The 115,343-nt window shown below is 58.4% G+C and carries 102 protein-coding genes, 3 tRNA genes, 14 pseudogenes and 1 riboswitch (1 of these 120 only partly in view); of the genes and pseudogenes, 59 read left to right on the top strand and 60 right to left on the bottom strand.

The genetic code is table 11. The annotated features are described in order from the left end of the window. Window positions 1–188: 188 nt before the first annotated feature. Window positions 189–1,163, bottom strand: coding sequence for a hypothetical protein (locus RBB80_RS15020; protein WP_433969086.1), 975 nt, complete (start codon window positions 1,161–1,163; stop codon window positions 189–191). Then, on the bottom strand, window positions 1,115–3,682 hold the full coding sequence (locus tag RBB80_RS15015; protein ID WP_433969085.1) for a carboxypeptidase regulatory-like domain-containing protein: 2,568 nt from the start codon (window positions 3,680–3,682) through the stop codon (window positions 1,115–1,117). The genes RBB80_RS15020 and RBB80_RS15015 overlap by 49 nt, the downstream gene beginning before the upstream one ends. A gap of 78 nt (window positions 3,683–3,760) precedes the next feature. After that, window positions 3,761–3,955: riboswitch (cobalamin riboswitch) on the bottom strand. A 342-nt stretch (window positions 3,956–4,297) separates the two neighbouring features. Between RBB80_RS15015 and RBB80_RS15010 the strand changes: the two genes are divergently transcribed. From RBB80_RS15010 to RBB80_RS14985, 6 genes and pseudogenes are all read left to right on the top strand, one after another. Beyond that, window positions 4,298–4,774: a DUF1348 family protein gene (locus RBB80_RS15010; RefSeq protein ID WP_433969083.1), complete on the top strand. Its 477-nt coding sequence runs from the start codon at window positions 4,298–4,300 to the stop codon at window positions 4,772–4,774. A gap of 179 nt (window positions 4,775–4,953) precedes the next feature. Continuing rightward, entirely contained in the window at window positions 4,954–6,066 is a 1,113-nt protein-coding gene (locus RBB80_RS15005; protein WP_433969082.1) for a mercuric reductase, read from the top strand. Further along, window positions 6,039–6,331 (top strand): annotated as a pseudogene (locus RBB80_RS15000) (hypothetical protein). The gene RBB80_RS15005 and the pseudogene RBB80_RS15000 overlap by 28 nt, the downstream one beginning before the upstream one ends. A gap of 63 nt (window positions 6,332–6,394) precedes the next feature. Further along, window positions 6,395–6,802, top strand: coding sequence for a TOBE domain-containing protein (locus RBB80_RS14995; protein WP_433969081.1), 408 nt, complete (start codon window positions 6,395–6,397; stop codon window positions 6,800–6,802). 182 nt (window positions 6,803–6,984) lie between these two features. After that, window positions 6,985–7,470: a carboxypeptidase-like regulatory domain-containing protein gene (locus tag RBB80_RS14990; protein WP_433969080.1), complete on the top strand. Its 486-nt coding sequence runs from the start codon at window positions 6,985–6,987 to the stop codon at window positions 7,468–7,470. A gap of 17 nt (window positions 7,471–7,487) precedes the next feature. Then, entirely contained in the window at window positions 7,488–10,340 is a 2,853-nt protein-coding gene (locus RBB80_RS14985; protein ID WP_433969079.1) for a carboxypeptidase regulatory-like domain-containing protein, read from the top strand. A 156-nt stretch (window positions 10,341–10,496) separates the two neighbouring features. Here RBB80_RS14985 and RBB80_RS14980 read toward each other — a convergent pair whose 3' ends face one another. From RBB80_RS14980 to RBB80_RS14910, 15 genes and pseudogenes are all read right to left on the bottom strand, one after another. Beyond that, entirely contained in the window at window positions 10,497–11,585 is a 1,089-nt protein-coding gene (locus RBB80_RS14980; RefSeq protein ID WP_433969077.1) for a tetratricopeptide repeat protein, read from the bottom strand. A gap of 2 nt (window positions 11,586–11,587) precedes the next feature. Then, window positions 11,588–12,097, bottom strand: a complete 510-nt coding sequence (locus RBB80_RS14975; RefSeq protein ID WP_433969076.1) for a hypothetical protein — start codon at window positions 12,095–12,097, stop codon at window positions 11,588–11,590. Window positions 12,098–12,201: 104 nt separating this feature from the next. Then, window positions 12,202–12,471 (bottom strand): tetratricopeptide repeat protein, encoded by a 270-nt coding sequence (locus RBB80_RS14970; RefSeq protein ID WP_433969075.1) that lies wholly within the window; start codon window positions 12,469–12,471, stop codon window positions 12,202–12,204. Beyond that, a pseudogene (locus RBB80_RS14965) lies at window positions 12,472–12,552 on the bottom strand (hypothetical protein); the annotation flags it as partial. A 62-nt stretch (window positions 12,553–12,614) separates the two neighbouring features. Continuing rightward, window positions 12,615–12,833 (bottom strand): annotated as a pseudogene (locus tag RBB80_RS14960) (tetratricopeptide repeat protein); the annotation flags it as partial. A 170-nt stretch (window positions 12,834–13,003) separates the two neighbouring features. After that, the gene (locus RBB80_RS14955) at window positions 13,004–14,497 is read right to left on the bottom strand and encodes a multiheme c-type cytochrome (protein WP_433969074.1); all 1,494 of its coding nucleotides are present in this window, start codon (window positions 14,495–14,497) and stop codon (window positions 13,004–13,006) included. Window positions 14,498–14,561: 64 nt separating this feature from the next. Next, window positions 14,562–14,846 (bottom strand): ASPIC/UnbV domain-containing protein, encoded by a 285-nt coding sequence (locus tag RBB80_RS14950; RefSeq protein ID WP_433969072.1) that lies wholly within the window; start codon window positions 14,844–14,846, stop codon window positions 14,562–14,564. Beyond that, window positions 14,801–15,061, bottom strand: coding sequence for a hypothetical protein (locus RBB80_RS14945; protein WP_433970169.1), 261 nt, complete (start codon window positions 15,059–15,061; stop codon window positions 14,801–14,803). Before RBB80_RS14945 ends, RBB80_RS14950 begins: the two co-directional genes overlap by 46 nt. 107 nt (window positions 15,062–15,168) lie before the next feature. Further along, on the bottom strand, window positions 15,169–16,455 hold the full coding sequence (locus tag RBB80_RS14940; RefSeq protein WP_433969071.1) for an FG-GAP repeat domain-containing protein: 1,287 nt from the start codon (window positions 16,453–16,455) through the stop codon (window positions 15,169–15,171). A 280-nt stretch (window positions 16,456–16,735) separates the two neighbouring features. Beyond that, window positions 16,736–17,746, bottom strand: a complete 1,011-nt coding sequence (locus tag RBB80_RS14935) for a family 43 glycosylhydrolase (RefSeq protein ID WP_433969070.1) — start codon at window positions 17,744–17,746, stop codon at window positions 16,736–16,738. An 88-nt stretch (window positions 17,747–17,834) separates the two neighbouring features. Further along, window positions 17,835–18,950, bottom strand: a complete 1,116-nt coding sequence (gene hppD / locus RBB80_RS14930) for a 4-hydroxyphenylpyruvate dioxygenase (protein ID WP_433969069.1) — start codon at window positions 18,948–18,950, stop codon at window positions 17,835–17,837. A 94-nt stretch (window positions 18,951–19,044) separates the two neighbouring features. Beyond that, window positions 19,045–20,352 (bottom strand): fumarylacetoacetase, encoded by a 1,308-nt coding sequence (gene fahA, locus RBB80_RS14925; protein WP_433969068.1) that lies wholly within the window; start codon window positions 20,350–20,352, stop codon window positions 19,045–19,047. A 214-nt stretch (window positions 20,353–20,566) separates the two neighbouring features. Beyond that, a complete protein-coding gene (locus RBB80_RS14920) occupies window positions 20,567–23,767 on the bottom strand; it encodes an efflux RND transporter permease subunit (protein ID WP_433969066.1) in 3,201 nt (1,066 codons plus the stop codon). A 153-nt stretch (window positions 23,768–23,920) separates the two neighbouring features. Then, window positions 23,921–24,900: pseudogene (locus tag RBB80_RS14915) on the bottom strand (efflux RND transporter periplasmic adaptor subunit). 327 nt (window positions 24,901–25,227) lie between these two features. After that, window positions 25,228–25,995, bottom strand: a complete 768-nt coding sequence (locus RBB80_RS14910) for a queuosine precursor transporter (protein WP_433969065.1) — start codon at window positions 25,993–25,995, stop codon at window positions 25,228–25,230. Between the two features lie 86 nt (window positions 25,996–26,081). Here RBB80_RS14910 and RBB80_RS14905 point away from each other — a divergent pair. Further along, a tRNA-Glu gene (locus tag RBB80_RS14905) sits at window positions 26,082–26,159 on the top strand. Window positions 26,160–26,675: 516 nt separating this feature from the next. Here RBB80_RS14905 and RBB80_RS14900 read toward each other — a convergent pair. After that, window positions 26,676–27,689, bottom strand: a complete 1,014-nt coding sequence (locus RBB80_RS14900) for a hypothetical protein (RefSeq protein WP_433969063.1) — start codon at window positions 27,687–27,689, stop codon at window positions 26,676–26,678. Window positions 27,690–27,800: 111 nt separating this feature from the next. Here RBB80_RS14900 and RBB80_RS14895 point away from each other — a divergent pair, with 111 nt between their 5' ends. Beyond that, the gene (locus tag RBB80_RS14895; RefSeq protein ID WP_433969684.1) at window positions 27,801–28,571 is read left to right on the top strand and encodes an acyltransferase family protein; all 771 of its coding nucleotides are present in this window, start codon (window positions 27,801–27,803) and stop codon (window positions 28,569–28,571) included. Continuing rightward, entirely contained in the window at window positions 28,564–28,875 is a 312-nt protein-coding gene (locus RBB80_RS14890) for a hypothetical protein (RefSeq protein WP_433969062.1), read from the top strand. Before RBB80_RS14895 ends, RBB80_RS14890 begins: the two co-directional genes overlap by 8 nt. A gap of 278 nt (window positions 28,876–29,153) precedes the next feature. On the opposite strand, the gene RBB80_RS14885 is transcribed toward RBB80_RS14890, so the two are convergent. Then, the gene (locus RBB80_RS14885; RefSeq protein ID WP_433969060.1) at window positions 29,154–29,546 is read right to left on the bottom strand and encodes an ArsR/SmtB family transcription factor; all 393 of its coding nucleotides are present in this window, start codon (window positions 29,544–29,546) and stop codon (window positions 29,154–29,156) included. A 167-nt stretch (window positions 29,547–29,713) separates the two neighbouring features. Here RBB80_RS14885 and RBB80_RS14880 point away from each other — a divergent pair, with 167 nt between their 5' ends. Beyond that, on the top strand, window positions 29,714–30,460 hold the full coding sequence (locus RBB80_RS14880; protein WP_433969059.1) for a glucose 1-dehydrogenase: 747 nt from the start codon (window positions 29,714–29,716) through the stop codon (window positions 30,458–30,460). Between the two features lie 106 nt (window positions 30,461–30,566). Beyond that, window positions 30,567–31,297: pseudogene (locus RBB80_RS14875) on the top strand (SDR family NAD(P)-dependent oxidoreductase). Between the two features lie 772 nt (window positions 31,298–32,069). Here RBB80_RS14875 and RBB80_RS14870 read toward each other — a convergent pair. The 3 genes from RBB80_RS14870 to RBB80_RS14860 all read right to left on the bottom strand — a co-directional run bounded on the left by RBB80_RS14870 (window position 32,070) and on the right by RBB80_RS14860 (window position 34,327). After that, window positions 32,070–33,347 carry an MFS transporter gene (locus RBB80_RS14870; protein WP_433969058.1) on the bottom strand — a complete coding sequence of 426 codons (1,278 nt, stop codon included), beginning with the start codon at window positions 33,345–33,347 and terminating at the stop codon, window positions 32,070–32,072. Next, entirely contained in the window at window positions 33,344–33,673 is a 330-nt protein-coding gene (locus RBB80_RS14865; protein ID WP_433969057.1) for a hypothetical protein, read from the bottom strand. The genes RBB80_RS14870 and RBB80_RS14865 overlap by 4 nt, the downstream gene beginning before the upstream one ends. A gap of 90 nt (window positions 33,674–33,763) precedes the next feature. After that, a complete protein-coding gene (locus RBB80_RS14860; RefSeq protein ID WP_433969056.1) occupies window positions 33,764–34,327 on the bottom strand; it encodes a cysteine hydrolase in 564 nt (187 codons plus the stop codon). A 296-nt stretch (window positions 34,328–34,623) separates the two neighbouring features. On the opposite strand from RBB80_RS14860, the gene RBB80_RS14855 reads away from it, so the two are divergent. Beyond that, the gene (locus RBB80_RS14855; RefSeq protein WP_433969055.1) at window positions 34,624–35,178 is read left to right on the top strand and encodes a TetR/AcrR family transcriptional regulator; all 555 of its coding nucleotides are present in this window, start codon (window positions 34,624–34,626) and stop codon (window positions 35,176–35,178) included. 27 nt (window positions 35,179–35,205) lie between these two features. On the opposite strand, the gene RBB80_RS14850 is transcribed toward RBB80_RS14855, so the two are convergent. After that, complete coding sequence (locus RBB80_RS14850) at window positions 35,206–36,492, bottom strand: GRP family sugar transporter (RefSeq protein WP_433969054.1); 1,287 nt, start codon at window positions 36,490–36,492, stop codon at window positions 35,206–35,208. Window positions 36,493–36,713: 221 nt separating this feature from the next. Here RBB80_RS14850 and RBB80_RS14845 point away from each other — a divergent pair. The 7 genes and pseudogenes from RBB80_RS14845 to RBB80_RS14815 form a co-directional block, all read left to right on the top strand. Continuing rightward, a pseudogene (locus RBB80_RS14845) lies at window positions 36,714–37,987 on the top strand (alpha-N-acetylglucosaminidase TIM-barrel domain-containing protein); the annotation flags it as partial. Window positions 37,988–37,996: 9 nt separating this feature from the next. Beyond that, window positions 37,997–38,929 carry an alpha-N-acetylglucosaminidase C-terminal domain-containing protein gene (locus RBB80_RS14840; RefSeq protein ID WP_433969683.1) on the top strand — a complete coding sequence of 311 codons (933 nt, stop codon included), beginning with the start codon at window positions 37,997–37,999 and terminating at the stop codon, window positions 38,927–38,929. Between the two features lie 12 nt (window positions 38,930–38,941). Further along, window positions 38,942–40,120 (top strand): acyltransferase family protein, encoded by a 1,179-nt coding sequence (locus RBB80_RS14835; RefSeq protein WP_433969681.1) that lies wholly within the window; start codon window positions 38,942–38,944, stop codon window positions 40,118–40,120. A 65-nt stretch (window positions 40,121–40,185) separates the two neighbouring features. Next, complete coding sequence (locus tag RBB80_RS14830) at window positions 40,186–41,121, top strand: carbohydrate kinase family protein (protein ID WP_433969052.1); 936 nt, start codon at window positions 40,186–40,188, stop codon at window positions 41,119–41,121. A gap of 22 nt (window positions 41,122–41,143) precedes the next feature. Further along, window positions 41,144–41,536, top strand: a complete 393-nt coding sequence (locus tag RBB80_RS14825) for a formate dehydrogenase accessory sulfurtransferase FdhD (protein WP_433969050.1) — start codon at window positions 41,144–41,146, stop codon at window positions 41,534–41,536. 56 nt (window positions 41,537–41,592) lie between these two features. Beyond that, a pseudogene (locus RBB80_RS14820) lies at window positions 41,593–41,814 on the top strand (formate dehydrogenase accessory sulfurtransferase FdhD); the annotation flags it as partial. A gap of 119 nt (window positions 41,815–41,933) precedes the next feature. After that, complete coding sequence (locus RBB80_RS14815) at window positions 41,934–42,092, top strand: formate dehydrogenase accessory sulfurtransferase FdhD (RefSeq protein ID WP_433969048.1); 159 nt, start codon at window positions 41,934–41,936, stop codon at window positions 42,090–42,092. Window positions 42,093–42,152: 60 nt separating this feature from the next. On the opposite strand, the gene RBB80_RS14810 is transcribed toward RBB80_RS14815, so the two are convergent. Genes RBB80_RS14810 through RBB80_RS14795 form a run of 4 tightly spaced genes read right to left on the bottom strand, consistent with a single transcriptional unit; the run spans window position 42,153 to window position 45,545 of the window. After that, entirely contained in the window at window positions 42,153–43,733 is a 1,581-nt protein-coding gene (locus RBB80_RS14810) for a Do family serine endopeptidase (RefSeq protein WP_433969047.1), read from the bottom strand. A 35-nt stretch (window positions 43,734–43,768) separates the two neighbouring features. Then, window positions 43,769–44,644: a M56 family metallopeptidase gene (locus RBB80_RS14805; protein ID WP_433969046.1), complete on the bottom strand. Its 876-nt coding sequence runs from the start codon at window positions 44,642–44,644 to the stop codon at window positions 43,769–43,771. Beyond that, entirely contained in the window at window positions 44,641–45,144 is a 504-nt protein-coding gene (locus RBB80_RS14800; RefSeq protein ID WP_433969044.1) for a hypothetical protein, read from the bottom strand. The genes RBB80_RS14805 and RBB80_RS14800 overlap by 4 nt, the downstream gene beginning before the upstream one ends. Continuing rightward, complete coding sequence (locus tag RBB80_RS14795) at window positions 45,144–45,545, bottom strand: BlaI/MecI/CopY family transcriptional regulator (protein ID WP_433969043.1); 402 nt, start codon at window positions 45,543–45,545, stop codon at window positions 45,144–45,146. The genes RBB80_RS14800 and RBB80_RS14795 overlap by 1 nt, the downstream gene beginning before the upstream one ends. A 227-nt stretch (window positions 45,546–45,772) precedes the next feature. On the opposite strand from RBB80_RS14795, the gene RBB80_RS14790 reads away from it, so the two are divergent. The 6 genes and pseudogenes from RBB80_RS14790 to RBB80_RS14765 all read left to right on the top strand — a co-directional run bounded on the left by RBB80_RS14790 (window position 45,773) and on the right by RBB80_RS14765 (window position 50,916). Next, the gene (locus tag RBB80_RS14790) at window positions 45,773–46,300 is read left to right on the top strand and encodes an NAD-dependent epimerase/dehydratase family protein (protein WP_433969042.1); all 528 of its coding nucleotides are present in this window, start codon (window positions 45,773–45,775) and stop codon (window positions 46,298–46,300) included. Then, window positions 46,297–46,740 (top strand): DUF1731 domain-containing protein, encoded by a 444-nt coding sequence (locus tag RBB80_RS14785; RefSeq protein WP_433969040.1) that lies wholly within the window; start codon window positions 46,297–46,299, stop codon window positions 46,738–46,740. The genes RBB80_RS14790 and RBB80_RS14785 overlap by 4 nt, the downstream gene beginning before the upstream one ends. A 31-nt stretch (window positions 46,741–46,771) precedes the next feature. After that, window positions 46,772–47,730, top strand: a pseudogene (locus RBB80_RS14780) (putative bifunctional diguanylate cyclase/phosphodiesterase). Then, on the top strand, window positions 47,631–48,062 hold the full coding sequence (locus RBB80_RS14775) for a PAS domain-containing protein (protein ID WP_433969679.1): 432 nt from the start codon (window positions 47,631–47,633) through the stop codon (window positions 48,060–48,062). The pseudogene RBB80_RS14780 and the gene RBB80_RS14775 overlap by 100 nt, the downstream one beginning before the upstream one ends. Continuing rightward, window positions 47,951–48,835 (top strand): PAS domain-containing protein, encoded by an 885-nt coding sequence (locus RBB80_RS14770; RefSeq protein WP_433969678.1) that lies wholly within the window; start codon window positions 47,951–47,953, stop codon window positions 48,833–48,835. The genes RBB80_RS14775 and RBB80_RS14770 overlap by 112 nt, the downstream gene beginning before the upstream one ends. Window positions 48,836–49,369: 534 nt before the next feature. After that, window positions 49,370–50,916: pseudogene (locus RBB80_RS14765) on the top strand (ethanolamine ammonia-lyase subunit EutB). Window positions 50,917–51,220: 304 nt separating this feature from the next. Here RBB80_RS14765 and RBB80_RS14760 read toward each other — a convergent pair. The 3 genes from RBB80_RS14760 to RBB80_RS14750 all read right to left on the bottom strand — a co-directional run bounded on the left by RBB80_RS14760 (window position 51,221) and on the right by RBB80_RS14750 (window position 54,099). Then, on the bottom strand, window positions 51,221–52,225 hold the full coding sequence (locus RBB80_RS14760) for a phospholipase D-like domain-containing protein (protein WP_433969038.1): 1,005 nt from the start codon (window positions 52,223–52,225) through the stop codon (window positions 51,221–51,223). An 84-nt stretch (window positions 52,226–52,309) separates the two neighbouring features. Continuing rightward, window positions 52,310–53,296 carry an ABC transporter ATP-binding protein gene (locus tag RBB80_RS14755; protein WP_433969036.1) on the bottom strand — a complete coding sequence of 329 codons (987 nt, stop codon included), beginning with the start codon at window positions 53,294–53,296 and terminating at the stop codon, window positions 52,310–52,312. Beyond that, on the bottom strand, window positions 53,260–54,099 hold the full coding sequence (locus tag RBB80_RS14750; protein WP_433969034.1) for an ABC transporter ATP-binding protein: 840 nt from the start codon (window positions 54,097–54,099) through the stop codon (window positions 53,260–53,262). Before RBB80_RS14750 ends, RBB80_RS14755 begins: the two co-directional genes overlap by 37 nt. A gap of 185 nt (window positions 54,100–54,284) precedes the next feature. On the opposite strand from RBB80_RS14750, the gene eutC reads away from it, so the two are divergent. Continuing rightward, the gene (eutC, locus tag RBB80_RS14745) at window positions 54,285–55,094 is read left to right on the top strand and encodes an ethanolamine ammonia-lyase subunit EutC (protein ID WP_433969033.1); all 810 of its coding nucleotides are present in this window, start codon (window positions 54,285–54,287) and stop codon (window positions 55,092–55,094) included. A 159-nt stretch (window positions 55,095–55,253) separates the two neighbouring features. Here the strand turns inward: eutC and RBB80_RS14740 are convergent, their stop codons facing one another. From RBB80_RS14740 to RBB80_RS14720, 5 genes are all read right to left on the bottom strand, one after another. Next, window positions 55,254–58,421: a hypothetical protein gene (locus RBB80_RS14740; protein WP_433969031.1), complete on the bottom strand. Its 3,168-nt coding sequence runs from the start codon at window positions 58,419–58,421 to the stop codon at window positions 55,254–55,256. Then, on the bottom strand, window positions 58,418–59,050 hold the full coding sequence (locus RBB80_RS14735; RefSeq protein WP_433969030.1) for a carboxypeptidase-like regulatory domain-containing protein: 633 nt from the start codon (window positions 59,048–59,050) through the stop codon (window positions 58,418–58,420). The genes RBB80_RS14740 and RBB80_RS14735 overlap by 4 nt, the downstream gene beginning before the upstream one ends. Window positions 59,051–59,557: 507 nt before the next feature. Next, entirely contained in the window at window positions 59,558–61,747 is a 2,190-nt protein-coding gene (gene dcp, locus RBB80_RS14730) for a peptidyl-dipeptidase Dcp (protein ID WP_433969029.1), read from the bottom strand. Window positions 61,748–62,090: 343 nt separating this feature from the next. After that, window positions 62,091–62,561 carry a cytochrome c3 family protein gene (locus tag RBB80_RS14725; RefSeq protein ID WP_433969027.1) on the bottom strand — a complete coding sequence of 157 codons (471 nt, stop codon included), beginning with the start codon at window positions 62,559–62,561 and terminating at the stop codon, window positions 62,091–62,093. 8 nt (window positions 62,562–62,569) lie between these two features. Further along, the gene (locus RBB80_RS14720; RefSeq protein WP_433969026.1) at window positions 62,570–63,340 is read right to left on the bottom strand and encodes a multiheme c-type cytochrome; all 771 of its coding nucleotides are present in this window, start codon (window positions 63,338–63,340) and stop codon (window positions 62,570–62,572) included. A 326-nt stretch (window positions 63,341–63,666) separates the two neighbouring features. Between RBB80_RS14720 and RBB80_RS14715 the strand changes: the two genes are divergently transcribed. From RBB80_RS14715 to RBB80_RS14685, 7 genes are all read left to right on the top strand, one after another. Next, window positions 63,667–64,056, top strand: coding sequence for a YidH family protein (locus tag RBB80_RS14715; protein WP_433969024.1), 390 nt, complete (start codon window positions 63,667–63,669; stop codon window positions 64,054–64,056). A 227-nt stretch (window positions 64,057–64,283) separates the two neighbouring features. Next, entirely contained in the window at window positions 64,284–64,580 is a 297-nt protein-coding gene (locus RBB80_RS14710; protein WP_433969022.1) for a DUF503 domain-containing protein, read from the top strand. A 108-nt stretch (window positions 64,581–64,688) separates the two neighbouring features. Then, window positions 64,689–65,099 (top strand): 30S ribosome-binding factor RbfA, encoded by a 411-nt coding sequence (gene rbfA, locus RBB80_RS14705; RefSeq protein WP_179585274.1) that lies wholly within the window; start codon window positions 64,689–64,691, stop codon window positions 65,097–65,099. A 45-nt stretch (window positions 65,100–65,144) separates the two neighbouring features. Then, on the top strand, window positions 65,145–66,092 hold the full coding sequence (locus RBB80_RS14700; protein ID WP_433969020.1) for a DHH family phosphoesterase: 948 nt from the start codon (window positions 65,145–65,147) through the stop codon (window positions 66,090–66,092). Window positions 66,093–66,119: 27 nt separating this feature from the next. Further along, window positions 66,120–66,845 carry an ArnT family glycosyltransferase gene (locus RBB80_RS14695; RefSeq protein ID WP_433969019.1) on the top strand — a complete coding sequence of 242 codons (726 nt, stop codon included), beginning with the start codon at window positions 66,120–66,122 and terminating at the stop codon, window positions 66,843–66,845. A gap of 89 nt (window positions 66,846–66,934) precedes the next feature. After that, window positions 66,935–67,930, top strand: coding sequence for a hypothetical protein (locus RBB80_RS14690; protein WP_433969017.1), 996 nt, complete (start codon window positions 66,935–66,937; stop codon window positions 67,928–67,930). A 92-nt stretch (window positions 67,931–68,022) separates the two neighbouring features. Next, on the top strand, window positions 68,023–69,012 hold the full coding sequence (locus tag RBB80_RS14685) for a GNAT family N-acetyltransferase (RefSeq protein WP_433969015.1): 990 nt from the start codon (window positions 68,023–68,025) through the stop codon (window positions 69,010–69,012). A 109-nt stretch (window positions 69,013–69,121) separates the two neighbouring features. Here RBB80_RS14685 and RBB80_RS14680 read toward each other — a convergent pair whose 3' ends face one another. Together RBB80_RS14680 and guaB are read right to left on the bottom strand one after the other, a co-directional pair. After that, the gene (locus tag RBB80_RS14680; protein ID WP_433969013.1) at window positions 69,122–69,391 is read right to left on the bottom strand and encodes a DUF2277 domain-containing protein; all 270 of its coding nucleotides are present in this window, start codon (window positions 69,389–69,391) and stop codon (window positions 69,122–69,124) included. A gap of 39 nt (window positions 69,392–69,430) precedes the next feature. Next, window positions 69,431–70,957, bottom strand: a complete 1,527-nt coding sequence (guaB, locus tag RBB80_RS14675; protein ID WP_433969012.1) for an IMP dehydrogenase — start codon at window positions 70,955–70,957, stop codon at window positions 69,431–69,433. 693 nt (window positions 70,958–71,650) lie between these two features. Between guaB and RBB80_RS14670 the strand changes: the two genes are divergently transcribed. The 3 genes and pseudogenes from RBB80_RS14670 to RBB80_RS14660 all read left to right on the top strand — a co-directional run bounded on the left by RBB80_RS14670 (window position 71,651) and on the right by RBB80_RS14660 (window position 74,149). Next, complete coding sequence (locus RBB80_RS14670) at window positions 71,651–71,902, top strand: hypothetical protein (protein WP_433969011.1); 252 nt, start codon at window positions 71,651–71,653, stop codon at window positions 71,900–71,902. A 78-nt stretch (window positions 71,903–71,980) separates the two neighbouring features. After that, window positions 71,981–73,575 (top strand): annotated as a pseudogene (gene nusA, locus RBB80_RS14665) (transcription termination factor NusA). A gap of 136 nt (window positions 73,576–73,711) precedes the next feature. After that, the gene (locus RBB80_RS14660) at window positions 73,712–74,149 is read left to right on the top strand and encodes a translation initiation factor IF-2 N-terminal domain-containing protein (RefSeq protein WP_433969009.1); all 438 of its coding nucleotides are present in this window, start codon (window positions 73,712–73,714) and stop codon (window positions 74,147–74,149) included. Window positions 74,150–74,410: 261 nt separating this feature from the next. On the opposite strand, the gene RBB80_RS14655 is transcribed toward RBB80_RS14660, so the two are convergent. After that, entirely contained in the window at window positions 74,411–74,539 is a 129-nt protein-coding gene (locus RBB80_RS14655; protein ID WP_433969008.1) for a hypothetical protein, read from the bottom strand. A 1-nt stretch (window position 74,540) separates the two neighbouring features. On the opposite strand from RBB80_RS14655, the gene infB reads away from it, so the two are divergent. The 14 genes and pseudogenes from infB (at window position 74,541) to RBB80_RS14585 (ending at window position 87,670) form a co-directional block, all read left to right on the top strand. Continuing rightward, window positions 74,541–76,910: a translation initiation factor IF-2 gene (gene infB, locus RBB80_RS14650; protein ID WP_433969007.1), complete on the top strand. Its 2,370-nt coding sequence runs from the start codon at window positions 74,541–74,543 to the stop codon at window positions 76,908–76,910. A 337-nt stretch (window positions 76,911–77,247) separates the two neighbouring features. After that, entirely contained in the window at window positions 77,248–77,937 is a 690-nt protein-coding gene (locus tag RBB80_RS14645) for an FkbM family methyltransferase (RefSeq protein ID WP_433969005.1), read from the top strand. 362 nt (window positions 77,938–78,299) lie between these two features. Next, window positions 78,300–78,527: a hypothetical protein gene (locus RBB80_RS14640; RefSeq protein WP_433969004.1), complete on the top strand. Its 228-nt coding sequence runs from the start codon at window positions 78,300–78,302 to the stop codon at window positions 78,525–78,527. 107 nt (window positions 78,528–78,634) lie between these two features. After that, entirely contained in the window at window positions 78,635–79,510 is an 876-nt protein-coding gene (locus tag RBB80_RS14635) for a M24 family metallopeptidase (protein WP_433969003.1), read from the top strand. A gap of 97 nt (window positions 79,511–79,607) precedes the next feature. Further along, complete coding sequence (locus RBB80_RS14630) at window positions 79,608–80,021, top strand: DUF6677 family protein (RefSeq protein ID WP_433969002.1); 414 nt, start codon at window positions 79,608–79,610, stop codon at window positions 80,019–80,021. After that, window positions 80,018–80,194: a hypothetical protein gene (locus tag RBB80_RS14625; RefSeq protein ID WP_183768873.1), complete on the top strand. Its 177-nt coding sequence runs from the start codon at window positions 80,018–80,020 to the stop codon at window positions 80,192–80,194. Before RBB80_RS14630 ends, RBB80_RS14625 begins: the two co-directional genes overlap by 4 nt. A 112-nt stretch (window positions 80,195–80,306) precedes the next feature. Further along, a tRNA-Leu gene (locus RBB80_RS14620) sits at window positions 80,307–80,390 on the top strand. A gap of 36 nt (window positions 80,391–80,426) precedes the next feature. Further along, window positions 80,427–80,744, top strand: a complete 318-nt coding sequence (locus RBB80_RS14615) for a DUF3467 domain-containing protein (protein ID WP_433969001.1) — start codon at window positions 80,427–80,429, stop codon at window positions 80,742–80,744. Window positions 80,745–80,810: 66 nt separating this feature from the next. Then, the gene (locus RBB80_RS14610) at window positions 80,811–82,406 is read left to right on the top strand and encodes an ArnT family glycosyltransferase (protein WP_433969000.1); all 1,596 of its coding nucleotides are present in this window, start codon (window positions 80,811–80,813) and stop codon (window positions 82,404–82,406) included. Beyond that, window positions 82,403–84,040 carry a tetratricopeptide repeat protein gene (locus RBB80_RS14605; RefSeq protein WP_433968999.1) on the top strand — a complete coding sequence of 546 codons (1,638 nt, stop codon included), beginning with the start codon at window positions 82,403–82,405 and terminating at the stop codon, window positions 84,038–84,040. Before RBB80_RS14610 ends, RBB80_RS14605 begins: the two co-directional genes overlap by 4 nt. Continuing rightward, window positions 84,037–85,353: an NfeD family protein gene (locus RBB80_RS14600; protein ID WP_433968998.1), complete on the top strand. Its 1,317-nt coding sequence runs from the start codon at window positions 84,037–84,039 to the stop codon at window positions 85,351–85,353. The genes RBB80_RS14605 and RBB80_RS14600 overlap by 4 nt, the downstream gene beginning before the upstream one ends. 81 nt (window positions 85,354–85,434) lie before the next feature. Then, window positions 85,435–86,112: an outer membrane beta-barrel protein gene (locus RBB80_RS14595; protein ID WP_433969676.1), complete on the top strand. Its 678-nt coding sequence runs from the start codon at window positions 85,435–85,437 to the stop codon at window positions 86,110–86,112. A 78-nt stretch (window positions 86,113–86,190) separates the two neighbouring features. Next, a pseudogene (locus RBB80_RS14590) lies at window positions 86,191–86,972 on the top strand (slipin family protein). A gap of 2 nt (window positions 86,973–86,974) precedes the next feature. Continuing rightward, window positions 86,975–87,670 (top strand): SPOR domain-containing protein, encoded by a 696-nt coding sequence (locus RBB80_RS14585; protein ID WP_433968997.1) that lies wholly within the window; start codon window positions 86,975–86,977, stop codon window positions 87,668–87,670. 58 nt (window positions 87,671–87,728) lie between these two features. Here RBB80_RS14585 and RBB80_RS14580 read toward each other — a convergent pair whose 3' ends face one another. The 9 genes from RBB80_RS14580 to RBB80_RS14540 form a co-directional block, all read right to left on the bottom strand. Beyond that, entirely contained in the window at window positions 87,729–88,382 is a 654-nt protein-coding gene (locus RBB80_RS14580; protein WP_433968996.1) for a lysophospholipid acyltransferase family protein, read from the bottom strand. A gap of 47 nt (window positions 88,383–88,429) precedes the next feature. Continuing rightward, a complete protein-coding gene (gene mpl, locus RBB80_RS14575; RefSeq protein ID WP_433968995.1) occupies window positions 88,430–89,863 on the bottom strand; it encodes a UDP-N-acetylmuramate:L-alanyl-gamma-D-glutamyl-meso-diaminopimelate ligase in 1,434 nt (477 codons plus the stop codon). Between the two features lie 16 nt (window positions 89,864–89,879). Then, entirely contained in the window at window positions 89,880–90,824 is a 945-nt protein-coding gene (locus RBB80_RS14570) for a S66 peptidase family protein (RefSeq protein WP_433968993.1), read from the bottom strand. After that, window positions 90,821–91,624 carry a diaminopimelate epimerase gene (dapF, locus tag RBB80_RS14565; RefSeq protein WP_433968991.1) on the bottom strand — a complete coding sequence of 268 codons (804 nt, stop codon included), beginning with the start codon at window positions 91,622–91,624 and terminating at the stop codon, window positions 90,821–90,823. Before dapF ends, RBB80_RS14570 begins: the two co-directional genes overlap by 4 nt. Before the next feature lie 46 nt (window positions 91,625–91,670). Beyond that, window positions 91,671–92,639 carry a hypothetical protein gene (locus tag RBB80_RS14560; RefSeq protein WP_433968989.1) on the bottom strand — a complete coding sequence of 323 codons (969 nt, stop codon included), beginning with the start codon at window positions 92,637–92,639 and terminating at the stop codon, window positions 91,671–91,673. Then, window positions 92,594–93,376: a glycosyltransferase family 39 protein gene (locus RBB80_RS14555; RefSeq protein WP_433968987.1), complete on the bottom strand. Its 783-nt coding sequence runs from the start codon at window positions 93,374–93,376 to the stop codon at window positions 92,594–92,596. The genes RBB80_RS14560 and RBB80_RS14555 overlap by 46 nt, the downstream gene beginning before the upstream one ends. Then, the gene (locus RBB80_RS14550) at window positions 93,363–94,307 is read right to left on the bottom strand and encodes a PfkB family carbohydrate kinase (protein ID WP_433968986.1); all 945 of its coding nucleotides are present in this window, start codon (window positions 94,305–94,307) and stop codon (window positions 93,363–93,365) included. The genes RBB80_RS14555 and RBB80_RS14550 overlap by 14 nt, the downstream gene beginning before the upstream one ends. 79 nt (window positions 94,308–94,386) lie before the next feature. After that, the gene (mtnP, locus tag RBB80_RS14545) at window positions 94,387–95,253 is read right to left on the bottom strand and encodes an S-methyl-5'-thioadenosine phosphorylase (RefSeq protein ID WP_433968984.1); all 867 of its coding nucleotides are present in this window, start codon (window positions 95,251–95,253) and stop codon (window positions 94,387–94,389) included. Window positions 95,254–95,512: 259 nt separating this feature from the next. Beyond that, entirely contained in the window at window positions 95,513–96,862 is a 1,350-nt protein-coding gene (locus RBB80_RS14540) for a hypothetical protein (protein WP_433968983.1), read from the bottom strand. A 58-nt stretch (window positions 96,863–96,920) separates the two neighbouring features. On the opposite strand from RBB80_RS14540, the gene RBB80_RS14535 reads away from it, so the two are divergent. From RBB80_RS14535 to ribF, 4 genes and pseudogenes are all read left to right on the top strand, one after another. Next, entirely contained in the window at window positions 96,921–97,871 is a 951-nt protein-coding gene (locus RBB80_RS14535) for a YgfZ/GcvT domain-containing protein (protein ID WP_433968981.1), read from the top strand. Window positions 97,872–97,989: 118 nt separating this feature from the next. Beyond that, window positions 97,990–98,856 carry a DUF1844 domain-containing protein gene (locus tag RBB80_RS14530; RefSeq protein WP_433968979.1) on the top strand — a complete coding sequence of 289 codons (867 nt, stop codon included), beginning with the start codon at window positions 97,990–97,992 and terminating at the stop codon, window positions 98,854–98,856. Then, window positions 98,801–99,402 (top strand): annotated as a pseudogene (locus RBB80_RS14525) (MBL fold metallo-hydrolase). Before RBB80_RS14530 ends, RBB80_RS14525 begins: the two are co-directional and overlap by 56 nt. Then, window positions 99,402–100,382, top strand: a complete 981-nt coding sequence (gene ribF / locus RBB80_RS14520) for a riboflavin biosynthesis protein RibF (protein ID WP_433968977.1) — start codon at window positions 99,402–99,404, stop codon at window positions 100,380–100,382. The pseudogene RBB80_RS14525 and the gene ribF overlap by 1 nt, the downstream one beginning before the upstream one ends. Here ribF and RBB80_RS14515 read toward each other — a convergent pair. The 4 genes from RBB80_RS14515 to RBB80_RS14500 all read right to left on the bottom strand — a co-directional run bounded on the left by RBB80_RS14515 (window position 100,333) and on the right by RBB80_RS14500 (window position 104,672). Further along, window positions 100,333–102,798 (bottom strand): PBP1A family penicillin-binding protein, encoded by a 2,466-nt coding sequence (locus tag RBB80_RS14515; RefSeq protein WP_433968975.1) that lies wholly within the window; start codon window positions 102,796–102,798, stop codon window positions 100,333–100,335. The genes ribF and RBB80_RS14515 overlap by 50 nt on opposite strands. Before the next feature lie 122 nt (window positions 102,799–102,920). Beyond that, window positions 102,921–104,153: a S41 family peptidase gene (locus tag RBB80_RS14510; RefSeq protein WP_433968973.1), complete on the bottom strand. Its 1,233-nt coding sequence runs from the start codon at window positions 104,151–104,153 to the stop codon at window positions 102,921–102,923. A 146-nt stretch (window positions 104,154–104,299) separates the two neighbouring features. Next, window positions 104,300–104,376 (bottom strand) — tRNA-Met (locus RBB80_RS14505). Window positions 104,377–104,417: 41 nt separating this feature from the next. Next, a complete protein-coding gene (locus RBB80_RS14500; RefSeq protein WP_433968972.1) occupies window positions 104,418–104,672 on the bottom strand; it encodes a hypothetical protein in 255 nt (84 codons plus the stop codon). Between RBB80_RS14500 and RBB80_RS14495 the strand changes: the two are divergent. Next, window positions 104,553–105,074 (top strand): annotated as a pseudogene (locus tag RBB80_RS14495) (3-deoxy-manno-octulosonate cytidylyltransferase); the annotation flags it as partial. The gene RBB80_RS14500 and the pseudogene RBB80_RS14495 sit on opposite strands and share 120 nt — an antisense overlap. 14 nt (window positions 105,075–105,088) lie before the next feature. Here RBB80_RS14495 and RBB80_RS14490 read toward each other — a convergent pair. From RBB80_RS14490 to RBB80_RS14480, 3 genes are all read right to left on the bottom strand, one after another. After that, the gene (locus RBB80_RS14490; RefSeq protein ID WP_433968971.1) at window positions 105,089–105,298 is read right to left on the bottom strand and encodes a hypothetical protein; all 210 of its coding nucleotides are present in this window, start codon (window positions 105,296–105,298) and stop codon (window positions 105,089–105,091) included. Window positions 105,299–105,401: 103 nt separating this feature from the next. Then, a complete protein-coding gene (locus RBB80_RS14485; RefSeq protein WP_433968969.1) occupies window positions 105,402–105,677 on the bottom strand; it encodes a hypothetical protein in 276 nt (91 codons plus the stop codon). A 286-nt stretch (window positions 105,678–105,963) separates the two neighbouring features. Next, entirely contained in the window at window positions 105,964–106,290 is a 327-nt protein-coding gene (locus tag RBB80_RS14480; RefSeq protein ID WP_433968968.1) for a hypothetical protein, read from the bottom strand. Window positions 106,291–106,600: 310 nt separating this feature from the next. Here RBB80_RS14480 and RBB80_RS14475 point away from each other — a divergent pair, with 310 nt between their 5' ends. Continuing rightward, window positions 106,601–106,951, top strand: coding sequence for a hypothetical protein (locus RBB80_RS14475; RefSeq protein ID WP_433968967.1), 351 nt, complete (start codon window positions 106,601–106,603; stop codon window positions 106,949–106,951). 352 nt (window positions 106,952–107,303) lie between these two features. Here RBB80_RS14475 and RBB80_RS14470 read toward each other — a convergent pair whose 3' ends face one another. The 5 genes from RBB80_RS14470 to coaD all read right to left on the bottom strand — a co-directional run bounded on the left by RBB80_RS14470 (window position 107,304) and on the right by coaD (window position 112,453). After that, window positions 107,304–107,969 carry an HAD-IA family hydrolase gene (locus tag RBB80_RS14470; RefSeq protein ID WP_433968966.1) on the bottom strand — a complete coding sequence of 222 codons (666 nt, stop codon included), beginning with the start codon at window positions 107,967–107,969 and terminating at the stop codon, window positions 107,304–107,306. Further along, the gene (locus tag RBB80_RS14465) at window positions 107,966–109,417 is read right to left on the bottom strand and encodes a phosphoglucomutase/phosphomannomutase family protein (RefSeq protein ID WP_433968964.1); all 1,452 of its coding nucleotides are present in this window, start codon (window positions 109,415–109,417) and stop codon (window positions 107,966–107,968) included. The genes RBB80_RS14470 and RBB80_RS14465 overlap by 4 nt, the downstream gene beginning before the upstream one ends. 57 nt (window positions 109,418–109,474) lie before the next feature. Beyond that, the gene (locus RBB80_RS14460; protein WP_433968963.1) at window positions 109,475–110,641 is read right to left on the bottom strand and encodes a mannose-1-phosphate guanylyltransferase; all 1,167 of its coding nucleotides are present in this window, start codon (window positions 110,639–110,641) and stop codon (window positions 109,475–109,477) included. Between the two features lie 64 nt (window positions 110,642–110,705). Next, the gene (locus RBB80_RS14455) at window positions 110,706–111,902 is read right to left on the bottom strand and encodes a pyridoxal phosphate-dependent aminotransferase (protein ID WP_433968961.1); all 1,197 of its coding nucleotides are present in this window, start codon (window positions 111,900–111,902) and stop codon (window positions 110,706–110,708) included. Window positions 111,903–111,958: 56 nt separating this feature from the next. Continuing rightward, window positions 111,959–112,453 carry a pantetheine-phosphate adenylyltransferase gene (gene coaD / locus RBB80_RS14450; protein ID WP_433968960.1) on the bottom strand — a complete coding sequence of 165 codons (495 nt, stop codon included), beginning with the start codon at window positions 112,451–112,453 and terminating at the stop codon, window positions 111,959–111,961. A gap of 128 nt (window positions 112,454–112,581) precedes the next feature. Between coaD and RBB80_RS14445 the strand changes: the two genes are divergently transcribed. From RBB80_RS14445 to RBB80_RS14435, 3 genes are read left to right on the top strand one after another with little or no spacing between them, the layout of a single operon-like run. Continuing rightward, a complete protein-coding gene (locus tag RBB80_RS14445) occupies window positions 112,582–113,193 on the top strand; it encodes an RNA polymerase sigma factor (protein WP_433968958.1) in 612 nt (203 codons plus the stop codon). Next, window positions 113,190–113,711 carry a hypothetical protein gene (locus RBB80_RS14440; RefSeq protein ID WP_433968957.1) on the top strand — a complete coding sequence of 174 codons (522 nt, stop codon included), beginning with the start codon at window positions 113,190–113,192 and terminating at the stop codon, window positions 113,709–113,711. Before RBB80_RS14445 ends, RBB80_RS14440 begins: the two co-directional genes overlap by 4 nt. A gap of 60 nt (window positions 113,712–113,771) precedes the next feature. Continuing rightward, window positions 113,772–114,302 carry a Spy/CpxP family protein refolding chaperone gene (locus RBB80_RS14435; RefSeq protein ID WP_433968956.1) on the top strand — a complete coding sequence of 177 codons (531 nt, stop codon included), beginning with the start codon at window positions 113,772–113,774 and terminating at the stop codon, window positions 114,300–114,302. 561 nt (window positions 114,303–114,863) lie between these two features. Here the strand turns inward: RBB80_RS14435 and recA are convergent. Beyond that, window positions 114,864–115,343, bottom strand: a pseudogene (gene recA / locus RBB80_RS14430) (recombinase RecA) (it continues 585 nt past the right edge of the window).

Here is a 115,343-nt window from a genome sequence, read left to right as displayed (position 1 = left end):
GCAAGGTAAGGGGCAGTGGCGACTACGTGGATCTTTAGCTGCCTGGAACAACCGTAGCTCGACCACACGTTGACGTTGCGACCCTCAAGTCTTCACAACCTGTTGCCGCCGTTCGCAGTAATCGAAGTGTCTTTCAGTAGGAGCAGAAAGCCCGCCCATAAAAAGAGCCTTCTGCGCTCCCGCTTACTTTAAAACGAGAACTTAGCGGCAAGCTGGACGAGACGAGGAGCTGCGGCGTTGACGATTTTGCCGAAGTTTTGTGTGTCTTCGACTTGCCCATCGACTGAGGCGGGACCGTAGAACTGGGTGTGGTTGAAGGTGTTGAAGGATTCGAGGCGGAACTCTAGGGATCTCGCATCGGCGAAGCGGAGATTCTTCTGGAGGGCCATGTCGAAGTTGCTGATGCCGGGGCCGTAGAAGATTCGGCGCTTGGCGTTTCCGAGTTCGCCGAGATTTTCTTCTGGAAAGAGAGCAGTGTTGAAGGCTGGGCGGCCATTGCGGCCGTTGGTGTTGATCTTGAGGGCGCCGGGAAGGTACTGCGGGGTGTCGAGGAGATAGTTGTTGGCTCCGTTGCCGAGGGTGCCGATGAGGGAGTTGTCGGAGTTGTCGAATAGGGTGACAGGAAAGCCGGTGGCGAAGCGAGTGATGCCGGAGAGGCTCCAGTCTTCTGTCAGGCGATTGCTTTTGCGCAGGAGGGTGGCGAGCGGAAGCGCCCAGGTATAGCTGCCGACGAAGTTGTGCTTCAAGTCCCAGGCTGAGATGGTGCGGCTTTGGCGCGGATCGATGGGGTTAAGTTGTTCGCCGAGGCTTGAGCCCTGGTCGATGGACTTGGCGTAGGTGTAACTGAGAAGGAACTGCGAACCGTGGTGCTGGTAGCGGAGGGTGGTTTCGAGTGCGTTGTAGTTGGAGTTGGCTTCGGATTTGTCGGCTGTGTTTTCGCCGTAGTTGGGACCCTGGCCTACGCGAGTTCCCTGCACTGTTTGACCGGCACTGTCCGTGTAGGTGGAGTCTTCGCCGAAGGGGCCGCAGCCGCTGAGACTGAGACAGAGCGCTGGGTTGCCGGGGTTGGCGGAGACGAGGGTGAGGATGCGGTGTCCCTGATTGCCGACGTAGCTTACGGTGAGCAGGATGTGACCCGTAATCTGACGCTGGAGGGAGAGCATGTAGTTGTTCGTGTAGGGGCACGGTTGCGGTAGTAGAAGAATGGGTCTGCCGCGATCGGAAGGAAGTTCGCCCAGTTGACGGACGTGTCGGGGTTGGACGCGGAGACGCTGTGAGATGGAAAGGCAAAGGGAAAGCGCTGTCCGTTGTTGGCTCCGGTGGCGGCGGTGATGAAGGGCGTCGCCAGTAGCGGAGGGCCGGGGCTGAGGTAGTTGAAGCCGAAGGGTGGGACGGCGTACATGATTCCGGCGGAAAGGCCGGGGAAGGCAGTGTAGAAGAGGCCGTAGCTGGCGCGGATGCTGGACTGGCCGCTGGCTCCGAAGACTTTGCTCCAAAAGCCGTGATCGAACTTTGGAGAGTAGGCGAAGCCGATGCGCGGGGCGAAGTTCTTGTAGCTGATAGGAGCGATGCCGTTGGGAACGCCTGGATCGCCGGCGACGACGAAGCCCGTTGGGGCGCCGGGATAGAGCGTTGATTGTGCTCCGAGGATATAGGTCTGAAGTTGATCGTATTTTTCGGACCAGGGTGCGATGACGTCCCAACGCAGGCCAGCGTTGATGGTGAGATCGCTGCGGGCGCGCCAGCTGTCTTGCACGTAGAGGCCGAGGTAGTGGTTGCGCAGATAGAACGGCCGGCCGGAGGATTGCGTGAAGTTGCTCGGAGTGCCGAGGAGAAAGTCGGCGTAGGGGTCTCCGGTTTCGGTGCCGTTGATGTTGAAGGTACCGTTGAAGGTGGCGTTGGGATGTTCATTGACCTCGTCGATGTGGAATTGGCCGCCGAGCTTGATGGTGTGCGCACCGATGGAACGGGAGACGCCGTCGCTGAGGTAGAAGGTGTTATTGATCTGGGTAAGGTTGGTGATGGGGACGCCCATAACGAAGGTCGGGAAGGTGATGTTTTCGACACCTTCGAAGTGCGGCGCCTGAACGAAGATGCCGGATGTGTTCGCGCCGGTGGTGAAGCCCTGCGAGGCCAGGCTGACGCCGAGTCCGCCCTTCGGCTGGCCGACGATATTGGCGTTGCGCAGATAGCCCGCGTGAAATTCGTTGACGGTGTTTGCTCCGATGACCTTGGTATTGCCTACGGAGAAGAGTTGAGCACGACCGATGAAGAGAGCATCGAAGCCGGGGATGCTTGCTCCTGCGACGGAGCCGGGGTAGGGGTTGTCGAGGTTGTAGTCGTCAATGAAGTAGTAGGCGGAGAGCTGGCCGAAGCGGCTGTTGCCGTCAATGCGCGCGGAGCCTTTGTCGTCGCGGACGGTTTGGGAGAAGGCGGAGGTGGAGAATTGGTTCTGGCCTACGTTCGGGGATGGGATGTATTGAAGGAGATTTTTTGCAGGAGCCGACCATGCGCTCTGCGGGATATTTCCATCGGGAAAGACGCTGGTGTAGGGTTCCCCAGCGGTGATGGTGTGGCCCAGCTGCTGACAGAGCAGCGACGCTAGATAGGGGCCGCTGACAGATCCGGTGAGGTCGTCGAAGGTGCCGGTGCGTTGGGCGAGTGAGGGAACTGAGATGTTTCCGGTGGAGACGCCTTGCGTGGTTCGGGTTCCCTGGTAGTCGGCGAAGAAGAAGATCTTGTCGCGCTTGATGGGGCCGCCGATGGCTCCGCCGAACTGATTTTGTTTGAAGGCGGCGCGAGTTTGATCGAAGTATCCCTTCGCGTCGAGGTTAGTGTTCCGGAAGAACTCGAAGGCTTTGCCGTGAAAGCGGTTAGTTCCTGATTTGCTCACGACGGTGATGATGCCGCCGTTATAGTTGCCATACTCGGGATCGAAGTTGGCAGTCAGGACACGGAACTCTTCGACGGAGTCGAGGTTCGGGATGACGGAGGTGCCTCCGTTCATGTGTTCCTGGACGTCGATTCCGTTGACCAGGAATCCGTTGGAGGATTCGCGCTGGCCGTTGATGGAGAGGTTGCCGGGGTTTGCATCGCCGGAGGGATCGATGCCGCCGGTGACCCCGGCCATGATGACAGAGGTTGGCAGGAGGGTTGAGATAGGAGCGACGCCGGGCTGGATGGCGAGCAGATCGGTGTAGCTGCGGCCGTTGAGGGGGATAGCGGTCATCTGATCGCCGGAGACTACTTCGCCCAGATGAGTTGCGGTGGTGTCAACCTGAACGCCGGCCTCGCTGGTGACGGTTACGACGTCGGATCGTGTGCCGATCTCGAGGGACGCGTTGACACGTAGAGCGGAGTCGGCGTCAACGGACAGGTCGGTTTTTCGCTGCGCGTTGAAGCCTATCGCGGCGATGTCCATGTCGTAGTGGCCTACGGGAAGATTTGGGAAGGTGTAAAAGCCCTGCTTGTCGGACACTGCGTTGTAGGTTGTCTGCTGGGCGGTGTTGACCAGCTTGAGAGCTGCTCCTACGACAACGGCCCCGCTCCGGTCTGTGATGGCGCCGGAGATGCTGCCGCCAGTTGCGGCGTGCAGAAAGGATGTGATCGTGAAAAAGCACGCGACCGCCAGAACAGACGGAATCGTTTTGGCGGAAGAAGAGCTTAACTTCGATAGCAGCATTTACGCCTCAAAAATGGCGTGGTAATCAGGCTAAGCTCAGGATGAGTGAGCGATCGCCCCCGTTTCCACGCGGGGTAGAATCACGACTTCTCCTGGGTAGGTCTCCTGATTTACAGGCGAAGCTGCTGTTGAGCAGCTCCTGACACTTCGCCTTCCCCGATGGATTGAGTGGCCAGTGAAGAGTCTTTTCCTGATTACAGTGGCGGGACCATGCCGGACTTACACCGGCTTCCCTTTTATGCCCTCGCAGGCACCCAGAATGTTTCTCTTACAAACTAGCATAAGAGAAAGGTTGCGATATCAACAGGATCTCCCCCAGCTGCGATTTTTGCGAGCCATGGGAAGATCCCCCACCTCCCCTCCTCTCTTATAGTTCTCTTGGGTAATCCTTGGCTCACGCCAGAGCAGGCTGTCTCGCTTAGCCGGTGTCAGTACGATAAGGCTGCCAACGTCTGATCGGAGACGGCCTTTCTATCCGGAGCTGTGCCAGTCCATCTCGACCGGACCACTGGATTGAAGATGCAGACGAAACGTTGTGTGCTTTTGTTCTGACCGTAATGCTTCACAGATAGTTTACGATTACCGATCACCGGTGTAGCCGGAAGGAGCAGAGATATGAGCAAGGAACAGGCAGTCACACTCGTCCCGCCGTTCACCCAGGAGACGGCTGTCCTTAAGGTACGCAAGGCCGAGGACGGCTGGAACTCGCGCAATCCCGAGCAAGTCTGCCTTGCTTATACTCTCGACAGCAAGTGGCGCAATCGCTCTGAGTTCGTCAACGGGCGAGAGCAGATCATTCAATTTCTCACTCGCAAGTGGCAAAAGGAGCTGGATTATCGGCTCATCAAGGAGTTGTGGGCCTTTGGAGGCTCCCGCATCGCGGTCCGTTTTGCCTATGAGTCGCATGACGCAGCCGGACAGTGGTACCGCTCTTACGGCAATGAAAACTGGGAGTTCGACAGCGACGGTGTGATGCATCATCGTTATGCATGCATTAACGATCTCCCGATCAAAGAGAGCGAGCGTCTCTTTCATTGGCCGCTCGGTCGGCGTCCGGATGAACACCCAAGCCTTACGGAGCTTGGTCTTTAGATGCGACAAGCTCTTGATCTGCAGCCACCGCCAGAGCCCCTCAAAAGAGTTAGTGGCAACCTTGGTGGAGCCGCTGCACGCACCAAACTTGGTGAGGTCTTTGGAAAAGATCTCCCTGCCGCTTTGCTTGAAGACGCCGTCGCGATCATAATTGCTATTGTGGTTGTCACGAGACTCGGATGAAACAAGACTTCGATGCAATCATCGTTGGTGCCGGACAGGCAGGACCGTCGTTGGCAGGCCGACTCACGCAAGCCGGCTGGACGGTTGCCATTGTCGAGCGCAAGCTGTTCGGGGGAACGTGCGTCAATAACGGATGCACTCCGACCAAAGCCATGGTCGCGAGCGCGCACGCAGCGCATATTGCACGCCGGGGCAGCGACTTCGGAGTCATACGACACGAACCGGTGAGCGTCGATATGAAGCAAGTTTTGGCTCGCAAAGACGCCATCGTTATGAAGTCTCGGACAGGCGTCGAAAGCTGGCTACGGGGTATGGAGCGATGCACCGTCTTTACAGGGACAGCCCGCTTCGAGTCTCCAAATGAGATTCGGGTTGGTGACGAAGTGATTCGCGCGAAGAATGTCTTTCTGAACGTTGGCGCGAGGCCGTCTGTACCAGATATGCCTGGGGTCCGCGAGGTTCCTTTGCTGACCAGCACGACCATCCTCGATCTTGATGAGCTGCCACAACATCTCATTGTCGTCGGTGGGAGCTATGTCGGGTTGGAGTTTGCGCAGATGTATCGCCGTTTCGGTGCTGAGGTGACAGTCGTCGAGCGCAAGTCGCGACTCGTACCCAATGAGGATCAAGATCTCTCATCTGGTATTCAGGAGATACTGCAGTCCGAGGGCATTCAGCTTCGTCTTGACGCGAACTGTATCCGACTTGAAAACGATGGCAAAGGAGTAGCGATTGGGCTCGACTGCCTTGAGGGTCATCCCAAGGTGACGGGATCGCGCATCCTTCTTGCCGTTGGAAGACGGCCGAACACAGACGACCTGGGGCTGATAGCCGCCGGAGTGCAGACCGATGAGCGCGGCTACATCACTGTAGACGACCAGCTCCAAACATCCGTTTCGGGAATCTGGGCGCTGGGAGATTGTAACGGTAGAGGAGCTTTTACTCACACCTCTTACAACGACTTTGAAATTGTCGCTGATAATCTCCTCGATAAAGCCTCGCGGCGAGTCAGTGACCGCATCCCTGTAAGCGCCCTTTACATTGACCCCCTCTGGCGCAGGTCGGCCTTACTGAAACGCAGGTGCGCGAGAGTGGACGCGCTGCCCTGATTGGAACTCGCCCAATGACGAAAGTTGGACGTGCCGTCGAGAAGGGAGAGTCGCAGGGTTTCATGAAGGTACTGGTGGACGCAGAGAGCAAAAAATTCTGGGAGCCGCCATCCTGGGAACCGGCGGAGACGAGGCCATTCATTGCATCCTGAGTACAATGTACGCAGGTGCCCCGTACACTACTCTCTCTCACGCGGTTCACATTCATCCAACGGTTTCGGAGCTGATTCCCACGATGCTCCAATCGATGACGCCGCTTAGGTAAAATTCAACGTTTCAACGACCAAAAAAAATGCTAAAACTGTAGGCCATGTCAAAGACTCGCCAAATGCTGACTCCTCGTGAAGCATCGCGCATGCTGGGCGTGAGCTACCCAACGATCAAACAATGGATATTGAGCGGAAAGTTGAAGACCGTTCAGACTCCCGGCGGGCACCATCGCTTGTCAGAGGCAGCTTTGAAGCCATTTCTGACGAAAGACCAGATGAAACCCGCAGCCAACTCGCGACAGCGATATCGACGGGTTAGCGGCCGAAATCAACTTGCCGGTAAAGTTGTCAGCATCCAGATACAAGGGCTGCTCGCCGAGGTTGTGCTCTCTGTAGGAGACACGCATGTGACGGCAATCATCACCGCAAATGCGGTTCGCGAGCTTCAGTTGAAGAAAGGCGATCTTGCAGCTGCTCTCATTAAGTCGACCGACGTAATGATTGAGCGTCTTGACGATCCCTCGTAGACGCAATCGGGTGCCTTGTCCGCGCCTGGACGAATCGTTTGACTATACGATTTGAATCGACTAACTTCGTACTATTCGACTGGAACACGTACGGGGAGGCGAGTCTTCAGCTCGACTGTTCGCGCTAATCCCTATTACCACCGGACGCACACTTCAAAGCTGCGTTTCCAGGAGCGGACTTCATGAAGCTTCATAGTCTCTCTTGCGCCCTTTTCCTCTTTGTCTTGCTAGATGGAGGGATAACCTCCGCTCAAGTCGCAGCGGATCTGAAGGGCCGCGTTTTCGATGCCTCTGGAGTCGCGATCGCAAATGCAGCGGTTGAATTAATCGAGTCTTCTACGAATCTGCATCAGTCGACGGCCACCTCCAGCTCGGGAGATTATCTTTTCATCCATCTCAATCCGGGCTCTTATCGTGTGGAAGTAAAGGCGCCGGGGTTCAAGAACCTGGATCGGGAGGGCGTCACCGTCATCGTCGGACAGACTGTGAGTCTTGATCTCACACTGAACCTCGGAGGCGATCAACAGACTGTAACCGTCAACAGCGACGCGCCACTCCTGCAAGCCGAGACCAGCAATATGGAGACCAACATCTCGGGCGCCATTGTTGCCGCCATTCCGCTCAACACAAGAAACTTCATTCAACTCACGACGCTGGCCCCGGGGTAGAGTTGCCTCCCGGAACCTTGCTTCCTCGCATTAATGGCGGTCGCCCACGCACCAATGAGTACATCTACGACGGCATCTCCGCGCTGCAGCCTGAACCTGGTCAGGTCGCCTTCTTTCCTATCCTCGACGACGTTGCGGAGTTCACCATCGAAGCCAATAACGTGCCAGCGGAGTTCGGCCGCTTCAACGGTGGTGTGGTCAACGTCGCCACCCAGTCGGGCTCCAGCGACGTGCACGGCAGCCTCTTTGAATATCTTCGCAACGAAGATCTTAATGCACGCAACTACTTCGCGCCGACGGGCCGCAGGCCTGAGTACCGTCGCAACCTCTATGGCGCTACCCTCGGCGCGCCTATCCTCCGCAATCGGCTCTTCTTTTTCGGCGACTATCAGGGAATTAAGCAGCTCATCGGCCGCACCCTGACCTCGACGATCCCCACGATCAACGAACGTAACGGCATCTTCCGGAATGTCTCGCATATCTACAATCCCGCGACTACAACCATCGTCAATGGAAAGAATGTGAGGCAGGAATTTCCGGGAGACGTCATCAACATACCGTTCGATCCTGCCGCACAGGCTCTCCTTGCACGCTTTCCACTTCCCACCAACGGCAATGCCGCCAACAACTACAGCCGCACTGCTAACGACGCGGACCATCAGAATCAGTTCGACGTTCGCGTCGACGGTGCGTACGGTACTCGTGACCACGCCTTTGGCCGCTACACCTATTACAACGAAGTCGAGCAGCCCGTCACCCCGTTGCCCGATGGCAGCGGCCTCATCAGCGGATCCGCTCTCGGTACGGGTGGAGTCCCTGGACTCTCGAACGTGCGGGGACAACAGGCCGTCGCCAACGAGACCCATACCTTCTCCCCACGACTGGTCAACAACCTCACCGGCGGCTACACTCGTCGCAGCAACAACATCATCGGTCCTGAACTTGGCAGCACCGCCTCCACCGCGCTTGGCATCCCCGGCATCCCTATCAACGCAGCGTTCAATAACGCCCTTCCCCTCTTTACGCTCACTGGCATCCAGCAGCTTGGTCCCTCCGCAAGCACCTTCGCGAACTTCCAGACCTCGGTTTGGCAGGTCGTCGACACGGCTGTCTACACACGCGGCGCCCACGCCATTAAGGCTGGCATCGACTTCCGTTGGTACCAACTTAATACTGTTTCGCCACCCAACCCCACCGGATCCTTTGCCTTCACCACCACCGGCACCAATCAACAGGGTCTTGTCCTCGCCCCCGGCGATAAGCTCGCCAACGGCAACTCCATCGCCAGTTTTCTTCTAGGCCAGGTCGATACTTTTCAGATAGACCTGCAACACGCTAAGCTCCGTCCTCGCGACTACATCGAGGAATATTTTCTACAGGACGACTGGAAGGCCTCCAATCGCCTGACACTCAACTTCGGGGCCCGCTGGACTCTGCACCATCCCTCAACTGAAAAGACCAACCAGGGAGCCGTCTTCAACCTCGCGACACAACAGCTTGACTACGTCGGCGTCGATGGAAACTCGCGCAGTGCCCGGGAACTCCACTACGGCAATGTCGCTCCTCGTCTAGGGTTTACCTATCTCGCGACCGAGAAGACGGTTATTCGCTCTGGCTTTGGAATTGTCTTTATCGACCAGTCCGGAATCACAACCCCATTTACTGTTCCTCAGTTCCCTTTCATTCAAAGCGTCACGCAGAAGACACAGGACAGCGTGAACGCCGCCTTTGCACTCTCGCACGGACCTTCCGTGGCACCCATTCCGCTCACCCCCAACGCCGGTCTTGGCCAGAGCGTGTACACAGCCGATCGTACCGCCGGTTCCGGCTACGTCCAGCAGTGGAACCTCGCCGTTCAGCGCGCCGTGACCAACAATCTATCTGTCGAGATTGCATACGTCGGGTCGAACATCATTCACGTCGGTATCCCCGACTCGAATCTTAACCAGCTCACGGCCGATCAACTCGCGCAGGGCTCTTCGCTGCTAACCCCAGTCACAAATCCTTACTTCGGCCAGCTGCCGCCATCCAGTTCACTCGATACGAAGAACATCGCAGCCGCACAGCTCATCAAACCTTACCCTCGCTTCCAAAACGTCGCAACGTACCGCCATAACTCGGGAACCACCAACTACAACGCAATTGAGGCCAAGGCCGAACAGCGCTTCTCCCACGGCCTTTCCTTCCTCTTTGCTTATGCGCACTCCAAACTCATTGACGATGCGTCTTCCGTCTTCTCCTCCACCGTTCTCTCCTCACCCAACACAAGCTCTCTCATCGCAGCGGACACCTTCCGCCCCTATCTGGAACGCGACTCATCAAATGGCGATATGCCCAACGTAACCTCGTTCAGCGGCATCTATGATTTGCCGGCTGGGCGAAATCATCGCTTCGCCTCGACTAGCGTGGGCAATGCACTGCTTGGAGGCTGGAGCTTCAATACCATCCTCTCGCTACAGTCGGGGATGCCCGTCACCGTCACGCAGGCCACCAATAACAATTCTTTCGCTGGTTTTTCTCTTCAGCGCCCCAACATCATTGGCAACCCTCATTTGACGGCCGGCCAGCGTACCCCCGCGCGATACTTCAATACGGCCGCATTCAGCACCGCACCTCAATTCGTCATTGGTACCGCATCTCGCAATCCCGTGCGCGGCCCTGCCTACCGCGACCTGGACGTCTCTCTCATCAAGCGAACGCGACTTGTCGAAAAAGCTGACCTGGAGTTCCGCGCCGAGATGTTCAACGTTACCAATACACCTGAGTTCGCGCAGCCCAACGGCAGTTTTGGTTCCCCCGCGTTCGGCAGTATCACAGCTACTACAACCGACCCTCGAGTTGTGCAATTCGCAATCAGGCTAAGTAGATAACCGGCCTTCGATGCGCTCCTGGAGCCCTTCTGCAGCGCACTGAGTTCTACCCAAAGCTTCAGTTCTGCTCGGACAAGTGTCTACTCACAGATTCGCGCCTGGCCCATCCGCATGCAAAAGAAGATTCGCGTAGTGAGAACGGCGTCGTGCCCGACACTATCTTTGGCTTTCGACAGCATTCTGGATAGTCTCTGCGCTTTTGTACTCGCGCGTCGCATCTTCCTTGCGCCCCAAAGCGCGGAAGGCCTGCCCCAGCAGCAAGTGGATAAGGTGATTGCTGGAATCCATATGTTCCGCACGCAGCAGATAGTTTAGCGCCGTCAAGGCATCATCGCGCTTCAACAGAACCTGCCCCAGCAAGATATATGGACCTGTTGAATTTGGCTCTAGGAGAAGCGCACAGTTCAACGCCTGTTGCGCATCTTCGTATCGCAGAGCTCGCAGGTATGAATCGCCTAGACGCTCATACACCTCCCCATCCATGGGGTTGATTGCCCGTTCGGCTTCAAATTCAACGACAGCTCCAGCGGCGTTTGAACGCGACAGGGCAAGTTGTCCCAACAGCAGATGAGCCAAAGGCAATTTTGGTTCGATTTGGAGTGCTTTGCGTACCATCTGCTCGGACTCGGCGGGGTAGTTGCGGCGGAACAGCATACGCCCCAAGAATAAATATGATGCTGCTGATTCGGCTGGGATTTTGTACTGTTCGGCAAAAATGCGACGCGCATCATCGTATCGATGCACATCGAGATAACAGACCGCCAAAACATAAGTTCCATCGGCATTGACACTCGCGATTGGGCTGTTCGCGCGTTCAAGAAGAGGAATGGCTGCGGCGGGTTGCCCCATGCGATATAGCGTCACACCGCGCATCTGTATCGCCATCAGATCGTTACCATCCTGAACCATGGCTTTTTCGAAGGCTGAATTCGCCGCCGCAAAGTTATTGCGCTGGTAGTGAATCATGCCACGCATACGCTCTACTCCCGCCGGCTCCGGCTGCTGCGTTGCCAGGGAGTTTAAACGAGTCTCCGCTTCGCTCAACTGACCACGGGAGATTAGCCGCTGTGCTTCCTCTGTTGGGCTCGGGCCATGTTGGGCTGAATCGGTTGAAGCATTCGATGCGCTCGCACCGGCGTTTTGCTGGGGCTGCGCATAGGGAATCGAAACTACTCCCACACAGCAAACGAAACAGATCTTGATCAAGTCGAGATGCATGCGCAAAGAACGAGAGATAAAGAACATGTCTAAAAGAGCGCCCCCGCTACCTGTTCGGCAACGTTTCTCGCTTCATCGCTCAAGCCATTTTGGGTTGACACTGACGGTCTCGGCGAGCCTCTCTTGATGTCGATGACGAAAACACGGTCTCGTACCCGACCGATGATCTGCTCCCCTCCGTTGAGGGAGTTGCTACTCGCGACACACTGGACCGCTTCATTGCCAATCGCCTTCAGTGGGACCACCGTACCGGGGCATCGCGCAAGATAGGTGGCAAAGTCTTTCGAGGGAAGAGCCATCGTGTGCACGGCGATTGTCAGCTCAAAAACAGCCGAATGCTGATTGCGCTTGAAGTCGCAGGTGGTGTCGCCTTGTGACGTAAGAGCGGTCGCGGTCGCCTGAACATCGCCGCCCAAAACACCCGCGGCCGTCGCTGCATTTAGCCAGGGACATTGGACTTCGGCCCGACATCGCACAGGACTGATCAATGTACCTGCGATCACCGTAAATACAAATGCGATCCAACACTTTTTGCTCACGCTATTTCCCCTTCGTGTAATCCTCACTGGCATAGGAAGGATCCTACGGTAGAGTGTTTTCTGGTATGCCGAAAAGTCAGGGAGGGTTACGAATGCGGTGCGCTTTAGTGCTCCCCGCCAGCAATCGTAACTTCGGGATGCGATACATCCTTATGTACATGCCACGGCACGCTCTCGATCGAGATCTCAGGATGCTTGCGCAGAAAATCCAGGGAATAAGTAGGAGCGCCAGGATCTATCTTCTTCGTGACAAACTTCGCGGATTGTTCCTTCGCTTTATCCTTCATACCGGCACGACGGTAGAGTAGCGCAAGGTTGTAATGCGCGGTCAGGTCATCAGGGTCGATCGCTTGTAACGCTTCAAACTGTTCCATCGCTTCCTGAGGCCTACGTTGTTGGTAATAAGAGATCCCAAGCTCGCGACGAGCATCTCGCGATTGAGGGTACTGTGCCAGAACTTTTTCAAATCTTCGACTTCAGCGTCGGGATGCCCCGCTCGCCGTTCTACCAATGCGAGATAGTAAAGAGCACGCGCATTGTTGGGGCTTAGCTCCAATGCTTTTTCAAGTCCCGCGCGAGCTGAGGCGTATTTTTCCCATTCGATATTGGTCAGGCCGATATTGGTGTAGCCATCCGCATAGTCAGGACGCAGCTTGATGACCTGGGAAAAAGCCTGGATCGCGTCGCTGTACTGCAGCTGATCGAGATAGGCGATGCCAAGATTATTCCAACGCATCCAGTCAGCGTTATCGCGAGGATCCGGCGTGCTGAAATGATTGTCCCCGATGTTGAACACGCGGGTGCGAGACGCGAGCTCAACGATCGGATACGCAACGTGATCCTTACCAAAAATATTGTTGAGATAGCTCTGCCGGAGATGTCGATAGTTGACTCTGGCAGTTACAGTTACCGTTCCCTTCGCCTCCGGGGGAATGCGAAACTCATAGCGGATGAGGGACGATCGGCCTGCCTGAACCGTGTTGTCATATGCGACGGAATGGATCGTCCATACTTTGTGATTGTCGACAAACCCCCGTCCGTGTTGACTGGGCGGTTCGTAAAGCTGTGTGCCCGCTCATCCAGCATTCCATCTGGCTTGATGAAACCGCTGTGATAGATCTCTTTTCCGTTCGAGTCCGTGACGACAAATTCTACCCAGGCCTCGTACAGGTCGCGCACTTCGGGAATGAGAGAGTGCCCGATATTTTTGTTCTGGATCACGGCCATGGCCTGCACGACATCACCCGGAGCAAGAGTAAACGCTGTCGAACCCAGGGGCGCGATCAGTTTGTCTTCATTTGCCTTGCGAATAGCAAATAGATCAACGTTGAGATAGTTGCCTGTCTTCAGGAATTCGACCGTCTTCTCCAGCTGCTCATCAAACCCGTAGTAGAAGGGAACGGCGGTATTGCCCGCGGTCCAGCGGTGCGAGGCGAATGTACCATTCTTCGCTCCGGGCTCGGGCAGTGCATTCGACGCGCGCTTCATGTGACAGCCTTGACAGGTGGTGAAATCAGCTTGATAGAACGTGAGAGGATTTCGCTGGGAAAACTTCGAGTTCTGCCACTCATCGTATGCGGTAAACGCGCGAATCCATTTGTAATCATTCAGCGGGTTTGGCAAATTGGCTTTGTGGCAGGCGGAGCAAAATTCGGGCGTCCGGTAAAAGGTCTGCATCACCGCCTTGGAATGCCGATCGAGGTGGGCCAATATCTCCGAGTCCGGCACCATGCCCGGTATGCGAACGCCCTTTTCATCAACCAGAACTGCGGGTACGCCCATGACATAGCCGCCGTTGCCCAGCGTCGACTGCAGCTTCTGCACGGAATGGCACGTGGTGCAGGTCAGCCCATCCTGATCGAACTTTCGGTCAACCAATGAGTTCTGGGTTAACCCGCCACCCAGGACGGCGATCGGATTGTGGCAGCTATCGCAATGACGGGAAAACTCGATTCCCTTAGTCCTGATAAGGATATTCACGCTCGTGCGATAGAACGGCGTTCGAAATGAGTTGGAGTGCAAAGACTGTCGCCACTGGTGGTACGCCTCTTTGTGACAGTGACCACAGTAGTCGGCTGTCGGGAACGCATCGGGCTCGAGAAAGGTGTCGCCCTCGACGGCGGCATTTCCAGGTGTTGAAATATTTCCTTTTCCGAAGGCGAAGTTGTAGCTTCTGGCGACCTTGTCCGCATACTCTTTGCGGACTGCAGCTTCGTCTGTGATCTTCTGCTGTGTCTGGCTCAAATCGGAATGAGCCTGAATTCGAGGAAGAAACGCGAGGACGCTGCCAAGGGCGAGCACCCCAACCAGACTGACGTACGCTCCCCTCGCGACAGCCAGTCGCCGTCGATTGCCAACCACACGCCTCATCTGCGCTTTGGCCCACTTGAAAAACAGCATCGATCCCAGCTTTCTTTCGCGGACTTACGAGCCAGCCACTTGCAAAAGGTTGACGGAATTCTACTCATCTAGTGAGTCTTTTGTCTGCTGATTTCTCTGTTCTTCTTTGCCGTTCCAGACGCGTCGAGAGGACCCGGGACAATTCCTTTCCCTCCTGGACGGTGAAAAAACGATCGACACCCGTAAGCGTTATCTGTTCCACTGATCCGCTAGGCCAACGAATCTCTACAGAATCCACGGCAGTTGCGTCTCCAATTCCGAAATGCGGCCGCTGATCGTTGGAAGATTCATAGCTGCCACCGCTCAATACATCCGCTCGCTGACGCGTTCCGTTCGCAACCAGATACACCGTAGCCCCCACAGCATCCCGCGGACTCTTCGGCCCCCGATTAGCTTGAATCCAACCCAGTGGTGATGATCAGGACTGACATCTCGCATCAACGACGGCACATGATCCATTGAGTTGATGACGACATCCGTCTTACCGTCATTGAAAAGGTCACCGAATGCGGCTCCCCTTCCTGGAATCACCTCCGCCAATCCACTTCCGATCACCGCGGGCATTACCTCAAACTTCTTTCCCTTGTCTACGTTATGGAATAACAAAGGACGCTGTGCGTAAGAGGTTCCCCAGTCGTACTTATCCACCTGAGGATATACATGCCCGTTGACTAAAAAATATCTTTCCAGCCATCGTTGTCGTAATCAATAAACTCGGTCGCCCACGTGAGAAAAGGATAAGTAACCTCTGCGATACCCATCTCTGGACTAATCTCGGTGAACCCCTGGTCACCTCCGTTTCTGAAGAGCGGCTTATAGTCATCGGAGAATGTACCCGTGTACAGGTCGACCAAGCCATTATTGAGATAGTCACCAACAGCCAGGCCCATGCCGGCCTGATCGCGTCCCTGCTGGTTCAAGGCAAAACCAGAGTAGTAGCTGGCATCTTCAAAGGTCCCATCTCCGTTGTTCATATAGAGATAGTTCGGCGACGAATCGTTGGTAACCACCAGATCCACCTTGCCGTCATTATTGATGTCGACGAAAACTGCCGTAAAGCCGAAGTACCGCGCCTTATCCGAGACGCCCGCCTTTTCGCTGACGTCGGTAAAGGTCCCATCCCCGTTGTTGTGAAAGAGATGATCGGACTCTCCCTGAAGTCCACGCGGACCGCATAGGGTGTTTACACCCCGAAACTGGCAGTAACTTAACCCAACCGTTTCGGAGCCGGGGTCGGGCGGATGGTTTACGTCATAGTGAACATACCCGGGAACGAAGAGGTCGAGTCGACCATCTCCGTCGTAGTCTCCAAAGGTGGCACCGGTAGACCAGTTCCCCAACGTTACGCCCGCCTTCTCTGCTACGTCAGTAAAGGTTCCATCGTGGTTATTGTGATAGAGCCGGTTCTTGCCGAAGTTGGAGACATAAATATCCGGCCAGCCGTCGTTGTCGTAATCTCCAACTGCGACGCCATAACCCCAACGATCGTTCGTCACTCCGGCCTTGGCGGAGACATCGGTAAAAGTCCCGTCGTGATTATTGTGAAACAACGCCGCGTGCGGCGGGTCCGCGGTACCCTTCAACGCATCGTAGGTAGATCCATTCACCAGGTAGATGTCGAGCCAGCCATCATTGTCATAGTCCAAAAGGGCTACCCCCGATCCTGGGGCTTCCAAAATGTACTTCTTTTCAGGCGTGCCCATCACATGATGCCACCCCGTTAGACCGGCTTGTTTGGCCACATCTTTGAAGATCACTGGGCCGTCGTTAACAAAGCCTCCAGCGGTAATTGGACGCAGCTCCGAATCCTTTACCGCAGCGAACACACCTGCTGTCGCGGATCCGCCACGTGGGACAGTTGGGACGGGCTGGTCTTGAGTAGAACCCGCCCCAGGCTTACCTAATTCCTGTGCCGCCCCAAGTGAGCCCACGAAGAGCTCGCCTGTCAACGCGATCATTAGGATCGTTTTTTGAAGGGGTTTCATAACCTCTTTATTCTCATTCGCTACGTTTCCAACCGACGGCTTCGGAGCTTGAACGACGAGAAACATTCACGAAACCGGTTATGGCTCGTCCAGACAGACCACACAGTTCCAAAATCATTTGCCAATGAGCGCGTGATTTTACCCCTTGGCTGGCGATTAAACCGTCGCCCCAGCATCATCGTTCTTGGAAGCGCCCGTGTCTATCACTATTTCGACCGGGCATTATGTGTGGCAATGCGTCCTGCCCATCGCGCTAATACTTTGTCTCACCGGTATTGATATCGATCATCCACGGCCTGGGCTCGGGAAGTAGAAGTTGACCTCCATCGATTTGGAGAGGCATCCAGAGGTACCGCGAGTCCCATAGCTCTTTCGGCTTCCACTGATCAGCCATGAAGATGACCGAGGTTGTCTTTGTACCTATGATCCTGAGCAGCGTGGAGGATTGCGACTTGTAGGTCTTGAGCGCGGGAGGAGCGATGTCTTTGAACTCTGTCCATGGGCCTTCGAGACTGTTAGCGGTGGCGTAGACGTTGGGGTTCGGATTCCATCCGCTGAGATGAGAGCCTATGACGTAGTAGAGGCCTTTGTAGTGAACCAGAGCGCCGCCTTCGAGCGGAGCGTGAACGAGACTCATCGGCTTTTCGACGTTGAGATAGTCGGGTGAGAGGCGGGCGATGACAAACCCTTTGGTGGGGCGACTTTCGAAGATGAGGTAAGCTGTGCCGTCGTCGTCGGCAAACTGGCCTATGTCGCGACTTTCCAAGCCGAGGGGGCGAAAGCTTTTGAGATAGTGGTAGTCCCCGTCGACCGTCTCGCTCACGGCGATTCCGACGCGGGCGAGTTTGTAGGTGCCGTCGTCGATATGGGTGTACATAACGTACTTCTTCGTCGCGGCGTTGTAGAAGACTTTGGGGCGCTCGATGAGCCAGCCTGGGCCAAAGTTCTCGGGGTCGGAGAGCTTGAGGACCTGATTGCGAAAGGTCCAGTGCTCGAGATCTTTTGATGCGTAGCAGCTGACGTAACGCTTATCAGGATCGAGGCCTTTTGTGCGATCTTCTCCGAACCAGAAGAAGATTTCACCGACCTTGAGAATGCCTCCGCCATGAGCTTGGATCTGTTGGCCGCGATCGTCCAGCCAGACGGCTCCCGGTGTGATCGCCCCGGAGGCATTCCCTGCGCGCAGAAGGACTAAGCAGGTGAGACAACCAAAGGCAGCGAGACGTGACAACACCGAGTATGGCTTGCCAGCGAGCAAAGACACCAAGTCTACCTTTCGTTCGACCTGTCTGCGATGACGTTAGCGTGGACGATCTTTGGTTAGAGGTTGCCGCGCAATTCCTGTTCTCTCTCTATGGCTTCGAAGAGAGCCTTGAAGTTGCCCTTGCCGAAGCTGCGGCTTCCTTGCGCTGAATGATCTCGTAGAAGACCGTGGGACGGTCTTCCACCGGTTTGGTAAAGATCTGCAGCATGTAGCCCTCGTTGTCGCGGTCGACGAGGATGCCGAGTTTTTCGAGCTCTTCGATGGGCTCGTCGATCTTGCCGATGCGGGTCTGCAGTTCGGTGTAGTAGGAGTGGGGAACCGTGAGGAAGTCGACGCCCTGCTGCTTCATGGCTGCTACGGTGGCGAGGATGTCGTTGGTGGCGAGGGCCATGTGCTGGACGCCGGGCCCGCCGTAGAAGTCGAGGTACTCCTCGATCTGGGACTTGCGGCGGCCTTCGGCTGGCTCGTTGATGGGGAACTTGACGTAGCCGTTGCCGTTGGCCATGACCTTGGACATAAGCGCGGAGTACTCGGTGGAGATGTCGTTGTCGTCGAAGTGCTGGTACAGGCCGAAGCCCATGACGTCGCGGTAGAAGTCGACCCACTGGTTCATGGAGTTCCAGCCGACGTTGCCGACGATGTGGTCGATGTGGAGGAGGCCGACGGGGCGGGCGATGGGATCGTTCGGGACCGCCTGGTAGCCAGGGAGGAAGGATCCGTCGTAGTGGGTGCGCTCGACGAAGGTGTGGATGGTGTCGCCGTAGGCGGCGATGCTGGCGGTGGTGACGCTGCCGTGGGCGTCTTTGGATTCGGTGGGGGGCTGGATGCTGCGGCCGCCGCGGCTGGTGGTCTCGAGCCAGGACTGGCGGGCGTCGTCGACCCAGAGGGCGATGGCGTGGACCCCGTCACCGTGCTTGTCGACGTGGCGGGCGATGTCGGAGTCGGTGCGGAGGGCGGTGGTGAGGACAAAGCGGACCTTGCCCTGCTGGAGGACGTAACTGGCGCGGTCACGCTGACCAGTCTCGGGGCCGGAGTAGGCAACCAGGGACATGCCGAAGGCGGCGCGGTAGAAGTAGGCGGCCTGACGGGCGTTGCCGACGTAGAACTCGACGTGGTCGGTGCCCTTGAGAGGCAGGAAGTCGGCGGTAGATTCTGTCGTTGCCTGGGGCTTCGTCTGGGGCTGGGTCGGGGCGTGTGTTGCCATGAGAGGTCTCCGGTTCGGCGGGCCTGGTGGCCAGCAGTGCATGATGAGGATAGTTCACCGAGGGCGGGGTTGGCTAGGGCTGACGGGGTCAAGCTCACGTGTGTGCTGGGAGGATGGTGGCGCGGCACTCGCCGAGGCCGATGCGGGGATGGCCAGACAATTTGCAGGAGCCGCGGAGGATGATCTCATCGCCATCTTCGAGAAAGGCGCGGGTTTCGCCGGTGGGCAGGAGGATCGGTCGTGTCCCGTTGCGGGTGAGTTCGAGCAGGCAGCCAGCGGAGGCTTCGGCGGGGCCAGAGATGGTGCCGGTGGCGAGGACGTCGCCGACCTGGAGATTGCAGCCGTTGCTGGTGTGGTGAGCGATGAGTTGAGCGGGGGTCCAATAGAGGTCCTGAGCCTTGGATTCGCTCAAGGGAAACGGCTGGAGTCTATTCGCCTTCATGGCTTCAGTTAGAAGTAAGACTTCGAGTTCTACATTTATGCCTCCGGCCTTTTGATCTGCAGCGAAGTAGAGGTATGGGAGCGGCTTTGGGTCAGTGGCAGGACGAGACTCTGCAGGGCCCCGGAAGGGTTCTAATGCGGACATCGGTGTAACCCAGGGCGAGATGCTGGTGGCGAAGTTTTTTGCGAGGAAGGGGCCGAGGGGTTGGTACTCCCAGGACTGAATGTCGCGGGCGGACCAGTCATTGAGGAGGCTGACGCCGAAGAGGTGGTCGGCGGCGCTTGAGATGGGGATCGGGGTGCCTTGTGCGCTGGGTTGGCCGATGTAAAGTGCCAGTTCCAGTTCGTAGTCTAATTTCTTCGTGGGAAGGAAGTCGGGCTCAACTTCTTCGGCAGGCGGCCGGGTTTGGCCGATGGGCCGGATGATGGGTTCGCCGCTTACGACGATCGATGAGGCCCGGCCGTGATAGCCGATGGGAATGTGCTTGTAGTTGGGAAGAAGAGGCTGGTCGGGGCGGAAGAGCTGGCCTACGCGGGTGGCATGGTGGATGGAGGCGTAGAAGTCGGTGTAGTTGGGGATGTGGACTGGCTTTTGGAGAGTTGATCCCGCGATGGAGTGGAGGGCGGCTTCGGCTTTTTCTTTTTGCTGGGGTTTCACGTCGGCGTGGAGAAGTGTGGTGATGGTCTTGCGAAGAAGAGCCCAGGCTTGACGCCCCTGAGACATGAGCAGGTTAAGGGTAGGGGCCTGGCAGGCTTCTGTCAGGGTTGGCGGGAGCAGGCCTGAGGAGGCACAGGCGTGAAGATCGAGGAGGTGGGCTCCGATGGCGACGCAGAGATGTTGCTGATCTTCGACCGCGAAAGCGCCGTAGGGGAGATGAGTCAGGGGAAATCGTTGGTGGGACGGTTGGCGTCCGGGAGCCAGCTCTTGTGCGCCGTAGTGCTTTGTTTTGCCATGGTGCATGATAGCCGACCGACCAGAACTGAGCGGCGAGCCTCGTATTCTTCCAAACTATGTCCTGCCGTGTGCACCGCTCTGGGGAGGAAGAACACCCACAGTTCTTTCGCTGGTCAGCACGGGCTCTTGCTTGCGACCACGGTAGCCCCCGCGAAGCAATCACAAGTCACGAAGTGACCGCCGCCCGCGCAGGGCGCTCGTCCGGCAGGACAGAAAGCTCTTAGTTGGCGGGGAGTTCCCTGCTTGGAACGACTGCCTTCTTGCCGGAGAACTTGACAAGGATGGTCTTCAGGATGACATAGAGGACGGGAATGAAGAAGAGATTGAGTACGGTGGAGAGCACCATGCCCCCGACAATCGCTGTGCCGACGGAGTGACGACCGTAAGCTCCAGCTCCGGTAGCGAAGAAGAGAGGACCGACGCCGAGGATGAAGGCGATGGAGGTCATCAGGATGGGGCGAAGCCGTAGTTCTGCGGCTTCAATGGCGGCCTCGGTGATGGTGCGTCGGCCTTCGGCGAGGAGTTGCTCGGCAAACTCAACGATGAGGATCGAGTTTTTGGCAGAGAGACCGATGAGCATGACGAGACCGATTTGGACATAGACGTCGTCGACCAGGCCGCGAAGGGAGACGAGCGAGAGCGCACCGAGGATGGCCATGGGGACGGCGAGAAGGATGATGAACGGCAGAGCGAAGGACTCGTACTGGGCCGAGAGCGTGAGGTAGACGACCAAAAGGCCCAGGCCGAAGATGATGATGGCCTTACCTTCGGACTCAACTTCTTCAAGCGCCAGTCCAGTCCAGGAGTAGGTCATACCCTGAAGCTTGTTCTTCTCGAAGAGCTTGACCATATTTGCGTTGCCTTGACCGGAGCTGAGTCCGGGCGCGGGTGAGCCGTCGATCTCGGCGGAGCGGAAGAGGTTGTAGTGGTTGATGACCTGGGGGCCCGAGATCTGCGTTACGGTCGCGAGGTTATCGAGCGGGATCAGTTGGCCGGTATTGGAGCGGACGTAGTACTGGCGGAGATCCTGCGCGTTGCGACGGAACTGCTCGTCGGCCTGAACGTAGACGCGGTAAGAGCGATTGTTGAAGTTGAAGTCGTTGATGTAGCTGGAACCCATGAAGGTGCCGAGAGCGGCCGTGATCTGGCTGAAGGGGACGCCGATGGTCTCGGCCTTCTGCCGGTCGATGGTGACCTGAAGCTGCGGATCATTCGAAGTGAACTGGGTGTTCATTGCGGTGAGGCCGGAACCTGGAGCGCTGCCTTGCGCGACGAGGGTGTGGGCTACGCGAGCAATGTCGTCGAAGGAGTTCCGGCCACCGTCCTGCAGGATGAACTGGAAGCCTCCGACTGTACCGAGACCGGAGACGGCGGGCGGCTCGGCGGCGAAGGCGATACCACCGGGGACGCCGAAGAGCTTGGGTCCGACTTCGCGGACAATATTTCTTGCGGTGAACTTGTCCCCCATCTTTGTGCGGTCATTGATGGGCTTGAGCGGTGCGAAGATCAGGCCGGAGTTTGGCGAGCTGCCGCCGGAGAGGGAGAAGCCCATGACGGAGAAGGTGCCGAAGACACCGTCGTTCTTGCGAACAACATCGGAGACCCGGTCGGCGAACTCTGTGGTGTAGCTGAGAGAGGCTCCCGGGGGCGTCTGGACGATGATAAGGAAGTAGGACTGGTCTTCCTGGGGGATGAAGGCGGTGGGCACGTAGTTGTACATGAACGCCGTGGCCGCGAGGGCTCCGACGAAGAATACGAGCATGACATAGCGAATCCGGACGACAAAGGTGACGATCTTCGCGTAGGTCCGGATGACCCACTGGATTACGGCTTCGATGGGGTTGAGGAGCAGACCCATGATGCCTGTCTTCTTTTGTTCCGGACGAAGCAGGATTGCTGCCAGCGCAGGCGAAAGTGTGAGCGCGTTGAAGGCCGAGATGGCAATAGAGAAGGCGATGGTAAGCGAGAACTGCTTGTAGAGAATGCCGGTGGTGCCGGGGAAGAAGCTGACCGGAATGAAGACTGAGATGAGTACAAGCGAGGTGGCGATAACGGCGCTGGTGACCTCAGCCATTGCGATGCTTGTAGCTTTGTGGGGATCGGAGGAGGTCTGCTCCATGCCTTTGCCGGTCTTCTCTGAAGCGAGAGTGTCGGGGGCGTAGGGGTCGGGTTCGCTTAGCTCATGACGCTCCGGGATGACGGAGTGGCCGGAGAGGTGGCGCTGCACGTTTTCGATGACGACGATGGCGTCGTCTACGACCAGTCCTGTGGCGAGGGTGATGCCGAAGAGGGTCAGCGAATTAATGCTGAAGCCGAAGATCTTGATAAACGCAAAGGTTCCGATGAGCGAGACGGGGATGGTGACGGCCGGGATGATGGTGGCACGCCAGTCCTGCAGGAAGAGGAAGATGACGATGACGACGATGATGATCGCTTCGCCGATGGTGGTGACGACTTCGTGAACGGACTCGCCGATGACGAGGGTGGTGTCGACGGCGATGATGCCCTTCATGCCGGGCGGGAAGTTTTTCTGAAGCTCTTCGAGGACGGCGCGGCACTTTTTGTCGACGTCGAGTGCGTTCGCGTTTGAGAGCTGTTGGACACCGACACCGATGGCGTCTCCGCCGGAGTATTTGAGCGCAGTGCTGTAGGTTTCTGCGCCTAACTCCGCTCGCCCAATGTCTTTGAAGAGGACGACACCTCCAGCAGTCGGATTATTTTTGATGACGATATTGTCGAACTGTTGTGGATTGTCAAAGCGGCCGATGACGCGAATGGCCATCTGGAAGGCTTGTTTGGGATCGGAGGGAGGCTGGCCTAGTTGTCCGGCGGGTACTTCGACGTTCTGTTCGGCGAGGGCGTTGGTGACGTCGAGCGCGGTGAGGCCGCGGGCGGCGAGGCGGTTGGGATCGAGCCAGAGACGCATGGCATATTTGCGCTCGCCGAAGATGAGGACCGCCCCGACGCCGGGCACGCGCTTGAGTGCGTCGCTGACATAGACGTCAAGGTAGTTGGAGATGAAGGCCTGAGAGAGAGAGTGATCGGGCGAGATGAAGCCGGCGGCGAAGACGAAGTTGGAGTTCGCCTTGGTGATGCTGATACCGGTGTTGTTGACTGTGGCGGGTAGACGGCCCTGAACGGTGGCAACGCGATTCTGCACGTCGACGGCGGCGATGTCGAGGTTGTACCCGGTCTGGAAGGTGACGGTGATGGCCGAGGTGCCGTCGTTGGAGCTGGTGGAGCTCATGTAACGCATACCCTCGACGCCGTTGATAGCCTGCTCGAGGATGATGGTGACCGCGGACTCGACGTCCTTGGAGTTCGCGCCAATGTAGTTGCTGCTGACGACGACCTGAGGCGGCGCGAGTTCAGGATAGAGCGAGATCGGAAGGCTCGGAATGCAGACCGCGCCCGCAAGCACGATAAGAAGCGCACAGACCGTGGCGAAGATCGGACGACGAATAAAAAGTCTACGAACAAGGCTGACCTCTAACCGGAGCGGCTGGCCCCGGGGGTGGAGCGTGAGACTATGCGGAATCCAGACGAAGTCCGCAGGGATGGATGAATCAGTCGATTAGCCGAGTGGTTTGACCGGCGCACCCTCCTGCAAAAACTGCAGGCCAGAGGTGATTACTTTTTCTCCCGTCTTGAGACCACCAAGAACAGGATAGGTGTTACCGACTGTTTCGCCGACCGTGACCGGTACCTGGTGGGCGACATAGCCGTCCCCTTTAGGCGTTGCGACGTAGACGAACGTCTGGCCACCTACTAGACTGACGGCCAGGACCGGCACTGTGGGCGCAGGTGCGCTGCTCCAGGTGATGCGAGCCTTCACCAGCTGCTGGTTCCGAAGGATGTCCGCCGTTCGCGGCACACTTGCCTTGGCAAGGACGCTTTGCAGTCCGTTATCAACCTGTGGCGAGACGAAGTCGACCTTCGTTTTGACCAGGACGTTGCCTGCTGTATCCAAAATCTCTACCGGAAGTCCCTTACGGATGCTGCTGGCGCGTTCGGTGGGGATGTAGATGTAAGCCTCGAGGTCGGCGTTCTCGTCCACCGTAGTAAGCAGCGTAGTGGGAGAGACGTAGTCGCCGAGGTGAACGGGGATATCGCCGACGACGCCACTGAAGGGGCGCGGATGTCGTAGTAAGCAAGTTGCTGCTTCTGGGTGTCGGTGAGGGCCTGGTTGGATTCGAAGTCGGCCTTGGAGTTTTCGTAGGCCTGGTTCGCCTGGTCATAGGTGTCCCGCGAGACGACGCCGGCTTCGAAGAGTTTGCGCTGCCGGTCGACTTCGATCTTGTTGTAGTCGTAGAGGGCCTTCTTCTGCGCCTGAGTTCCCTGTTGCGACTGGACCGAGGCCATCTGTTTCAAGGGGTCAATCCGCATAAGCACCTGACCGGCCTTTACGGCGTCTCCTGACTTCACGAAGATTTTCACCAGGTTGCCGTCGACCTGCGGTTGCATAGTGGACGAGCGGCGGCTCTTGATGGTGGCGACGTAGGTGTCGGAGTTAGGCACAGGCGACAACGATACGGGTGCTACCTTTACGGGCATGGCTTGCGGAGGAGGCTGCGGGGGTGGGGCGGACTTGCAGCCTGCGACCAGGCATGCAGCCGCGAAGACAAGCACCGGGAGGACGCGGGGGTGTTCACAATCAAGGGCACAGAACTTCTCCTTCACAAGCGACGACTTCGGCGACAAGCCACCAAACGAGTTGCAATAAGCAGTGGACTGGAAGATTTGCGGCGCAAGATACTGCGGATCAACGTTTTACTGGCTACGACTCAGGATTTCCATTTTAGATGACTACGGCCCGAGAAGGGTTCGGGAATATGTATCTAAAAGAGTTTGGAAGGCGCCCCAACCGATTTCGGGGCTGCGTCAGGCGTCCAAACTGCTCTTTTCAGCAAATGAAAAAGGGTTGAAGCTTTGGTGACGATCAAACGCATCGGCTTGCTCGGCTCGCTTGAGCCAGTTTATGACAAGATACGTAATCGGAGTAGCGATGACCTCGTAACCCACCTTCAGGGCATAGCCGGTAACAATTATGTTGATGAGGATGCGGACGGGATAAATTCCACCGAAGGTCAGAAGAATGACGAGAACCGTGTCGACCGCCTGGCCGACAAGTGTGGAACCGATGGTCCGGGTCCAGAGCATGCGTCCGTTGGTGAAGAGCTTGAGCCGCGCCATAGTGTAGGAGTTGGCGAACTCACCGGCCCAGAAGGCGATAAGACTTGCGGCCAGGATGCGCGGGATAAAACCGAAGACCGTAGAGAACGCCTGCTGATTATGCCAGCCCGGAGCAGAGGGCAGCGCGATGACGACGGCTCCGATGAGATAAAGGAGGGAGGTACCGAAGAAGCCAAGCCAGATGGCTCTGCGTGAGGCAGCGAAGCCGTAGACCTCGGTGAAGACGTCTCCAAAGATATACGTAATGGGGAACAGGAGAACCGCTCCGCTGACCGCGAATGGGCCGATGGACCAGCTGCCGATCGAAATTGGCCCGAGCAGGCAGACCTTTTGCGCGATGAGGTTCGAGACGAGCAGGATGACGACGAACGCGGTCGTGAGGGCGTCAAGATATTTGAAACTGCGAAGAGTCGATGGCATGGCGCCAGGTTGGATGGTGTCGAGTTGCGAGGACATCGGTACCAGTATAGTTTTTGACAGAGCATGCCTCGGTTGTTAGCGTTAGAAGTGGTGAGGGTGCTGCGTGTGCCCTAACCTGGTGCGTCCCCGTCGTCTAGCCCGGCCCAGGACACCGCCCTTTCACGGCGATAACATGGGTTCGAATCCCATCGGGGACACCAGTAAATTCCAGCGTTTCAGCATCTCGTCACATGAGGACCATTTTTCGGTGACTCTGTGGTGACTAACTGAAGCCCATCGCACCGCATTATGGCCTTGCTCAATGGCGGCCCGTGACCCGCACTTCTCAGAACTCGTTGGAATCGTCAAGTGAAGGTTTGGGCTTGCTCGTCGGCAACTTGGCAATTCGGTCATTCAGTTCACCGGAGAACTCGATATTAGCTTCTCACGACCTTCGTCAGCTACGGAGCCGTTGCGCGTGATCGCCAAGGGGAGATCCTGCGAGGCCTAGCAACTCCGCAACAGCCGGCGCAATCGGGTTCGAATGAAATTGTGGAGGCGCTGTTCCAGAAATTCCGCGATTCTGGGTTGGATGTGCGTGTCACATGATCTACAGCTAGGGACTTCTATTTCTGCGCTGCTTTGTCCCATTCGTAACTAACAGGTCGGGACAAACCAAAGGCGAATGAGAACGACAACGAATCGACGTAATCTCCGAGGCGTCACTGGCCACTCATTCACCATGAAGCCTCGACCGAGCGGCTTAGTTCCATCTGTCCCAATCGATTCGGATGCAGCATATCGTTCATCTCAGCGGGCGTTCCGAACATGTACTTCCGGGTGTCGAAGAGTCGAACGTTGAGTCCGTCTGCAGAAAAGAGATTTACGTCGGCCTCGATATCTTCGATGTATACCTGACACGTCCCCTTAGGAAAGTTGCAGGGGTCTCCTGGATTTTGAACGTGAAACGGAATCGTTCCCACGAGCACACTAGGAAGGCTGTTAGCAGGTGGTCCAGTCGGGGTACCGATGCCCACGACAGAAACTCCATTGGCGCCTGCGCTGGTCTGGGTGAATGTAACCACATGTTTCCCAGCGGGGATCGACGGCAAGCGGAGGAAACTGAGCGAGTTTGTAGTGTGTAAGGCGCTGGTCGCTATCCTCGGCGTCGTTTGCACGCTCCCTGTGCCAAGAACGACCCCATCTACAGAGTAACTGTAGGTCGCGGGATTATCATCGTCGATCCTGGGCCACGCATAGATAGGACCGTCATGGGAGGTAGTAATGGCAAAGCTCACGGTCGATCCTAGCCCGCCCGTAGTCCAGGAATTCCAGTTATTGGTCGTGTCTATCGCTCCTGCCCCTGTGGTCGTTACCCCCACCATCCCGCTGGCCAAAACCTTATATTCAGCTGGCAGGGCGAACCAAGAGATTGTGGCCTGATGACAGAGTTTAAACACGGCTTCATACGGGCCTACGCCCTTGAATGTGACGTCATTGGTACCGATCAACAAGGTGTAGGTTGGATGGGTAGCCAGTGTCGGACTATCTTGATTGGGAAAGATCTGAGCTGTCGGCACGTCGCACGCCTGGTTGGCCGAGAGGGCGTTGTTCGCCACAGTCACGTGCTCGTACTTCGCTACGAGATTGGGGTAAGATTGTGTTGCAGGATCGCTTAGGGTGAAGCCGTATGTAATCGAATCTCCATAAGCTCGGTACTGTGCCACCGATGTGGGTACGAAGGGTTGCACGACGCCGCACCCGGTCAAAATCAGAGATGCAAATGATAAAACGACGGTTCTAAGACGCGGTTGAGATTGAGCGAGATCAAGAGAACTGTTCCTACATTCCGCGGAATACAGGTGTTGCGTGGCTTGGCAGCGTCCATGGTCGTGATTCATCACTCCACCCAATCGTGGTCGCAGAATCTGGGTAAAGGGGTTTCAGCGCCGACCTGGGAGGGCGGCGCTGCTGGTGTCGATATTTTCTTTGTCATCAGCGGATTCGTCATGGCGATTTCGACGATTGGAAGAGAGCATAAGGACCATCCTGCCCTCAGCTTTCTCGAACGTAGGCTGATCAGGATCTTTCCGCTCTACTGGCTCGTCTCGCTTGTTTATCTCCTAAAAGTGACGATAGTTCGGTGGTATCCGCGATTTGCGGGCTCCGGCCAGCACGTTCAAACGCCATTAGGATATATCCTATCGTCCTTTCTGCTCATTCCGTACAGGGATTCCATCGGGAACATCCAGCCGCTACTAAACGTGGGATGGACGCTTTCATTTGAGATGTTCTTTTATTTCCTGTTCGCGTCAGCGCTCGCGTTTCGCATTCGTGTGGCCTACTTCCTCACCCCGATAATGTCGATATTGGTGGTGGCAGGAACATTGCGCGGAGCGCATTGGCCTGCGATCCTGGTACTGACCGATCCTATTCTGTTGGAATTCCTTGCGGGTCTGTTGCTCGGACAACTCGTCATTCAAGGGATTCGCTTGAACGCGGCAAGTTCCGCGCTGCTCTTAAGCCTGGCTCCGATGTTGTTTTTTCTCTCCACAGACTGCTGGAGCATCCATACGCGTCCTGCAATGGGGAGTTCCGGCTGCTCTGCTGGTTTCAGCCTTTGTCATGCTTGAGGATCGTTTCGGAGGGCTCTGGCCGCGCTGGGCGCTCCTGCTTGGAGATGCGTCATATTCGCTCTACCTGTCGCATTTCTTGGTTCTCGTAGTACTGACCAAAAGAATGGTGAAAATTTCAACCTTGATATGGGGCGTGGCAAACATGAAAGGTGAGATTACCTCAATCTTGATTATGTTCTGCTGCGCAATCCTGGTTTCGATCGTCCTGTATCGGATAGCGGAACGACCAATAAACAGGAAGCTGCGCGGCTCTTTGCTGACCGACAGCGAAACGCGTCGAGAGATTTTGAAAGTGGCTTGAGTTCAATGTCTACTTGAGGCGTTCAGAACCCCATACATGACTGCTGGGAACTTGCGTCCGAAGCGCGTGTTCATTACGTGCGATCCGGTGACTCTGTGGTGACTAATTGATATCCAAACGGCAATATCCCTTCGATTCTCTTTGCGGATATTGTTTAGCACGATTTTGCAAGTCGAGGCAAAGCCTGAACCAACCACTGATACCCTCTTTCACGGCGATAACATGGGTTCGAATCCCATCGGGGACACAAACAATACTTTTCATCGATCGCTGTCACTCTACTTACTTCTTTCGATCCGCTGAGAAGGCTTCCGCCTGATCGCTTTAGTCTGCCGCGCCCCATCAGACAGCTGGATATTGTGCGCCGTGACGATGGCTCCGATCAACCCTGGGAAGCGTTTGTCGATCTCCGCGCAACGAGAAGTGTTATGCATCTCAACACCTTGACGCTCGCCCCGAATCAACCCCGCCTCGCGAAGTATTTTGAAGTGTTGCGAAAGCGTTGACTTCGGAATCGGCTTCTCGCTGATATTCGAAAACGCCACACAGTTGTGGGAACAGTCCTGTCCCACAATGTCGGCATAGATGGCCACACGCACCGGGTCAGACAAGGCATGAAGGATCGCTTCAACCGTCACGTCCTGGACCGAGGGGTGGAAGAGGGGCCTCATGACACCACGATAATCTTTTTACATAAATTGTTCAATAGTACATAAAACCAGAACTAATGAATCTTCTAGTCATCGACCTCCATCTACTCAGCAGTAACAGGGCCTGCCGTAACAGGCGGCTCAGAAATCTCAAGTTTCGACAAAGCAATCTCGAAGAGGACTCAGACATGAGCAAGCTAAAAGGTAAAGTAGCAGTCGTCACCGGCGCATCCAAAGGTATCGGAGCCGCCATCGCCAAGTCGCTCGCCGCCGAAGGCGCATCCGTGGTCGTCAACTACGCCTCCAGTAAGTCTGGTGCAGATACTGTCGTCTCCGCCATCACCGCAGCCGGAGGCAAAGCCGTCGCCGTAGGTGGAGACGTCTCCAAGGCCGCACAAGCACAGGGCATAATTGACGCAGCCATCAAGAACTACGGACGCCTCGACATCCTCGTCAACAACTCCGGCGTCTATGAGTTCTCGCCCATCGAAACCGTAACCGAAGAGCAGTTCCACAAGATCTTCAACATCAATGTGCTCGGCGTGCTTCTCACCACGCAGGCAGCGGTCAAGCACCTCGGCGAAGGGGCCAGCATCATCAACATCGGCTCTGGCGTCAGCAGCATCACCCCTCCCAACAGCGCCGTCTACACCGGCACCAAGGGCGCTCTCGATGCCATCACCGGCGTCCTCGCGAAGGAACTTGGACCGCGTAAGATCCGCGTCAACTCCGTCAACCCCGGTATCGTCGATACCGAAGGCACACAGTCCGCGGGCTTCATTGGATCCGACTTCGAGAAGGCTCTCGTCGCGCAAACTCCCCTCGGCCGCGCCGGTCAGGTCGACGACATCGCCTCCGTCGTAACCTTTTTTGCGTCCGAAGACGCAAAGTGGATTACCGGCGAGCGCGTGATCACCGGCGGTGGTCTCCGCTAACTCCACACACAAAGGCCACTCAACGCCGAGCGTCATCCTGCATTTGAGTGGCTTTCACATCGCGACCCGAACAGCGAGAACACCAAACGAGAGAGGAAAGATCGATATGGGAAAGCTTGAAGGAAAAGTGGCAGTCATCACAGCAGCAACATCAGGCATGGCGCTTGCCACAGCAAAGCTCTTCGTCAAGGAAGGCGCATATGTCTTCATCACTGGCCGCCGGCAGGACAAACTTGATGAAGCCGTCAAGGCTATCGGCAAGAACGTGACCGGCGTCCAGGGCGACGCTGTGAATCTCGCTGACCTCGATCGCTTGTATGCGACCGTCAAGAAGGAAAAAGGAAAAATCGATGTCCTCTTCGCCAGTGCAGGCCGGGGCGAGTTCGCCAAGATCGGCGAAGTCACCGAAAAACACTTCGATGAAACCTTCGACCTTAACGTCCGAGGCACATTATTCACAGTGCAAAAGCTCTCCCCCTATTCAATGATGGTGGTTCCATTTTCATGAACGGATCAATCGCCAGCATCAAAGGCTTCCCCGCCTTCAGCGTCTACAGCGCCAGCAAAGCCGCGGTCCGGTCTTTCGCACGCACCTGGCTCAACGACCTAAAAGACCGCAAAATCCGCGTCAACGTCCTCAGCCCAGGGACGATCGATACCCCGATCCTCGACCCTCTGGGACCCGACGCAAAGGAATACTTCAAAACGCTCATCCCGCGTGGCGAAATCGGTCGCCCCGAAGAGATCGCGACCGTGGCGCTCTTTCTCGCCTCTGACGATTCAAGTTTCGTCAACGGCATTGAGCTATTCGTAGACGGCGGAACAGCACAGATCTAACGCAACTCCATATAGCTGAAACGAACTGGGTGAACTCGCACGCTGCCGTCAGCATAAGACTGCGTGGCGAGTTCACTCCGGCTCAGAAGCAGAGGTCACCAATGGTCGAATGCATCGTTATTCTGGCTTTTTCCATAAGAGAGGTACTACAGCATGAACACAGAAGCTTCGCTCATCGACTCGGCACTCCGCGGTTGGAAATCAAACGTTGACCGCACAACGAAACTCTTCGGCGCTCTTACAGAAGAGCAGCTTCTAGAACAGGTCGCTCCTGGCAAGAACAGACTGATCTATCTCTGGGGTCATCTGACGGCCAGCAGCGACGCGCTCCTTCCTCTGCTCGGATTAGGCCAGAGACTCCATCCGGAACTCGATTCGATCTTTATATCCAATCCTGACGGACACTCGCAGAACATGCTCTCGGGAGCAGACCTGAAGCAAATCTGGGGGAAGTCAACGATGCGCTGTGGAAGGCCTTTTCAAACCTCTCACCCTCCGACTGGGCAGAGAGACATACCGCTGTCTCCGAAGAGGACTTCATGCTGGAACCTTATCGCAACCGCTTCACCGTGCTGCTCGGCAGAACGGCACATCTCGCATATCACTTCGGCCAGGCAAGGCTCGCGCAGTAGAGACAGCCCCCCGACTGTCCACCATCTGAGTGAATAATCCAGAGAAATAGTGGTTGCGCGGCTACCACATTGGCTTCCCAATAGCTGGACCGGTGTGGTCGATATCTGAAGTCGCGCGTGAACTAACCGGAAACGCGGTTTCAACGTGCAACGAGACTACCTTCGTCCACGGTGAAGCGGAGACGTCCTGCGTCGAGGCACACCCGCAGATGACGATACTTCGCGAGGTAGTAGATGCCGACAATCGCTGCGGCAAACCCTGAAGCAGCGCCAATACCAAGCGCCCAGCGCGGCCCGAACCTATCAGCGACCCACCCGACAACTGGCGCACCGATGGGTGTGCCTCCAAAGACTACAGCGAGAAGGATGGCCAACACACGTCCACGCATGGCAGGCTCGGTTGAGAGCTGCACCAAGCTGTTCGTCGAGGTAGTGAAGGTCTGCGCGGACACGCCAATGACAATAAGAGCGAGGCCAAAGAGCCAATAATTAGGCATGATCGCCGCTATTGCCAGGCCGACCCCGAAGACCGCCGCACCTGCTATCAACGGAGTCATATCAGGCCTTTCTCGTCTCGCGGCGAGGAGCGCCCCGGCAACTGATCCAATCGCCATAGTCGACGTCAAGAGCCCGTACAAGCTCGCCTCTGCGTGGAAGACGGTCACCGACATGGTTGAGATAAAGATCGGAAAGTTGATTCCGAATGTACCGATCAAAAAGAGCATGAGGAAAATAGCCTTTAGATCCGGCCTCTTCCAAACGTAGCGGAACCCTTCGATGAGGCTCCCACGTTTCCGGACGGCTCTCGCGTCGCGATGAAGTTCCGTCACGCGAAGAAGACTCAGCGAGCAAAGAACGGCGACAAAAGAAGCCGCATTGATAAGAAACACCCACCCACAGTCCACGGCAGAGATAAGAACGCCTGCGATGGCCGGACCGATCATACGCGCAGCGTTGAATGAGGTGGAGTTCAGCCCCACTGCATTCGACAAATCAGCTTCTCCCACCAACTCTGAGACGAAGCTCTGGCGCGTCGGCGAATCGAACGCAGTCACGCAACCAAGCAGAAACGCAAACACATACACATGCCACAACCGAATGAGCCCAGCAGCGGTCAGAATCCCCAGTCCCAGGGCCAGCGCTCCCATCGCCGCCTGTGTGATCAGGAGCTTTCGCCGATCGAGATGATCCGCGGCAAAACCAGTCAGCGGCAATAAGAGCACCTGCGGGCCGAACTGGAGCGCCATGACTACACCGACAGCGGTCGCATTGTGGTGGGTCAACTGCGTGAGGACGATCCAATCCTGCGCGGTGCGCTGCATCCACGTTCCCACATTAGAGACGAACGCCCCACATGCCCAGACTCGATAGTTGAAGCTGCTCAGCGAGCGGAAGGTCCCTTTCGTCGGTCCGCTCATGAGTGCCCAGGAGAATTTCCGCCGTGGAACCGTCCGAAGCTGCGCGCCATCATCACACCCATCAGAAGAATACCCAATCCCAAAGAAACAACATGATCCGTAGAATGCAAACTGAAGCTACCAACACGGCAAATCAGAACATAAGCAACCATCAGGTTAAAAAATCCCCAAAGCACGTTCACCACCGAAGAAGAAAGTCCTTCGCCAGACGGTTTAGCAAATGGACTTTGAAAGGCACGCCCCAGTACGCCGCTGACAAAATGCGGAACAGCGTTTGTGAGAAAAACGCCGCCAAACAAGTACGATGCAGAGTGATTCCATTCCATTTATCGGACGCTCCTTTTCGTTGAACAACAAACTCTCTCAGTAAGCTTCGCCGCGAACTGTGGCCTCGTTCCAAAGCGGTGACGCCAACCTCACGGGCGGGTGCTGTCGAGGAGACCAAGAATCTCCTGGGTCGTGCCGGTTTCGCCCAAACGCGGGAAGATCCTCATGACGCTGTTGGTATGAGCATCGAGGTTGAGATCTGTCATGGCGTCCACAGCGAGAGTCACGTTGAAACCGTTCTCGTGCGCCTGCCGGGCAGTGGACTCGACACCGGAACTTGTGGCGACCCCGGCGACCACAACCTGTGTGACACCCAGCTTCTTCAGATGTTCCCCAAGACCAGTATTCGTGAAGGCTCCCCACGTCCGCTTGGTCACCGTGTGGTCCTGCGGCTGCTGGTTCAACTCAGGAACGAGATCCGTCCCTCCCGCAGGAAACTCACGAACCCTGGGCGCCTGTTCCGTTCGGCCCGGTGCCCCGGCGGAGACGTTGACCAACACTACCGGCAAGTCATGTCGACGGAACGCATCAGCTAACGAGCTCGCGTGTTTCACGACTTCGCCGACGGGGTGTGCGGTGGGCAATGCAATGATGCCATTCTGCAGATCGATGATCACGAGAGCGGTCTTCGGGTCTAGAGCCGTTATTGCCATGGTTCTCCCTCTTTTGATTCGAACTGCGGTCCGCCTGGAATGCGGAGCGATATAAGATTGCGGCAAGAACCGTTGAGCCGGCGGAGGACATCTGTCGCCGAGTACGGAGCTAACAGCACACCGGTAACGTCGCTCGCCAGATTGATAAGGCCTAAGAGCTAGGATCGAAATTGAGGCCCCTAAACATGAGGTAACCCTCACGTTTGCTCTGAGGTTAGAATATGAGCATGTCCTCAACAATGTCAAGCCCAAGGCGCACTCCTCAGCAAGAGCGAGGAGAACGGCGTCTTAGCCAGTTGCTGGAAGCCGCTGCGTCTCTGCTCGCTGAAGTTGGTTACGACGCTGCCACCATGACTGAGATCGCCGACCGCGCCAATGCTTCCATCGGAACCGTCTATCAATATTTTCCCAATAAGCCGGCGATCGTCCTGGCACTTAGGAACCAATACGTCGCAGAGATGGAAGAGCGCTGGGCGCACCTCAACGAGCAGAACGTGGCCGAGATGACTGTGAAGCAGATAGCTCACCATCTTGTCGAAGTGACGACTCGTTTCGTAGACGAACACCCAGCCTACTTCGCGATTCTCGACGCTCCTGTCAAATACAAGCGTAGTCAAGAAGCAAGAAATCGATTAAGGGAGCGAATTGCTAACGTGTTCCGCAGCAAAAGACCTGCTATTTCGCAGGAGATGGCGTACCGAATGGCGAACGTCTCTCTGGCCATCATCAAAAGCATGAACAAGCTCTACGCGGAGGCCAATTTCAAAGAACGGGAAGAACTTGTCAAGGAATACAAACTTGCACTCGCGGCCTATCTAGAGTCGAGTTTGGTCCCGTCCCACAAGAAATGACCTTACTCAATCGTGCGTTCAGCGGCTTCAGTTGAATCGCGTCCGCCGCCAAAGACACCACCCTCCCGCGAAGAGACCAATCATCAGCACCGCACTCAGAAACACGGCCCAACGAAAGTCCATCGTCAGCGGTGGCGTCGTCGCTCGAACTCCCAGAGTGACAAAGACCGCAGTGGCAGTCAGAACGATGATGTAGTCCCACCAACGACGCCGTCTGTCTCTCTCGTCAAACTCATCTCCGGCCAGCGCCATCATCGTTCGCTGATAGTTCAAGCCATACCGATTACACTCCCGCATCACTGCCTCCGTTGTTGAGCCTTCCTCCTTTGCCGATGCCACCGCTGTACTGATAGCGAGTGCACCAGCGATCATGATGACTGACCCTGCAATCACCATCGACCTATGCTGCCGGTCCGCCTTCGTCAGTTCGCCAAATACCAGTGCACCCCACGCGAGTCCCCAAAGCTGATTCGTATTCGAAAGCGGGATCCCGCGTCCAATCCCCAGATACTTCGCAGCAAACTGTTGAAACAGATCTCCGATCACCCACACGAACCCTCCCAGAAAGAGCCAGAACAACACTCCCGGCATTTGAAACAGTCGGAACGCCGACGAGTGCAGCCCGCCATCCAGAGCCAGCGTCAGTGCCAGCACCATTCCCAGCTCTCCCACCGTAAACACCGTCACGAATGACAGCGGATTCATCCCGCTCAGATAAGCCTTGCGATACGGAACATACATCGTCCCCCACATCAGGCTCGCGCCCAGCGCCGCAACGATCCCGCGAAAAGCATGAGTCCCCACCACACCGCCGGTGATCGTGCTGAAACCCAGCATCACCGCAGCAATCACGATTGCGATCGCGCCCAGGACGACCTTTGCGATGTTCCTTCCGCTCGCTCCCTCCAACTCACGAAACAGAACCCTCCCCCAGAACAACCCAATCAGCGAGTTCGCATTCCACATCGGAAACGCCACCGCCAATCCCACATCACGAATCGCGAAGACGGTGAGAGTATTGGCCACTGCCCACAGCGCACCCGCCATCAGTGCCCAGACAATCAGATGCTTCCTCTCCGACAGATCTTCGAAGACGTAGCCCGTGCCCTTCAACAGCGTAGGAAAGGTCCATCTCGCCGTAAACACCCCTGCCACCATACACAGCGAAATCGCAAACGGAGAAAACCCTGCGTTCACAAGCTTCGTCGGAGCCTCCGCCGCACCCAGCCAAACGCCGGCCGTCAACCCGCAGACGACCCCCAAACCATGCAGAGACAACCGCGTTCCTCTTACCCGATCTAACGCAAGTGCCATTCAACTCCCTCGATGCTTTTCTTAAAACCGGTCGTGCTCCACCGCCTAATGCAATGCCGCCAACAGAACAATCCCCAGCACAAGCACACAAAGTGGAACTAAGAAATGACTATCCGTAGCAATCGTCTTTATGCTCTTTCCGAAACTCACATCATCCTCCAAACGATCTTGTCCATAGTAAGTGGTTACGCTCTCCGTTAAACTTCGCTACATTGGTGTGCATGCTTTTGAGGCTGTTCCTCCCAATCTCGCTCGCCGCCATCGGCCTCATCATGTCGCCCGCATCCGCCTGTGCTGAGTCCTCCACGCTACCGGCCGACGGAGTGCTCCAGCGCCTCATGCCTCATCTCGCCCCACAGTTTCGACTGGCTCTCGTCTCGAAGCCCGATCACAAGGACTATTTCCGGATCACCGGCACCCGGGGCCACATTCGCGTTGAAGCAGCCACGCAGCCTACCTTGCTTTATGGCATCAACTGGTATTTGAAATACGTAGCCCACTTGCAGATCTCACCCAATGGCTCCCAGCTCGGCTCTCCCGACCTGACCCTCCCGGCACCTGACGCCCCAATCGAGAAGCCCGCTCTTTATCCCTGGCGCTACGCCCTGAATGAGAACGTCGACGGCTACTCCGCTCCTTACTGGGATCAGGAACGCTGGCAGCACGAGATCGACATCCTCGCCCTGAGCGGCACCAACGCCATCCTCATCGAGCGCGGCATGGATCTCGTCCTCTACCAGACCTTCCGCGACGCCGGCTACTCCGATGAGGTCATCCGAAACTGGATCGTCCAGCCAGCCCATCAAAACTGGCAGCTCATGGGCAACATGTGCTGCTTCCAGGGCCCCATCTCCATGGAGCTTCTGCAAAAACGCTCCAACTCGGCGCAACAACTCATCGCAACCCTTCGCAGCCTCGGCATCACGCCCGTCCTGCCCGGCTACTACGGCATCGTACCCGCCGACTTTGCCTCCCTTCACCCCGGCGCTCACGTCATCACGCAAGGCGACTGGAACGGATTCACTCGCCCCGGCTGGCTCGATCCACGCGATCCAAACTTCGACAAACTAGCAGTGTCCTTCTACCGCCATCAGCACGAACTCTACGGCGATACAGCTATCTATGACATGGAGATCTTCCAGGAAGGCGGAGCTGCCGGCGACGTCCCGGTTCCAGCCGCCGCGAAAAAGTACAGCAAGCCCTCATGCGCGACCACCCCAACGCACTCTGGATGCTACTCGGATGGCAGCAGAACCCAACCCAGGAGTTGCTCTCCTCACTCGACACCACTCACGTCCTCATCGCAGAGATCGAACAAGGCCGCATCCCCCGAGAAGACCGCGACCGCGAGTTTCATGGCGCATCCTGGCTCTACGGCGGCCTGTGGGAGTTCGGCGGCCGCACCACCATGGGAGCGCCGCTCTACGACTACGCAGTTCGTCTCCCCAGGATGGCCGCACTCCCCGGCAGCCGCATCGTCGGCACCGCCGTCTTCACCGAAGGCATGGACACCAACCCCTTCGCCTTCGACCTCTACACCGAGATGGCCTGGCACACCGATCCAGTCGACCTGCCCGAATGGACCAATGCCTACGCGACACGCCGGTACGGAGTGGACGACCCACACGCTCGTCAGGCCTGGCAGATTCTCCTCAAAACAGCCTACGGCTACCGCGCCGACGGCAACATCCAGCACGGCGAACGCGACGCCTCGCAAGACTCTGTCTTCAACTCACAACCGTCCCTGACCGCAACACGCGCCGCTACGTGGTCCCCCGATGTTCTGCGCTACAACCCGGCCAACTTCGCCCCCGCACTCACCGAACTCCTCGCAGTCGAACCCGCACTCCGCTCCACCGAAACCTACCGCTACGACCTCGTCGACGTAGCCCGCCAAACCATGGCCAACGAGAGCCGCCGTCTCTTACCGCTGATCAAACAAGCCTACGACTCGAAAGACAAAACCGCCTTCACGAAACTCACGAAGGAGTGGCTACGCGACATGGAGCTTCAAGACCAACTCCTGCAGACCAGCCCATTCTTCCTTCTCGGCAAATGGCTCTCCTTCGTCCCGCCCTGGGCCTCCTCACCAGAAGAACTCGATCGTCTCAACTACGACGCCCGCTCCATCCTCACCACCTGGGGTGACCGCAGGGCAAGCGAGTACGGCCTTCATGAGTATGGCAACCGCGACTGGGCTGGTCTGACCAGCGACTACTATATGGCCCGCTGGCAGATGTACTTCGATTCGCTCTCCACCTCACTCGACACCAGAGAGACCCCAAAGCCCATCGACTGGTACGCCTTCGGCGACAATTGGAATCACAGCCGCAAGACCTACGACGCCGCGCCACACGGCGACTCCTACGCCGCCGCACTTGCCATTGCACGCGCACTTCACCTCACTCCCAACCAACAATCCGAGGCTCACCAGTAAACTATGACGACAATGAGCGCATCCTCCGAAACCCCTTGGCCATCACTCACCGGCGCACGTCCAGCACGCCTTCTCTCGCTCGACTTCCTGCGCGGCCTCACCATCGCCTTCATGATCCTCGTTAACAACAACGGCGATGAACACCTGGCCTACTGGCCTCTCAAGCACGCAGTCTGGAACGGCTTCACTCCAACCGACCTGGTCTTTCCCACCTTCCTCTTCCTCGTCGGCATCTCGACCGTCTTCTCCACTGCTTCGAGACTCGCACAAGGCGCCACCCGCCAATCCCTTTTCCTCCACGTCCTGCGCCGCTCCGTCATCCTCTTCCTGCTCGGCCTCGTGGTCCACAGCTTCCCCTTCTTCAATCTCCACACCATGCGCTTCTACGGTGTGCTTCCCCGCATTGCCATCTGTTACTTCATCATTGCCTCGCTCTACATCCTCAGTCCCGGCTGGCGCAGCAAAGCAGTTCTCACGGTCTCAGCGCTCGCCGCCTATTGGATTCTGATGCGCTTTGTCCCTATCCCCGGGTACGGCGTTCCCACCCACGACATTCCTCTCCTCGACCGCGATGCAAACCTCACCGCATGGCTCGACCGCCAGATCTTTTCAGCTCCTCACCTCTACGAGCACACCCGCGACCCCGAAGGCCTCCTCAGCACCATCCCCGCCCTCGCCACCGCTCTACTAGGCATCCTCACCGGCATCTGGCTGCGCACCCGGCGCACACTCAATCAGAAAATAACCGGCATCGCCACCGCCGGCCTCACCGGCATTCTTCTCGGAGGACTCTGGAACCTCTCCTTCCCCATCAACAAAAAACTCTGGACCAGTTCCTACGTCCTCTTCGCCGGCGGTCTCAGCCTTTCGCTCCTTGCCCTGAGCCTCTTCATCGTCGATCTACCCAAGAAACAATCCGTCAAACAAAATCACGACGGCCTCCTCAAGCCCTTTTTCATCTTTGGAACCAACGCCATCGTCGCCTACCTCTTCTCCGAGCTACTGGCAGCTACGCTATCGAGTATCCCCGTGCATCCCGGCGTCAACCTGCAGCAATCCATCTTTCACGCGATCCTCCAGGCCGTTCCGAACATAGCATTCGCCTCCCTGCTCTACTCGCTCGCCTTCGTAGCCGTATGCTGGCTCTTCGTAGCCGTTCTTTACCGCCGCAAGATCTTTATCAAAATCTAAATCCACCTCAACCAACGTGCGTCCCGCGATATCGCACGACGCACGATTCCATTTACAGTGAAAAGATGACGAAACTGTCGAAGGTCGATCTCGTCGGCGTCGGGCTCAACGCCACGGACACCGTCATCCCCCTGACAAACTACCCCCCACGCGGCTCCAAGGTTGAGTATCAAACCGCAACCGTCTTACCAGGAGGACAAGTCGCATCGACAGTCGTCGCCTGCCAGCGCTGGGGAATCAAAACGCGATACGTAGGGAAGCTCGGCGACGACGCAGCCGCTGCTCTCCATCGTGAAGCCTTCGCTCACGCAGGCGTCGAGACGCAGATCACCACAGCCGCAGGCGCCGCAAGCCCACAGTCTTTGATCCTCGTCGACGCCGGCGGCGAGCGAACCGTTCTCTGCCGACGAGACGAACGGCTCATCCTTCAGCCGACCGACCTTGTCCGCGAATGGATCGTCAACGCCCGGGCCCTTCATGTCGACGGCCACGACACTGCCGCGGCGACACTCGCCGCCACATGGGCTCGCGCCGCCGGCATCCCAGTCATCGCCGACTTAGACGAGCTCTATCCCGGCGTAGAAGAACTCATCGAAAACATCGACTACCTCATCGTGAGCCGAGACTTTCCCCACCGTCTCACCTCGGAGCCCAACCTCGAAAAAGCCCTACAGCAAATCCAACGCCGCTACGGGTGCACTCTCGTAGCCGCAACTCTAGGCGAAGAAGGCGTAGTCGCCTGGGACGGTAAGCAGCTCCATCACACTCCCGCCTACTGCGTCCCCGTAGTCGACACCACCGGCGCCGGAGATATCTTCCACGCAGGATTCATCTACGGCCTGCTTCAGGACTGGCCCCTGGCGCGCCAGCTCGACTTCGCCTGCGCCGCCGCTGCTCTAAACTGCATGGCCGTGGGAGCTAGAGGGGGAATCCAGCCCCTCGAAACCATCGAAGATCTGATGAAAACCGGCTCGCGCCATCTCACACCTCACTATGTCTAAGACCCTCCTCTAAGGTCCGCTCATGAAGAGCTCCCATCACCCCATCATCCCGCAACAGAATCTTCGAACAAATCCAGAGCTCAGCCGGGCCACCCACGCGGTCTCCATCAAAAGGGTTCTCGGATTCAGCTCGCATCACGCCCAGGATGCCCTCGCCGTAGAGGAACCGCTCGAGATTCAACTAGCCCACGGCGCTTTCGACACAAGATCCGTGAAGTCCATCTCCGTCACCATGCGCACACCTGGCTACGACTTCGACCTCGCCGCGGGCTTCCTCATGACGGAGGGAGTCGTGAGCGATCCAAACGAAATCGATCAGATCGTCTATCTCGCCAACACCGCCGAACTCCCCGCAGCAAATCTCCAAACAGAGACCGCGCTCCCTTATCGGCCAGAAAAAACGTCGTCCGTGTAGACCTCGCACCCTCCGTAGTCGTCAGCCTCGCCAACCTCGAGCGCAACTTCTACACCACCTCCAGCTGCGGCATCTGTGGCAAAGCCTCTCTGCTCGCACTCCAGACCATCTGTCCCCCGCGCAGAGAAAACGAATTCCAGATCGAAGCCGAAGTTCTCTACCAGCTACCAAATCGCCTCCGCGAAGCCCAAACCGTGTTCAATCAAACCGGCGGGATCCACGGCGCAGCTCTCTTCGACGCCACTGGCAAACTCCTCGCCGTACGCGAAGACGTAGGACGCCACAACGCAGTCGACAAGCTCCTCGGCGCAGAGTTTCTAGCCGACCGAACTCCCTCCGCAACGCACTACTCCTGCTCTCCGGTCGCGCCAGCTTTGAACTCCTACAGAAAGCCCTCATGGGCGGAGTCTCCATGGTTGCCTCCGTCGGCGCTCCCTCCAGCCTCGCCGTCCAAGTCGCTAGGGACTTCGACATCTCTCTCGTAGGCTTCCTCCGCGAAGGTCACTTCAACATCTACAACGGCGCGGAACACATCCTCGGTCACACAACAGACTAAGCACGAGACTCAAAAGAAAGGCCGCCACGATCTCCCGCAGCGGCCTTACACATCTAGCGCTTACATACCACTCTGGTTCCCTGCATCAGGATGCACCACGCGATAGCTCGCACCGCCCTGCGACCAGACCAGAAGCAACAGATCCTTCCCTGCCGTATTCGCATGCGCCGCATTCACAAACTGCTCCGCCGAAGTCACGGGATGCCGATCCACCTCAAGGATCACATCACCCGGAGCGAGGCTCGCCTCATCCGCCGGACTTCCCGGACGAACACTCTGAATCGCCACGCCCTGCACCTGCGAAGGAATATGCAACTGCTGCCGAACATCAGGCGTCAGCTCAGCAACAGCAAGCCCGAGCTTCCCCTTCTGCGGCCCCGCACTCTCCCCATTGCTCGCAACCTCAGCTTCCTTGTGGTACTCGCCGACCTTGACTTTCAAAGTCTGCGAAGATCCATTGCGAATGATGCCCAAAGCAATCGTCGTCCCCGGAGTATCTTCGCTCACCGCAACCTGCAGCGCCCCTCCGTTGATCACCTTCTGTCCATTGAGCTCATCGATCACGTCCCCGTTCTTCAGCCCTGCCTGCGCAGCCGGAGAGTCAGGCGACACCTGCGTCACAATCGCGCCCGTCGCCTCCTTCAGGTTGAAGAAGCTCGCATTCTCGGGCGTCACATCGTTCATGCTGATCCCAAGATAACCATGATGCACCGCACCGGTCTTGATCAACTGCTCCGCCGTCGCCCGCACCATCTGCGAAGGAATCGCGAACCCGGCGCCTGCAAACGAGCCACCGTTCGAGATGATGAACGTATTAATTCCAACCAGTTCTCCACGCGCATTCACCAGAGGCCCGCCCGAGTTGCCCGGATTGATCGCCGCATCGGTCTGGATATACCCACCCGGCTTCCGCGCGTCATCCCGATAAGGATTCTGCCGATCCACCGCACTCACAATGCCCCGCGTCACTGAAAATTGAAAGTATCCAAACGGACTGCCGAACGCCAGCACAGTCTGTCCCGGCCTCAGCTTCGTCGAATCGCCCCACGCAATGCTCGGCAGGTCGTGCGCATCTACCTTGATCACCGCAATGTCAGTCAGCGGATCACGCCCCACCAGCTTCGCCTTCAACACACGCCGGTCATGCAGCGTCACCCGCATCTCCACCGCACCGTCGATCACATGGTTGTTCGTAACAATATATCCATCAGGAGAGATGATGATCCCACTGCCAATGCCATGCTCCAGTTGAGGCTGCTGCGGACGCTGCATCATCCCCGGCGGCAGCTGACCAAAGAACTGCTGAAGCCCCGGCGGCAACGCCTGCCCCTGCTCCTGACCGCCTTCCTGACCCTCGCCCGCCTGTTGCTCCGAAGAGCCACGCGATGTGACCGCAACGTTCACCACCGCAGGCGTAACCCGCGCCGCGACCGCTTCCACAGCGTTGTCCAGCGCCACCAGCGACGAAACACTATTGTCATCCATAGGTGCTGGCGAGGAGATCGGCGACGCGATCATCGCGGCATGCACACCATTGTGATGAACCAACATTCCAGCTGCCAGCACCAGAGCCGCGGCAGCGCCTGCAGGGACGGCAACCCGCCCTGCCTTACCTACTAATTTATTAGTTTCAAACGCCATGATCAGTCCTCACACAACGGTTTATGCAGCCTTGTTTAAAGTTGAATGACCAGCCAGCCGCCTTCTGTAGGCACGGCCGCAAACGAAGAAGAAAACACCCGCTCACTCGACACTGTGAGCACCATCCTTGGCTGCGACGACTCCTCCCACGAGGTCAGCACGACCCATCGCCGCATCTGCTGGACCTGTTGCATCGCACGAATTTGATTCGCGCGCATCAGCACAGCCGCATGCATCGAGCGACGTCGATTAACCGCAGCTGCCTTCGTCGGCTGAATAATCTGCCCAGCCGAACCCATCGGCATAGAAGCCTTCAGCAGAGTCTCGTGTGTCGCGCCTGCTGCAGGAGTATTCGCTACAGAGGGATGAAACGCGACAGCTTGATAGTCTCCATTGGCCGCTGCGGAACGCTGCATGTCGGCATGCAAAGGAGCCGCACCACCGGAGAACGAAACAACTTGTGGACAGCGCGAAAGCTCAGTCGCGCCGCTAACAAGTCCGAGCACAAGCACACCCGTCACAACGCGAGCCTGCGTCCTGCCCATCCCCTCGCTGCGGCGCAGAATGCTATGCACTCTCCGCGCCAACTCCGACCGTCTCTCCCACGCACCCAGCGAAAGCGCAGCTGCCCTCCGCCTCAAACGCTGCTCCGCCAGCCCCGTCAGGCACGTCGCATAGGCCTTCGGAGCCTTGGTCGATCGAAGCACTGCGTCGTCGCACGCCAGCTCCCGTTCGAAGCACAGCCTCCGCTCGATCCACAACAAAACCGGATTCAGCGGCACCAGCACCAGACCGATCTTCTGCACCAGATTCATCCAGTCATCGGCCCGCCGCAGATGCCCCATCTCGTGCATCACAATCTGTTCCAGCTCCGCCGGCGTAAGCCGCTCATACACCTCAAGGGGAATCAAGATCCGCGGCGAAAAAATCCAATCACACTCGGTCGGTCCACATCCGTTGAAGTGCAAAGCGTCACCGCGCGCCACCCCGCTGCCGACAGTGACGCATCCCGACCCGACCCCATCGCCACCGGCGTTGCGCGCTTCCATATCCCATGCAGCTGCACCGCACCAATCACCAGCTTCAACCCGCGCACCATCGAAACCGTCAACCACAGCGCAGCAATCGCGAAGCTCCATCGCACATCCACCTGCACTACTGCGCCATGACCAGCCGCCTCACCAGTCGCACGTACTCCATACGCATGCAGCAGCGGCAGCAACGCCAGGACCGCGAACACCGCCGTCCACACCGCAAACCGGATCGCAGCAGTAGCCTTCGGCATCAGCCGCAAACAGATCCAAACACAAACCGCCAGCACCAGCCCCTGCCACAGCCCCGACACCACAGCACCAGCCGCCGCCCGCGACAGACCTTCGACAGAATGCAACAGGTTCAAATCCATCCCCATCACAGCTCGTCTCCCGCACGGTCACCCGCAGCCGCCGCAATCGCCTCTTTCAGTCGCCGCAACTCCTCCGCCGTCAACTCGTCGTCCCCCAGCAGCGAAAGCAGCAACCTCTCCCTCGAATTACCAAAGAACCGCTGCATCATATGACGAACCTCTGACCGGCTCGCCTCCTGCTCCGCAACGCACGGGCTATACAGAAACGCCCTACCCTCCTGCCGATGCCGCACGTATCCCTTCTGCTCCAGAATCCGAATCGTCGTCAGCACAGAGTTATAAGCCAGCGCCGCCCCCTCAGGCATCGCAGCCACCAGTTCTCCCACAGCCGACTCGCCACGCGCCCACAGTATCTTCATGAGCCGTAACTCAGCCTCTGTCAACGTGATGGACTTCTTTGGCGGCATATACTCTCAACATCCAGCCTCCCTCAACTCACCTGGAGACCGAATCTACTTGAAGGAAAGACGACCAACTAATCGATTAGTTAGCGACCAATCCAAAATAATTCACCCACTCAAATCTCATCAGGAACACCTGCACAACATATTTACCTTTCCTCATAAGAGAACTCATCCGACGATAGCTAGGGAAGAGTAATCGTCGGTCGAAGGCGGGAGAAACAAAATCCATCATGAAGATCGTCATCCCCGGCGGCGCCGGACAAATAGGCCACCTCCTCGCCCGGCACTTTCACTCCCGGGGCCACAACGTCATCCTCCTCAGCCGCAACCCACAACCCGCGCCATGGCGTGTAGTTCCTTGGGATGGCATCACCGCGGGACCATGGATCGCCGAGCTCGAACAGAGCGATGTTTGTATCAACCTCGCCGGACGCAGCGTTAACTGCCGTTACACTCCAGCCAACCGCCGCGCCATCTTTGACTCCCGCATCCTCTCCACAAAAATCCTCGGCGAAGCCATCGCCTCGCTGCAACATCCGCCCGCCGTCTGGCTCAACGCCAGCACCGCCACCATCTATCGACACTCCTTGGACCGCCCCATGGACGAAGCCACCGGGGAATTCGGCGGAAACGAGCCCGGCGCACCCGACACGTGGAACTTCTCCATCGAAGTAGCCAAGGCCTGGGAATCTGCCTTCTTCTCTTCTTCTCTTCTTCTCTTCCGCACACTCGCAAGGTCGCCCTGCGCAGCGCCATGACCCTCACTCCAGATCCCGGCGGAGTCTTCGACGTCTTCCTCAACCTCGTTCGCCACGGCCTGGGCGGCACCAACTTCCCCGGCACTCAATTCGTCTCCTGGATTCACGAGGTCGACTTCATCCGCGCCATCGAGTTCCTCATCGCCACCCCAACCATGTCTGGCCCCATCAACCTGACCTCGCCAAATCCCCTCCCGAACCGTGACTTCCTCCGCATCCTCCGCGAAGCCTGGGGCGCTCGCATCGGTCTGCCCACAGCAGCATGGATGCTCGAAATCGGAACCTTCCTCATGCGCACAGAATCGGAGCTCGTTCTCAAAAGCCGCCAGGTCGTCCCCTGCCGTCTCCTCGCCGCCGGTTTCCAATTCACCTACCCCGACTGGCCCTCAGCCGCCCGCGATCTCGTCGCTCGCTGGCGCCAGCAAAAATTCCCTCTATAACTTGCATCCGTACCGTAGTATCGTCGTTGCCATGGCTGCTGAAGACGCGAACGATCTGCGTAGAGCGCTCGAGAAGAACGAAATCATTCCGTACTTTCAACCGCTGGTTGAGCTTCGCACCGGCCTGCTCAGCGGATTCGAAGTTCTCGCGCGGTGGCATCATCCCGTCCGTGGCCTCATCCCCCTAACGAATTCATTCCATTAGCCGAAGACACCGGCCTCAACGGTCAACTCACCGGCAACCTCCTCCGAGCCGTCTTCGCCGCCGCAAAAAACATCCCCGAACATCTCACCCTCTCGGTCAACATCTCTCTCACCCAACTCACCGACTTCTCCCTCCCCAAACACATCCGCGCCGCCGCCGAGCAAGCCAGCTTTCCCCTCAACCGTCTCATCCTGGAAATCACCGAAAGCGCTCTCGCCAGCAACACCGAGCACGCCTACCGCATCGCCACCGAGCTCAAAGAGCAAGGCTCCCGTCTCGCCCTCGACGACTTCGGTACCGGCTACTCCAGCCTCCGCCACCTCCAGTCTCTCCCCTTTGACGAGCTCAAAATCGACGCCAGCTTCGTCCGTTCCATGGGCCACACCCGAGAGAGCCGCAAGATCGCCGCCGCCATCGTCGGCCTGGGCAACAGCCTCAGTCTCACCACCGTCGCCGAAGGCATCGAGAGCCAAACCACAGCCGACATGCTCCTCTGGCTCGGCTGCGATCTCGGCCAGGGCTGGCTCTACGGTCGCCCAGTCCCGCCCGAACAACTCCCCGAAGTCCTCGCCGCCAGGCTCGACCCCGCTCCCCCATCCCAGAGCCGCGCTCCCCCGCAGCCGACTCCACCCTCCCTCTGCGTCTCGAAGCTCTCCCCACCCAGCGTCTCGCCCAGCTCAACGCCATCTACGACGGGGTCCCCGTCGGTCTCTGCTTCATCGATCGCAACCTGCGCTACGTCAGCGTCAACAAGCGCCTCGCCGAGATGCATCACCTCCCCGTAGCCGCCCACCTCGGCCGTTATGTCTCCGAAGTGATGGCCTCTGTCTTCCCCTCTGCGAGCCCTACCTCCTGCGCGCCCTCAACGGACAAGCCAGCTACGACCTCGAAATCTGCTACCCGGACCCCAATCCCCTCAACGAAAAGCGCACTCATCTCATCTCCTTCCACCCTGCCCGCGACGAGGCCGACGAGGTCATCGGAGTCTCCGTCTCCGTCGTCGATATCACCCGCCGAAAACAGGCCGAGCAAGCTCTCGCCGAAAGTGAAGACCACTACCGTCACACCGTCGAGCTCAACCCCCAGGTTCCCTGGACCGCCGACCCCGACGGCATGATCCTCGACGCCAGTAAAAGATGGGAGAGCCTCACCGGCCTTTCCGTTTCTGACTCTCTCGGAACCGGTTGGATCCGCGCCCTCCACCCCGACGACGTCAAATCAACCTCCCGCGTCTGGACAGAATCCCTCCGTACCGGTCGCCCACTCGATGTTCAATACCGCATCCATCGCGTCGATGGTACCTGGCGCTGGATGCGCGCTCGCGCAACCGCACGCCGCGGAAAGAACGGCGAAATCATCCGCTGGTACGGCACCGTCGAGGACATCAACGACCAGAGAAGCACGGAGGAGGCCCTCCGCCGCAGCGAAGCTCGTCTTAAGGCGGTCTTCGACGCAGTTCCAGTAGGGATCGTCATCGCCGAAGCACCCGACGGTCGTGTCGTCATGAGCAACCCGCGAGCCGAGGAGATCCTTCGCAGCCCCGAGGCCGCTCCAGCCATGATCGACGACTACTGCAGAGAGTCCATCTCGTTCACACCCGGACCCAACTCAAAATTCACACGGAAGATTGACCACGACCAGGACCACGATCATCCGCTCGCCAACGCCATCATGGGAGGAAAATCCATCGGCCCAACCGAGTATCTCCGCTTCCACAGTGACGGTTCAAGCGCCTGGATCAGCCTCACCGGCGCTCCCGTTCTCGACCCCGACGGCAGAGTCTCCGGCGGCGTAGTCGCCATCCAGGACATCGACGAAGACAAGCGCGAGATGCAACGCCTCTCCGACCTCAACACCGTCCTAAAGATCAAATTAGAAGCCCACCAATAAGCCACAACGCCCCGCACCAACAGCCCAAATCCACGCGCCATCTCCAAAAAATCGTCATGTCGACCGGAGTCGCGCAGTCTCATCGCAATTCGGTGGAGAGACGCATTTGCTGTTGCCTGTTCTTCGCCACTCAGCCACAATCCGTCGGGTGCCCATCCATCGCGCACTTTGCGATGGGTGGAAATGTAAACTCTTCCCCAGCTATCTTTTGCACTTGCACCTGCTTGTATCTCGTCGTTGCTTGTTCTTTTGTTTGTCATCCCGCAGGGATCTGCTTTTTTGTATTTTGCCTTTGCAGCTGCCTTTGCATTTTTGCTCTTCTTCACCCCCCAAAAAATCGTCATCTCGACCGGAGTCGCGCGGTCTCATCGCGCGACGCAGTGGAGAGATCCCTGTATTTTGTCGTAGCAGTCATAGCAACAAAAAACAAACGCAACGCTTTTGCGGTTGCCTGTCCTTTTGCTTGTCGTTGCCTGTCTTCTTATCGTCATTCCGCAGCGAAGCAAAGGAATCTGCGGTTGCCCTCGCCGTTGCATGTCCTTCTTATCGTCATTCCGCAGCGAAGCGAAGGGATCCGTGGTTGCCCCTTGCGGTTGCCTGTCCTTTTGCTTGTCATTCCGCAGCGTAGCGGAGGAATCTGCGGTTGTTTCGTTTCTTCTGCGTGCAGAGCCATCCTCTCAAGCGAACCTGCTAGCGTATTACCCAATGGCCCACGCCCACACCGTAGCGAGCGTCCGTTACACCTTCGACTCCCTCGCCGATCTCCTCGCCAAAGCCACGCCCGCCCGCTCCGGCGACGAGCTGGCAGGCATCGCCGCCACCACCGCCCAGCAACGCGTAGCCGCGCAGCGCACCCTCGCCGATCTCCCCTCACCCACCTCCTCAACGAAGCCGTCGTCCCCTACGAGACCGACGAGGTCACCCGCCTCATCCTCGACACCAGCCGCACCCCTGCCGCCATCGCCGCCTTCGCCCCAATCTCCAGCCTCACCGTAGGCGAACTCCGCGACCATCTCCTCTCCGACGACGCCACCCCCGCAAGCCTCGCCGCCCTCGCCCCCGGCCTCACCCCGGAGATGGCCGCCGCCGTCTCCAAACTCATGCGCCTCCAGGACCTCATCCTCGTCGCTCGCAAAATCTCCGTCGTCACAAAGTTCCGCACCACCGTAGGCCTTCCCGGACGCCTCTCCACCCGCCTCCAGCCCAACCATCCCACCGACGATCCCGCCGGAATCGCCGCCTCCATCCTCGACGGCCTCCTCCTCGGCTCCGGCGACGCCGTCATCGGCATCAACCCAGTCTCCGACAACGTAGCCACCCTCACCACTCTCCTCCGCCTCGTCGATCACATTCGCCGCCGCTACGAGATCCCCACCCAATCCTGTGTCCTCGCCCATCTCACGACGCAGATGCAAGCCATGCAACAGGGCGCGCCGCTCGACCTCCTCTTCCAATCCATCGGCGGCACCGAAGCCACCAACACAAGCTTCGGCATCAACCTCGCTCTCATCGAAGAAGCCCAACAACAAGCCCGCAGCCTAAACCGCGCCCCCGAAAATCCCAACCCCAACATCATGTACTTTGAAACAGGCCAGGGCAGCAGCCTAAGCGCCAACGCCCACCGCGGCGTCGGCGGTCAGGGTATTGACCAGCAAACCCTCGAAGCCCGAGCCTACGCCGTAGCCCGCCACTTCAACCCGATGCTCGTCAACACCGTCGTAGGCTTCATCGGACCCGAGTACCTCTACGATGGCAAGCAGATCCTCCGCGCCGGCCTCGAGGATCACCTCTGCGGCAAACTCCTCGGCCTCCCCATGGGCTGCGACATCTGCTACACCAACCACGCCGAAGCCGACCAGGACGACATGGACGCCCTCCTCACCATGCTCGGCGCCGCAGGCGTCAACTACATCATGGGCGTTCCCGGGGCAGACGACATCATGCTCAACTACCAGAGCACCTCCTTCCACGACGCCCTCTACCTCCGCCGCCTCCTCAACCTCCGCCCCGCCCCCGAATTCGAGTCATGGCTCAACACCAACGCCCCTCACCGCCTTCACCTGCCCGCCATGCTCCCCTGACGGTCATCTCCTACCCACAACGCTTGTCATTCTGATCCTGAGCTTGTCGAAGGAAGCCCCCCGCACTTCGACGTTGTCTTACTGTTGCCTGTTCTCAGTCAGTCCGTCACAAACAAATCGCCGTCACAAACAAATCGTCATCACAAACAAATCGCCGTCACAAACAAATCGTCATCTCGACCGAAGCTGTTCACAGTCTCATCGTGAACAGCGAAGTGGAGAGATCCCTGTATTTCGCTCGCACCACCAGATTTTTTGCGAAGGCATGATTGCACCCTGGCACAGGCCGTCCAGGCCTTGCGAATCACTTCCCCTTCCCACCTTTATGCATCCCCAGCGCCAGATCCTCCGCAACATCCGGATCATATTGACCCAGCTCCGCCAGCAGCCCCTCATCCGAAAGATCAAGCTGCTTGGAGTTCTCCCAGTCATGCCGAACGATCTTTTTTAGGCGATCGATAATATGGTCATCCCTCACCTCGATCGCCAGTTCCCGCCGGCTATCGAAGCTCCCCGGAGCAAGATTGATCGACCCAATAATCGCGCGCTCCTCATCCGCCAGCAGCAACTTCGCATGCAGCTTAATATGCTTCAGCTTGTGGATCTTCACGCCAATATCTTCCAACACCCGAAGCCCACTCACACCCTCAATCAGCTTCTCTTTTTTCAGCTTGTGCGGAGGCCGCGCCATAAGGTGAATGTTCACGCCACGCTGATTCGCCCGCACCAGGTGCTCAATGATCGTCGGATCCTGATACCGCTCATTCTGCAGCCACAACGAGTGCTTCGCCTCATCGATCAACTGCCCCAGCCGCTGCCTTCCATTGCCGATACACCAGATCAGGTGCGAATGTTCTCCCGCATCGAAGTTCTCCCTCTTCCAATCCGCGTCGAAGCACTCCATCACCTCTTCGACCTCGTGCTTATGCGTCGTAACAATCGCATAGTCCCGCGTCAGTGTAAGATTCTTCGTCTCCCAGTTCAGCGATTCGACAAACGCCGTCTTGTCATCAATCACCATCGACTTCTCATGCGTCAGATCGAAGCACGGATTGCTGTCCAGCACCTCAATCCCGGCATCGGTCAACGCAAGCCGCGACTCGTCATTCTCCTTCTCGCCATCCCGTCTCTCAGGATTCAGCATCACCCGCACCTTCACCCCGCGCTGATGAGCGGCAATGACAGCCTGCAGCAGGCCCGGATCCGAAAACACAAACATCTTGATCCGAAGCGACTCCTTCGCTCCATGAATCGCGTCCAAAATCGGTTGAGCAGAATCGTCAGGCAAAACAATTACTGAGCGCGACATAATCTCTTCCTTCAACCACTGATCTCAAGAATCGACGTTGATATCTTCTACAGCCTTTCACCGCCCAACACAACTACAGTTCCTCTACGCCATCACCTTATCCAACCCGGCGTCGAACTGCGTCCGATGCAACGCCGCATAAATCCCATTCACTGCCATCAACTCATCATGCGTCCCATTCTCCGCCACCACACCGCCACTAATTACAATAATCTGATTCGCATCCCGTATCGTGCTCAGCCGATGAGCGATCGCAATCACCGTCCGCCCCTCCATCAGCTTCTCCAGCGCATCAATCACCAGCTTCTCGGACTCGCTATCAAGCGCCGCCGTCGGCTCGTCCAGCAACAAAATCGGGCTGTTCCTTACCATCACCCGCGCAATCCCGATCCTCTGCCTCTGCCCACCCGACAGAGTCGATCCCCGCTCCCCCACCATCGTCTCGTACCCCAGCGGCATCTTCATAATGAACTCATCTGCATTCGCCAGCTTCGCCGCCGCAATCGCCTCCTCCTTCGTAGCCGAAGGCCGCCCAAACGCAATATTCTCCAGAATCGTCCCGCGAAACAAAACCGTATCCTGCAGCACATATCCAATCTTGTCCCGCAGCGACTTCAGCTTATAGCCCCGCACGTCTTCCCCATCAATCTTCACCACCCCCGACTGCACGTCGTAGAACCGCGGAATCAGACTCACCACCGTCGACTTCCCACTCCCCGTCGGCCCCACAATCCCGACAAACTGTCCCGCCCCAATCTTGAAACTCACATCCGTCAAGATCGGAGTCGCCGCATCATACCCAAACGCCGCATGCTCAAACTCAATCGCCCCCGCAACCGTCTCCGGCGCAAGCCCATCCGCTATCTCCGGCATGACCGTATCGGTCTCGAGAATCTCGCGAACCCGCTCCGCTCCCACCGCCGCCTGCGCCACAGCATTCGTCGTCGTCGCCAGATCCTTCACTGGCTTGAAGAACTTCGCCAGGTAAGCCAGATACACCGTCAGCTCTCCCACCGTCATCGTCTTCGCAAGAATCAGCGCCGCCCCCGCCACAGCACCACCGCCGTACACAGCGCCACCGTAATCGTCACCACAGGCGACAACAGCGCCTTCACGCTCCTCGCCTTCAACGCCGCACTCACCGTCGCCTCGCTCACCAGTTGCAACTGCGCCTGCTCTGTCTCCTCCTGCCCAAACGCCTTCACCGCCTGAATCGACTCCAGCCCCTGCTGCACCACCGCAACAATCTCGCTCTGCTCCCTGCGAACCTCGCGCGTCGCCTTCTTCACCGCCTTCTTGAACCGCGAAACAAACAGCAGCAGAAACGGCGTCACTCCAACTGCAATCAGCGTGAAGTCCCAGTTCAGCCAGAACATCAACCCCAGCATGCACACGATCGTCAGCAGATCCACCACTATATTCAGCGTCGAAGACGAAGCAAACCCCTCGATCGTCTGAATATCCGCCGTAATCGTGCTCAGAATCGTTCCCGTCGCATGCGTGTTGTAGTACCCCAGCGAAAGCCGCTGCAGATGCTCATACATCTTCATGCGCAGGTCATGCGCCACCCACTGCCCCACGCTCTCCGTGTAATAGTTGTCGATGTAAGAAGCGATTGCGCCAAGCAGCGAGATCACCACAAACATCAACGCCGCCAGCGCCGCCACATGCAGCCTCGATCCACTCTCGAGCAGCGGTTCAATCAGCCGTTGCAGCCACGGAGCCATCTTGTGGTGGCCAACCACATTATCCAGAATGATCTTCAACGGCCACGGCGTCGCCAGGCTCATCATCGTCTCGACCAACATGGCGAGAAAGATCCCCACCAGCGTGCCGCGGTAAGGTCGAATTAGACTTCCAATAAACCGCAGCATAGAAAGCCCTGGTAAAACATGACGCCCCTGCAAATCGGAGATCCAGCTGATAGCTCGATCTTTCAAGTAGAAATCAACACCATCTCACCAACAAGCTCTGTTTCGCGCAACTAGCCCGACGTTTCCTACAACTCCGCTCTTTCCGTACACTGGCTATCATCCACTCTCAAACCTTCAAGACCAACATGCCTGAACCCGAGATCACGCCTCAACCCGAGATAAAGATAGACCATTCTCAATCCGCCACTCCAGCGAGTACAGCGAATCTCTCGCTACGCGACTACACGCCAGCCCGAGTCTCCCTCCGTCGCACCGGCGTAAGTCTCGCCACCACAGAGATCCTAGACTTCCAAGTCGCCCACGCCCAGGCTCGCGACGCCGTCCACGCCACGCTGGACACCGAACACCTCACCCGACGCCTGCTCATCGAGATCCCGTCCCTGGCCGCCCCAATCCTAACCCTTGCCAGCGCCGCCCCCGACCGCGCCACTTACCTCCGCCGCCCAGACCTCGGCCGCACCCTCGCCCCCGCCTCCGCCGTTCTCCTCCACAAATCCCCCTGCGACTTGGTCATCATCATCGCCGACGGCCTCTCCGCCACCGCCATCGACCACCACGCCGTCCCTCTCCTGGCCGCACTCCTCCCCATGCTGACCCCGACGAACCAAATCCTCGGTCCCCTCTGCATCGCCACCCAGGCCCGCGTCGCCATTGCCGACCACATCGGCTCCCTCCTCAACGCCCGCCTTTCCCTAATCCTCATCGGCGAGCGCCCCGGCCTCAGCTCCCCCGACTCTCTCGGCGCCTACATCACCTGGAACCCAACCCCGAGCCGCACCGACGCCGACCGCAACTGTATCTCGAACATCCGCACCGCTGGCCACGACTACGCCACCGCCGCCGCCCGCATAGCCTTCTACTGCGCCGAAGCCCAGCGCCTGCAGCTAACCGGCACCGCCCTCAAGGAGATCACCCACCCTCAACTCAATCCCTGAAGTGTCATGAGGCAGCAGTGTAATCCCTCTCATCCCGACCAACGGGAGGGGCCGCCACAGCAACTTCACCGAGACAAGGGTACACACGTCACGAAGTGACCGCCTCCCGCGCAGGGAGCCCGTCCGGCAGGACAGCGCTCTTACAAACAGAGTCGAAACTCAGAACAGGAACCGCAACGCCATCTGTATCTGTCGCGGACTCCCAATAGTGTGCGTCACAGTCCCCAGCCCACTTGGACAGTTGTAAAAACTCGATGTGCTTGGGCTGCTGGTATTGCAGCCGGTCGGCAGAACCGGCGTTCCCGCCAACGGAAATCCGTTGTAATTTACGTTTTGTGCCACCTCGTTGCCAGGCACATCGAAGCTACTCGTATTGGTCAGGTTGTAAACATCGAACGTGTAGTTCAGGCTGTACCGCTCCGTGAACTTCGTCACCTTCATCAGCGAGGCATCCGCGCGCTTCTGGAAAGCCTGGCGGAAGATGTTTCGCTGACCAGTAGTAAAGCTGGTCTCGTAAGGGTCTGAGGTCGGAACCGCGCCGCTCAGTCCGCCCGCCTGCAGCACCGGAATCGTGAAGCACGATGCCTTCAACGCATTCAGATTCGGATCTCCATTCGGATTGAACGCCCCGGAGTGGCCCGTCTTCGCATTCTTCGCCGTGCAGCCCGCAGACAGCGGAACAATCGGATTCGTAATTCCATTACTGACGCCGTAGTAAATACTGCCTACGGACCCGCTAAAATCGATCACGCTATACGGCTGACCACTCTGCAGAACCGTAAGACCCACCAACGACCAGCCGTTCGCAAAATAACCCTCGACCGTGTGGTTGTGAACAAAATCCGGCAGCCTGTAAACGTAGTTGAAGTTGATCACATGCGTACGGTCAAAGTCAGCCGAAGCATATCCATCGCGCAGATTGAGCGGATTGTTGCCGTTATAGAACAACCCCAAACCGCTTTGTTCATCCAGCGCGTGGGAGTACGTGTAAGAGGCAGCCACCTGTATGCCGTGACTCATGCGCTTTTCAAGATGGGCCGTCAGCGCATTGTAGGCATCCACGCCCGCCGCCCGGTACGAGATCGACTCTGCAGCATAACCGACATACGGAACGCGATGATCGATATTGCCGCCCTCATAGTCGAAATCATAACCACTACCGTCAGGCAAAGTCGCTCCCTGAACGTTATAGCCGTAGGAATACTTCTCACCATGGATACTGGCAGCAGGTGATGCGATGCCAGGCTGATTGAAGGGAACCGGAATCACCTGATGCCGGCCAAGATTGCCAACGTAGCCCAGTGTGATGGCGAGGTCGTTGCGTGGCTGCCACTGGATATCCAGCGTGTAGTTGAAGGTGTAGGGAAGCTTGTTCGCGCGATCGTAGACGCCCAGCGAAATCGGCTGTCCACCATTGCTGATGCTCGCGATATTCGGCAGGTAGTTGCTCAAATCAGACGACTGCGGATTCGTCGGCGCCGCACTTTGAACGTTCGTATAAGGGTTCGCCAGATTGCCCGTGGCAGCCGTCGGCGCAGAGATCGGTGGTGCTGTTCCGCCGCCGCCACCGCACGTCGGAATGTAGTAGCTGTAAAGGCTCTGGACCGGGCAAGACTGCGCCGTCACAAACGGAAGCTGCTGATTCGCCCCGAAAGGCCCGCCAGTGACCGTTCCAATCGCATAGCCAGGCGAGAAGTAGCTGAACAGTTCGCCGCGATCGTAGTACATCCCGAAGCCCGACCGCACCACCACCTTCCCTCCAAACTTCTCGGGCTGCCACGCCGCGCCCAACCGTGGACCAACTCCCCACTGCCGGCCCGTCAGAGTCGTCGGGCTCACGCCACTGGTCCCGTTCTTGTTGTTACTCGCGATGATGAAACCCGGATTGACAATCGTGTCCGACGCCGCGTTGTAACTGTAGAGCGTGGGGTCGAAGTTGAAGATACGTCCGTTCTTCTCACTCAGGCCGCCGTCCCAGTCGTAGCGCAGCCCTGCAGTAATCGAAAGCGTGGGCGTAAATTGAAACTTGTCCTGCACATAGCTTCCCACTTGATTCGCCCGATAGTAGCGGCTCGCATCACCCTGCAGGAATGAGCTGACGTAGAAGGACGTCGAAGAGCTTCCCGGCGTCACATATCCCTGCGCATAAGCACTCAGATCGTCGGTCGCAACCGTGCCCGCATTTGTCCTGTGGTCGATCGTGTTCAGTTGCGTGTAGCTATAGTTGGTTCCAAAAGTCACCGTGTGCTTGCCCAGCGTCCAGATGGCGTTGCCCGACGGCTGCCAGCGATTCTGAAACGCGCCCGTGTTAGGAGCCTGCCCCTCCGCATTGGGGCCAATGTTCAGAATGCCGGAGCTAACCAGACCATACTGGGCTTGAGCGCTGCCAAGCACATTCACAATCGACACGCCGGGAAAGTAGTTCGACCCAAACTCATTGATCGAAACCGTACCTTGCGAGCCTCCAGGAATCGCGTTCGGACCAAACGGCTGCTCGTTATCCACCCACGTCTTCTCTCGAAGGAACCCCAGACTCTCCGTGGTGCTCAGGTTCGACTTCACCAGGTAAGTGTTAATGATCGAGAAGACCTGCGCGCCCGAGTCAAGATGTTCGGTAAATCCCGGAACGCTCGAGTAAGCATAAGGAGCAACGGTGGGATCGTGCTGGTAAAAATACTTCAGCGAAAGGGTGTCTTTATTGCCGATGTTGTAATCAAGATTGGCCACCGCCGTATCGGCCTTGAAACGGCCCGTGCCGGGAAGAAAAGCATTGTAGGGATGGGAAGCAGACATGCCCGACGATCCTGTGTCGTTTGGTACAAGCCACTTGCCCGGCTGACCCGGAAGCGAAGGCGAGTTGAACAGAGCCAGCGCAGTCCTATCAATAACCGAAGCGGTGAGTTGCGTGCAATCGCCATTGGATGCCTGTGCAGCAGTACAGAAACTGTTGTTCACCATGTTTGCGAAACCAGCAGCATCGCGATTGGTATCGGAAAGACCAACCGGCACGTTGATGATGTTGTCGCCGATCTCCTGATCCGATACCTGCAGGTGCTGGTACGACACGAAACCGAAGAGCTTGTTCTTAATAATCGGACCACCAAAGGTGCCCCCGACAACATAGCGGTGCAACTCAGGATTCTCATCCCTCTTATCATTGGCAAGCAGCGGATTATTCTTGAAGAAAAACGGCGCCGCATTAATCCAATTCGTCCCGCGACGCCCATATGCTGTGCCGTGGTACGCGTTGGTGCCGGAAGCAGTATTCAAATCGATGTGCGCCCCAGAAGTAGAGCCCTGCTGAGCGTCATACATCGACGCGTTCACCCGCACCTCTTGAATCGTCTCCGGCGCTGGCGTCGGAATAGCATTGCCGATCGAAAGGTAAACCGAGGCGACAGTCTGGATAACACCAGCGCCCCCTGCGTCGTCGAGGCGCCAGTACTATTGACGACGCGCTGCGAGCCGACCTGACTGGTACTCTTCCCGTTGAAAAGATTGCTCGCGTCCACGCCGTTGATCGAGAAGCTATTGCTCGTGTCGCGTTGGCCATTCGCCCAGATCGGCAGATTCCCCAGCCCAGACTGAGCTCCCGTACCGCCTGAAAGCTCCGCATTCACTCCCGGTGACAGAATCGCCAGCCCTGTAAAGCTTCCCGTAGGCTGCGGTATCGACTCGATCTGCGCCTTATCCAGAACGTATCCGTTCGTCGTATCCACCGCATTCATCAATGGCGCCGCGTCCACGCTTACCACCGTGTTCACCGCGCCCACACTCAGCTGAGCATTCACTGTTCCCGTCCGGTCGCTCTGCACAGGAATCGCGTTCATCTTCTGCGTCTGAAATCCCTCTTTCGTAAACGAAAGCGTATAGGTCCCAATCGGCAGATTGGCAAAGTCATAAAACCCATTGCTTCCCGCAGTCTGCGTCCGCGTCAACCCCGTCTGATCCCCCACCACCGTCACCACCGTGCCCTGTAGAATTCCCCCTGGCTATCGGTCACCACACCGGTCAGGCCGCCGAGCGTCTGCTGCCCAAACACCGGACAAACCAGAAGCAGACACGCCATCTGGCAAACAAGGACGAGGAACGAAAAACGCAAACACTTAGTCATAGTCTGGCCTCCTGAAGTAGTGCAGCGCGAACCGAAACAAGTCTCTTTTTTGTCTGAAGATGGCCAATCCGGAAGACACAAATGCAGCGATGCAGCACGGCGGACCCGTGGTGACGACGCCCAGGCAACTGTGAACTTAAACTTCGAGACAGGTGAAATTCAGTTTGCTATGTGAACTTGGAATGAAAACGAGCATATCTGAAGTTGTCAAAATTGCGAAGAAAAATCGTCGCCGGTCAGCGGAAGAATATTCCTTCGCGACCAACGGGAGCGCTAACCGAAGGGGTATACCCGTCACGAAGTGACCGCCCCGCGCGCAGCGGAAATCTCTCTCCTTCACCCAAAGCGCCTACTTCGCCGCAGCCTTCTCCAGCCCACGGTACTTCAGCATCGGCTCCACCTTCGGCGCACTCCCCAGCCACGCCTCATACATCTTCGCCAGATCCTCCGTGTTCCCGCGCGACAGCACCATCTTCCGGAACCGGTCTCCATTCGCCCGCGTCAATCCGCCATGATCCTGGAACCACTGAAACGCATCATCATCCAGCATCTCGCTCCACAGATACGCGTAGTACCCCGCCGCATATCCCCCGCCCCAGATGTGCGAGAAGTAGCTCGACCGATAACGCGGCGGAACATAGCTCAGCCCAAAACCCTTCTTTGCCAGCGCAGCCTTCTCAAACGCATCCGGCTCCTGCAATCCCTCGCCCACCGGCAGCGAGTGCCACTGCATATCCAGCTCCGCCGCTGCCAGCAACTCCGTCAGCAGATACCCCTGGTTGAAGTCGGCCGCCTTCTTGATCTTCGTCGCCAACTCCTCCGGCATCGCCGCGCCCGTCTTATAGTGCTTCGCATAGTGCGCGAACACCGCCGGATACGTCGCCCAATGCTCATTGAACTGCGACGGAAACTCCACAAAGTCCCGCGCCACCGAGGTCCCCGACAGGCTCGGATACTCACTATCCGCCAGCATCCCATGCAGCGCGTGGCCGAACTCGTGGAACATCGTCACCACATCGCTGAAGCTGATCAGCGCCGGCTCACCCGCCGCAGGCTTCGGCAGATTCGCAACGTTATAAACCACCGGCAGCGTGCCCATCAGCTTCGACTGATCGACGAAGTTCGACATCCACGCCCCGCCGTTCTTGTTATCGCGCTTGTAGTAGTCGCAGTAAAACAGCGCCAGCGGCTTGCTATCCGCGTCGAACACCTCAAATACGCGCACATCGGCATTCCAGACAGGAATGTCTTTGCGCTCCTTGAAGCTCAACCCATACAGCTGTGCCGCCGCATAGAACACACCGTTCTCAAGCACATTATTCAGCTCGAAGTAAGGCCGCACCTGCGCCTCATCGATGTCGTACTTCGCCTTCCTCACCTGCTCCGAGTAGAACTCCCAATCCCACGCCTCGACCGAAAATCCGCCCTTTTGAGCGTCGATCACCCCCTGAATATCCTTCGCCTCATCTGCCGCATTCGTCGTAGACGGAGCCACCAGCGCATCCATAAACTTCAGCGCGTTCTCCGGCGTCTTCGCCATCTGATCTTCCAGCTTCCATCCCGCATAGGTGTCATGCCCCAGCAGCTTGCCCTTCTCTGCCCTCAACTGTGCCAGCCGCGCAATCGTCGACCGCGTATCGTTCGCATCCCCGCGCTCTGTCCGCGTCCACGAGTTCTCAAACACCGCCTGCCGCGTAGCCCTCACACTCAGCGACGACAGAGCCGGCTGCTGCGTCGTATTCTGCAACGCAACCACATACCCGTCCTTCTTCCGCTCCTTCGCCGCCTCCTGCGCCCCGCCCAAATCTGCTGCCGTCAAACCCTCGAGCGCTGTCTTGTCTGCCGTCACATAAGCCGCATCTTTGGTCGCCGCCAGCACCTTGCTGCGGAAACCGTTCGACAACGTCGACTCCTCTTCATTCAGCTTCTTCAGCTTCTCTTTATCCGCATCCGAAAGGTTCGCGCCCGCATGCACAAACTCCCTGTACCTCACCTCTACCAGCCGCAGCCCCTCCGGGCTCAGCTTCAGCGACTCCCTCTGCTCATGCACCGCAGCCACACGATGAAACAACTTCGTATTCAGATAAATCGCGTCCCTGTGCGCCGCCAGCTTCGGAGCCAGCTCCTTCTGCACGCGCTCCAGCTCGGGATTCGTATTCGCTCCCGTCACTCCGCTGAACGCCGCCATCGCCCGCTGAAACAACGCGCCAGTCTTCTCCATCGCGACAACCGTATTCTCAAACGTAGGCGCAGCGGAGTTATCTGCAATCGCCTGAGTCTCCTTCAACTCCTCCGCCATGCCCGCCTCAATCGCCGGTTCGTAGTCGCTGTCCTTGATCTTGTCGAACGGCGGAGCCTCGAACGGCAGCGTACTCTTCGCATAAAACGGATTCCCCGCCCCAAACCCGGCATCTTTCGCGTTCATCACCGCACCCGACGCACTACTCACACTCACCCCCGCAAACGTTCCCAGGATCATCGCCAAACTCGCACGCCGCACCGAAGCCAGCGCAGTCACCAAACGCTCTGTCTCTGTCAATGGGTATCTCCCAATCCCAAATTGTAGAAGATTTCTCCCTGACTAGAGCCTTGCCGCTCTCGCCTTTCTTGTTGTCATCCCCGCAGGGGATCTGCGGTTGCCCCTGTCGTGCTTGTTCTCTTGTCATCACGCAGGGATCTGTTTTTGGCATTTGCCTTTGTTTTTTGCTTTGTTCGTCCTTTCAAAAAAGACAAAACACCGTCATCTCGACCGAAGCTGTTCACAGCCTCATCGTGAACAGCGAAGTGGAGAGATCCCTGTATTTGCAATTGCCTTTGCATCGAACGCAGCCAAACGGAGTAAAAAACCGGCCCTTCGGCTCTGCCCGTCCTTCAGCAACCAACTAATTCCCCACCCGCCAGGGCGAAGTAGTCTTCCAACCCCTCAACTCCTTCGTAGCCCACGCGGTCGACTTATCCGTATGGCAAGAAGTACAAGGATTCGGGATCCCCGTCTGCTCCGTCTCAATTGGCGTAATAAACCGAAACGTATGCGCACTCACAAAGTTGTCCTTGATCGTCTGCTCGATCTTGGGCATATGGCACGCCACGCACTCACTCCCTTTGCTCCCCGCAGCATGATGCGTATGCTCACTCACCGTCCCCTTGAGCCCCGCCGGATTGTCCTTCGTGTGGCACGTCAAACAAACCGCATTCCCCTTCGCAATCAGGTCCGACTGGTTCTCATTGCTATGCACCTGGTGACAGTCAAAGCATCTTATCTGCCGGTGATACATATTGCTCTGCACAAAATCATTTCCCTGCATCCTGTTCTTATGCGCCGTCAGGTCCGCATACTGAAAGAAGTTCGTCACCCCCGGCTTCAACTCCTCCAGAGTCCAGAAGTCCGCGAGCCGCTCCCCGGCACAAAACCCACTGGCCAGTCGAAGTACTTCCCGCCAATCGGATTCGCCATCGGCCGCCCCTGACTGTGACACTGAATGCAGGTGTCGTTCCCCCGCACATTATCAAGCGTCCCCGGATTCACAATGTTCTGCTTCGTCGGATGCGCCACGTGCAGACTCCCCGGCCCATGGCACTTCTCGCACCCGACATTCCACTCCGTCACCTGCTTCGTCTCCACGTTGTAGTTCACCGAGTGGCACCCATCGCACGTCGGCCCCGTAGGACGATCGAAGTTGCTCGGCCCATAAAACGGAAGCCACCAGTCCGTACCCGTCTCCGCGTGATACGGCAGCCATCGCCCCTTCTTCACATCCCACTGCGCCGGCTCCGGATAGTAGTCATCCCCACGCTTGGTAAAGAATCTCTGCTTCCACCTGCTCCCATACACAAACGCCACATCGTCAAGCCCAAACGTAACCAGCGGGTTCGGATGCGTAAAGTCCGCAATCACCGCCTCGGGATGCACCTTCGGATCCCGCACCACATTCGCCATCCGCGTCTGCTTCCACCCGTTGTACGCCGCAGCATGGCACGTCTTGCAACTCTCCGAGCCGACAAACTCAGCCTTGGAAGTACCCGCCCCCGCCCGCCCGCAGATGAAAACCGTGAAGACAATCGCGAAGAACACCTGCCATCTTCTGGCTACCCACTCACAACCCACCAACGTCAGTCCACGCTGCTCCATCATGGTCTCCGACTATAACCAACCCCTGTCACAGAATTGTCAGCGCATCTCCACGCGACCTCAACCGCCAGCGCCGAGCGCTACGCGCGCCCACTAACGCCCCTATCGACCTCACCCAACCTCACCACCAACTGGACGCCCGCCTCGTCGATCCCATCAGAACCACCGTCGTCATCCCGTCGTCCAGGACCCAACCCCGCATAACCATCTGACTCCTCCCGAAGAGCACCACCAAATCACCACGATTCGCAGTCTGGTCACCACCGGAACACCACAACTCACCAGCGTTCGTCCGCTGCCAAACCAGTCCACTGCCTTACAATCCCACCATGGTCCCTCCATCCCAGCCCGCCGAGCAGGACCCCCGCGTTTACTTCGCTGCCGAGCGGACCTTCCTCGCCTGGATCCGTACCGGCCTCGGCCTCATGGGAATCGGCTTCGCTGTCAGCCGCTTCGGCCTCTTCCTCCGCCAGATCAGCGCCGCACAGTCCCACCTGACTCCCCACACCACGGGATTATCTCTCTGGTCCGGAGTCTGCCTCGTGGCGCTCGGTGTCATCGTCAACCTCAGCTCCGTCTACCGCCACTTCCAACTTGTCCACGAACTAAGCTCAGGCACCTGGCGCCCCGGCCGCGTCTCTCGCGACGCCGTCATCCTCGGCCTTATCCTGGCCGCCGTGGGAATAGCCATGGGCATCTATTTAGTTCTAGTCCGTTAGAAACGAGCAAAAAAAGGGGGACTTGACAAAACAACCGCCCAAAGAAGGCTACAACTCAATCCACGAGCTTTGGGCACAAGACTCACGCCTCAAGTGGCCTACTTTCAATATTTTTCAGGTAAACCATTTTAGATGGAATATTTACAGACAAGGTCCTCCCTCAGGTCCCAGAAAATAAAAGACTTAAACCCAAAATGCCTCAGGGGGAGGGGGAGGGTACAAACATCATGCCCATAGCCAAACTCACCATCGAACTCGAAATCCCCCACGCCCAGTCCCTCAAGGATCGCCGCCAGGTCCTCCGCTCTATGAAAGATAAACTCCGCCACAGCTTCAACTTAGCCATAGCCGAGCTCGACGACGGTATCGTGTGGAACCGCGCCACCCTCGGTATTGCAGCCATCTCTTCGTCCACCAGCTACCTCACCGGCCAGCTCCACCAGATCGACCAGGCCGTCCACCGCATCGCAGCCAACCTGAGCGCCGAAATCACCGACTCCTACGCCGAAATCCTGCCTGAATGACTCGGAAAGTCGCCGCAATCCACAAGAAATCCGCCAGAATCGCTCCCACGCCCTAGGTGGAACGGCGCAACTTTGATATCCTCAACCGTTCTACCTAGTCAAAACCTTATGCCCGAGCAGCGCGCCAGAACCTACCATCGCAATCGTGTCGCCAACACCTTCTCCGAGGAGATTGGAGCCATGCTGGAAGGCGAGCTCTCCGATCCCCGCATCGCCCCCAGCTACGTCACCGAGGTCGTCCTCGCCCCCGGCGGCAAATCCGCCCGCATCTTCGTAGCCGTCCACGGCAACGAGGAGGAAGAAGCCTCTACTCTCGAAGGCCTCACCACCGCCCGCGCCTACATCCGCTCACAGCTCCGCGATCGTATGGGCGTTCGCCACGTGCCAGAGCTCACCTTCGCCATCGACCGCTCCGAGAAGATGACCGGACGCATGGACGAGCTTCTTGCCCGCACTCGAAAGCGCGAGCAGAGGCGCACCCCAGCCGAACCGACCCCAGGGGCTCCCGCCAAACCATGACTCCCCAAGCCCAGCTCCTCGAAGCGAAGCCTCACGCGACGCAGATTGACGATCTACTGGCGGCCTTCCGGTCCTATCCCCGCTTCCTTCTGGCCTCGCACACCCGTCCCGACGGCGATGCCATCGGCTCGGTCCTCGCCCTGGCCGAAGTACTCGACCAACTTGGCTGCCAGGCCGACATCGTCTTCGCCGACCCCATACCCTCCTCCTACAGCACTCTGCCGAACATCAGCCGGATCCACCACACCCTCCGCAAACGACGTAGATCCCACCGGCACCACCCCCGCCATCCTCCTCGAGTGCGACAGCATCATCCGCACCGGCCTGCTTGGCCTCGAAGGCCGCACCCTCATCAACATCGACCATCATGCCAGCGGCCGTCCCTTCGCCTCAGTCAACTGGATCGACGAACACGCCTGCGCCGTCGCCGCCATGGTCTATCACATCGCCGTAGCAGCAAACGTCGAGATCACGCCCTCCATGGCCAGCTGCCTCTACGCCGGCATCCTCTCCGACACCGGCACCTTCACCTACTCCAGCACCACCGCCGACACCTTCGCGATGGCCCATCATCTCGCCGCCTGCGGAGCCAATCCAAGCCGGATAGCCCGCGATATCTATCTCTCCAATCCGGCCAGCAAGATCCGCCTCCTCGGTATCGCCCTCTCGAACCTCCAATGCGACGACGATCTCGCCTGGACCTGGGTCACCAGCGAAGATATGGATCGCATCGGTGCCATCGCTGAAGATTGCGAGGGGGTCGTCAACTACCTCATCAGCATCGCCGGCGTCCAATCGGCAGTCTTCCTTCGCGAGGTCGCCAATGCCGACCAGTTTCGCCTCAGCATCCGAAGCAAAGGCGAGACCGACGTGGCCCGGATCGCCGAACGCTTCGGCGGCGGCGGCCATCGCAACGCCAGCGGATGCACCCTCGATGGCCCCCTCCCGGTCGCTCTCGAGCGCATTCTCACCCAGCTGCGGACAGGACTCTGATAGCCTTGTCTCGCTCCTCTTAGGAAAATGAACGATATCCAACATCCCGCCGTCTCCGGCGCAAGGAATGGCAGCGCAACCATGATGCGGCTGCAGCACTATCTGAAGCTCCCCTCCATCACCACCATCCGCGAGTTCCTGATTCTCTTCGTGGTCACCGCCTTTCTTTTGCTCTACGGTCTTGTACCGGTCTTCGGCGGCGACCAGCTTGGTCTGGTAGGCGCAGACGAGCCGCGATACGCTCAGGTTGCCCGCGAGATGCTCACAGCGCACTCCACGGCCTGCCACGAGGTCGACGCCAAGATGGTCCCGCGCAGCCTACGCCCCGAAGACATTCGCAACTCCTTTCACTGCATCGCAGGCGGCACAGTTACTCCCATCCTCTACGGCAAACCCTGGCTCGAAAAGCCCGCCCTTTACTATTGGCGCGCCATGAGCTTCTTCAAGGAGTTCGGAGTCTCCGACTGGACCGCGCGCCTCCCCTCCTCCTCGGGAGCTCTTGCTCTGGTCGTGCTCATCTTTCTCCACATGCGGCGCTTCCGCCCCGGCGGCCACCTCGACGCAGCTTTGATCACACTCTCCTGCGTCGCCATCGTCAGCTTTGCCCGCGGGGCCTCCACCGACATGCAACTCGCCGCCCCTTTCTGCATCGGGATGCTCGGCTGGTACGCCTGGTACGAGACCGGAAAAAATTCTGGCTCTTTGATCTCTACTTCTTCGGAGCAGCCGCGACGCTGGCGAAAGGTCCGGTAGCTCCTTTTCTTGCGCTGACCATCATCCTTCTCTTCGTTGGCCTCCGGCGTGAGTGGTCGGTTCTTCGCCGCACTATCTGGATCCCCGGTGTGATCCTCTATCTCGTCATGGTGTTGCCCTGGTACATCGCGGTTCAAAAGCGCAACCCAACCTTCTACCGCCTCTTCTTTCTCGAACACAATCTCGAGCGCTTCGCCACCAACCGCTATCAGCACCATCAGCCCTTCTGGTACTACGTCGCCGTCCTGCTCATCGGCCTGATGCCCTGGACCATCATCGCCATCCGTGCCCTGGTCGACTCCATCGAAGTCTCAATCGCCGAGTGGAAGGTGCGCCATAATCCACAGCGTTACCTCGGCCACACCCGCGCCGGCGACGCCTTTCCCGAGTTCCTGGTCTTATGGGCACTCTTCCCCATCGTCTTCTTCTCTTTCTCCGGCTCCAAGCTCCCCGGCTACATCCTTCCCTCTATTCCTCCATTGACCATCCTCACGGCCGACTATCTCAACCGCAGTCGCCGCCAGGGTCTGCCCCAATGGCTTACCTGGGCTCACGCAGCCACCTGCGGTCTCCTCGTCTTCGTCCTCGCGCTCGCCCCCCAGCACATGAAGTACGAGACCCTCGTACCCTCCACGCAATGGCTGCTGATCGCAGGCGCCGCCGCACTCGCCTTCGGAGTCGTTGTCTTCCTTACCATTCGCCGCTGGGGCATCTCGCAGGTATGCAACGTAACCCTCCTTCCAGTTCTCGCTACCCTCGTCTTTCTCCTCGGCTTCTACGGCAAAGAGCTCGACATGAACTACTCTGCCCGCCCGCTCGCCCGCGAGATTCAGCGGCAGGCGCCCGACGTGAAGCTGGTGGCAACCGACATTAAGCGCGACATGGACTACGGCCTCGCCTTCTATCGCGACGAGCCGATGATCCACTACGGCACCGACGGCGTCCCCAACGCCGAACATATCCTCGTCATCCGCGCCAGCGAAGCCTCCGATCTCGACCGCTGGCTCGCCGGGCGCGTCTACAAACCTCTATTCCTTTACGAATCTCAAGGGATCGAAGTCTACCGCGTCTACGCCAAACCATAGCGACTACGAAACACCCCTGACCGGGTGCCTCACCTAACACTCACCCATCCCACCAAAATTCCTATAAGCTCGACGAAAGACCTCCCACAGGTATGGCCGTCGCGACCCAACTCGAGATACTGGACCTCCGCCATTTCTCCGCGCGCCAACTCCGTCCCCTGCTCGAAACCGAGTCACGCGTCTGGGAGCACCGCCTGCGCTGGAACTATCAAAGCTCCACCGAACTCCTTCTCCAGTATCTCGACTCCCGCATTCTGCCCGGTTTTGTTGCGCTCGACCGGGGACGCATCTGCGGCTTCACCTTCTGCGTCTACGAAGGCCAGAAAGCTGTCGTCGGCGACGCCTTCGCAATTGCGAACGACACGCCGCAGATGCTTCAGACCATACAGACCCTGCTCCACCAACTGCTGCAGCTCCTGCAGAACTCTCCCGGCATTCAACGTATCGAGTCGCAGCTTCTGCTCTACGACACCGGCTCCATCAACGAAGCCTTTCTAGCAGCCGGATTCGCCATGTACCCCCGCCTCTTTATGGAGCGCGATCTCAACACCTCTGCAAACGCGCCCCAGGCTTCACCCGAATTGAACCTTCCGGCCAATATCGAGCTGTTCCGCTGGTCCACCGATTACTATCAGGCCGCCGCCGAGCTGATCCATGAGTGCTACCTGGGCCACATCGACGCCCGCATCAACGATCAGTACTGCTCCCTGCACGGCTCACTTCGCTTCCTGCACAACATCGTCCGCTTCCCGGGCTGCGGCGTCTTCGAGCCCAACGCCTCCTGGGTACTTCGCGACCGCCACACCGGCTCCATCGTCGGAATGTTGTTATGTTCGCGCGTAGCCAGCGACGTGGCCCACATCACCCAGCTCTGCATCGCACCCGCCTGGCGAGGCCGCGGCCTTGGACGAGCCCTCCTCGATCATTGCACACACCATCTGGCCCGAGCCGGCTTCGCAGCCATCACTCTGACAGTCACCGAAGCCAACCAGCAAGCCGTCAAACTCTATGAGAACCACAGCTTCTTCACCCGCCATCGCTTCGACGCCATGGTTCTCGACAGAACGAATCAGTCATCCTGATCGTCGCTATGCCGGAGAAGCAATGACCATACCACCAAAACAAGGTATACAAGTCACGAAGTGACCGCACCACGCGGAGTGGGCCTGTCCGGCAGGACGCCTCACAAGATCAAACAGCAAATCTCTCCGCCGCCCGAGCCTTCTTCTTCGCAGCCTCTTCCTCCCGATCCTTCGGCGCAGCATTCGTCTCGAGGGACGCCAGAAGGCGGCCAGAGATCAGCGATATCTCATCCACCGCGGATTCAAACACAGCTTCATTCGCCTTCGACGGCTTACTGAATCCGCTGATCTTCCTCACAAACTGAAGCGACGCATCTCGAATCTCTGCGTCCGTCACGGGAGGATCGAAGTTGAACAGAGTTTTGATGTTCCTGCACATTGCTTCACCTCAACGCATAGGCGAATTCACTACCGAATTCTATTCCACGTGATAGTTAGGCGCCTCACGCGTGATGATCACATCATGGACGTGACTCTCTCGGAGCCCGGCGTTCGAGATCCGAATAAACCGCGCATTCGCCTGCAACTCCGCAATCGTCCCGCATCCCAGATACCCCATCCCCGAACGCAGACCGCCGACCAGCTGATACACCATCCCCTCAAGCGGTCCACGATGCGGTACCCGGCCCTCAATCCCCTCCGGCACAAACTTCGCCAGCCGGTTCGAGCCGCCGTTCTCCCGCGCCGTCAACGACGGCCTCTCCGTGCTCGCTGCATCTTCCATATCACTCTTGCCCTGGAAATACCGCTCACCCGAACCCTGCGCCATTGCCGACAACGAACCCATCCCGCGATACGCCTTAAACGAGCGCCCCTGATACAAAATCGTCTCTCCCGGGCTCTCATCCACTCCGGCAAACAGCGACCCCATCATCACCACGCTCGCCCCTGCAGCAATCGCCTTGGTCACGTCGCCCGAGTACTTGATCCCGCCATCCGCAATAATCGGAATCCCCCGCTCCAGCCCCGCGCGGTAGGCCTCCGAGATAGCCGTAATCTGCGGCATGCCAGCGCCAGTCACCATACGCGTCGTGCAGATCGACCCTGGCCCGATCCCCACCTTCACCGCATCGGCTCCCGCATCCATCAGCGCAATCGCGCCTTCGTACGTAGCAATATTCCCCGCCATCAAATCAATCTGCGGAAACCGCTTCTTCACCGCGGCAACCGCCTCCAGCACACGCGACGAGTGTCCATGCGCCGAATCAATCGCCAGCGCATCCACCCTCACCGCAACCAGAGCCTCGGCCCGTTCCAGAAAATCTCCGGTAGCTCCAATCGCCCCAGCCACACGCAACCGCCCCTGGCTGTCCTTCGAAGCATTCGGATACTTCAACTTCTTCTGAATATCCTTGACCGTAATCAAGCCCTTGAGTTCGTAGTCATCATTGACCACCAGCAACTTCTCCACGCGATGCTGATGCAGAATCTGCTCTGCCTGCTCGAGCGTCGTGCCCACCGGCACCGTAATCAGATTCGTCTTCGTCATCACCGAATCGATCGTCAGGTCCGTCCGCGAAACAAACCGCAGGTCGCGATTCGTCAAAATTCCCACCAGCTTCTTATTCTTCGTCACCGGCACACCCGAGATCTTGTACCGCCGCATCACCTCCAGCGCATCGGCAATCGACTGCTCCGGCGCAATCGTCACCGGATCCACAATCATCCCGCTCTCCGACCGCTTCACCTTGTCAATCTCCCCCGCCTGCTGCTCGATCGTCAGGTTCCTATGCACCACCCCCAGCCCGCCCTGCTGCGCCATCGCAATCGCCAGCCGAGCCTCCGTCACCGTATCCATCGCCGCCGACATCAGCGGCGTGCTCAGCGTGATATTTCGGGTCAGCTGGGTCTGCGTGCTCACCTGGGTCGGAACAACGTCGCTATAGGCAGGCACAAGGAGAACGTCATCAAACGTAAGGGCTTCGGGTACGGGGGAGCTAATCATAATTTTTATAAGATTCCAGTTGTAATGGTTTAAAAGCGACGGGCCATGCGGCAGCAAGCCTGTATTTCGCGGGATTTCATCGATTGTAGAGTCGTATCTGACCCATAGCAAATTGGATGGCACAATTTCACGAAAGTTTCGCAGCCGCTCGCAACTCCTCCCCTTCCTCCGAACAGACGAGCCCATTGAATTACGGCAAAAGGAGATGTATCATTTGTCTTGCAGACGATTTTGTTCCGTCGTAAGAATGAGAGCCGTGACCACACCGGTGATTTGACGGAAGAGATGAGTGGGCTAAAGCCCACTTTTTATTTGCTCTAAAAGCGTTTGTGCACACGGGACCATTGAACCGGAAATAACGCTTATGGCAGTCCAGCTAGACCAAATTCGAGCAACCGCGGAGCGTGTCGCCGCCTCCCACAACCTGGAACTCGTCGATCTTGAGTTTCAGGGCGGCGTCAAATTCCGCACCTTGCGCGTCTTTGTAGAGAAAAACGCAGCAGAACGGGCCAAGCTTGCCGAACTTGCAGCAGATGAAGCTGTTTCAGACCTCCCAAAAGGAGTGCCTGTTGAAAGGCTCTCCGGTGTCACCCACGAGGATTGCGCTGTATTCGCACAGGATTTTGGCACGGTGCTGGACGTAGAAGACCTTATCCCGGGGCAGAGTACACCCTCGAGGTCTCCTCGCCAGGCTTGGAACGAAAGCTGTTTCGCCCCGAAGACTTCACCCGGTTTCAAGGCAGCCTGGTCAAGCTCCAGACCTTTACCCCGGTGAACAAGAACAGGCAGTGGCAAGGCCGTCTCACCAGATTCTCAGACGGAGTACTTACGATCGACCTCTCTGCCGTCAAACAGAAGGGCAAGGCAAAGAAGGCTGTGACAGAATCGACCGTCGACATCGCCCTGGCAAACGTCGAAAAGGCCAATTTAGTTGCAGAGATTTAGAAACTGTTCGCACAAAGGACAGATTCAAATCAGTACAACAAACCCGAGAGATCGGGCGAGAGCAAGGAAGAGTGACCAATGGCAAGTGTTCTGTATCAATCGATCGAGACGTTGAGCCGCGACAAGGGAATCGAGCCGGCCGTTGTCGTAGGTGCCGTGGAAGACGCAATTGCGCTCGCCACGCGCAAGTACTACAAGACCCAGGAGAACATGCGCGCCGAGATGGACCGCGAGACCGGCGAGATCCGCGCCTATGTCTTCAAAACCGTCGTCGAGAGCCCCGAGCAGGTCGAGGACGACATCAACCAGATGACCCTCGAGCAGGCCCGCGAGCTCGCCCCCGAAGTCGAGGTCGGCGGAGAACTGCGCTTCTACAAGGACACCACCCTCTCGGCCGCATCGCCGCTCAGATGGCCAAGCAGGTCATATTCCAGAAGGTCCGCGAAGCCGAGCGCGACACCGTCTTCAACGAGTACAACCACCGCGCCGGCGAGGTCCTCAACGCCACCGTCAAACGCCTCGAGCCGATGGACGTCATCTTCGACCTCGGCAAAGCCGAAGCCCGCATGCCCAAGCGCGAGCAATCCCGCCTCGAGCAGTTCGCCGTCGGTGAGCGCGTCCGCGTCGTCCTCCTCCGCGTCGACCGCGCCGCCAAGGGCCCGCAGGTCATCGTCTCCCGCGCCGCGCCCGGCCTCGTCCAGAACCTCTTCCAGTCCGAAGTCCCCGAGATCTACGACGGCACCGTTACCATTCGCGCCATCGCCCGCGAGGCTGGTGAGCGCACCAAGATCGCCGTCATGAGCCGCGACAAGGACGTCGACCCCGTCGGCGCCTGCGTCGGCATGAAAGGCATGCGCGTCCAGTCCATCATCCGCGAGCTCCGCGGCGAAAAGATCGACATCATCGAGTTCTCCGAAGAGATCACCACCTTCGCCGAGAAGGCCCTGCAGCCCGCCAAGGTCAGCCGCGTCTCCATCACCGACCTCGCCGACAAGCAGATCGAAGTCATCGTCGACGACACCCAGCTCTCGCTCGCCATCGGCAAGAAGGGCCAGAACGTTCGCCTCGCCGCCAAACTCCTCCAGTGGAAGATCGACATCAAGAGCGAAGAGGAGAAGCGTCAGGAGGTCGAGAGCCAGATGCAGGCCATGAGCGGCGGACCGACAACTCCGATCGAGCAGGTCTCCGAGCTCGGCGAAGCCATCCTCGAGAAGCTCATCGCTGCCGGGATCACCACCGTAGAAGCCCTCGCCGACATGACACCCGAGCAACTCGAAGAGGTTCCCGGCATCGGAGAAAAGACCGTCGAAAAGATCTCCGTCGCCGTTCGTCACTACTTTGGCCAGTACGAAGAAGGCGAAGAGCGTCCCGCCCCTGCCCTCTCCGCTGCATCTCAAACGGAAGCAACAGAATCAGAGGAGGGCTCCATGGAAAAGACACCCGAGGCAATTCTGGCCGCAGAAGCGGGCGTTGGCACCGCACACGAAGTCAACAACCTCTCCGCCGAAGACATCGCCAACGCAGAAGAGGCGGAATCCGCCACCGATGCCTTCTCGGACAACGATGCACGCGAAGAACAAATCGAGTTGGATAACGACACCGTAGACAGCCTGGTTGACGAAGCCCAGGAGCACTCCGATGAAGGTATCGACGATGGAAACGATCGTGGTTAGCCAATACAACCACGCGCCACAGCATTCCCTGGATCACGGACTCTCGAAATCCAGTGAGAGCACTTACAATAAAGACTCCTGCAACGATGAGGCTGCTATGAACAGCTAACCGCGCAGGGCAAGCGAAAAGGGACGGATGAGCAAAGTTCGAATTAACGATCTGGCACGAGAACTGGAAGTAAAGAGCAGGCCTATTCTGGACGCGCTCGAAGCCATTGGCGTGTCTGGAAAGACCCACTCCAGCTCGATTGAAGCCGATCAGGCCGAAAGAGTTCGGGATTACTTCAAAAACGGCGGAAGAAGTGGCGCGAGCCGGCAGCAGCAGCAGGCCGACAACAAGCCCAGGTTCGACCTCTCCAAGGTCTCCAAACCCGGTGACGCCCTGAAGGCGATCCTTGAGCGCAAACATGCCGAGGCCACCGCCAAAGCCGCCCCCCACCGCGCCCCACAGCCGTCGTCGCACCGCCGCCCCCGGCCTCTGCCACCGTCGCAGCTGCACCGCCGCGGGTCGTTGCAGCACCTCCAGCCGCGGCCCATGTCCCTTCTGCAGCGCCGGCCCAGGCTGCACCGGTAGCGCCTCGGCGCATCGTTCCGCTGCCCCGCCAGGGCGCAAACATTGTCGCTCCCGCGCCCGGCCCCGCCATCGCAAGCAAGCCACCGGCCGGCCCTGTCATCGCCCGCCCGCCGGCTGCTGTTTCTTCAGCGGTAGCTCCAACTGCCACTGACCGCCCGGTCGTTGCGACCGCTCCCGTCGTTGCTGCTCCGGCTGTCGCAAAGCCGGTACTACCAACCGCAGCCGACGAAGTGGCCCCGACGCCAAAGCCCGTCGTCCCGACTACCCCGGCAGTCGAAGCGGCACCAGCTGTTCCGGTCGTAGAAGCCCCAGCGGCCACTGCAGAGGCGGAGTCAGAAGCAGCACCCGCAGCTCCGGCCACACCCCCGGCCCTCCGGCTCGTCGCGTCATTATGCCGCAGACCGGCCCGCGACCCATCTACACCGCGCCTCCAGTGGCCCCCGGTACGCCACAGCGCGGCCGCCCCATCTTCGAGCGCCCACGTCCGCAGTCGCCCGGCGCTCCCGGCTCCCGTCCGATGTCCTCGACGGCCCCAGGCGCACGCCGTCCGATGCACCCCACACGTACCTTCCCCGGAGGCACAGGAGGTCCTGGCGGCGCACCTGGCCGTCCCGGTTTCACTCCCGGCGCACGTCCCGGCTTCCCTGCCCGTCCCGGATTCGGAGCCCGCCCAGGTGGCGCTCCGGGTGGTCCAGGCGGAGCCCCCGGCGTAATGCCCGGACCTGGCGAAAAGCCAGGAATGCGCCCCGCAGCACGCCCTGCCTCTCGTCGCGGCGGACAGCGTTACGAGAAGACCAAGGAAGGCCCGATGAAGGGCTTCCAGCCGCCACCACGCTTCGGCGGCGCCCAGATCTCCCGCGAACCGGTGCCGATCACCCGCACCATCACGGTCACCGAAGGCATCAGCGTCAAGGACCTCGCCGAGAAGCTCGACGTTCGCGGCAAGGATCTCATCGCGACCCTCCTCATGAAGGGCGTCTTCGTCACCGTCAACCAGTCCCTCGAAGGCGAGTTGGTCAAAGACGTAGCCCGCCAGTTCGGCGCCGACGCGACCATCATCTCGGTCGAAGAGCAGCTCGAAAACGAGGCCATCGAAGGCTTCCTCGAAGACACCACCGGCATGGTCGAAGTCGTCCGCTCGCCCGTCGTCACTGTCATGGGCCACGTCGATCACGGTAAGACCTCGCTCCTCGACGCCATCCGATCCACCGACGTCGCAGGCGGCGAAGCTGGCGGTATCACCCAGCACATCGGCGCCTACAAGGTCAAAATCACCAAGCCCGACTCCCCGGCCTTCGGTCGCGAGATCGTCTTCCTCGATACCCCCGGCCACGAAGCCTTCACCCGCATGCGTGCCCGTGGCGCCAAGGTCACCGACATCGTCGTCATCGTCGTTGCAGCAGACGACGGCGTCATGCCCCAGACCCTCGAGGCCATCGACCACGCCCGCGCCGCCAACGTGCCGATCATCGTCGCGGTCAACAAGATCGACAAGCCCGAAGCGAACCCCCAGAAGGTCATCCAGCAGCTCACCGCGCGCGGCCTTCAACCCTCCAACATGGGTGGCGACACCGAGTTCGTCGAAGTCTCCGCGAAGAAGCACCTCAACCTCGACAAGCTCGAGGAGATGATCTGCCTCGTCGCCGACGTCAACGAACAAAAAGCCCAGCCCGACCGTCCCGCCGTCGGCACCGTCATCGAAGCCAAGCTCGATCGTGGCCGCGGCGCCGTCGCCAGCATCCTCGTGCAGAACGGAACCCTCCGCACCGGAGACAGCTACATCGTCGGCAACACCTTCGGCAAGATTCGCGCCATGTTCGATGACCGCGGCCGTCCCATCACCGAAGCCGGCCCCTCTACCCCGGTCGAGATCCTCGGCCTCGAGGGCATGCCCGACGCCGGCGACACCTTCCTCGTCATGGCAGACCGCGACAAGGCCAAGGGAATCGCTCAGTACCGCAAGATGAAGGAGCGCGAAGCGCAACTCGCGAAGTCCTCCCGCGTCTCGCTCGAAGGCCTCGCCGAGCAGATCAAGCAGGCTGGCATGAAGGACCTCAACCTCATCCTCAAGGGCGACGTGCAAGGCTCCGTCGAGGTCCTCGCCGACTCGCTCCAGCGCATGTCCACCGAGAAGGTTCGCGTCCGCGTCCTGCACTCCGGTGTCGGCGCCATCACCGAATCCGACGTTCTCCTCGCCTCTGCCTCGAACGCGGTGGTCATCGGCTTCAACGTCCGGCCCGACCGCAAGGCCGCCGAAGTTGCCGAGCGCGAAAACGTCGAGATTCGTCTGCACTCCATCATCTACGAACTGCAGGACGAGATCACCAAGGCGATGTACGGCCTCCTCGAGCCAGTCTTCAAGGAGAACTACGCCGGTCGCGCCGAAGTCCTCAACGTCTTCAAGATCACCAAGGTCGGCCAGATCGCCGGCTGCCGCGTCACCGACGGTCTCATCAAACGCGACCAGCAGGTACGTCTGCTCCGCGAAGGCGCCGAAGTCTGGAAGGGCAAGATCGCCTCCCTCAAGCGCTTCAAAGACGATGTCTCCGAGGTCCGTCAGGGCGTCGAGTGCGGTATCGATCTCGCCGGTCACAAGGACATTCGTGTCGGCGACATCATCGAGTCCTTCACCACAGAAACCCTCGCCGCCGAACTCGGCCAGAACTCTGCCGCAGCCAGAAAAGCAGAGAAGGCCGAGAAGGAACGCGAAGCCGCAGCGGCTGCCGCAGCAGCCAACGCCGAAAACCCGGTCAACGCGTAACCAAACCCAAACACGCAACACACAAAGGCCGGGAGCGATCCCGGCCTTTGTGTTGCCGTCTCCAACCCTGGACGTCTCTCTAGCAGCCGCACCCGCATCGTCCACACTCGTTGTCTCACACAAACTACGGCTTGATTCTGTATAAACCCGACGGCCAACTCGACGTTCGCCTGTACTATGGAACGAAATGGCCCAACCGCTTAGACGCCTCGCCGACGATGTAATTCAAACCTGGCACACGATGCCGAAATTCCAGGCGCTACGCTGATATGGCGCTGTTCTTCAGAACGCCCCCACCGTCCTTCGCGAGCGCAAATTCTACTCCGCCGACCACGCGATGTCCGGCATCCTGCGCTTTCACCTGCTCGGGCGTCAACTTGACGTAGATGTAAACGCAATCAACACTACGCCGGGCAACGGCTACGCCTTCCTGCGAGAGTTCTTCGTCCGTCGAATCTATTTCCGAGAGTTCAGGCAGCTGAACTTCAACAACTGCCTCGATCTCGGCTGCAACACCGGCGTAGTCGCCAGCCTCTTGAAGCAGTTGGCAGGTCCCGACGGTAAAGTGGTCGGCGTCGATCCCCTCACCTACCCCAACAACACATTTCGCTCAAAGCTGGGCACGATACCAGGGCTAACGATTCATCAAGGGGTTCTTTGCGGGGAGTCTCTCCGTCACGACTCCGCCGCCCTCCACGCCATGTGCGACCCCTATAACTTCGACAGCAACCTGGCAATCACCGTAAAAGAACTGATGCAGACCTACGGGATCGAACACGTTGACTTCTTGAAGATGGATATCGAGGGCGCCGAATTCGCCATCTTTCGCGACTCCGTGCAATGGCTCGACGAAGTCGACAATCTCGCGATGGAGGTCCACAACACCGTCGGCGACCCAACGGAAATCATCCAGCGCCTCCAGCAAAAAGGCTTCCGCGTAAAGTGGCTCGACGACGCCGGTTATCCCGCAGATCAGCGCAACGCGGGCTATATCTACGCCTCCAAAATCGGTTCGCTCAAAGACTAGAACTCCTTCAGCCCTCAGCTTCTCGCCAACGTCCTTTCGCTTCCAGGTAACCCAGGGCTCTAGCCTTGGGTTTCACACGCAACCGCGGAGCGGTTTCCTCTCTGCCGAAGGCAGGAGCGAAGGCGCAGCGACTGATTCATTGCCTTTGCTTTTGCCGTTATCTTTTGCTCTCGCGGACTAGCTAACTCGCCGCTTTCCACAGCAAAAGCCTTGACAGGCCTGATAACCTTAAATCAGCAAAATAAGCCCGGCCAACTGCCGGGCCTTTGCATTTAAGCCGTCAGGACTTGACCAGCGAGTCCAGACTCATGTCTTCTGGTTTGAAGACTTTGCGCACTTTTCACCCAGGAGGGGGAGGTACCATGCCGAACATCATCACCGAGCCACCAAGCGAGACCAAATTCGACCTCTCTGCCATCCAACAAGCCCTCCGGGAAAATAAAATCGACGGCTGGCTCTTCTACGACCACCACCATCGCGACCCCCTCGCCTACAGCATCCTCGGCCTCGACCCCAATGCCCACGTCACCCGCCGCTGGTTCTACCTCATCCCCACCCACGGCGAGCCGAAAAACTCGTTCACCGCATAGAAGCCGGACGCCTCGATTCCCTCCCCGGCACAAAGTCGGTCTACTCCTCCTGGCAGGAGCTCGAGGCCCAGATCGAAACCCTCCTCGCAGGCCAGACGAAACTCGCCATGCAGTACTCGCCGCGCAACGCCATCATGTACGTCTCCATGGTCGACGCCGGCACCATCGAGCTCCTTCGCAGCCTGGGCAAAGAGATCGTCAGCTCTGCCGACCTTGTCAGCCACTTCGAAGCCGTTCTCACCGACGCCCAGCTCGCCACCCACTACGTGGCGCAGCGACACATCGACGAGATCCTCGCCGCAGCGTGGAGCGAGATCGGCACCCGCGCACAATCCGATGGAACTGACGAGCACGCCATGGTCCAGTACCTGCAGCAGGCGATGGCACGAGCTGGCCTCGACTGGGAGCACGGCCCCAACGTCAGCGCAGGCCCCAACTCCGCCGACTCCCACTACGAGCCCACCGCCGCCAGCTCCCGTCCCATCCGCAAGGGCGACTTCGTCCTCATCGACATCTGGGCCAGGCTCAAGAATGACCCCTCCGCCATCTGGTACGACATCACCTGGACCGGAGTCGTCGGCCGCGAGCCCACCGAACGCGAACACCTCATCTTCAACACCGTCCGCGATGCCCGCGACGCCTCCATCAAAGTCGTGCAGAACGCCTTCTCGGCCAACCAGCCCATCGCCGGATGGCAGGCCGACGACGCCTCCCGCAACCTCATCCGTGCCGCCGGCTTCGGCGACTGGTTCACCCACCGCACCGGCCACAACATCGGCACCGTCCTCCACGGCAACGGAGCCCACCTCGACAATCTGGAGACCCACGACGAGCGCCTCCTCCTCCCCAACACCTGCTTCTCCGTCGAACCCGGACTCTACTTCCCCGGCGAGTTCGGCATCCGCAGCGAAGTCGACATGATCGCCCGCAAAGGCAAAGCCGAGGTCACAGGTCGCATCCAGACCGAGCTCGTCAGGGTGTAGCCGTAGATTCTTCAAAGAATTCGCATACCTCAGCCCAATCGTTGGTAGCTCGGTGAGCCACGAATTAGTATCCGCAACTGGTATCATCAGGATTGAAATGACGACGAACGTACAAGCGCCGGCGCGGGTCGCTGGCAAATCTTCCTCTCTTCCGACCATGGTCCTGGTCGCGGGTTGGCTCATCCCCGGCGCAGGTCACCTGCTCCAACGCAAATGGATCCGTGGCAGCCTCCTGCTGGTCTCGATCGTCGCGATGTTCAGCATCGGCCTCGCTCTCAAGGGCAAAATCTACTCGCCCAACACCGGCGACCTGCTCGACATCCTCAACTTCGCCGGCGACCTCGGCAACGGCCTGCTCTACGTTCTCGCGCGGATCTTCGATCTCGGCCAGGTCACGGTGCAGGTAGCCACCGCCGACTACGGAACCAAATTTATGGTCGTGGCCGGCCTGCTCAACATCATCTCCGCCGTCGACGCGCACTCGCTGGCCACCGGGAGGAAGCGCTCGTGACCATCTCGCACTTCGGAGCAGTTCTGCTCTTCGCTCTCTTCACCTCGATCGTCTTCGGCATCACGCAGCGCTCGGAACCCCGCACGATGATCCGCTTCGGTGCCTTTTGCTTCGTGCTCTTCGTCGGCGGCACCATCGCGGCCAGTTGGATCATGTGGCTCATCAAGCACTGATCGGATCACCTCTCTTCCCACGCAAAACGTTGCAATCGACACCCCTTTGCCATAGGCTGGATGTGGCACTCAAGTTCTTCGCGCACCATCACGGTGTCGCCCACTGAAGAATGCGGGAGTGGCGAAATGGCAGACGCACTTGGTTTAGGTCCAAGCGGAGAAATCCGTGGGGGTTCGAGTCCCTTCTCCCGCACCAATATCTGAAAGCAACCCAACCCCCGAAAGAGATTCGATGAGCCAGCAGAACCCTAATCAGCCTCAGGACAAGCAGCCCCAGCTCAAGCTCACAAGCACCACAGACTATCGTGACGGTTACGCCAACAGCGTTCAGGTCCGCATGAGCGTCTGGGACTTCTTCCTCGTCTTCGGCACCATGAGCCAGGACAACCCCGAAGAGTTGAACGTCAAGAACTTCCAGGGCATCTATCTCAGCCCCCAACAGGCAAAAGCCCTCTGGAACGTGCTCGGCCACAATCTGGCTCAGTACGAGCAGACCTTCGGCTCCATCACCCTCGAGCAGCTCCCCCAGACCGAAGGCCCCATCAACTAAAACGTGCGACCCCAAGGCAGCACTGACGAAGACGGGCAACGAGCTTTCGAGAACATCCCTCTCTGGATGCTCTACCCACTCTTCTTTGTCGCCGTCTACCTCTCACACTTTCGCCTCCTTCGCCTCCCTTACTTCTGGGACGAAGGAGGCTACTACATTCCCGCCGCGTGGGACTTCTTCCGCACCGGCACCCTGATCCCGCAGAGCACCGTCACCAACGCCCATCCGCCACTGCCTTCGATCCTTCTGGCCGCCTGGTGGCACCTCTCCGGCTATGTCGTCAGCGGCACCCGCACTCTGGTCTGTATGGTGGCCGCAGCCGCACTGCTTGGCGTATTCAAACTTGCAAGAATGCTGACGACCTCGGGAGTCGCCGCAGTCACGGTCGTACTCACCGCAATTTATCCCGTCTGGTTCGCACAGAGCACCCTCGCTCACGCCGACATCTTCGCTGCCGCTTTCACCCTCTGGGGCTTAGCCTTCTACTTCAACCGCGAAGACACGGCACAGACATCCTCGAGATCCGGCTTGAATACGATCTACGCCGCGGCAATGTTCTCTCTCGCCGCTCTCTCTAAAGAAACATCCATCGTCACACCAGCAGCGCTCGCCCTCTGGGAGATCGTTCTTCTGCAGCAAGATCGCCGCGAGCCCCGGTCACGCGGACTCCATTCCCGCTGGATCGTCGCGCTACTAGCCCCCATCCTGCCGCTCGCCGCCTGGTATGCGCATCACTATCGTCGGACCGGCTTCGTCTTCGGCAATCCGGAGTTCCTTCGCTACAACGCCACCGCAAATCTCAACGCCTATCGCATCGCCCTCTGCCTTTGGCATCGCCTCCTCCACCTCTTCGCACACATGAACATGTTCGTGCCCGTCGTGTGCATGATCGCCGCGATGTTCATACCCGTCGCTCCCACCACTACGCGGCTCCCCATCTCTCGTCCGGCACTCAAAGCCATCGGCGTAATCCTCCTTGCCAACTGGATCGCATTCTCCATCCTCGGAGGCGCTCTCCTCACTCGCTATCTGCTCCCGATGTACCCGCTCATCCTGCTCGTCTGCGTCAACACCTGGCGCCGCCGCATCCCGGAGCGATGGCCTCTCCTCGCCGCCCTGAGCGCTTTTGCATTACTCGCCGGCATCTGGATCAACCCGCCCTACGCCTTCGCGCCCGAGGACAACCTGACTTACCGCGACTTCGTCGTCCTCCACCAACAGGCGATCCGCTTCATCGATCTGAAGTACCCCCAGGCCACCGTACTCACCGCATGGCCCGCCGTCTCCGAACTGAACCGCCCCGAACTCGGCTACACCAATCACCCCATCAAAACGACCCCCATCCAAAACTTCTCCCTCGACCAAATTCAGAAGGCAGCCGCCGACCCTGGGAGTTATGACGTGGCGCTCCTCTTCTCCACAAAATGGGCTCCTTCGGCAAATCGCATAAATCTCGGCCGGCAAAACGAGTCGGCGGACACAAAGTACTTCGACTTCCACCGCGATCTTTCTCCGGCGGAAGTCGCGATACTCCTTCACGGCGAAGTCGTCTGGCAGGCGCACCGCAAAGGGGAGTGGGCAGCCGTCCTTCACTTCCCCGCATCGTCGAAGCAACGCTCCTCCCACTACAAAAACCCTGACCCTCTATACTCATATCTGTGAAGAAGCGCCTTCAAGTTCGCTCAATCCTTCAACGGCCATGGCTCCTTTCGCTGTTTCTGCTATGCAGCGTCCCCGGAATCTCACAATCCTCGGAGCCATCTGATACCGGGGGCCGTGTCGTCCTCGTTCTTCCCTTCGACAATCGCTCCGGACAAGCAGTCCTAGGTTGGGTCGGCGATTCGTTTCCCGACACGCTGAACCAGCGCCTCACCTCCGCAGGCTTCCTCACCATCGCCCGCGAAGACCGGCAGTATGCGCTCGACCATCTCGGCCTGCCCATCGACTTCAGGCCCTCCCGCGCGACCACCATTCGCATCGCGCAAAATCTCGACGCCGACTTCGTCATCGTGGGCAGCTACAACGTCGCGAATGGCCGCATCGCGGTACAAGCCCAGGTGCTCGAGGTCAAAAACCTCAAGCTCTCTGCACCCCTGCAGGATTCAAGCGAGCTCAACCGCCTCTTCGACGTAGAAAACGCCATTGCATGGAAGGTGGCGCGCCAGATCGACCCTCACTTCAACGTGGCCCAGCAGACCTTTCTCGCCGCTTCGGGCGGAGTCCAGCTCAGCGCCTTCGAAAACTACATCCGCGGCACCGATGCACCAACCTCGCAAGAGAGAATCAAGCGCCTGCAGGCAGCCATTGCGGCGAACCCGAACTATCCCGCAGCCCTTCTCGCTCTCGGCAAGGCACAATACGCAGAGCGAGAGTACGATCAGGCCGCAGCAACCTTTGCGAAGATTCCTCAAACGGACCGCCGCGCTCTCGAAGCAGGGTTCTACATAGGCCTGTCCCGCTTCAACACCGCAAAGTACGCCGAGGCCGAATCAGCCTTCGCCTTCGTCGCCAGCCGGCTGCCGCTGCCCGAAGTTGTCAACAACCAGGCCGTCGCCTCCAGCCGGCAGGGCCACAACGCCGTCCCGCTCTTTCAGCGCGCCTCAACCGCCGATTCCAACGACCCCGACTACCACTACAACCTCGCTGTCGCCCTGTTTCGCCAAGGCGACTTCGCAGGAGCCAAACGCGAAGTCGACCTCACCCTGAAGCTGCGCCCCGCAGACACGGAAGCAGCACAGCTAAAGACCAGCATCAGTGCGGGCCGAAAACCCCCAGTTACCGCCGCCACATCCGCCACCGGCACCACGGCATCGTCGGACTTCGACCCACTCGAACGCATTCGTCGCACCTACTCAGAAGCCTCCTTCCGTCAGGCCGCCTTCCAACTCGACCAGATGCGCGCCATCCGCCTGGCCACCTTACCGCCGACAGAACAAGCGGCAGAGTACACCCGACAAGGCCACGAGTATCTCTCGCAAGGTCTGGTCCCCGAAGCCGAGCAAGAGTTCCAGACCGCGATCGCCGCCGACTCCTCGAGCGCAGAGGCGCATGCGGGACTCGCCCAGGTACGGGAGCGCAGCGGAAGCGTAGTGGACGCTCGAACCGAAGCTCAAAGCTCACTCAAGCTGCATCCCAACGTCACCGCCTACCTCGTTCTCGCCCGGCTCGATCTGCAGACCAACGACACAGCCGCCTCGGCAGCAAACGTCAGCAAAGCGCTCCAACTCGAACCGAAGGACTCCTCAGCGCAGGGCATGCGTCAGGCCCTCCAGGCGCGCGGACAGAGCCTGCCATGACCTCCATCATGAGATTCGCCCTCCTCTTGTTAACGGCGATCTCCTGCGCACTGTCCACACCGTTGTTCGCCGCTGCCGACTCCCCCGGCACCGTCGTCAAACTCACCATTCACGACACCATTCAGCCCATCACCGCGGACTACCTGCAGCGCGGCCTTCGCGAAGCCGCGCGCGTTCACGCCCAGGCAGTCCTGATCTCAATGAGCACCCCCGGCGGCCTGCTCGAGTCCACCCGCCTCATGGTTCAGGCCATCGAAAACTCACCCGTCCCCGTAATCATCTTCATCTCACCAGCGGGCAGCAGAGCAGGCTCGGCCGGATTCTTCATCCTCGAATCAGCCGACATCGCCGCAATGTCCCCCGGAACCAACGCCGGCGCGGCTCATCCCATCGTCGAAGGCCGCCAGCTCGATCCCATCCTCAAAGACAAAATTGAGAACGACGCCGCGGCCTTCCTCCGCTCCTACACCTCCCGGCGCGGCCGCAACGTCGAAGCCGCCGAGGACGCCGTTCGCAACTCGAAGTCCTACAGCGACGAAGAGGCGCTGAAACTGAAGCTCATCGACCTCGTCTCTGCCGACGACGCCACCCTGCTCAAAACGCTGGATGGCCGCGAGATCCATCGCTTCGACGGCACCACCCAGACCCTGCATCTGCAGGGAGCAGAGATTGTTACCACCGCTCCCTCCCAGCGCGAGCGTCTGCTCAGCAAACTCACCAACCCAGACATCGCCGTCCTGCTTCTCGTTCTCGGCGGCCTCCTCATCTACCTGGAGTTCAACGTTCCCGGCACCGTAGTTCCCGGCTCCATCGGCACGCTCTTCATCCTTCTGGGCCTCTTCGGGCTGAACCTCCTTCCCGTCCGCCACACAGCAATCGTTCTCCTGCTGGCAGCGGCCGTCATGATGTTGCTCGAAGCAAAGTTTGGCAGTCACGGAGTCCTCGCAATCGCCGGCATCGGCTCACTCGTCTTCGGCCTCGCCACCCTGGTCGACGGCCCCATCCCCGAACTCCGCGTCCATCTCGCGACGGCCCTGGGTGCGGGCCTCGGCTTCGGCGCCATCTCCTTCGGCCTTGCCTGGATAGCGCTCCGTGCGCGCCGCGGCAAGGTCCTTACCGGCCCACAGGCCATGATCGGCGGCACCGCCGTCGTCCGCACCCCGCTCTGCCCCACAGGCCAGGTGGAGATTCGCGGCGAGCTCTGGCAGGCCTCCCTCCGCGGGAAGGAGTCCCTCTCCGTAGGCTCTCTGGTCTCCGTGCGCGAGCTCGATGGCCTCGTTCTGATCGTCGAGCCCGTCGATAAGGCCATTTGACGCGCCGCCGGAGCCCCATCCGCCTCCCCGCCAGAGTAGACTGAAAGAACAGTAGTTTTTGAATAAGGGAGTCTTTTCTTGATGTTGAATGTGTCTCGCCCGTCGTGGGTTCGGAACGTTGTACTTTGCCTGCTGCTCCCCGCGGCAGGATTAACCGCCAACGCACAGGCCACCCCACAATCGGGCCTGGACCGTCAGCTCTCCCGCCTCGATATCGGCGTGGTCGCCTCCGCCATCATCAACAAAGACTCTAACGGCACCGTAGTCATCAACACCGCTCCAAAGGCGGTCAATCTCCATCCGGGCAATACCGTAGGCCCGCTCGTAACCATCCGCTATACGAAATCCCCATACCTCGGGTTTGAGTTCAACTACGGTTACGCCCGATACACCCAGACCTTCAAGCCGTTTGGAACTGCGCCGGTAGGTGGAGTCCAGCAGAACGCCTCCGAGTACACCTTCGGTTACGTCGCCCACTTCCGCCGTGAGTTTCATGGAATCGCACCCTTCGCCGGTGGCGGCGCCGGTACAACCGCCTTCCGACCCACACCGGGCGGCGGAGAAGGCCTGAGCCCGCAGGCACGCGCCACCTACTACTACAACGTCGGCGGCGACTACATGCTGAATAAGCACTTCGGAGCGCGCGCTGAGTTTCGCCAGCTGTTCTTCAAAGCTCCAGACTTCGAAACCAACTATCTCACCATCCAGAAACACACCACCGAGCTCCAGCCTGGGTTCGGCTTTTTCTTTCGCTTCTAGCCAGTAACACCGGCCGCTGCTGCGCCTGCTTTACAATCGCAGCGGCGGCGGCAGTCTGGCCGACAGAGGTCCCACCCCATGATGTCTCTCCCGCTCCTCTTTGCCATCGTCATCGTAGTTCTCTACCTGGTCAACTCTCTCAACATCCTCAAAGAGTACGAGCGAGGCGTGATCTTCCGCCTGGGTCGGGTCAAGCAGGCAGCAGCCGGCCCGGGCATCATCTGGATCTTCCGCCCCCTCGATCAGATCGTGCGCGTCAGCCTCCGCCAGGAGGCGATGGAGGTACCCCGCAGGACGTCATCACCCGCGACAACGTAACCCTCAAGGTCAACGCCGTCATCACCCTCCGCGTCGTCGACCCCACCAAGGCCGTCATCGAAGTCGCCAACTACATCTACCAAACCTCGCAGTTCGCCCAGACTACTCTGCGCTCGGTGCTCGGCGAAGTTGACCTCGACGGACTCCTGGCCCACCGTGAAGCCCTCAATATCCGCATCCAGACCATCATCGATGGCCACACCGCCCCCTTCGGCGTCAAAGTCGTCTCCGTCGAGGTCAAGCAGGTCGACATGCCTGAATCCATGCTCCGCGCCATGGCCAAACAGGCCGAGGCCGAACGCGAACGCAGGGCGAAGATCATTCACGCCGAAGGCGAGTTCAACGCCGCCGCCAAACTCGTCGAAGCCGCCCAGCTCATGGCCACCCAGCCCATGACCCTCCAGCTCCGCTACCTCCAGACCCTCACCGAGATAGGTGTCGAGAAAAATACCACCATCGTCTTTCCCCTTCCAATGGAGCTGATGAACCTGTTCAATAAGACGACACTCACGCCCGACGCGGCGCTGGAGAAGAAGGTCTGACCGTGAACAGCCGCTACCAAACCGACGATGACTTGCAGGATCTTCACGACTCTCGCGGACAGGATCGCGAGATCTCGCTTGGCGCCACCACAATCCTTGGCATCTTCCTCGCGCTTACACTGCTCTGCGCGGTCTTCTTCGGCTTCGGCTACTCGCTGGGAAGGCGTTCGGCCCCGCCCGCCGTCAGCGCAGCGGAGCTCCCCGCCGCAAGCTCTGAGTCCAGCGCCTCCAAACCCGCGCCGGGAAGCCCCGCAACCCACACAGCGCCCTCTTCGCCTCCAATCCAGGCCGACGACGCGAGCCAGACTGCCAGCCTCTCCGACGCTCCGGCCACCGCGTCCACCGAGCCGAACCAACCCACTCCCGCCATCACCAGAGTCAAGGCCGTCGCCGCAGACTTTCGCCCCGACACTCGCACCGAACCAGCGATCAAGCCCGTCACCAGGCCAGTGTCGCTCGCGCCAGCCGTGTCGGCAGCACCGGGAGTAGCTGTCGTCCAGGTAGCCGCCGTCTCACACCAGGAAGACGCCGACGTTCTAGTCAATGCCCTGAAGCATCGCGGCTACAACGTAGCCATCCACAAGGAGCCGCAGGACAAGCTGCTCCACGTACAGATCGGACCCTTCCCAACCAAAAAGGATGCCGACGCCATGCGGCAGCGTCTTCAGACAGACGGCTATAACGCCATCGTCAAATAGTCCACCGGCTTCATCTCCGGCGGCAGCGCCTCTACGATCGCGTTCCTGACCGCCCGCATCAGCTCCTCCCGCGTCGCATAGTCCGACGGCTCGATCGCCGGCAGCAGTTGAACCCGCGCCAATCCAGGAGTGATGGCGTTGCTTCCTTCCTCATCATCGTCTGCGTCCCCGACACAGCGATAGGAATAATCGGTGCCTTCGTCTCCTGAGCCAGAAAAAATGGCCCCTTCTTGAAGGTCGAGAGTCTCCCATCCAGCGAGCGCGTTCCCTCCGGATATACCAGGATATGCAGCCCTGAGCGTAGCGCATCCACAGCAGCCGCCACACTGGCCTGTGCGGCATCGCGACGACTGCCACGCTCTACCGGCACAAACTTCGCCAGCCTCATCGCCTTTCCCAAAAGCGGGATGTTCATCAGCTCCTTCTTCAGCAGAACCGAACTACGCCCCGGAAGAAGTGGAATTGTGACCGGAGGATCAAGATTGGAGACATGATTGCTCATGAAGATGCAGCTGCGTCCGGCTGGAATATTTTCAAACCCGCTGATCTCGATCTCAATTCCAGCAGCACGCACCCCCGCGTTCGTAATCCACATCGCAACGCGATAGAGCCGGGTGATGTCTCCGACCAACAGAGTGTAAGGAATGCCAATGATCCCGGCGATTGGACCGAGGGCTAGATAAACAAAGGCGAGCTTCAGGGTTGCGAACATACCATCTTCAAGGATAACAGTCGCGACAGAGCCTCTCGTCCGCCGCCTTACCTGCTTGAAGTTCCTCTCGCGATCGCCGCCGGAAGCTTCGCGTAGATATTCCCGAATCCGCCATTGGAGAGAATCGCAATAACGTCTCCCTCGCGCAACTCCGGCACAATCGCTTCGACGATCGCCTCGGCATCTGCCAGCAAACTCGCAGGCACGCCACGCGTGTTCAAAGCACTCACAACATGATCAGGATGCAATCGTTCGTCCGCTGGAATGCTCTCGGATTTGAAGACCGAAGCCAGCACAACACGGTCCGCCAGCGCGAGGCTGTCCACCAGATCGACCTCAAACACATTCCGTCTCAGCGTGTTCGATCGCGGCTCCAGCACGGCCCAGAGTCGCCGGTTCGGATAGGACTCGCGCAGCGCACGGAGAGTCTCCCGAATCGCCGTCGGATGGTGCGCAAAGTCGTCGATGACCGTGACGCCCCCCACCACCGAGCGAACCTCAAGCCTCCGCTTCACACTCTTGAAGGTCGCCAGCGCCTCGACGATCGCCTCCGTCGGAACACCCTGCCCCGCTGCAAGCGCCGCCGCCGCAGTAGCGTTGAGCGCGTTATGCGCCCCCGCCATCGGCAGGCTCAGATCAGCAAACGGAGCACCCGCGCGGGTGACCGTCCAGCGAGTCAACGCCCCCTCATGCCGCAGATCCGCAAGACGCCAGTGCGACAGAGGATCGAAGCCGTAACGCTCGACCGCGCAAAAAGCCTTCTCCACGCATTCACTCACGTTCTCGCTGCCATCGAACGCAACAATCCGCCCCCGCCCCGGCACAAGATTCACCAGCCGCTTGAAAGCAATCTTGACCGCCGCAAGATCAGCATAGATATCCGCATGATCGAACTCGACGTGAGTCAAAATCAGAGCGTCAGGAAAGTAGTGAAGAAACTTTGGCCCCTTGTCGAAGAAGGCGGTGTCGTACTCATCGCCCTCCAGCAAAAACGGCCTCGTCGAACGAACATGAAAACTGGTCCCAAAGTTCTCCGCAACGCCGCCAATCAGAAACGACGGCGCCAGAGCCGGGTTTTGTCGAGACGCAACTTCATAGATCCACGCCAGCATGCTCGTAGTGGTCGTCTTGCCATGCGTCCCGGCAACAACCAGCGACTCCCGCCCCGGCAGAAACTCATCATGCAGAATCGATGCCATCGAACAAAATGGAATGCGTGTATCCAGAACACATTCAAGCTCGACGTTCCCCCGCGAGATCGCGTTTCCAACTACGACCAGGTCCGGCCTCGGTTCCAGATTGTTCTCCGAAAAGGGTTCACGAATCGGGATCTTAAGCGAAGCAAGCAGATCACTCATCGGTGGATAGGCCGCCGTGTCTGACCCCGTAACACGGTGCCCCTGGAGCTGCAGCATTCCGGCCAGCGAAGCCATCGCCGTACCGCAAATACCGATCAGATGAATGTGTTTGGAATTTTGCATGTCGCGAGACTCCAGCCTAACCGCTCACCGCTGCTTCGAGAAGGTGCATCCGCGGATTCCTCGCGTCGGCGAGGTCCAATCTGGCGGAGATACCCAGCGGCAGCGTCACGTTATACATGCTCACATGTCCACACCGCAGCCCAACGGCGATCGGACCATCAAACTCACGAAGCGAATGAAGAATCGCGCGCTCCAGATAGTCCCTTTCCTCCAGCGAAACACACTGCCCCATATCCCCAAAAACGATCCCCGTCACTTTCTCAAGAACTCCCGCATAGCGAAGATGCAGCAGCATGCGGTCCCACTGATACGGCTTGGTTCCGATATCCTCAAGAAAAAGAATGCTTTCCCTTTCAATGCGCGGAGCATAGGGAGTACCCAGCGTCTCCGCGAAGATAGAAAGACACCCGCCAGCGACCACGCCCTCCGCCTGCCCCCCACGCAAGACACGAAGACCCTCCCCTTCACCCAGCGACCAGGTAGTATCTTCCTCCAGACTGTGCCGCCAACTCGGCAGGTCCACGCCATCATCCCGCGAGAAATCAGCGGCGACCATAGGACCATAAAAAGTAACAAGGTTAGCTTCATTCTGAAGCCAGCAATGAAGCGAGGTATGGTCGCTATACCCAATAAACAGTTTTGGATTCGAGCGAATAAGCCTCGCATCAAGATAGGGCAGCAACTCAGCCGATCCCCACCCACCGCGCGTGCAGACGATCCCATCAATCTCCGGATCCGCAAAGGCTGCATGCAAGTCATGCAGACGATCTTCAAGTTTGCCCGCATAGTAAAGCGGCCCGCTATCCAGAGCATGCGGGCTCAGCATGGTCTTGTACCCCAGACGCTGCAAGCGGGCTATGCCGTGCTCCACCAACTCCGGCTTAGGAGTACTCGCCGGCGACAAAACCGCAAGAGTCGCACCCGAACGCAGCGCACCCGGCTTGATAAGAGATGTTGTCACAGTCCCACGACCTCACCGCGGCAGATAATCTCCGCAGGCCCCGTCAAGCGCATCACGGCGTCGCTCGAAGGCCATACCGTTCGCTGAGGTCCACCCTCTGCAATCGCAATCAACTCCCGTTCCGTGCCGCAAAGCGCCATCGCCGCAGCGGAAGAAGCACAAGTTCCCGTGCCTGACGAGGTCGTAGGCCCACAACCCCTCTCAAAGATGCGAAACGCTATCTCCGAAGGGGACAGAACCCGAACGAACTCAACGTTAGTCCCGTGAGCAAACAAAGGACTCACGCTGATCTGCGCCCCAAGCTCCTGCCAACTCAGACCATGCGCGCTGAAATCATCGCTGTCGACCAAGAGAACAAAGTGAGGGTTTCCAACATTCACCATCGCGCCTGGCACCTCGCCCACTCCAGGCAACACAATCGTACGCTGCATCACGCGCGGAACGCCCATCTCGCTCTCGATCAGATACAGCGGATCGTTCGACTCAATCACATGACAGCTCCGCATTCCACCATGAGTTCCGAGCGCGACCTCCAGCCGTCCTTCGCTACTCGCCAGCCACGCAGCAACGCAGCGCGTTCCGTTACCGGAGAGCTCCGCCTCGCTGCCATCTGCATTGAAGAGACGCAGAAAAAACTCGCCGTTCGCCCTTCGATCCAGAAACTCGATACCATCCGCGCCTACACTGGTGTTCCGCGCACAGAGCTTGCGGGCGAGTTCAGCATGCCGACGCTGCGCCAGCGGTTCCTCAATGATCAGAAAGTCGTTACCGCAAGCATTCGCTTTGACAAAGTCAATCATGTGTTCCTATTGTGCCTCAAGGCTGCATATATGGAATCGGCAGACGTTACTTCGGCGATGCAACATTGGATCGGTCAGATTTATAAAGACGTGCGCAGGGCTGGCCGCTGGTGCAGAGGATCGTCAGCTCGGTAAGCCCCTGAGGATGCATCGCAACAGCAGCCGCCACCGGATCTCCAGCGATCGCGACAACATACCCCGCGTGCTCAGCAGGCGCAGCCAGCGCCGCCTGAAAGCTGTCGTAATCTCCTTCGTTGACTGTCTGCCGCAGAGGAATTCCAGCATCCTGTAGCGCTCCGACGTGATCGGAGTTGTACATCAAAATGGTCGAGCCGTAAGGGAACTCGCCCAGCTGGCGAGCCAGCGCCGTCTCAAACGCAACACGAGTGGTTGAATTGACCAGCGCCTCTTTGAGTACCAGCGGCGTGCGGTACATCATTCCGACGGTATTCAAAGCGATCAGCAGAAGAACCAACGGCTGCATCAGTCTTTTAGCAAGCGGCTGCGTCTCGCTCCATCGCCGCTCCATCCACTGCACTGCCAAAAATGCAAAGATCGCAAGTGCCGGCAGCAGCTCCATCCCATAGCGCGAGTTGTAGTATGAGTGCGGCCACAGCTGCGGAATGAAGATCGGCACCGAACCGTAAGCTACCGAATAGATGTAAAAAGGCAGAGGCATCCAGAGCAACAGCGACGACAGTGCGAGGCGGCGACGTATAGCCAGGATCAGTCCACCCACGGCCGCGGCCATCAGCAGAAACCCCGTCTCCCAGAAGGCCGCATCCACCTGCGCAGTGCGCGTATAAAACAACAGCGCCCACGCAGGGTTGTGCCATCCGCGATGGTGGTGGCCATTAGGCGGCATCGTCTTCTTTTCGATCGCCGCCGCCGAGTAAGGCCCACGCAAGAAGTCCAGCGGATCATGAAAGAAGTGCTGATTGTAGGCCAGCCAGCTAACAGGCCCGGCAATCACGAGCAGGGTGAAAACAACAAAAGAGGAGCGACCTTGCGCCACACCTCACGATTGCGCGCGAGTGAGAAAGTTACAACGCACCAAACCGCAGCACCAAGAATCCATCCGTCGTAACGCGTAAAAACAGACGCCAATATGAAAATAGCAAGCAGAAGCAGGCGGCGGCTAACGGCGCTCGGTCGAGAACCTCTGATTGCAGCGACGCATTCAACGGTAAGCAGGGTAGTCCAGATGAGAAGCATCAGGAACAGCGGCTCGGTCATCGCCGTGGTCGACAAATAAAGCAGATTCGGATTGAGCGCGTAGAGAGCCGTCGCCGCAAGAGCCCATCGAGGAATCATGAGCCACCGCGCGAGACGATAGATCCCGGCGACGCTGGCGATGTAGCAGATCAGCGAGGGCCAGGCGCCCGCGAGTCCGTTCTGCCACCATTCAACCTTTTGCACAAAGGGCAGCATTAGCAGATGAGGCAACGGCAACCAGACTCCACCCAGTTGGACGAGGCCGGGGTTGCGCGAATCCAGAATGCGACGAGCGATTCCAAGATGAGCAACAGCATCACCGTACAGCAGCAGATATCCGCGAGAGTAGGACAGCAGCAACGCGATGAAGGACAGTAGCACCGCCGCCAACGCAACTGGAAAGGTCTCCTGTCGTGTCGCCGGCCGCACCTCTTCAGGATCAAACTTCGCGTCGGCCGAGTCCGCGGCACGGGCCGCAAAGGCCGATGCCGCCGGCTTGTCGAGCCGGGAAGTTCGAGACGATTTAGACCCCCGCATGTTCAAGATGCGAGATCTCCAGAAAGAGCTTGAAGCGTTCATCGATCTCTTCGCGAGACACATTCTGCATACGCTCGGTTCCGAACCGTTCTACCGCGAACGAACCCATCACGCCGCCATAAAACATCGCGGTGCGAAGAACCGCAGGCGTCAACTCACGCTGAGATGCGAGATATCCATAGAAGCCGCCTGCAAACGAGTCCCCAGCCCCAGTAGGATCAACAACCTCCGCAAGAGGAAGAGCCGGTGCCCTGAATGGACGCAGCGCCCTGTCAACACCAGGGAATGAGCGATCGCCGAAGAAAGCGGTCGCGCCATACTCGCCATGCTTGACCACCAGCGTCTTCGGTCCCATGGTAAGCACCTTCTCGGCCGCCAGAACAAGATTGCGCTCACCGGCCAGCATGCGTGCCTCACCATCATTGATCAGCAGCACATCGAGCTCACGCAGCACCTTGGCAAGGTTCGCAGAGTGATCGGCAATCCAGTAGTTCATCGTATCGCCGCAAACCATCCGAACGTTGGACATCTGACTACGCACACGAGACTGCAACACCGGATCGATATTCGCAAGAAAAAGATACTCGCTGTCTTTATACACATCCGGAATCTTCGGCTCGAAGGTCTCGAACACATTCAAGTCTGTACCTAAAGTCTTCGCCTCGTCCATATTGCCTGAGTACGAACCGGTCCAGTGAAAGCTCAGCCCCTCCGACCGCTCGATACCCCTCGTATCGATGCCGCGACGAGTGAAAACCGCTTCATGTTCAGCAGTAAAGTCTTTCCCCACGACGGCAATAACACGTACCGGCGTGAAGTAACTGGCAGCAAGCGAGAAGTGTGTTGCCGCGCCACCCAGGCAGTCCTTCACAGCACCATGGGGAGTTTCAATGTTATCGAATGCGACCGAACCTACAACAAGAATTGCCATAAACTCCCTTTTGGAACACCAGTTTTTTTAATTAGTAACTATCTTCAGTACATAAATCTAAGAACCCGAATAATTCACTCTAGAGATACTTTTCGAGGAGCAGCGACAGCTTTTGCTTTGTCTCCGCTGGAATTGCCTTGCGATCGGTAAGAATGGCGTGTTTCAAAGCTTCAACGCAGGCGCAACCCTTCAGCATATCCGCAGGCATCGCCGCAACAGCCGCACGGACCACCTTGGAAGCATTGTCTGCATTCTGATGCATCACGGCAACAATCTGATCCACGGTGACGTCGTCGTGACCCGCACGCCAGCAGTCGTAATCAGTGACCATCGCCACGGTGGCGTAGCAGAGCTCGGCTTCGCGAGCCAACTTCGCCTCCTGCAGGTTAGTCATCCCAATCACATCTGCGCCCCAGCTTCGGTAAAGGTTCGATTCCGCCCGGGTGGAGAACTGCGGACCCTCCATGCAGACATAGGTCCCACCGAGCTTGCCGACAACACCAACAGCGTCACAAGCCTGTTTCAACACGACAGCCAACGGCGCACAGATCGGATCGCCGAAGGCGACATGAGCAACGATGCCGTCGCCAAAAAACGTAGAAGCGCGAGCGAAGGTACGGTCGATAAACTGATCCGGAATTACGAAGTCCGTCGGCTTGTGTTCTTCTTTCAGCGAGCCCACCGCCGAGACCGAAAGAATCGAATCGACACCAAGCATCTTCATCGCAAAAACGTTGGCGCGGAAGTTCAATTCACTGGGAAGAATGCGATGACCACGTCCATGACGAGCAAGAAAAGCGACATTCCGGCCTTCGAGTTCACCCAGAACAATAGCATCGGACGGATCGCCGAATGGAGTTGTCAGGCGTTCCTCACGCACATTGGTAAGCCCTGGCATGGCGTACAGGCCGCTTCCCCCGATAATTCCAATCTCTGCCTTCTTCAAAATAACCTTGCTCCCTTTAGCGGACACGTTGCGGCTGGCTACTTCGCCCCTATGGAAGTATACCGTTGCAGGCTGCTTTCACTGACCGCGCCGAAGGATGCCAAAACCCTTGACATAGACAACGCCGGTTCTGTCACTGGCATAACAGCCTGTTGCATCGGCCCCTGCGGCTGCATGCTCGCGATCGTGTCGCGCAGCTTTCTTGCGAGCGCCAGCTTGAAACCTTCACCAATGAAAACAGCATCTCCAAAGCGAGAGATCAGAACATCTCCTCGTTCGTCGAGTAAACCAACTCCGTCTCATCGGCTTCATCTTTCTTCCGCTCCACAACGTTGGAGTACTTTCTCGGAATCTGCGCCGCGTAGATGCGGAGGAAAGAACTCGCCGAGTCAGCATTCTTCCAGCGCGAGTAGTAGAGCAACCCGATAGAGGCCGTTGACTCCTTCTCCGCCGCAGTCACAGCCGATCTGCGTTGCGCTGCATAGTAGACACCGCCGTTCCACTCCGGCGCCAGAGCAGATCCAATCTCCCTTCCACCGAACAGCTCGGCAAGAATGCGAACATCCAGTTCCCCCATCACGCCGATGTCATATGGGATGTACTCCGGGTCGAGCAGCGGATGAATATTCGGCAACCGAATCACCGGCACCGGCGCATGCGCCATATAGGCCTCCGGATTCATGATCTCGAAGCTCGAAGAGGGAGGATTCGCAAGCACACCACTGAACGCCGCCTCTTTGCCCGCCTTGACCAAAATCGCCTGCTCGAAGCTAAGCCCTTCGCCATACGGAAACAGTAATGACTCCTGGAGCAAGAGAGGAGCCCGCGCCATCACCGGCGACCCTCCTGCATCCGTCACCTGATCCTTCAACTTGTCGGCTAGATCCGGCGCGTCCGCAATCGTCTTCCCCGATGGCCGCAACGTGTAGTCGATGAAGACCGCCATCGCCTGCCCCTCCGCCACAGCCGTACGTGCGGTGTCTGCCTCATCCACCTGCAGATGGTGATTGTCTTCCTGCACGTTATAGGAAGTGTTAGCCAGACTCACGTCAGACCAGCTGGTCAGATTGATCCTCTGATCCTGCAGCGCGTGAGTCAGTTCATGCGCCAGCACCGGCTTCTGCTCGTCAGGCTCGATCCAGTCAAGCAGGTTAACCGTCTTCGTCTTGTTGTCGTAAAAGCCGGCGACCTGCTCGGTCAACAGCGACAGCAAAAATGGTCGAAGATGAAAATCACGATCGAGCATCCCGAACTTCTTAAGCACAACCTCCGACCGCTCCATGCGCTTGGCGCCTTCATCCTCGTCGAACTTCTGCTTGAGATACCGATTGACCTGATCGCGCGAGATAAGTTTGCGTTTCACGGCATGCTCAATCGGCAACTTGGTGTCGCTGCTGACGAAGTTGAGAATCTCGTCCACAGAACGAAAGAGCTCCTTCGCCTGCTGCTTCGTCATCGGCTGCTGACTCGTCGCAGGCACATTTGGCTGAGGAATACCTTGAGTCGCCGTCTGCGCTGCGTACGCCGCAAAACTGACCGACCACAGCGCAAACGCCGCGATCATCCTCGTCGAACCCTCACTCCTGGCCCAAAGCCTTCCCAGCAACATAACCCTCTCGATCCACCGCTATAATCAAGTGTACGCAAGTTTCTTGCATCAATCCGTCATGAGTTCACCAGCACAATCCGATATCTCGATCTCCTCAACTTCGACTCCCGCCTCACAGCTCGCGGCGCTCCTCGAGAACACCGGCCTGGCCCCTTTGCACAACACCGGCTGGATCCGTGTCACCGGAGAAGACCGCGTCCGTTGGTTGAACGGCATGGTAACCAACTCAATCCAGCATCTGACTGCTGGCGAGGGCACCTATAACTTCCTCCTCAGCGTTCAAGGCCGCATCCAGGGCGACGCCACCATCTTCGCCCGCCCAGGCGATCTCCTCATGGAGACAAGCTCGACCCAGGTCGCGAACTTAGTAGCGCTCCTCGACCGGTTCATCATCATGGACGACGTCGAACTCGCAGACATCAGCAGCACGCGATCGGGTCTGTTAGTCGCTGGGCCGAAAGCAGCCTCGCTCCTGCAGCGAATCGGTCTCAAAACCGATAATCTCGAAGTCCTTGCGATGCGCTCGCTCACCTGGAACGGCACCGAAGTGGACATCCTGCACGCCTACAGCCCTCTGGTCCCACGGTACGAGCTGTGGGCCGACGAAGCGACAACCGCAGAGCTGGTCAGCATCCTTCAAAGCCTCGGCACAACGCTCTGCGAAGATCAAAGCCTCGAATGGCTCCGCATCCTCGAAGGCACTCCGCAAATCGGAGTTGACATCCGCGACCGCGAGCTCCCGCAGGAGACCGGTCAGACTCGCGCCCTGCACTTCGCCAAAGGCTGCTATCTCGGTCAGGAGATCGTGGAGCGAATCCGTTCCCGTGGCAACGTCCATCGCACCTTCAGCGGCTTCCGTCTCGCAGGCGACCTCCCCCCACCGGCGCAGCACTCCAAGCAGACGGTAAACAAATCGGCGAACTCACCAGCGTCGCCGCCATTCCACTGCCCGGCGAAAACCTCACCACCATCAACTTCGGACTTGGCTACATCCGCCGAGAGGCCTTAGACCGCGGCCTTCCAATCGTTCACCCCGGCGGTGTCGCCATGCCGGTCTCGCTTCCCTTTTCGCAGTCTGCAGCCTCCGCGCCCCCGGTTGCATCTGAACCTCCTGAAAGAGTGTGATCATGCCTGAACAGAACAAACCCTTCGTTGTCACCGACCGCCGCAAATTCACCATGGACGGCGAACCACGCCCCGACGCCGACCCTTCGCCAGAAAGAGAAGAGCGCGAGGCAAGGTCGGCCGAACCAGCAGCTGCAACGCCGCCCCCGCCCGCCGCGCCCGAGACACCGCAAGAGCCCGAACTCCCGCCAGCCCCTACCGCCGAGCAGAACGAACAGGCAAAGCGCGCCTACGAGATGACCGCTGATCGCCTCGACACCGCGATTCGCTCGGCCAACCCCGGCATGGACCACCCGCCCGCCATGAGCTTCGATCAGCTCGTCCAGTCGGTCTACATGACCTCCATCTTGCAGTTGGGCGGAACCACGCAGGAGGGCCAGCAGCCCCAGGTCGACATCCTCGGAGCCCGCCAGAGCATCGACATGCTCCAGGTCCTCGAAGACAAGACCAAAGGCAATCTCTCCCCGAAGAAACCCGCCTCCTCGAAAGCGCACTGTTCGAGCTGCGCATGGCGTTTCTCGAAGTCACACAGGCACTCGCACGGTCCGCGGCCGCCAAGGCCCCGGCTGGCGCAGGGCGTCCAGGCCCCACAGGCCCCAGCATCGTCCGCTAACGATGGAGGCGACCCTCACGTTCCTCGGCACCGGTACCTCGATGGGGGTGCCGACCCTCGGCTGCGACTGCACCGTCTGTACCTCCGCCGTCTCTCCACAAGGAGACCCGCGCAATCGCCGCACCCGCCCCTCCATCCGCCTCGACTACAACAACCACACCGTCCTCGTCGACACCGGCCCGGACTTCCACGCGCAGGCAATCCGCGAAAACATCCGCCACGTCGACGCCGTACTCTACACCCACGGCCACGCTGACCACGTCCTCGGCTTCGACGACCTGCGACCGCTCAGCTTCCGCGTCAAAGGCGACCTGCCCATCTACGCCGACGACGCTACAGCGAACAGCCTCGAGCGCATCTTCGAGTACACCTTTCGCAAAGAAGATCGCTACCCCACCAGCGCCCAGGTCGAAATCCATCGCATCGATCCAACGCCAGGATCAGGAGTCGATCTCTTCGAGCATGCTTTCGCAGAATCCCGGTCACCCACGGCCGTGAGGAGATCACCGGCTACCGCTTCGGCAACGCGGCCTACCTCACCGACATGAGCGACATCCCCGCCGAGAGCATCCCGCTGCTCCAGAATCTCGACCTGCTCATCCTCGACGCCCTCCGCCGCGATCCTCATCCCAGCCACTCGCATATCGATAAATCCGTAGCCATCGTCGATCAACTTAAACCGCAACGAGCCTTCTTCACCCATATGAGCCACGACCTCGACCACGAAATCACCGAGGCCGAGCTCCCACCTCACGTTCGTCTGGCCTACGACGGCCTCAAGATTACCTTCGAGATCGCCTGATGCAGATATTCCGCCAACTCGCCGACATCCCCGCTGACTTCGGCCCTTCGATCGCCACTATCGGCAACTTCGACGGCCTCCATCGCGGCCACCAGTGGGTCATCGCCGAGGTCGTAGCACAGGCCCGCGCAGAAAACATCCGCTCCATAGCCATCACCTTCGATCCACACCCTGCGCGAGTCATTCGCCCCGAATCCAGCCAGCCTCTCATTACGCCGCTCCCGCAAAAACTCGAGCTGCTCGCAGCCACTGGCATCGACGCCGTTCTCGTACTCCCCTTCACCACCGAACTCTCCCGTATGACCGCCCGCACCTTCGCCACCGAGGTACTCTCGCAAGCCCTCCACGTCACCCAACTCCACGAGGGAGAAAACTTCCGCTTCGGTTATCAGGCCGAGGCCGGCGTCGAAAGCCTCGAAGCTCTAGGCCGCGAACTCGGCTTCAGCGTGCGTGTCTACGCACCGCGCCATCTGCGGGGAGAGACCATCTCCTCAAGCCGCATCCGCCAGATGATCGCCGAAGGTGACGTCACCCACGTTCGCGCTCTCCTCGGCCGCAGCTTTGCAGTCTGCAGCACTCCCGCGTCGGGCCGCGGCTACGGCACCCGCTACACAGTCCCCACCATCAATCTCGCCCCCTACCCCGAGCTGCTTCCCGCAAACGGCGTCTACATCACCTCGCTCACCGTCGGCACCGGCCCCTCAAGCGAAACCTTTGACGGAGTCACCAACGTAGGCAACCGCCCCACCTTCGGCGCTGACTCCTTCACCGTCGAAACCCACCTGCTGAACTTCCACCCCATCGATCTCAACGAGTCCACGCCGCTTACCCTGACGTTTCTGCGTCGTCTTCGCGCAGAGATGCGCTGGCCAAATCCCGAAGCACTCAAGGAACAGATCGGCCGCGACGTGACCAAAGCAAAACGCTACTTCAATATATGTCGGGCGGTGGGTTCGAAACTCCACTCCGCTCGTCCTTAGACTTCGCGGCCATCACCGTTGGTTTAACCGGAACCGCAACCACCTGCGGCTCAGGACGAGATGTTTCAGGCATCCTCGGCTTCTCCTCATCCGGTACCGGCGCAGCGAAAGTTGGAGCAGCAGGCTTCGGCCTCTCCCCGTTGGGCGCGTCCAAACTCTGTTCCTGCTTCGGCACCAGCGGCGGTACAGGTTTAGCTACATTCGCCGGACTATTCGTCGGGACATCCAACCTCTTCTTCGGCGCGCCCGTCGCAGGAAAAGCCTCATCCGGCTTGGTCGCAATCGCGGCCCTCATAAAGTCCATCCACATCGGCAACGCCGCTCTCGCCCCGGTCTCCTTCTCACCCAGCGACTCGCGATCGTCAAATCCAATCCACGTCCCACACGTGATCGATGGCGAAAACCCAATGAACCAGGCGTCCGTGAAGTCGTTCGTGGTCCCTGTCTTACCGCCCAGGGGATGCTTCAACTGCGAAGCGGAAGCGCCAGTCCCATATCGAACCACCGCCTGCAGAAACTGCATCATCGTCCGCGCCGTATCAACCGAAATAACCTCCGACACCTGCGACGGAGCAGCATCCAGCGGGAGGCCATCCGCCTGCGTCACCTTGCGAATGTATCGCGGCTCAATCCGAATGCCGTCGTTCGGAAAAACACTATAGGCGCTCACCTGCTCCGCCAGCGTAATATCCGCCGAACCAATCGCCACCGGCAGAAACACGGGAATGTTGCTTGTAACTCCGAATCGATGCGCCGTGTCAATCACCTTGCGAATTCCGTACCGGTCCGCCAGCTTCAACGCCGGAATATTCCTCGATTCGGCGAACGCGTTCAGCAGCGACATCGCGCCCTTGTAGTCTCCCTCGTAGTTATGCGGCGTATAAGGCCCATTCGGCGTAGGAAAGGTCGCCGGTCCATCGACAATGATGTCCGTAGGCTTAGCGCCACCCTCAATCGCCGTCGTGTAAACATACGGCTTGAAGGATGAGCCTACCTGCCGCTGCGCCTGCGTCGCGCGATTGAACTGCGACAGCGCAAAGTCCCTGCCCCCCACCATCGCCAACACCTCGCCGGTGGAGTTATCCACCGCCATCATCGAAGCCTGCGCCCCTGAATCCTGCTGCAGCGACACCTTCAACGCGCCGTCTGTCGCAATGCTCTCAACCCGCACGTAGACAACATCGCCCGTGCGCAAGAAACCATCGCCGTCGATGTTCTGTGTCCATCTCCAGTCTTCAGGGGTAAGCACAACCTGCTGCGCACCGAGCTTCACCGTCACCTTCTTCGCAGTAACAGTCGTCACCACGCCATGAACGTAGCTCCCCTTCTCAATCGGCTGCACCCAATCCGGGTGGCGATAGCTCTCAACATCCGCTCCATCCAGCACCACGTTCGGCAGCCTGCCCTTCCACCCACGCCGCCGCTCGTACGTTGCCGTGCCATCGAGGATCGCCTTGTTCGCCACCTGCTGAAGGTCGAGATCGAGCGTCGTATAAACCTTCAGCCCCGCGCCATGCACCTCTTCCACGCCAAACTGCTTCTCCAGTTGCTTTCGCACCTCTTCCACAAAATAAGGAGCGACGCTGTTCGCAGGCGGCTCCAGATGCAATCCAAGCGGTGCCGCTTCAGCAGCCTCAGCCTGACGCTTCGTAATCTTGCCGTCGGCAAGCATCTCGCTCAGTACAAGATTCCTGCGCTTCAAAGCACGATCAGGAAACTTGATCGGCGAATACGCCTCAGGCCCCTTCGGCAGCGCAGCCAGAAGTGCAGCCTCCGGCAACGTCAGATCATGTACTTTCTTGTTAAAGTAATACTCCGACCCAGCCTCAAACCCATACGTCCCATGCCCCAGATAGATCTGGTTCGCATACAGCTCGAAGATCTGCTGTTTCGTAAATCGCCGCTCAATCTGAACCGACAGGAAAACCTCCTGCAGCTTGCGGCCATACGTCTTCTCAGACGAAAGAAACAAGTTACGCGCCAGCTGCATCGTCAGCGTCGATGCCCCCTGTGCCCTCCCGCTCGAATGCAGATCCCGGTACGCAGCCCCCACCGCCCGCACCAGGTTCACCCCCCAGTTGCTCTCAAAACTCTTGTCCTCAATCGAGATAATCGCCTGCTTCAGAACCGTCGGAAACTCCGAGTAAGGCAGCACAACACGCCGCTCCAGCGCAAACGAGCCGAACGGCTTCCCATGCACATCCAGCAGCTCCGTCGTAGTGTTCGGACGATACCGCGCCAGGTCATCCATCTGCGGCAGATCGATGGAGTAAACCAGCATCAACCCGCAAAGCGCCCCAAAGACAGCAGACAGCCCAAGCAGCGCATAAAACGTAACCCGCCTCGCAATACGACGACTCGGATAATCAGGCCCATTCAGCGTGGCGCGCCGAAGCGCACGTTGCCAATCGGGCATCTCATCAGGCGTTGGCGGCCTTGTCTCGCGGCTGTGTAAGCTCTGCACGAAGTCTCACGATAGCACGGCAGTGCAAGCGTTACTCTCCCACAAAAGGGCCAATCACGGCTAAAACAATCAGCCTAAGCAGACTTGCTCTTCAACAGGTCCAGCGCCTTCGTCAGCTGTTCATCCACCGTCACCGCAGGCTTCTGCAGCGGCTGCTGCGCCTTCTCCGCCGGAGTCGTCGTGTCTTCTTCCGCCACCGCATCCTCGACGTTCGAAGCCACCAGCACTCCCGGCGTAACGCCATCATCCTGCAGCTTCTTCCCCGAAGGCGACTCGTACTTCGCAATCGACAGAATCAACGCCGCACCATCCGGCAGCTCAAACGTCTTCTGCTGTGCGCCCTCACCAAACGTCTTCTCGCCCACCAGGTCCGCGCGTTTGTTATCCAGCAGCGCCGCAGCCACCAGCTCCGCCGGCCCCGCCGTACCACGATTCACCAACACCACCACCGGAGCCGTCGCATTGATCGCCTTCGAGGCCTCCGCCGTAAACGTCTGCTTCGCTACCTTCTGCCCCTCCAGCATCGCAATCGTGCCGTCCTTCAGGAAGAAGTTCGCCAGCCGCGTCGCCTCCGGCATATCCCCCGCCGCAACATCCCGCAGATCCAGCAGAATCTTCTTATTCCCCACCTTCGGCATCGCCTTCAACTTCGCCTCGATCTGCTGCACATGATCGTGATCCAGTACCGCCGGCTTCAAATACAGAATCGACGCGTTCTCATACATCGTCTCCGCAACCGGCGGCAGCGGTGTCGAAACCCTCGTCATCACAATCTTGTCCGGAGCAGCCTTCCGCGGACGCACCACCGAAACCGTCAGCTCACTCCCCGGAGCCCCCTCCAGCAGCAGCTGAATCATCGCCAGCGAGATATCTCGCGTATCCTGCGGTCCGATCGCCTCAATAATGTCCCCATCAGACAGATTCGCCTTATCGGCCGGGCTCCCCGGCACCACCGAAACCACGGTCGCGTACCCAAACCGCTTCGAAACATTGATCCCCACCTGCGCCTTGCCGCCTTTGTCCGCTTTGAACGCCTTATAGTCCTCCGGCGTCAGATAGCTCGAGTCCGCATCCAGCGACTCCAGCAGCCCACGCAGCGCACCGTTGGTCACCGCGTTGATATTCGGCTCCTCAACATAGTCCGTCTGAATATGCCGCAGCACCTCGCTATACACATTGATCTGGCGATAAGCACCATCCTGCGGCTCACTCGCAGCGCTCACTGGGTTAGAGTTCACCCCTAGGAACACGGTGACTACCAGAACAACCGAAACAGCGAGCAACAAAATCTTCGAGATCTTAGGCATAGTTCAGTGCGACTCCAATGGGGACATTCCCGGCACAATACCGTTTAGACGCTTCCCGCAGGCAAACGATCCCGCCCGCCGGACAACCTGAGACAAAATGATACTCTCGATCCATACAGAGTGCGCCTGCAGTCGCTATAACACTTTGGTGGCGGTGGACAGAATCGAACTGTCGACCTACGGGTTATGAGTCCGTCGCTCTAACCATCTGAGCTACACCGCCGATGTGTGTAAGGGGTATGCCGGCACAAAACTCCTCTGTATTCAGAGTGAACCATCGCCACGGCACAGCCATCTCCAATCATACTTGATTCCGGCCACAGCGAAAAGCCGGCCGGCGAGAGCCCTCAGCAGGTCGACGAGAGCCCTCAGCAGGTCGGCCAAGACATAAAGCCGACCATCCTCGGCGTAATCCCCGCCCGCCTCGCCTCCACCCGCCTCCCCCGCAAGGTCCTCCGCACCCTCGCCGGACGCCCGATGCTCGCCTGGGTCTACGAGGCCGCCAGTGCCTGCCCCCAACTCGACCGCGTCCTCATCGCCACCGACTCCGACGAGGTAGCCGAGCTCTGCCACCGCAACCAGTGGCCCGTCCAGCTCACCTCACCCGACCTCCCCAGCGGCACCGACCGCGTCCACGCCGTCGCCCGCCACCACCACGCCGACATCTACGTCAACATCCAGGGCGACGAGCCCCTCCTCAAACCCCAGCACCTCACCGCCCTCCTCCGCCCCTTCACCCAGCATCACGTCGAAGTTTCCACCCTCAAAGTCCTCTGCACTCCCGAAAACATCGCCAACCCCAACGCCGTAAAGGTAGTCACCGCCGCCGACGGCCGCGCCCTCTACTTCTCCCGAGCCACCATCCCCTTTGATCGTGATGGACAAGCCCGTGACGGCGCCGCACCTGAGTACTGGAAGCACATCGGCCTCTACGCCTACCGCAAAGCCACCCTCGAGCGCTTCCCCACCCTCCCCCCAGCCTTCTCGAACAAACCGAACGCCTCGAACAACTCCGCTTCCTCGAAAACAACATCCCCATCCACGTCGAGCCCACCGAATTCGACACCATCGGAGTCGACACCGAAGAGGACCTCCAGCGCGTCGAAGCCCTCCTCCGCTAACATCGCTCCCATAAAAAACGTCATCTCGACCGAAGCTGTTCACAGTCTCATCGTGAACAGCGCAGTGGAGAGACCCCCGTATTTCGCTTTTGCAGTTGCCTTTGTCTCTCTTCTCTTGCAGTTGCCTTTATCTCTGTTCTTTTGCAGTTGCCTTTGTCTTTTTTGTTGTCATCCCGAAGGGATTTGCTGTCATCTTTGTTCTCTTTCCAAGCCAATAATAAAGAACGTCATCTCGACCGAAGCTGTTCACAGCCTCATCGTGAACAGCGCGTGGAGAGACCCCCGCATTTCGCTTTTGCAGTTGCCTTTGTCTCTCTTCTCCTGCGGTTGCCTTTGTCTCTCTTCTCCTGCAGTTGCCTTTGTCTCTCTTCTCCTGCAGTTGTCTTGTCTTTTTTGTTGTCATCCCGAAGGAGATCTGCTGTCATCTTTGTTCTCTTCCAAGCCAATAATAAAAACGTCATCCCGACCGAAGCTGTTCACCGTCTCATCGTGAACAGCGCAGTGGAGAGACCCCCGTATTTCGCTTTTGCAGTTGCCTTTGTCTCTCTTCTCTTGCAGTTACCTTTTGCCTTTCTTCTTTGCAGTTGTCTTTGTCTTTTTTGTTGTCACCCGAAGGGGATCTGCTGTCATCTTTGTCCTCTTCCAAGCCAATAATAAAAACGTCATCTCGACCGAAGCTGTTCACAGTCTCATCGTGAACAGCGCAGTGGAGAGACCCCCGTATTTCGCTTTTGCAGTTGCCTCTGTCTCTCTTCTCCTGCAGTTGCCTTTGTCTCTCTTCTTTTGCAGTTGCCTTTGTCTTTTTTGTTGTCATCCCCGAAGGGATCTGCTGTCATCTTTGTTCTCTTTCCAAGCCAATAATAAGGAACGTCATCTCGACCGAAGCTGTTCACAGCCTCATCGTGAACAGCGCAGTGGAGAGACCCCGTATTTCGCTTTTGCAGTTGCCTTTGTCTCTCTTCTTTTGCAGTTGCCTTTGTCTTTTTTGTTGTCATCCCGAAGGGATCTGCTGTCATCTTTGTTCTCTTCCAAGCCAATAATAAAGAACGTCATCTCGACCGAAGCTGTTCACAGTCTCATCGTGAACAGCGCAGTGGAGAGACCCCCGTATTTCGCTTTTGCAGTTGCCTTTGTCTCTCTTCTCCTGCAGTTGCATTTGCCTTTTTTGTTGTCATCCCCGAAGGGATCTGCTGTCATTTTTTGTCTCCGTAGACTGTTCTTTATCGTCATCCGCAATGCAACGGAGAATCTGCTGTCATCTTTATTCTTCAATCTGACAAGAATCACGGAAAGCTATAAACTAAACCTCCACGCGCGGAGCCGCAGATGTTGCTCGAACTAGCCAAACCCGTAGCTCTTCTCCTCTGCCTCCTCTCCCTCTTCGCGGTCTTCCACACAGTCTTCTTCACTCTGGAAGACCCCCAACTCCTCCTCCAGCCCCACCAGGCCATCCGCGACCGCATCCTCGACTCCCTCCTCCTCCTCGCCCTCGCCGCCGGCATCTCCCTCATCGGCGCCTTCATCTTCCGCGAAGCCGAACCCCACCCCCACCCATCCCTCTCCGCCACCCTCCCCCTGCAGCTCTTCTATTGGGCCACCGCCATCATGCTCCTCCTCTTCCCCCTCGCGTCGTTTCTCGAAACCCACTACATCTTCACCCCCACCATCCGCTGGTAGCCGCAGAAAACCTTGTCAAGCCCCGAAAAGCGATAAACCTCTAATAATCAACGTTTTACGCGTGGCGTATGAGTTCTACCCAATTCGCTATACTTGATTCAGACTAGGAAAAAGCCCCGGCGACCCCGGGGCTTTTGCGTCTCAAGTCGACGATTGTCACTAAGTCCTTTGACTGGACATATTTAGCTTTAAACCATTTGCAATGAATAATTTACAACGAGCAGTTGTTCTAAGTAGCTGATACGAAGCATTTTAGACAGGGTAATGGGGGAGGGGGTACCCCTTCAGCCAGGAAAGGAGTTCACGTGTCAACGAAGGGAACCCATCACCCATCGAGCCGGCATCTTCCGACTCAGACCAGGGGAGCGAATCGAACCTCCAGTCCCTCTGCGCCCACCGTCACCTTCACGCCCTCAAGCGACCCCACAATCCACTGCGCTTCTTCCAGCTCTTCGGCGGTATGGGTCCCCACCACACCCAGCACAGGGCATCCAGCATCCAGCCCGGCACCCACACCCGAAGGCGCATCTTCCACCACCAGACACTCCTCCGGCTTCAGTCTCAACAGCTCCGCGCCACGCCGGTACGGCTCCGGGTCAGGCTTGCCCCGCTCCACCATGTCCGCGCTGATAATCCGCTCCGGGATCGGCAGTCCCGCCGCCTTCAGCCGAACCAGCAAAAGTCTCCTGGTTGCCGAGGTCACAATTGCCCACCGCTCCGCCGGAAGACCCTCCAGCAGAGCCTTCGCCCCCGGCAACACCACCAGGTCCGCCACATCATTCATCTCCAGGTCCTCGATGTACCGGAGCCCCTCCTCCGCATCGATATCCGGGCGCAGCGCCCTCACAGTCTCGATAGCCCGCACCCCATGCGGCACCTCGTAGATCTCCGCGTTGGGAACCTCATAGTGCTCCGCCCACTGCCGCCAGCAACGCACCACCGACCCAATCGAGCTGACCAGCACCCCATCCATATCGAACAGAATGCCCTTCGCCTTCACGCAGACCTCTGCGCTCAAGCGCCACGTCCCTGCAGCACAAAGTTCTTCGCCGCCGCCAGCACCCGCTCCACCGACTCCACCGAGCAGCTCTCGCAGTACACCCGCAGCAAAGGCTCAGTTCCCGAAGCCCGAAGCAAAACCCACGTCTCCGCAGCGTTCGGTCTGCCAACACAGTCAGGATTCTCCAGAAAGAACTTGATCCCGTCCAGCGTCTCGACCCGAAGCACCTTCAACCCCGCAAAGTCCGCCGTTCCCACCGAGTCCTTCAGAGCCTTCGCCCTTGCAATCGCAGACTGCTTCAACTCCTCATCGATGTGCATATCGATTCGTCCATACTGGTGCTCGCCGAACTCCTCCTGCAACGCAGCAACAAGCTGGCCAAGCGTCTTCTTCTCATCGGCCATCACATTGGCCAGCAGAAGCGAGTTCAGCATGCCATCCCGCTCCGGCAGGTGCCGGCTGATGCCAATGCCACCCGACTCCTCGCCGCCGATCAGAATCTCCTGCTCGAGCATCAAGTCGCACACATACTTGAACCCGATCCCATGCTCATGCAGCCGCCGCCCATACTTCGCGCAGATGCGGTCCAGCATCTTCGTCGTGTTGAACGCGCGAGTCACATCGCCCGGCCATTTCTTCCGCTCCAGCAGCCACTTCAGCAGCACCGCGAAGATCTTGTGCGCATCGACCACGTTGCCATGCTCGTCCACCGCACCAATGCGGTCCGCATCCCCATCCGTGATCAGACCCGCATCGCACTTCTCCGCAACCACAGCAGCCTGCGAAGCCTTGATGTGCGGCAGAATCGGCTCAGGATTGATCCCCGGAAACGCAGGATTGATCTCATTTCGAATCTCGACAAACGGAATGCCTGCCTTGGCAAAGATCCCCGCAACAACTCCGCGGCCCGCGCCATACATGCAATCAACCAAAAACCTGTATCCGGAGGAACGAATCGCATCGAGATCGACAAAGCGCGCAATCGCAGCAACGTAATCCGTGTTGAAGTCGACCGTCTCAATCGGCGCAGGTTTCGCGGCCTTCGCCAGTGGTTTGTCCAGATAGCTCTCGATCGCAGACATAATCGAAGGCTTCCCCGAGCCGCCGTAACTGGCCTTGTACTTCACGCCATTCCACTCAGCCGGATTATGGCTCGAGGTAATCATCACGCCGCCCGCAGCCTTCCGCTCACGCACCGCGTACGAGAGCGCAGGAGTCGGCGTAATCTCCGCGGCCATAGCCACTGGAATGCCCGCCCCGGTGAGCACTTCGGCAACAACCTTCGCGAAGGAGTACGAACCGAATCGCGTATCGTAAGCAATACACACCCCGGCAGCCGCATCTTCCTTCGCTAAAACGTAGTTCGCAATCGCAGCGGCCGCGACCCGTACATTCGCATACGTAAAATCGTCCGCGATGATGCCCCGCCATCCATCCGTGCCAAACTTTACAACCGTCTCAGCCATAGTTTGTTCAATTTTCCTGAATAAATTAACGCACGACAAGATGACGAATGAAAACCATTAGATGAGATCTTCTCGTCCAGCACTCTTCAACTCTGCAACGACTTTGCCAACATCCTGCGATCGTTCACGAGTCGTAATCAGCAACGCATCTTTCGTCTGAACCACAACAAGATTCGTCACACCAACCAGCGCAATCACTTTACCTGGAGCATGAATGTAGTTCCCGCTCGAGTCGATCGAGATGCAAAGCGGATCTTCGCCCTCGAAGACATTCGCCACCGAGACACTCTCCGGCGGACAACCAGACGCATGCTCATGCAGCGCCGACCAGCAGCCCAGATCGTTCCACTCGAAGTCGCCAGGAAGACTGTAGATCTCAGCGCACGCTTCGCCCTTAGCCGAGCGCGGCTCAAGCACCGCATAGTCGATGCTGATGTTGTCGCACAACGGATAGACCTCCGCAAACACGCGGTCGAACTCCTCCTTCGAAGTTCGATAAGCCGCAGCAATCCGCTCCAGCAAAGGAGCCATTGCAGGACAGTGCTCGCGAATCGCATTCGCCAGAGTTCGCGCACTCCAGAGGAAGATTCCTCCGTTCCAAGCATAGTTCCCCGAGGCAACGAACTGCTCGGCAACCTCTGCGTCAGGCTTCTCCGTAAATCGCTTCACACGCCGAACCGCAACTCCGGATTGAGGCACCTTCGAAGGATCTACAACCTCACCCAACTCGATGTAGCCATAACCAGTCTCAGCCCGCGTAGGAGGAACACCAAGAACGACAATCTTCTCCCCACTCGCAGCAAGCGCGATGCCAGCCCGAATCACCTCTGCGAATCTCGCTCCATTCTTCACCACATGATCCGACGGAAAGATGCCAATCACCGTCTCCGGATAGCTCTGTTCCAGCAAGAACGCAGCAAGCGCACACGCAGGCGCAGTATTTCTAGCCGCAGGTTCGCTAAGGATATGTTTGCGGGGAACTTCGGGAAGTTGCTCGGCGATCAGATCATCCAGCAGGCTGTTCGTAATCACCCAAACTTCAGCAGGATCCACCAGCGGAGCCAAACGCTCAACCGTCTGCTGAATCATAGTGCGCTCTCCATCCAGAGCCAGCACCTGCTTCGCCCGCGCCTTCCGGCTTCGAGGCCAGAACCGTGTTCCGCTGCCGCCTGCAAGAATCACCGGAGCGAACTTCTGCTCCGTCTTACCGCCTTCAATGGGCATAAGCCTCCGTCTTAGTGAAAAGGCCGCACCGTAAAGCAGCGCGGTCCAGACGCAAGATCAACAGCTAACTCAACGTTGCGAAGTAATCCCGCATTCGCTTTACGCCTTCATCCACAACATCGTGCGATACAGCATACGAAAGTCGGATATGCTCCGAAGTCCCAAAAGCTTCACCCGGAACAACCACAACGTGAGCCTCACTCAGCAGCTTCGCAGCCAGATCCGATGTCGACTTGATACCACCCTTGCCAATGAACTTGCTGACATTGGGATACACGTAAAAAGCTCCCTGCGGCACAGTGCAGGTCAGCTTCGGAATAGTCTTGAATCCTGCCAGAGTTTGATCGCGCAGCTTGATGTAGTCGGCGCGCATCTCCGTCACGCACTCCTGCGATCCCGTCAGTGCTGCAATCGAAGCTCGCTGCACCATGCTCGCGGTATTTGAAGTGCTCTGTGACTGTAGCTTGCTCATCGCCGCGATAATCGGTTTCGGCCCAAGTGCAAAACCAGCTCTCCAACCTGTCATCGCGTAAGTCTTAGACAGCGAACCAAGCACAACGATGTGCTCCTTGCAGTCCGTGAACGACCCGCCGCTCACGACCTCGCCGGTAAACGTCAGGTAGACGTAGCACTCGTCGAGCAGAACGTAAATGTTATGCTTGTGAGCCAGGCGAACAATAGCCTCGAGATCCTCGGGAGCGACCACAGCGCCGGAAGGATTCGACGGAGTATTCAGAATGATCGCCTTGGTCTTCGGCGTAAGCGCTGCCTCGATCATCTTCGCGGTGATGCGGAAGTTCTCTTCCTCTTTGCTCTCGACCAAAACGACTTTGCCGCCGGCGTACTGAATGATGTCCTTGAAAGAGACCCAATAGGGAACAGGAAGAATAACTTCATCCCCGTGGTCGACCAGAACCTGAATCGTATTGAAAAGCGCCAGCTTTCCACCGGTTGTGAAGACGCATTCGTCGGGCGTGTAGTTCGAGCCGAAGTCGCAGGCGTGACGATCTACGATCGCCTTACGAACCTCGGGAATACCCGCGACATTCGTATAGCGGGTAAAGTTCTTCTCGATCGCCTCGATGGCCGCGTCCTTGATGTGGCGAGGAGTGGAGAAATGAGGTTCACCCGCACCGAAGTCAGCGAGGTTCACGCCTTCAGACTTGAGCTTCAGCGCTGCCGCTGTGATCGCCATGGTTGCGGAAACTTCGATGCGGCCGATGCGGTCCGCGAATATCTTCGTCGCTGTCGCTGTGGTCATGCCTCTAGTGTGGCAGATTTGGCCATCGAGATAAAGGAGCAAGTCTTCTCAGGCCTTCAGAGCCGGTTCGGGACCTTGGCCTTGAGCCGCTCGACGACGAGGGGCGGCACAAGTGCCGTAACATCACCACCTAGCTGGAAGACTCCTTTTATCAGTCTCGAACTGACATACGTGTACTTTTCCGCCGGCATCATGAAGAGGGTTTCGAGCTCTGGATCGAGCTTGCGGTTCATCATTGCCATCTGGAACTCGTACTCGTAGTCGCTGATAGCCCGAATGCCTCGGAGGACCGCTTTAGCACCCTGTTGCCGGGCAAAGTCGACCAGAAGACCGTCGAACGTAGTTACCGAGACATTGCCAAAGCTGCGGGTCGCCTCGGCAATCATCTCTTCGCGCTCCGGAACAGTGAAGAGAGGCGTCCCCTTTTCGGAGTTGCGAAGAATCGCAACGACCAATTCATCCACGATCTTCGACCCGCGGGCGATCAGGTCGAGGTGCCCGTTGGTCAGCGGATCGAAGGTCCCTGGGTAAATCGCTTTTACCGTATGCATGCATGAGCAGCATACCGCGCTTTCTCGGTAAAAAATAAATCCACACATTCCTGTAGTCTTGCGTGTGCCCTCGAGCGTCTCTCCCAATAGCCAAAACAGTGCGGCAGCAGCCTGAATACGGTTCCCTAATGCCATCACAAGCTCTTAGCACCGACAGTCTCACTATCACGCGGCAGACGAACATCGCACCGCAGGCTTCGGCCACACCGCTTGACGATATGGACTCGATCGTTGCTACGTACGAGCAGCGGATCTTCAGGTTCCATCTGGTCTCGATCCGGGACCGCGATGTGGCGCAGACATTGACCCAGGACACCTTCGTTCGAGCCTGGTCGGCGCGCAGCAGCTTCCGCGGCGACTGCTCGATCCTGACCTGGCTGATGCGGATTGCGCTGAACCTGGTACGCGATCATACCCGCACCGACCGTTTTCGGTTCTGGAAGCGGGTCTCGGATACAGCCATTGATGTATCCGACATCTCGTCGCACGTTCCGCATCGCGACAGTTCGCTTGAGTCGCGCCTGATTGCCAGCGAGCAGATGACCTTAGTTTGGGAGAGCGTCGCAGAGCTCTCGGATCGCCAGCGCAGCATCTTCCTTCTTCGATTCCTCGAAGAGCTTGAACTCTCTGAGATCGCCAGCATTACGGGTTTGCCAATCAGCACCGTCAAGACGCATCTTTACCGCGCCCTCGCAGCCATTCGGGCCCGTCACAACGCTTCTCTCAAGGACTCTCTATGAACCTCCACCTCACTCACGAGCAACTCTGCGACGTTCTCCTCGCTGACTCGTCCCTTCCGTCCTTTGGCGTCGATCGCAACACCAATGTTATCGAGCAGCACCTTCAGGCCTGTCTCATCTGCTCCGCGGAGCTGAAGAGCCTGCGGGATTCGCTCTCTCACTTCCGCGATGCGTCGGTCTCCTATTCGCGGCAGCAGTTCGCGCATAGCTATGCGCGGCGTTCCTCCATTGCGCCTCCGCACAACGTGTTCTCCCAGCCGCTTTACTGGGCTGCAGCGGTTGTAGTCTTCGTCGCTGCCCTTTTCCCGATCACCTTGCACCAACAGCAGTCTGCCGCTCGCGCCGCGGCGGCGAGGGCCGCTGCGGCGTCTTCGCAGGCGGCGGAGTCGGACGAGGCTTTGCTGGCAGACATCGACCAGAAGGTCTCTGCCGATGTGCCTTCTCCGATGGAGCCGCTGGCTGATCCGACCGATGGAACAACTTCTGTAACCTCCACTTCAGATCAAAGGACGAACTGACATGCGCCTGAAACCTGTACTTTCGATTGTTTTATTCGCGACTCTCTCCGGAGCTTTTTGATGGCGCAGCCACCTGCGGGTTCGCCACCTCAGCCGGGTGGCGGGATGGATCGGGACCGCGGCGGATGGGGTGGGGGACCGGGGATGCGCGGGGGCTTTCGTATCGCGCCTCCAGGGATCTGGTGGCACAATCCTGACCTGATCCAGAAGCTGACGCTTACGCCGGATCAGCAGAAGAAGATGGATGACATCCTGCAGCAGAGCAAGCTACAGCTGATCGACTTGAGGGCCAACGTCGAGAAGCAGGAGGTTTTGATGGAGCCGATGCTGGCGGCGAATCCTCCGGATACGAACAGGATCCTGGCGCAGATTGACCAGACGGCCCAGGCCCGCGCGGAGCTGGAAAAGGCGAACGCCAAGATGCTGCTGGCAATTCGCAACGTGCTGACACCGGACCAGTGGACCAAGCTGCAGGCCGAAGGGCGCGAGCGCCGACACATGAGGATGCAGGGTGGGCCGGAAGGACCGGGTCGGGCTCCCGATGGCCAGGGACCACCTCCAGGTGGCCCGGGCGGCGGCGAGGGGATGTAGTAAAGGGCTACCTTGCCAGCTTTGGTTCCCTCGTTTTCCAGGGGCACCCCCTATATTACCTGCGTATAAGTCGTTTGTTTTCATTAGCTTAGAGCATGGGCGTAATCGGTAAAACCTTCATTCCAAATGAGTTGCCTGCAGATTCCTGCAGGCAAAGGAGTTACGGAAGTTTCTGTGTTTCTGAAAGGAAAAAGCCCCGGGATTAGCCGGGGCTTTTTTGATCTGATTCCAATATAGATTGTTCGACGTAACTCATGCGCCACGTCTATGTTGCTTGTTTCCATAGATTTAGCTCCGATAGGGGCTTGACAGCGGAAATCGCCGCAGTTTGCGCGCCGGGGCGAATCCCGGGGACAGACAACCGCAGATTCCTCCGCTGCGCTGCGGAATGACAACAAAAGGACAGGCAACGGCAATTGCAAGCGCAAAGGACAGGCAACAGCAATTGCAAGTGCAAAGAACAGGCGACGGCAATTGCAAGCGAGAAGGACAGGCAACGGCAAAGAAGCGCCGGCAATTCTGATGCCGACGCTTCTCTGGTACTCCCTGCAGTGATGACGATTACTTTTTGGCTCGGACGGCTTCCTTTGCCTGGACGGGGCCATCGGCGGGAACCGGGGGACGTCGGCTGAGGCTACGCCGGAGATGCCGAGCTTCTTGCGAAGTTCGGCGTCGACGCGGGCGAAGACGTCTTTATTGTCCTTCATGAATGTGCGAACGTTTTCGCGGCCCTGGCCGATGCGCTCGCCCTGATAGCTGTACCAGGCTCCGCTCTTGTCGACGATGTTGTGCAGGACGGCGAGATCGAGGACGTCGCCCTCGCGGGAGATGCCTTCGCCGTATAGGATGTCGAACTCGGCGTCGCGGAAGGGTGCAGCGACCTTGTTCTTGACGATCTTGACCTTCGTGCGGGAGCCGACGACCGAGTCACCATCCTTGACTGCGCCGATGCGGCGGATGTCGATACGAACGGACGAGTAGAACTTGAGCGCCTTGCCGCCGGTGGTGGTTTCGGGGTTGCCGAACATGACGCCGATCTTC

It is taken from the genome of Tunturiibacter gelidiferens (assembly GCF_051013345.1).
Classification (GTDB): domain Bacteria; phylum Acidobacteriota; class Terriglobia; order Terriglobales; family Acidobacteriaceae; genus Edaphobacter; species Edaphobacter gelidiferens_A.
Note: the sequence above shows the minus strand (reverse complement) of the source record. Positions and strands in the feature narration are given on the sequence as shown.

Excerpts from the sequence above, each read along its gene's own strand:
- RBB80_RS14510 (WP_433968973.1), bottom strand. The coding sequence starts at position 104,153 with ATGCCTAAGATCTCGAAGATTTTGTTGCTCGCTGTTTCGGTTGTTCTG.
- RBB80_RS14795 (WP_433969043.1), bottom strand. The coding sequence starts at position 45,545 with ATGCCGCCAAAGAAGTCCATCACGTTGACAGAGGCTGAGTTACGGCTC.
- RBB80_RS15020 (WP_433969086.1), bottom strand. The coding sequence starts at position 1,163 with ATGCTCTCCCTCCAGCGTCAGATTACGGGTCACATCCTGCTCACCGTA.
- RBB80_RS14865 (WP_433969057.1), bottom strand. The coding sequence starts at position 33,673 with ATGGAATGGAATCACTCTGCATCGTACTTGTTTGGCGGCGTTTTTCTC.
- coaD (WP_433968960.1), bottom strand. The coding sequence starts at position 112,453 with ATGCATACGGTAAAAGCGATTTACCCAGGGACCTTCGATCCGCTGACC.
- RBB80_RS14580 (WP_433968996.1), bottom strand. The coding sequence starts at position 88,382 with ATGTTCGCAACCCTGAAGCTCGCCTTTGTTTATCTAGCCCTCGGTCCA.
- RBB80_RS14810 (WP_433969047.1), bottom strand. The coding sequence starts at position 43,733 with ATGGCGTTTGAAACTAATAAATTAGTAGGTAAGGCAGGGCGGGTTGCC.
- rbfA (WP_179585274.1), top strand. The coding sequence starts at position 64,689 with ATGCCCGAGCAGCGCGCCAGAACCTACCATCGCAATCGTGTCGCCAAC.
- RBB80_RS14785 (WP_433969040.1), top strand. The coding sequence starts at position 46,297 with ATGACCCTCACTCCAGATCCCGGCGGAGTCTTCGACGTCTTCCTCAAC.
- RBB80_RS14540 (WP_433968983.1), bottom strand. The coding sequence starts at position 96,862 with ATGTTGCTGGGAAGGCTTTGGGCCAGGAGTGAGGGTTCGACGAGGATG.
- RBB80_RS14825 (WP_433969050.1), top strand. The coding sequence starts at position 41,144 with ATGAAGAGCTCCCATCACCCCATCATCCCGCAACAGAATCTTCGAACA.
- RBB80_RS14715 (WP_433969024.1), top strand. The coding sequence starts at position 63,667 with ATGGTCCCTCCATCCCAGCCCGCCGAGCAGGACCCCCGCGTTTACTTC.
- RBB80_RS14910 (WP_433969065.1), bottom strand. The coding sequence starts at position 25,995 with ATGTCCTCGCAACTCGACACCATCCAACCTGGCGCCATGCCATCGACT.
- RBB80_RS14610 (WP_433969000.1), top strand. The coding sequence starts at position 80,811 with ATGCTCTACCCACTCTTCTTTGTCGCCGTCTACCTCTCACACTTTCGC.
- RBB80_RS14880 (WP_433969059.1), top strand. The coding sequence starts at position 29,714 with ATGAGCAAGCTAAAAGGTAAAGTAGCAGTCGTCACCGGCGCATCCAAA.
- eutC (WP_433969033.1), top strand. The coding sequence starts at position 54,285 with ATGCCTGAACCCGAGATCACGCCTCAACCCGAGATAAAGATAGACCAT.
- RBB80_RS14555 (WP_433968987.1), bottom strand. The coding sequence starts at position 93,376 with ATGCGGGGGTCTAAATCGTCTCGAACTTCCCGGCTCGACAAGCCGGCG.
- dapF (WP_433968991.1), bottom strand. The coding sequence starts at position 91,624 with ATGATTGACTTTGTCAAAGCGAATGCTTGCGGTAACGACTTTCTGATC.
- RBB80_RS14995 (WP_433969081.1), top strand. The coding sequence starts at position 6,395 with ATGCTGACTCCTCGTGAAGCATCGCGCATGCTGGGCGTGAGCTACCCA.
- RBB80_RS14645 (WP_433969005.1), top strand. The coding sequence starts at position 77,248 with ATGTCCGGCATCCTGCGCTTTCACCTGCTCGGGCGTCAACTTGACGTA.
- RBB80_RS14595 (WP_433969676.1), top strand. The coding sequence starts at position 85,435 with ATGTTGAATGTGTCTCGCCCGTCGTGGGTTCGGAACGTTGTACTTTGC.
- RBB80_RS14860 (WP_433969056.1), bottom strand. The coding sequence starts at position 34,327 with ATGGCAATAACGGCTCTAGACCCGAAGACCGCTCTCGTGATCATCGAT.
- RBB80_RS14530 (WP_433968979.1), top strand. The coding sequence starts at position 97,990 with ATGCCTGAACAGAACAAACCCTTCGTTGTCACCGACCGCCGCAAATTC.
- RBB80_RS14790 (WP_433969042.1), top strand. The coding sequence starts at position 45,773 with ATGAAGATCGTCATCCCCGGCGGCGCCGGACAAATAGGCCACCTCCTC.
- RBB80_RS14630 (WP_433969002.1), top strand. The coding sequence starts at position 79,608 with ATGACGACGAACGTACAAGCGCCGGCGCGGGTCGCTGGCAAATCTTCC.
- RBB80_RS14695 (WP_433969019.1), top strand. The coding sequence starts at position 66,120 with ATGAACGATATCCAACATCCCGCCGTCTCCGGCGCAAGGAATGGCAGC.
- RBB80_RS14885 (WP_433969060.1), bottom strand. The coding sequence starts at position 29,546 with ATGAGGCCCCTCTTCCACCCCTCGGTCCAGGACGTGACGGTTGAAGCG.
- RBB80_RS14435 (WP_433968956.1), top strand. The coding sequence starts at position 113,772 with ATGGCGCAGCCACCTGCGGGTTCGCCACCTCAGCCGGGTGGCGGGATG.
- RBB80_RS14460 (WP_433968963.1), bottom strand. The coding sequence starts at position 110,641 with ATGCCCATTGAAGGCGGTAAGACGGAGCAGAAGTTCGCTCCGGTGATT.
- ribF (WP_433968977.1), top strand. The coding sequence starts at position 99,402 with ATGCAGATATTCCGCCAACTCGCCGACATCCCCGCTGACTTCGGCCCT.
- infB (WP_433969007.1), top strand. The coding sequence starts at position 74,541 with ATGCCGCAGACCGGCCCGCGACCCATCTACACCGCGCCTCCAGTGGCC.
- RBB80_RS14815 (WP_433969048.1), top strand. The coding sequence starts at position 41,934 with ATGGGCGGAGTCTCCATGGTTGCCTCCGTCGGCGCTCCCTCCAGCCTC.
- RBB80_RS14465 (WP_433968964.1), bottom strand. The coding sequence starts at position 109,417 with ATGGCTGAGACGGTTGTAAAGTTTGGCACGGATGGATGGCGGGGCATC.
- RBB80_RS14615 (WP_433969001.1), top strand. The coding sequence starts at position 80,427 with ATGAGCCAGCAGAACCCTAATCAGCCTCAGGACAAGCAGCCCCAGCTC.
- RBB80_RS14980 (WP_433969077.1), bottom strand. The coding sequence starts at position 11,585 with ATGTTCTTTATCTCTCGTTCTTTGCGCATGCATCTCGACTTGATCAAG.
- RBB80_RS14455 (WP_433968961.1), bottom strand. The coding sequence starts at position 111,902 with ATGACCACAGCGACAGCGACGAAGATATTCGCGGACCGCATCGGCCGC.
- fahA (WP_433969068.1), bottom strand. The coding sequence starts at position 20,352 with ATGCACCATGGCAAAACAAAGCACTACGGCGCACAAGAGCTGGCTCCC.
- RBB80_RS14535 (WP_433968981.1), top strand. The coding sequence starts at position 96,921 with ATGAGTTCACCAGCACAATCCGATATCTCGATCTCCTCAACTTCGACT.
- RBB80_RS14550 (WP_433968986.1), bottom strand. The coding sequence starts at position 94,307 with ATGGCAATTCTTGTTGTAGGTTCGGTCGCATTCGATAACATTGAAACT.
- hppD (WP_433969069.1), bottom strand. The coding sequence starts at position 18,950 with ATGGCAACACACGCCCCGACCCAGCCCCAGACGAAGCCCCAGGCAACG.
- RBB80_RS14685 (WP_433969015.1), top strand. The coding sequence starts at position 68,023 with ATGGCCGTCGCGACCCAACTCGAGATACTGGACCTCCGCCATTTCTCC.
- RBB80_RS14660 (WP_433969009.1), top strand. The coding sequence starts at position 73,712 with ATGAGCAAAGTTCGAATTAACGATCTGGCACGAGAACTGGAAGTAAAG.
- RBB80_RS14890 (WP_433969062.1), top strand. The coding sequence starts at position 28,564 with ATGCTTGAGGATCGTTTCGGAGGGCTCTGGCCGCGCTGGGCGCTCCTG.
- guaB (WP_433969012.1), bottom strand. The coding sequence starts at position 70,957 with ATGATTAGCTCCCCCGTACCCGAAGCCCTTACGTTTGATGACGTTCTC.
- RBB80_RS14475 (WP_433968967.1), top strand. The coding sequence starts at position 106,601 with ATGTTGCTCGAACTAGCCAAACCCGTAGCTCTTCTCCTCTGCCTCCTC.
- RBB80_RS14490 (WP_433968971.1), bottom strand. The coding sequence starts at position 105,298 with ATGACGTTTTTTATGGGAGCGATGTTAGCGGAGGAGGGCTTCGACGCG.
- RBB80_RS14970 (WP_433969075.1), bottom strand. The coding sequence starts at position 12,471 with ATGGAACAGTTTGAAGCGTTACAAGCGATCGACCCTGATGACCTGACC.
- RBB80_RS15005 (WP_433969082.1), top strand. The coding sequence starts at position 4,954 with ATGAAACAAGACTTCGATGCAATCATCGTTGGTGCCGGACAGGCAGGA.
- RBB80_RS14710 (WP_433969022.1), top strand. The coding sequence starts at position 64,284 with ATGCCCATAGCCAAACTCACCATCGAACTCGAAATCCCCCACGCCCAG.
- RBB80_RS14850 (WP_433969054.1), bottom strand. The coding sequence starts at position 36,492 with ATGGCACTTGCGTTAGATCGGGTAAGAGGAACGCGGTTGTCTCTGCAT.
- RBB80_RS14955 (WP_433969074.1), bottom strand. The coding sequence starts at position 14,497 with ATGCTGTTTTTCAAGTGGGCCAAAGCGCAGATGAGGCGTGTGGTTGGC.
- RBB80_RS14940 (WP_433969071.1), bottom strand. The coding sequence starts at position 16,455 with ATGATCGCGTTGACAGGCGAGCTCTTCGTGGGCTCACTTGGGGCGGCA.
- RBB80_RS14680 (WP_433969013.1), bottom strand. The coding sequence starts at position 69,391 with ATGTGCAGGAACATCAAAACTCTGTTCAACTTCGATCCTCCCGTGACG.
- RBB80_RS14515 (WP_433968975.1), bottom strand. The coding sequence starts at position 102,798 with ATGCCCGATTGGCAACGTGCGCTTCGGCGCGCCACGCTGAATGGGCCT.
- RBB80_RS14635 (WP_433969003.1), top strand. The coding sequence starts at position 78,635 with ATGCAGTACTCGCCGCGCAACGCCATCATGTACGTCTCCATGGTCGAC.
- RBB80_RS14485 (WP_433968969.1), bottom strand. The coding sequence starts at position 105,677 with ATGACAACAAAAAAGACAAGACAACTGCAGGAGAAGAGAGACAAAGGC.
- RBB80_RS14990 (WP_433969080.1), top strand. The coding sequence starts at position 6,985 with ATGAAGCTTCATAGTCTCTCTTGCGCCCTTTTCCTCTTTGTCTTGCTA.
- RBB80_RS14445 (WP_433968958.1), top strand. The coding sequence starts at position 112,582 with ATGCCATCACAAGCTCTTAGCACCGACAGTCTCACTATCACGCGGCAG.
- RBB80_RS14640 (WP_433969004.1), top strand. The coding sequence starts at position 78,300 with ATGCCGAACATCATCACCGAGCCACCAAGCGAGACCAAATTCGACCTC.
- mpl (WP_433968995.1), bottom strand. The coding sequence starts at position 89,863 with ATGCAAAATTCCAAACACATTCATCTGATCGGTATTTGCGGTACGGCG.
- RBB80_RS14945 (WP_433970169.1), bottom strand. The coding sequence starts at position 15,061 with ATGCCCGCGGTGATCGGAAGTGGATTGGCGGAGGTGATTCCAGGAAGG.
- RBB80_RS14835 (WP_433969681.1), top strand. The coding sequence starts at position 38,942 with ATGAGCGCATCCTCCGAAACCCCTTGGCCATCACTCACCGGCGCACGT.
- RBB80_RS14800 (WP_433969044.1), bottom strand. The coding sequence starts at position 45,144 with ATGGGGATGGATTTGAACCTGTTGCATTCTGTCGAAGGTCTGTCGCGG.
- RBB80_RS15015 (WP_433969085.1), bottom strand. The coding sequence starts at position 3,682 with ATGCTGCTATCGAAGTTAAGCTCTTCTTCCGCCAAAACGATTCCGTCT.
- RBB80_RS14480 (WP_433968968.1), bottom strand. The coding sequence starts at position 106,290 with ATGACAGCAGATCCCTTCGGGATGACAACAAAAAAGACAAAGGCAACT.
- RBB80_RS14720 (WP_433969026.1), bottom strand. The coding sequence starts at position 63,340 with ATGATGGAGCAGCGTGGACTGACGTTGGTGGGTTGTGAGTGGGTAGCC.
- RBB80_RS14870 (WP_433969058.1), bottom strand. The coding sequence starts at position 33,347 with ATGAGCGGACCGACGAAAGGGACCTTCCGCTCGCTGAGCAGCTTCAAC.
- RBB80_RS14655 (WP_433969008.1), bottom strand. The coding sequence starts at position 74,539 with ATGACGCGACGAGCCGGAGGGCCGGGGGTGTGGCCGGAGCTGCGGGTG.
- RBB80_RS14840 (WP_433969683.1), top strand. The coding sequence starts at position 37,997 with ATGGACACCAACCCCTTCGCCTTCGACCTCTACACCGAGATGGCCTGG.
- RBB80_RS14830 (WP_433969052.1), top strand. The coding sequence starts at position 40,186 with ATGACGAAACTGTCGAAGGTCGATCTCGTCGGCGTCGGGCTCAACGCC.
- RBB80_RS14750 (WP_433969034.1), bottom strand. The coding sequence starts at position 54,099 with ATGCTGCGGTTTATTGGAAGTCTAATTCGACCTTACCGCGGCACGCTG.
- RBB80_RS14440 (WP_433968957.1), top strand. The coding sequence starts at position 113,190 with ATGAACCTCCACCTCACTCACGAGCAACTCTGCGACGTTCTCCTCGCT.
- RBB80_RS14760 (WP_433969038.1), bottom strand. The coding sequence starts at position 52,225 with ATGTCGCGCTCAGTAATTGTTTTGCCTGACGATTCTGCTCAACCGATT.
- RBB80_RS15010 (WP_433969083.1), top strand. The coding sequence starts at position 4,298 with ATGAGCAAGGAACAGGCAGTCACACTCGTCCCGCCGTTCACCCAGGAG.
- RBB80_RS14600 (WP_433968998.1), top strand. The coding sequence starts at position 84,037 with ATGACCTCCATCATGAGATTCGCCCTCCTCTTGTTAACGGCGATCTCC.